This window comes from Raoultibacter timonensis (genome assembly GCF_900240215.1).
Classification (GTDB): domain Bacteria; phylum Actinomycetota; class Coriobacteriia; order Coriobacteriales; family Eggerthellaceae; genus Raoultibacter; species Raoultibacter timonensis.
The window spans coordinates 294,041-409,383 of sequence record NZ_LT964681.1 but is presented as its reverse complement, the minus strand read 5'-3'; the positions used below and the strand labels follow the sequence as shown (position 1 = coordinate 409,383).

General features: G+C 60.2%; 91 protein-coding genes, 1 tRNA gene and 1 pseudogene (2 of these 93 running past the window's edge). 67 read left to right on the top strand and 26 right to left on the bottom strand.

Translation table 11 applies throughout. The features are described from left to right. The 12 genes in view from C1722_RS13910 to C1722_RS13855 are tightly spaced (at most 37 nt apart) and all read left to right on the top strand, a layout consistent with a single transcriptional unit that may run on beyond the window. Nucleotides 1-952 carry the 3' portion of a CpaE/TadZ family protein gene (locus C1722_RS13910; RefSeq protein WP_146040693.1) on the top strand. The gene continues 452 nt to the left of window position 1, outside the view, so 952 of the gene's 1,404 nt are visible here — the last part of the coding sequence; the start codon falls outside the window, past its left edge; its stop codon occupies nucleotides 950-952. Beyond that, nucleotides 943-2,262 (top strand): TadA family conjugal transfer-associated ATPase, encoded by a 1,320-nt coding sequence (locus C1722_RS13905; protein WP_102379964.1) that lies wholly within the window; start codon nucleotides 943-945, stop codon nucleotides 2,260-2,262. The genes C1722_RS13910 and C1722_RS13905 overlap by 10 nt, the downstream gene beginning before the upstream one ends. Further along, complete coding sequence (locus tag C1722_RS13900) at nucleotides 2,232-3,206, top strand: type II secretion system F family protein (protein ID WP_180995266.1); 975 nt, start codon at nucleotides 2,232-2,234, stop codon at nucleotides 3,204-3,206. The genes C1722_RS13905 and C1722_RS13900 overlap by 31 nt, the downstream gene beginning before the upstream one ends. 1 nt (nucleotide 3,207) lies before the next feature. Then, nucleotides 3,208-4,152 (top strand): type II secretion system F family protein, encoded by a 945-nt coding sequence (locus C1722_RS13895; RefSeq protein WP_146040692.1) that lies wholly within the window; start codon nucleotides 3,208-3,210, stop codon nucleotides 4,150-4,152. Between the two features lie 6 nt (nucleotides 4,153-4,158). Continuing rightward, nucleotides 4,159-4,371 carry a class III signal peptide-containing protein gene (locus C1722_RS13890; protein ID WP_244386824.1) on the top strand — a complete coding sequence of 71 codons (213 nt, stop codon included), beginning with the start codon at nucleotides 4,159-4,161 and terminating at the stop codon, nucleotides 4,369-4,371. Nucleotides 4,372-4,408: 37 nt separating this feature from the next. Further along, nucleotides 4,409-4,609 (top strand): hypothetical protein, encoded by a 201-nt coding sequence (locus C1722_RS13885; protein WP_102379961.1) that lies wholly within the window; start codon nucleotides 4,409-4,411, stop codon nucleotides 4,607-4,609. Nucleotides 4,610-4,629: 20 nt separating this feature from the next. Continuing rightward, nucleotides 4,630-5,196 (top strand): TadE/TadG family type IV pilus assembly protein, encoded by a 567-nt coding sequence (locus C1722_RS13880; protein ID WP_102379960.1) that lies wholly within the window; start codon nucleotides 4,630-4,632, stop codon nucleotides 5,194-5,196. Then, entirely contained in the window at nucleotides 5,196-7,442 is a 2,247-nt protein-coding gene (locus C1722_RS13875) for a molybdenum cofactor biosynthesis enzyme (RefSeq protein WP_244902587.1), read from the top strand. The genes C1722_RS13880 and C1722_RS13875 overlap by 1 nt, the downstream gene beginning before the upstream one ends. Next, nucleotides 7,433-7,900 carry a TadE/TadG family type IV pilus assembly protein gene (locus C1722_RS13870; protein WP_244902586.1) on the top strand — a complete coding sequence of 156 codons (468 nt, stop codon included), beginning with the start codon at nucleotides 7,433-7,435 and terminating at the stop codon, nucleotides 7,898-7,900. The genes C1722_RS13875 and C1722_RS13870 overlap by 10 nt, the downstream gene beginning before the upstream one ends. Next, nucleotides 7,897-8,403, top strand: a complete 507-nt coding sequence (locus C1722_RS13865; RefSeq protein WP_146040691.1) for a hypothetical protein — start codon at nucleotides 7,897-7,899, stop codon at nucleotides 8,401-8,403. The genes C1722_RS13870 and C1722_RS13865 overlap by 4 nt, the downstream gene beginning before the upstream one ends. 10 nt (nucleotides 8,404-8,413) lie before the next feature. Next, nucleotides 8,414-8,809, top strand: coding sequence for a DUF192 domain-containing protein (locus C1722_RS13860; RefSeq protein ID WP_102379957.1), 396 nt, complete (start codon nucleotides 8,414-8,416; stop codon nucleotides 8,807-8,809). Beyond that, nucleotides 8,772-9,083: a hypothetical protein gene (locus C1722_RS13855; protein ID WP_146040690.1), complete on the top strand. Its 312-nt coding sequence runs from the start codon at nucleotides 8,772-8,774 to the stop codon at nucleotides 9,081-9,083. Before C1722_RS13860 ends, C1722_RS13855 begins: the two co-directional genes overlap by 38 nt. 79 nt (nucleotides 9,084-9,162) lie before the next feature. Here the strand turns inward: C1722_RS13855 and C1722_RS13850 are convergent, their stop codons facing one another. The 4 genes from C1722_RS13850 to C1722_RS13835 all read right to left on the bottom strand — a co-directional run bounded on the left by C1722_RS13850 (nucleotide 9,163) and on the right by C1722_RS13835 (nucleotide 13,982). Continuing rightward, nucleotides 9,163-10,473, bottom strand: a complete 1,311-nt coding sequence (locus C1722_RS13850; RefSeq protein WP_102379955.1) for a helix-turn-helix transcriptional regulator — start codon at nucleotides 10,471-10,473, stop codon at nucleotides 9,163-9,165. 166 nt (nucleotides 10,474-10,639) lie between these two features. Beyond that, nucleotides 10,640-11,869: an ABC transporter permease gene (locus C1722_RS13845; RefSeq protein WP_102379954.1), complete on the bottom strand. Its 1,230-nt coding sequence runs from the start codon at nucleotides 11,867-11,869 to the stop codon at nucleotides 10,640-10,642. Next, nucleotides 11,856-13,037 carry an ABC transporter permease gene (locus C1722_RS13840; RefSeq protein WP_102379953.1) on the bottom strand — a complete coding sequence of 394 codons (1,182 nt, stop codon included), beginning with the start codon at nucleotides 13,035-13,037 and terminating at the stop codon, nucleotides 11,856-11,858. The genes C1722_RS13845 and C1722_RS13840 overlap by 14 nt, the downstream gene beginning before the upstream one ends. A gap of 9 nt (nucleotides 13,038-13,046) precedes the next feature. Further along, nucleotides 13,047-13,982, bottom strand: a complete 936-nt coding sequence (locus C1722_RS13835; RefSeq protein WP_102379952.1) for an ABC transporter ATP-binding protein — start codon at nucleotides 13,980-13,982, stop codon at nucleotides 13,047-13,049. A gap of 275 nt (nucleotides 13,983-14,257) precedes the next feature. Here C1722_RS13835 and C1722_RS13830 point away from each other — a divergent pair, with 275 nt between their 5' ends. Together C1722_RS13830 and C1722_RS13825 are read left to right on the top strand one after the other, a co-directional pair. Next, nucleotides 14,258-15,376 carry a sensor histidine kinase gene (locus C1722_RS13830; protein WP_102379951.1) on the top strand — a complete coding sequence of 373 codons (1,119 nt, stop codon included), beginning with the start codon at nucleotides 14,258-14,260 and terminating at the stop codon, nucleotides 15,374-15,376. After that, nucleotides 15,373-16,086, top strand: coding sequence for a response regulator (locus tag C1722_RS13825; RefSeq protein WP_244902585.1), 714 nt, complete (start codon nucleotides 15,373-15,375; stop codon nucleotides 16,084-16,086). The genes C1722_RS13830 and C1722_RS13825 overlap by 4 nt, the downstream gene beginning before the upstream one ends. On the opposite strand, the gene C1722_RS13820 is transcribed toward C1722_RS13825, so the two are convergent. The 3 genes from C1722_RS13820 to C1722_RS13810 all read right to left on the bottom strand — a co-directional run bounded on the left by C1722_RS13820 (nucleotide 16,083) and on the right by C1722_RS13810 (nucleotide 19,319). Continuing rightward, nucleotides 16,083-16,424 (bottom strand): winged helix-turn-helix domain-containing protein, encoded by a 342-nt coding sequence (locus C1722_RS13820; protein WP_102379950.1) that lies wholly within the window; start codon nucleotides 16,422-16,424, stop codon nucleotides 16,083-16,085. The two genes, C1722_RS13825 and C1722_RS13820, sit on opposite strands and share 4 nt — an antisense overlap. A gap of 50 nt (nucleotides 16,425-16,474) precedes the next feature. Continuing rightward, nucleotides 16,475-18,022 carry a threonine synthase gene (gene thrC / locus C1722_RS13815; protein ID WP_102379949.1) on the bottom strand — a complete coding sequence of 516 codons (1,548 nt, stop codon included), beginning with the start codon at nucleotides 18,020-18,022 and terminating at the stop codon, nucleotides 16,475-16,477. A gap of 190 nt (nucleotides 18,023-18,212) precedes the next feature. Continuing rightward, nucleotides 18,213-19,319: a helix-turn-helix domain-containing protein gene (locus C1722_RS13810; RefSeq protein WP_342352772.1), complete on the bottom strand. Its 1,107-nt coding sequence runs from the start codon at nucleotides 19,317-19,319 to the stop codon at nucleotides 18,213-18,215. Nucleotides 19,320-19,928: 609 nt separating this feature from the next. Here C1722_RS13810 and recJ point away from each other — a divergent pair. The 5 genes from recJ to C1722_RS13785 all read left to right on the top strand — a co-directional run bounded on the left by recJ (nucleotide 19,929) and on the right by C1722_RS13785 (nucleotide 28,488). Further along, the gene (gene recJ, locus C1722_RS13805; protein ID WP_102379948.1) at nucleotides 19,929-23,270 is read left to right on the top strand and encodes a single-stranded-DNA-specific exonuclease RecJ; all 3,342 of its coding nucleotides are present in this window, start codon (nucleotides 19,929-19,931) and stop codon (nucleotides 23,268-23,270) included. Nucleotides 23,271-23,285: 15 nt separating this feature from the next. Next, the gene (locus C1722_RS13800; protein WP_102380402.1) at nucleotides 23,286-25,838 is read left to right on the top strand and encodes a RelA/SpoT family protein; all 2,553 of its coding nucleotides are present in this window, start codon (nucleotides 23,286-23,288) and stop codon (nucleotides 25,836-25,838) included. A gap of 2 nt (nucleotides 25,839-25,840) precedes the next feature. After that, complete coding sequence (locus tag C1722_RS13795) at nucleotides 25,841-26,497, top strand: MBL fold metallo-hydrolase (protein WP_102379947.1); 657 nt, start codon at nucleotides 25,841-25,843, stop codon at nucleotides 26,495-26,497. A 292-nt stretch (nucleotides 26,498-26,789) separates the two neighbouring features. Continuing rightward, nucleotides 26,790-27,842 carry an inorganic phosphate transporter gene (locus C1722_RS13790; RefSeq protein WP_102379946.1) on the top strand — a complete coding sequence of 351 codons (1,053 nt, stop codon included), beginning with the start codon at nucleotides 26,790-26,792 and terminating at the stop codon, nucleotides 27,840-27,842. A gap of 10 nt (nucleotides 27,843-27,852) precedes the next feature. Further along, on the top strand, nucleotides 27,853-28,488 hold the full coding sequence (locus tag C1722_RS13785; protein WP_102379945.1) for a DUF47 domain-containing protein: 636 nt from the start codon (nucleotides 27,853-27,855) through the stop codon (nucleotides 28,486-28,488). A 75-nt stretch (nucleotides 28,489-28,563) separates the two neighbouring features. On the opposite strand, the gene C1722_RS13780 is transcribed toward C1722_RS13785, so the two are convergent. After that, nucleotides 28,564-29,490, bottom strand: a complete 927-nt coding sequence (locus tag C1722_RS13780; RefSeq protein WP_102379944.1) for a trimeric intracellular cation channel family protein — start codon at nucleotides 29,488-29,490, stop codon at nucleotides 28,564-28,566. Between the two features lie 4 nt (nucleotides 29,491-29,494). Then, nucleotides 29,495-30,457 (bottom strand): peptidase, encoded by a 963-nt coding sequence (locus C1722_RS13775; RefSeq protein WP_102380401.1) that lies wholly within the window; start codon nucleotides 30,455-30,457, stop codon nucleotides 29,495-29,497. 111 nt (nucleotides 30,458-30,568) lie between these two features. Here C1722_RS13775 and C1722_RS13770 point away from each other — a divergent pair, with 111 nt between their 5' ends. The 11 genes from C1722_RS13770 to C1722_RS13720 all read left to right on the top strand — a co-directional run bounded on the left by C1722_RS13770 (nucleotide 30,569) and on the right by C1722_RS13720 (nucleotide 41,666). Beyond that, nucleotides 30,569-31,801, top strand: a complete 1,233-nt coding sequence (locus C1722_RS13770; RefSeq protein ID WP_244902584.1) for an MFS transporter — start codon at nucleotides 30,569-30,571, stop codon at nucleotides 31,799-31,801. Nucleotides 31,802-31,966: 165 nt separating this feature from the next. Next, nucleotides 31,967-32,863, top strand: coding sequence for a SatD family protein (locus tag C1722_RS13765; protein ID WP_102379943.1), 897 nt, complete (start codon nucleotides 31,967-31,969; stop codon nucleotides 32,861-32,863). 6 nt (nucleotides 32,864-32,869) lie between these two features. Then, complete coding sequence (locus C1722_RS13760; protein ID WP_102379942.1) at nucleotides 32,870-33,649, top strand: DUF3307 domain-containing protein; 780 nt, start codon at nucleotides 32,870-32,872, stop codon at nucleotides 33,647-33,649. Between the two features lie 141 nt (nucleotides 33,650-33,790). Continuing rightward, complete coding sequence (locus C1722_RS13755; protein ID WP_102379941.1) at nucleotides 33,791-35,071, top strand: aspartate kinase; 1,281 nt, start codon at nucleotides 33,791-33,793, stop codon at nucleotides 35,069-35,071. A 69-nt stretch (nucleotides 35,072-35,140) separates the two neighbouring features. Then, on the top strand, nucleotides 35,141-36,181 hold the full coding sequence (locus C1722_RS13750; protein ID WP_102379940.1) for an aspartate-semialdehyde dehydrogenase: 1,041 nt from the start codon (nucleotides 35,141-35,143) through the stop codon (nucleotides 36,179-36,181). A 491-nt stretch (nucleotides 36,182-36,672) separates the two neighbouring features. Continuing rightward, nucleotides 36,673-39,075, top strand: a complete 2,403-nt coding sequence (locus tag C1722_RS13745; protein ID WP_102379939.1) for an HAD-IC family P-type ATPase — start codon at nucleotides 36,673-36,675, stop codon at nucleotides 39,073-39,075. 56 nt (nucleotides 39,076-39,131) lie between these two features. Next, a complete protein-coding gene (locus C1722_RS13740) occupies nucleotides 39,132-39,983 on the top strand; it encodes a TlyA family RNA methyltransferase (RefSeq protein ID WP_102379938.1) in 852 nt (283 codons plus the stop codon). Next, the gene (locus tag C1722_RS13735; RefSeq protein WP_102379937.1) at nucleotides 39,980-40,348 is read left to right on the top strand and encodes a YccF domain-containing protein; all 369 of its coding nucleotides are present in this window, start codon (nucleotides 39,980-39,982) and stop codon (nucleotides 40,346-40,348) included. Before C1722_RS13740 ends, C1722_RS13735 begins: the two co-directional genes overlap by 4 nt. Before the next feature lie 92 nt (nucleotides 40,349-40,440). Continuing rightward, the gene (locus C1722_RS13730; protein ID WP_244902583.1) at nucleotides 40,441-40,746 is read left to right on the top strand and encodes a DUF2089 family protein; all 306 of its coding nucleotides are present in this window, start codon (nucleotides 40,441-40,443) and stop codon (nucleotides 40,744-40,746) included. Between the two features lie 241 nt (nucleotides 40,747-40,987). Then, nucleotides 40,988-41,362, top strand: coding sequence for a delta-aminolevulinic acid dehydratase (locus C1722_RS13725; RefSeq protein ID WP_102379936.1), 375 nt, complete (start codon nucleotides 40,988-40,990; stop codon nucleotides 41,360-41,362). Further along, nucleotides 41,283-41,666, top strand: a complete 384-nt coding sequence (locus C1722_RS13720; protein ID WP_342352771.1) for a type II toxin-antitoxin system RelE/ParE family toxin — start codon at nucleotides 41,283-41,285, stop codon at nucleotides 41,664-41,666. The genes C1722_RS13725 and C1722_RS13720 overlap by 80 nt, the downstream gene beginning before the upstream one ends. A 7-nt stretch (nucleotides 41,667-41,673) precedes the next feature. On the opposite strand, the gene C1722_RS13715 is transcribed toward C1722_RS13720, so the two are convergent. From C1722_RS13715 to C1722_RS13690, 6 genes are all read right to left on the bottom strand, one after another. Then, nucleotides 41,674-43,038 carry a PFL family protein gene (locus C1722_RS13715; RefSeq protein ID WP_102379934.1) on the bottom strand — a complete coding sequence of 455 codons (1,365 nt, stop codon included), beginning with the start codon at nucleotides 43,036-43,038 and terminating at the stop codon, nucleotides 41,674-41,676. Between the two features lie 216 nt (nucleotides 43,039-43,254). Continuing rightward, nucleotides 43,255-45,183 (bottom strand): cell wall-binding repeat-containing protein, encoded by a 1,929-nt coding sequence (locus C1722_RS13710; RefSeq protein ID WP_102379933.1) that lies wholly within the window; start codon nucleotides 45,181-45,183, stop codon nucleotides 43,255-43,257. 143 nt (nucleotides 45,184-45,326) lie between these two features. Beyond that, a complete protein-coding gene (locus C1722_RS13705; protein WP_102380398.1) occupies nucleotides 45,327-46,271 on the bottom strand; it encodes a biotin--[acetyl-CoA-carboxylase] ligase in 945 nt (314 codons plus the stop codon). A gap of 130 nt (nucleotides 46,272-46,401) precedes the next feature. Beyond that, nucleotides 46,402-47,577: an aminotransferase class I/II-fold pyridoxal phosphate-dependent enzyme gene (locus C1722_RS13700; RefSeq protein ID WP_102379932.1), complete on the bottom strand. Its 1,176-nt coding sequence runs from the start codon at nucleotides 47,575-47,577 to the stop codon at nucleotides 46,402-46,404. A 15-nt stretch (nucleotides 47,578-47,592) separates the two neighbouring features. Beyond that, on the bottom strand, nucleotides 47,593-48,726 hold the full coding sequence (locus C1722_RS13695; RefSeq protein WP_102379931.1) for an aminotransferase: 1,134 nt from the start codon (nucleotides 48,724-48,726) through the stop codon (nucleotides 47,593-47,595). Between the two features lie 41 nt (nucleotides 48,727-48,767). Beyond that, nucleotides 48,768-49,808 (bottom strand): ornithine cyclodeaminase family protein, encoded by a 1,041-nt coding sequence (locus C1722_RS13690; protein ID WP_102379930.1) that lies wholly within the window; start codon nucleotides 49,806-49,808, stop codon nucleotides 48,768-48,770. 489 nt (nucleotides 49,809-50,297) lie between these two features. On the opposite strand from C1722_RS13690, the gene C1722_RS13680 reads away from it, so the two are divergent. From C1722_RS13680 to C1722_RS13665, 4 genes are all read left to right on the top strand, one after another. Continuing rightward, nucleotides 50,298-50,978 carry a TetR/AcrR family transcriptional regulator gene (locus C1722_RS13680; protein ID WP_102380397.1) on the top strand — a complete coding sequence of 227 codons (681 nt, stop codon included), beginning with the start codon at nucleotides 50,298-50,300 and terminating at the stop codon, nucleotides 50,976-50,978. A gap of 31 nt (nucleotides 50,979-51,009) precedes the next feature. Beyond that, nucleotides 51,010-55,668, top strand: a complete 4,659-nt coding sequence (locus C1722_RS13675; RefSeq protein ID WP_102379928.1) for a 2-hydroxyacyl-CoA dehydratase — start codon at nucleotides 51,010-51,012, stop codon at nucleotides 55,666-55,668. A gap of 164 nt (nucleotides 55,669-55,832) precedes the next feature. After that, nucleotides 55,833-57,173, top strand: a complete 1,341-nt coding sequence (locus C1722_RS13670) for an ABC transporter substrate-binding protein (protein ID WP_244902582.1) — start codon at nucleotides 55,833-55,835, stop codon at nucleotides 57,171-57,173. Beyond that, a complete protein-coding gene (locus tag C1722_RS13665; RefSeq protein WP_102379926.1) occupies nucleotides 57,170-59,443 on the top strand; it encodes an EAL domain-containing protein in 2,274 nt (757 codons plus the stop codon). Before C1722_RS13670 ends, C1722_RS13665 begins: the two co-directional genes overlap by 4 nt. Nucleotides 59,444-59,445: 2 nt before the next feature. Here C1722_RS13665 and C1722_RS13660 read toward each other — a convergent pair whose 3' ends face one another. From C1722_RS13660 to C1722_RS13655, 3 genes are all read right to left on the bottom strand, one after another. Further along, nucleotides 59,446-59,724: a hypothetical protein gene (locus C1722_RS13660; protein WP_102379925.1), complete on the bottom strand. Its 279-nt coding sequence runs from the start codon at nucleotides 59,722-59,724 to the stop codon at nucleotides 59,446-59,448. A 22-nt stretch (nucleotides 59,725-59,746) separates the two neighbouring features. Continuing rightward, nucleotides 59,747-59,869 (bottom strand): hypothetical protein, encoded by a 123-nt coding sequence (locus C1722_RS17630; protein WP_279611932.1) that lies wholly within the window; start codon nucleotides 59,867-59,869, stop codon nucleotides 59,747-59,749. Between the two features lie 289 nt (nucleotides 59,870-60,158). Next, on the bottom strand, nucleotides 60,159-61,874 hold the full coding sequence (locus C1722_RS13655) for an FAD-dependent oxidoreductase (protein WP_102379924.1): 1,716 nt from the start codon (nucleotides 61,872-61,874) through the stop codon (nucleotides 60,159-60,161). A gap of 231 nt (nucleotides 61,875-62,105) precedes the next feature. On the opposite strand from C1722_RS13655, the gene C1722_RS13650 reads away from it, so the two are divergent. Then, complete coding sequence (locus tag C1722_RS13650; protein WP_102379923.1) at nucleotides 62,106-63,545, top strand: helix-turn-helix transcriptional regulator; 1,440 nt, start codon at nucleotides 62,106-62,108, stop codon at nucleotides 63,543-63,545. Nucleotides 63,546-63,677: 132 nt separating this feature from the next. On the opposite strand, the gene C1722_RS13645 is transcribed toward C1722_RS13650, so the two are convergent. After that, nucleotides 63,678-64,484, bottom strand: a complete 807-nt coding sequence (locus C1722_RS13645; RefSeq protein WP_102379922.1) for an alpha/beta hydrolase — start codon at nucleotides 64,482-64,484, stop codon at nucleotides 63,678-63,680. Between the two features lie 158 nt (nucleotides 64,485-64,642). Between C1722_RS13645 and C1722_RS17625 the strand changes: the two genes are divergently transcribed. The 6 genes and pseudogenes from C1722_RS17625 to C1722_RS17905 form a co-directional block, all read left to right on the top strand. After that, nucleotides 64,643-64,774, top strand: coding sequence for a hypothetical protein (locus tag C1722_RS17625; RefSeq protein ID WP_279611931.1), 132 nt, complete (start codon nucleotides 64,643-64,645; stop codon nucleotides 64,772-64,774). Between the two features lie 8 nt (nucleotides 64,775-64,782). Beyond that, a complete protein-coding gene (rsmI, locus tag C1722_RS13640; RefSeq protein WP_102379921.1) occupies nucleotides 64,783-65,637 on the top strand; it encodes a 16S rRNA (cytidine(1402)-2'-O)-methyltransferase in 855 nt (284 codons plus the stop codon). 9 nt (nucleotides 65,638-65,646) lie between these two features. Then, on the top strand, nucleotides 65,647-66,984 hold the full coding sequence (locus tag C1722_RS13635) for an MATE family efflux transporter (protein ID WP_102379920.1): 1,338 nt from the start codon (nucleotides 65,647-65,649) through the stop codon (nucleotides 66,982-66,984). Beyond that, the gene (locus C1722_RS13630; protein ID WP_244386752.1) at nucleotides 66,974-67,702 is read left to right on the top strand and encodes a M48 family metallopeptidase; all 729 of its coding nucleotides are present in this window, start codon (nucleotides 66,974-66,976) and stop codon (nucleotides 67,700-67,702) included. Before C1722_RS13635 ends, C1722_RS13630 begins: the two co-directional genes overlap by 11 nt. Before the next feature lie 678 nt (nucleotides 67,703-68,380). Then, a complete protein-coding gene (locus tag C1722_RS13625) occupies nucleotides 68,381-69,952 on the top strand; it encodes a DHA2 family efflux MFS transporter permease subunit (protein WP_219724319.1) in 1,572 nt (523 codons plus the stop codon). A 470-nt stretch (nucleotides 69,953-70,422) separates the two neighbouring features. Further along, nucleotides 70,423-70,569: pseudogene (locus tag C1722_RS17905) on the top strand (DapH/DapD/GlmU-related protein); the annotation flags it as partial. Between the two features lie 38 nt (nucleotides 70,570-70,607). Here C1722_RS17905 and C1722_RS13615 read toward each other — a convergent pair. After that, nucleotides 70,608-71,738 (bottom strand): coiled-coil domain-containing protein, encoded by a 1,131-nt coding sequence (locus C1722_RS13615; protein WP_180995263.1) that lies wholly within the window; start codon nucleotides 71,736-71,738, stop codon nucleotides 70,608-70,610. Between the two features lie 251 nt (nucleotides 71,739-71,989). On the opposite strand from C1722_RS13615, the gene C1722_RS13610 reads away from it, so the two are divergent. The 9 genes from C1722_RS13610 to C1722_RS13570 all read left to right on the top strand — a co-directional run bounded on the left by C1722_RS13610 (nucleotide 71,990) and on the right by C1722_RS13570 (nucleotide 79,607). Beyond that, a complete protein-coding gene (locus C1722_RS13610) occupies nucleotides 71,990-73,156 on the top strand; it encodes a nitrate/nitrite transporter (RefSeq protein WP_102379917.1) in 1,167 nt (388 codons plus the stop codon). 97 nt (nucleotides 73,157-73,253) lie between these two features. Next, complete coding sequence (gene metG, locus C1722_RS13605; RefSeq protein WP_102379916.1) at nucleotides 73,254-74,834, top strand: methionine--tRNA ligase; 1,581 nt, start codon at nucleotides 73,254-73,256, stop codon at nucleotides 74,832-74,834. An 8-nt stretch (nucleotides 74,835-74,842) separates the two neighbouring features. After that, nucleotides 74,843-75,916: a TatD family hydrolase gene (locus C1722_RS13600; protein ID WP_102379915.1), complete on the top strand. Its 1,074-nt coding sequence runs from the start codon at nucleotides 74,843-74,845 to the stop codon at nucleotides 75,914-75,916. Beyond that, nucleotides 75,913-76,452 carry a flavodoxin family protein gene (locus tag C1722_RS13595; protein WP_180995262.1) on the top strand — a complete coding sequence of 180 codons (540 nt, stop codon included), beginning with the start codon at nucleotides 75,913-75,915 and terminating at the stop codon, nucleotides 76,450-76,452. The genes C1722_RS13600 and C1722_RS13595 overlap by 4 nt, the downstream gene beginning before the upstream one ends. A 4-nt stretch (nucleotides 76,453-76,456) precedes the next feature. Next, nucleotides 76,457-77,440 (top strand): 16S rRNA (adenine(1518)-N(6)/adenine(1519)-N(6))-dimethyltransferase RsmA, encoded by a 984-nt coding sequence (gene rsmA / locus C1722_RS13590; RefSeq protein WP_102379913.1) that lies wholly within the window; start codon nucleotides 76,457-76,459, stop codon nucleotides 77,438-77,440. Nucleotides 77,441-77,650: 210 nt separating this feature from the next. Then, entirely contained in the window at nucleotides 77,651-77,998 is a 348-nt protein-coding gene (locus C1722_RS13585) for a Veg family protein (protein WP_102379912.1), read from the top strand. 155 nt (nucleotides 77,999-78,153) lie between these two features. Then, nucleotides 78,154-78,229, top strand: a tRNA-Ala gene (locus C1722_RS13580). A 555-nt stretch (nucleotides 78,230-78,784) separates the two neighbouring features. Continuing rightward, nucleotides 78,785-79,441 (top strand): SH3 domain-containing protein, encoded by a 657-nt coding sequence (locus tag C1722_RS13575; protein WP_102379911.1) that lies wholly within the window; start codon nucleotides 78,785-78,787, stop codon nucleotides 79,439-79,441. Continuing rightward, on the top strand, nucleotides 79,425-79,607 hold the full coding sequence (locus tag C1722_RS13570) for an SH3 domain-containing protein (protein WP_180995261.1): 183 nt from the start codon (nucleotides 79,425-79,427) through the stop codon (nucleotides 79,605-79,607). Before C1722_RS13575 ends, C1722_RS13570 begins: the two co-directional genes overlap by 17 nt. A 241-nt stretch (nucleotides 79,608-79,848) precedes the next feature. Here C1722_RS13570 and C1722_RS13565 read toward each other — a convergent pair whose 3' ends face one another. Next, the gene (locus C1722_RS13565) at nucleotides 79,849-81,429 is read right to left on the bottom strand and encodes a helix-turn-helix transcriptional regulator (protein ID WP_180995260.1); all 1,581 of its coding nucleotides are present in this window, start codon (nucleotides 81,427-81,429) and stop codon (nucleotides 79,849-79,851) included. Nucleotides 81,430-81,584: 155 nt separating this feature from the next. Here C1722_RS13565 and C1722_RS13560 point away from each other — a divergent pair, with 155 nt between their 5' ends. The 3 genes from C1722_RS13560 to C1722_RS13550 all read left to right on the top strand — a co-directional run bounded on the left by C1722_RS13560 (nucleotide 81,585) and on the right by C1722_RS13550 (nucleotide 89,211). Continuing rightward, on the top strand, nucleotides 81,585-83,864 hold the full coding sequence (locus C1722_RS13560; protein WP_102379908.1) for a molybdopterin-containing oxidoreductase family protein: 2,280 nt from the start codon (nucleotides 81,585-81,587) through the stop codon (nucleotides 83,862-83,864). A gap of 27 nt (nucleotides 83,865-83,891) precedes the next feature. Continuing rightward, complete coding sequence (locus tag C1722_RS13555; RefSeq protein ID WP_102379907.1) at nucleotides 83,892-84,536, top strand: 4Fe-4S dicluster domain-containing protein; 645 nt, start codon at nucleotides 83,892-83,894, stop codon at nucleotides 84,534-84,536. A gap of 280 nt (nucleotides 84,537-84,816) precedes the next feature. Then, a complete protein-coding gene (locus C1722_RS13550) occupies nucleotides 84,817-89,211 on the top strand; it encodes an SdrD B-like domain-containing protein (RefSeq protein ID WP_102379906.1) in 4,395 nt (1,464 codons plus the stop codon). Between the two features lie 98 nt (nucleotides 89,212-89,309). Here C1722_RS13550 and C1722_RS13545 read toward each other — a convergent pair whose 3' ends face one another. Next, a complete protein-coding gene (locus C1722_RS13545; protein ID WP_219724318.1) occupies nucleotides 89,310-91,151 on the bottom strand; it encodes a flavocytochrome c in 1,842 nt (613 codons plus the stop codon). A 236-nt stretch (nucleotides 91,152-91,387) separates the two neighbouring features. On the opposite strand from C1722_RS13545, the gene C1722_RS13540 reads away from it, so the two are divergent. From C1722_RS13540 to C1722_RS13490, 11 genes are all read left to right on the top strand, one after another. Further along, entirely contained in the window at nucleotides 91,388-92,875 is a 1,488-nt protein-coding gene (locus C1722_RS13540) for a response regulator transcription factor (protein ID WP_102380394.1), read from the top strand. A 597-nt stretch (nucleotides 92,876-93,472) separates the two neighbouring features. After that, nucleotides 93,473-96,517 carry an InlB B-repeat-containing protein gene (locus C1722_RS13535; protein WP_425319387.1) on the top strand — a complete coding sequence of 1,015 codons (3,045 nt, stop codon included), beginning with the start codon at nucleotides 93,473-93,475 and terminating at the stop codon, nucleotides 96,515-96,517. 267 nt (nucleotides 96,518-96,784) lie between these two features. Beyond that, nucleotides 96,785-98,056 carry an ammonia-forming cytochrome c nitrite reductase subunit c552 gene (locus C1722_RS13530; protein WP_102379904.1) on the top strand — a complete coding sequence of 424 codons (1,272 nt, stop codon included), beginning with the start codon at nucleotides 96,785-96,787 and terminating at the stop codon, nucleotides 98,054-98,056. A gap of 278 nt (nucleotides 98,057-98,334) precedes the next feature. Beyond that, nucleotides 98,335-99,042 (top strand): cytochrome c-type protein Cgr1, encoded by a 708-nt coding sequence (gene cgr1, locus C1722_RS13525; RefSeq protein ID WP_102379903.1) that lies wholly within the window; start codon nucleotides 98,335-98,337, stop codon nucleotides 99,040-99,042. Between the two features lie 297 nt (nucleotides 99,043-99,339). Next, the gene (locus tag C1722_RS13520; RefSeq protein WP_102379902.1) at nucleotides 99,340-100,005 is read left to right on the top strand and encodes a cytochrome c maturation protein CcmE domain-containing protein; all 666 of its coding nucleotides are present in this window, start codon (nucleotides 99,340-99,342) and stop codon (nucleotides 100,003-100,005) included. 3 nt (nucleotides 100,006-100,008) lie between these two features. Then, nucleotides 100,009-102,324: a heme lyase CcmF/NrfE family subunit gene (locus C1722_RS13515; protein ID WP_102379901.1), complete on the top strand. Its 2,316-nt coding sequence runs from the start codon at nucleotides 100,009-100,011 to the stop codon at nucleotides 102,322-102,324. A 5-nt stretch (nucleotides 102,325-102,329) separates the two neighbouring features. Continuing rightward, the gene (locus C1722_RS13510) at nucleotides 102,330-103,046 is read left to right on the top strand and encodes an ABC transporter ATP-binding protein (protein WP_102379900.1); all 717 of its coding nucleotides are present in this window, start codon (nucleotides 102,330-102,332) and stop codon (nucleotides 103,044-103,046) included. A 1-nt stretch (nucleotide 103,047) separates the two neighbouring features. Continuing rightward, the gene (locus C1722_RS13505) at nucleotides 103,048-103,764 is read left to right on the top strand and encodes a heme exporter protein CcmB (RefSeq protein ID WP_102379899.1); all 717 of its coding nucleotides are present in this window, start codon (nucleotides 103,048-103,050) and stop codon (nucleotides 103,762-103,764) included. Between the two features lie 85 nt (nucleotides 103,765-103,849). Next, nucleotides 103,850-104,620 (top strand): cytochrome c biogenesis protein, encoded by a 771-nt coding sequence (locus C1722_RS13500; RefSeq protein WP_102379898.1) that lies wholly within the window; start codon nucleotides 103,850-103,852, stop codon nucleotides 104,618-104,620. Between the two features lie 15 nt (nucleotides 104,621-104,635). Continuing rightward, a complete protein-coding gene (locus C1722_RS13495) occupies nucleotides 104,636-104,824 on the top strand; it encodes a hypothetical protein (RefSeq protein WP_102379897.1) in 189 nt (62 codons plus the stop codon). Between the two features lie 127 nt (nucleotides 104,825-104,951). Then, a complete protein-coding gene (locus C1722_RS13490; RefSeq protein WP_102379896.1) occupies nucleotides 104,952-105,764 on the top strand; it encodes a UTP--glucose-1-phosphate uridylyltransferase in 813 nt (270 codons plus the stop codon). Nucleotides 105,765-105,863: 99 nt separating this feature from the next. On the opposite strand, the gene C1722_RS13485 is transcribed toward C1722_RS13490, so the two are convergent. The 3 genes from C1722_RS13485 to C1722_RS13475 all read right to left on the bottom strand — a co-directional run bounded on the left by C1722_RS13485 (nucleotide 105,864) and on the right by C1722_RS13475 (nucleotide 110,401). After that, on the bottom strand, nucleotides 105,864-106,826 hold the full coding sequence (locus C1722_RS13485) for a D-2-hydroxyacid dehydrogenase (RefSeq protein WP_102379895.1): 963 nt from the start codon (nucleotides 106,824-106,826) through the stop codon (nucleotides 105,864-105,866). A 1,377-nt stretch (nucleotides 106,827-108,203) separates the two neighbouring features. After that, complete coding sequence (locus tag C1722_RS13480) at nucleotides 108,204-108,524, bottom strand: hypothetical protein (RefSeq protein WP_102379894.1); 321 nt, start codon at nucleotides 108,522-108,524, stop codon at nucleotides 108,204-108,206. Next, a complete protein-coding gene (locus C1722_RS13475; protein WP_102379893.1) occupies nucleotides 108,512-110,401 on the bottom strand; it encodes a hypothetical protein in 1,890 nt (629 codons plus the stop codon). The genes C1722_RS13480 and C1722_RS13475 overlap by 13 nt, the downstream gene beginning before the upstream one ends. 485 nt (nucleotides 110,402-110,886) lie before the next feature. Here C1722_RS13475 and C1722_RS13470 point away from each other — a divergent pair, with 485 nt between their 5' ends. From C1722_RS13470 to C1722_RS13460, 3 genes are all read left to right on the top strand, one after another. Beyond that, nucleotides 110,887-112,578 (top strand): APC family permease, encoded by a 1,692-nt coding sequence (locus C1722_RS13470; protein ID WP_102379892.1) that lies wholly within the window; start codon nucleotides 110,887-110,889, stop codon nucleotides 112,576-112,578. Nucleotides 112,579-112,712: 134 nt separating this feature from the next. Beyond that, nucleotides 112,713-113,603: a homocysteine S-methyltransferase family protein gene (locus C1722_RS13465; protein ID WP_102379891.1), complete on the top strand. Its 891-nt coding sequence runs from the start codon at nucleotides 112,713-112,715 to the stop codon at nucleotides 113,601-113,603. 8 nt (nucleotides 113,604-113,611) lie between these two features. Continuing rightward, the gene (locus C1722_RS13460; protein ID WP_102379890.1) at nucleotides 113,612-113,860 is read left to right on the top strand and encodes a hypothetical protein; all 249 of its coding nucleotides are present in this window, start codon (nucleotides 113,612-113,614) and stop codon (nucleotides 113,858-113,860) included. A 7-nt stretch (nucleotides 113,861-113,867) separates the two neighbouring features. On the opposite strand, the gene C1722_RS13455 is transcribed toward C1722_RS13460, so the two are convergent. Then, nucleotides 113,868-115,343, bottom strand: partial view of a putative bifunctional diguanylate cyclase/phosphodiesterase gene (locus C1722_RS13455; RefSeq protein WP_102379889.1) — the 3' portion only. Its footprint extends 840 nt past the window's final position; 1,476 of the gene's 2,316 nt are visible here — the last part of the coding sequence; the start codon falls outside the window, past its right edge — the gene reads right to left on this strand; its stop codon occupies nucleotides 113,868-113,870.

Below are 115,343 nucleotides of genomic sequence, written 5' to 3'. Positions count from 1 at the left end.
GCCGACGATCGCACCGGCTGGGGGATGCTCTTCCGCCGTTTCCCCGTGTTTGAATGAGGGGGCGAGGGCGACCGTTCAGTCGTCGGTCGCCGATCCTGCAAGCATGTCGTGCGGCGAGTTTCGTGCTACGGCGAGAAAGGGGTCGTCCGAAAAATCCGCATGTACGCTTTCCGTAGTGAGCGCGAGCGGAGGCGCAGGTCGAAGCACGGTCGCCGTGCTCGCGGCGTTTTTCTCCCAAGGATTCGGGTATAAGACGCTTCTGCTTGACGCCGATATGCAATTCGGCGACATGCGCTACATGGCGGGAGTCGAGAACCCCCTGACGCTCGACGAGGTTGTAGCCGATCAGACGAAGCTCGAGAAACTTGTTTCCGATGGGCGGCATCCGGCGCTCCTGGCTGCGCCGAAACGGCTCGAGCAGTCGGAATTCGCAGGCGAAAGCATCGCTCGCATTCTTGAGCAGGCGAGCGCTTCATTCGACGTCGTCATCGTAAACACGTCGTCTCATTGGGACGAGTCGCTTGCTCAGGTTCTCGAGCGGTCGTCGCACGTGCTCTTCCTTGTCGATCAGCGCGCCGTTTCGCTTCGTGCAGGCAAACATGCTCTTGAGATGTGCTCGCGATGCGGGATCGCGACAACCCCGTTCGTTTTCGCAGTGAATCGCTGTGCGAAGAATGCGCTGTTCTCGTCGTTCGATGTCGCGTGTTCGTTGGGAGGATCGCATGCGGTCGAGCTGAAGGATGGGGGCAAAGAGGTTGACGAGTTGCTGGGGGCGGGCTTGCCGCTCGATTTGATAGGCTCTCGCAACGATTTGTGCTTAAGCCTCGAGCGCGTCCTTATCGACATCCTGCCCGGCAATCCCGAAAACCCCGAGCATAGTACGGCTCCCGTTCCCGGTCGGGCAAAGCGGTTCTCGCTCGGGCGGAAGGGAAGGCGGGCCGCATGTCTTTGACGGGAAGAGCGCTCCGTGTCGGGAGCGAAGGGGAGCTTTGTTCGCCCGATCGCGGTTCTCTGGTCGAGAAGCTGCGCGCATCGGTATACGAGCTCATACCTGCGGCCGAAATCGCCGTACAGGCTGCGCAGAAGCCCAATCTGGCTAAAAGCGAGATAAGAGGTGCGTGCCGACAGGTTTTTCAAAGAGATGCGTGGTCGGGGGTCGAGCCAGCCGAGCGTGCGCGCCTTGTGAGGGATCTTCTTGACGGTATGTTCGGGTTCGGGCCGCTCGAGGCGCTCCTCGACGATGAATCGGTATCCGAAATCATGGTCAACGCAACGCAGTCGGTCTATTTCGAACGTGCGGGCATTTTGCATCAGAGCCCTCAATCGTTTTCATCGGACGAGCAGGTGCGTGCTCTGATCGACCGCATTATCGGTCCCCTCGGCAGACGCATCGACGAGGCTTCGCCCACCGTCGATGCGCGGCTACCTCAGGGCCATCGGGTCCATGCGATCATACCTCCGCTCTCGATCGACGGACCGGTCATGACGATTAGGAAGTTCACCGCACGCGTCATGACGCTTGAGGATATGGTTGCAGGCGGTTCGCTCGACGAGCAAGCGAGACGGTTTCTCGATCGAGCCGTTGCCCTGCGCAAGAACATAGCGGTTTCCGGGGGAACGGGAACGGGAAAGACCACGTTGCTCAATGCGCTGTCATGCAAGATCCCGAACCGAGAGCGCATCATTACGATCGAGGATTCGGCCGAGTTGAGGTTTTTCGAGCATCCGCACGTCGTTCGTCTTGAGGCGAGGGCGAAAAACGCAGAGGGGGTAGGGGAAGTCACGATCAGGGATCTGGTTATCAATGCGTTGCGCATGAGACCCGATCGGATCGTTGTGGGGGAGTGCCGCGGCGCCGAAGCGCTCGATATGCTTCAGGCTATGAACACCGGACATGACGGTTCCATGACAACGCTTCATGCCAATGCGCCCGAGGAGGCCGTGATGCGCCTGACGACCATGGTTCGCTATGGTGCCGATTTGCCGGTCGATGTTATCGAATCGCATATCGCGAGCGCCATCGATCTTATGGTTCAGATAGCACGCGGCGCGGATGGCGTGAGGTTCGTATCGCAGATCGCGGAACTTGATCATGCATGCGGGCATTCGGGATGCTGCGTCAAGCCGTTGTTCGAGCGGGCTCATGCGGGTGTGCCGGGTTCTTGGGATGCGATGCCTTCGTGGATGGACGTACAGCCCGAAAAAACGTGCGATGCTCCGGAGGTGGCGGCATGGCTGCAGCCGATGCGATCATGTGGATAGCGTTGTGCACCGCGTTTGCTTCGGGAGCTTTGGTCCTGCCGTCGGCGGTAGCGGGAATTCGCCGTATGAGGGCGTCCGAAAAAGCGCGCAGCAAAGCGATCGGAGACGACATGCATACGGCGGCGTTGCTTCGGCGCGGCGTTGGCTGGTTCGCGCCGTTGGCGGGTGCGCTGTTGAAGGTGGGGTTTGTCGCAAAGGCGTTCGACGAAGCCGAAGCGATGGCGTCCATGCGGGGATATGCGACAACGGCGAAGAACCTTTGCTCTATCTGGTGTGCCGCTTCGGTTGGCGCGATCGTCGTCGGGTCGATGGTGGCGTCTTCCCCCGTGTTCGGCATTGCCGCCGCCGTTTGCGCGAGCGCTGCAGGGTGGTTTCTCGTCGAACGGGCCAGAGAATCCCGAACAAGAAGAATGCGGGAGGGTGTGCCCGATGTGTTTCGCGCGATGGAATCGTGCTTCTTCGCGGGCCTGTCTCTTCTGCAAACGTTTCAGCACCTTGCGGATGAATCGCCCGAACCGCTTGATGCGGTGTTCGACCAAGCGGCTCGCAAACTCGAGATGGGTGAAACTCCGAGCAGGGTGCTCGGTTCGTTTCGGAAGCAAGCGGCTTTGCCGGAACTATCGTTCGTCGCCATTGCGTTGGAGATTCAACATGATGCGGGCGGCAGCATGAGGCAGGTTTTGGCGGCGGCACGGGATTCGATTGAAAACGATCTGGAGCTTCGGCGTTCTTTGCAGGTGCAGACCGCTCAGGCGAAGCTCTCCGCTCGCGTGGTAACGGTTCTGCCGTTCGTTCTGATCGCGGTTTTCTCGCTTATCACCGAGGATTTCCTTGCGCCGTTTTTCTCGGGCGCTGCGGGCGTCGCTCTTTTAACGATTGCTGTTGTCATGCAGGCGGCGGGTGTGCTCAGCGTGAGAAGCATGCTGAAAGTGGGGTTCGATTAACGTGGATGCAACTGGTGCTATGGGGGTGCTGGCAAGCGTGAGCGCTGGCTGCATCGGCTACGTTGTTTCAAGGGCATGCGTTAGGTGGTCGACGGCGCGAAAGCGGAAACGGCAGGCTAAAGGAGGTTTGCTCGGGTCGTGGGCCGACGGGCTTGCGGGGCTGGAGTGCGGCGGCGTATCTGCATGGGAAATCGGTCTTGCATGCCGGGAGAGCATCAGGCCGACGTTCGGATCGGTTCGGCGAAGAGCCAACGCTTTATCCGGCAAACGGGTCGAGCGCTTCGACGCGCTGGCGCTCAGGGCGGGGCTCGGGTCAACCCTTACCCGCGCCGGGTTCGACTCGGCACGGCTCTGTCTGGCGCTGTTGTACTTCGGCGTGGGTTTGGTTGGCGGGTCGGTGTTCTCGCTCGAGTTAGCAGTGCTGCTCGGCTTCGGATGCTCGGTTGCGGGATGGCTTGCGCTGGGCAGCGCATTGCGAAAAGAGGCGGGTCTTCGGAGCGGGCGGCTCGGTTCGCAGCTCGGTGAGATGGCAGAGGTGGTTGCGCTTGGTTTGCGCAGCGGCCTATCGTTCGATCGGGCTTTGGCGTTGTACTGCACGCATTTCGATTCAGGCTTTGCGCGGGACTGCGAGCGAGCCCGCCAGCAATGGACCCTCGGTTTGGTTTCGAGGGAGAAGGCGCTGCGGGCTCTGGCGGATTCGTACGATTCGGCCATGCTTTCGCGGATCGTCGAGAACGTGGTTCGGTCGTTGAGGTTTGGAACCTCTTTGGCGGAAACGCTTGAATCCGCCGCAGTGGAGGCGCGCAGCGTGCATAAGGCTGAAGTGGAGGAACGGGTTGCCAAGGCGCCGGTCAAGATGCTTATCCCTGTGGGTACGCTCATTCTGCCGGCGATGCTGATCTTCGTGCTCGGTCCGATTATGCTCGATCTCATGGAAGGGATGTAGGGTCGTATGGGCCAGATGAAAGAAACGATGGGAAAGGTTCTCATGGGGGCACGCAGGCGTGCTCGGTCGCTCGTCCGCGATACGCGTGGGCAGGGCACGACGGAATACGCGATACTCGTCGGTGTGCTCGTCGTTATTGCAATTATCGCGATCACGCTGTTCAGGCCGAAGATTCAGGAGCTTTGGGATGCGATTGCTTCGGGCATCAACGGTCTTTAGCAAATCGACGCATCAAGGCCGGAAAGCGGGATTTCGGGTGCGATTGAAAGGCGGGTGCGGTCAGGCGACGGTCGAGTACGCGCTCGTCGTCTTCGCGCTGCTTGCAATCGTCGTTGCGTGCGCCGTTTTATGGCACGCTCTCGATGAAGGCCTCTTCGTTTCCCATGCGGCTGCGGGAGCCTCGCATCACGTTGGCCGAGGTTCGCCGGGTGCCGCGGCCGACGTGCTGCTGTATTGACGAATAGATGAGGAGGTGCCATGAAAGAGGGAGGGCGGTTGCGAAACGCTGTTCGGCAGAGGACGTTGTCTCGGGTCGGGCGCGCTATCGGTGTCGATGTAGGGGGCCAGGCCACTGTCGAGGCGGCCTATCTTATACCCGTGGTGTTTCTCTGCCTGCTGTTGCTCGTGCAACCGGGTATCATCCTGTACGATTTCACGGTTATGCGTTCGGCAGCTGCGGAGGGGTGTCGGCTGCTTGCGACGAAGACGGACGCCGCGGGCAGCTCGGACGAGGCGTGCATCGCGTACGTAAAGCGCCGTCTCTCCGCCGTGCCCCCGCAGGATCAGTTTCATATCCACGATGGCGCATGCTCGTGGGTTATTGACGTCGAGGGGGATGAGTCATCCGAATACGTGCAGGTGACGATTACGAATAAGGTAAAACTGCTGCCTTTGGTCGATACGGGCGCTACGTTGCTCGGCATGACGGATGCCTCGGGGGAATACTCGATCGAAGCTTCGAGCCGAATGCCGACGCAGCCGTCGTGGATCGGCTCGTCGAAATCCGGCCGCGATCCTCGTGCATGGGTTGGGGGAGATCGCTGATGGCCGTTGTGCTCGATGCGCTGAAAAACATGGTTGCCCGCAGTATGCGGATGGCGGTTCGCCGTGCACCGAGGCCGATACCCGGCGAATCGCTTTCCCGGCATCGTCGAAGAAGCGTTTTCTATGCCGAAGAGGGATTTTCGACGGTAGGCATGGTGTTCGCCTTGCTCATAACCCTTTCATTGATCTTTACCACCGCTCAGGTGTACGAGATCGAGACGACGAGCTCCCACGTGCAGAACGTAGCCGACGCTGCGGCGCTTGCAGTCGAAAACGAGGTTGCGGAGTTCTCCATCGTTGTGAGGTTGTGCGATGCTCTCGTGCTGACGATGTCGCTTACGGGCATCGCAACGATGGGCCTCGGCATAGCGGCGCTCTGCACGCCTGCAACCGCTCCTTTAGCGGATAAGCTCATCAAGGCGGCGACGGATGTCATCGATGCGAGAAATACGTTTGCGCGACGCGCCGCATCGGGTCTGAATCGGTTTCAGGCGTTCCTTCCGTTTCTTGCCGCAGCGAACGCCGCATCGATCGTCCAGGCGAACTCCGACGTCTCGGCGGGAACCGAGTACTTCGGGTTCGCAGTAGTACTTCCTATCGAGGGGGACGCCATCGAGGTCGGTTCGCTCGATTCCGCGAAGGAGCTTGCAAACAACGTGGAGGAGAACGAGGCCCGGATAAAGGAAGCCGCCGAAGCCGCCGAAGAAGCTTCGGGTGAAGCGAAGGCCGAGAAGGAAAAGGCTTTTATGGCCGATTGCGGAAACGACCCGGGCTATTGCATGTATGAAAGAGCCGGGCATCTTGCGGGGCTGTCCGCAAAGGACAACCCGCTGTACCGCAGTGTCGATACGTGGAGCTTTTCGGTCGCGCTTAAGCGTGCGCAGGCGTATTATCCCGCGCGGCTCGCGCAGGAGGCACCCGAAGGAGCGTCGGTTGAGGAGCAGGCTCGATCGGCGCTTCGAACGAGATACTATCGCTTCGCTGTCGAGGAAATCGGGAAGGGGTACGTTCGGGAAGACGAGGACTCGTTCGAAGCCCGGTTTCCCCTCTTGCCGAAGAATACCGAACAAATGCGGCGCACCGATCTGTTTACCGAAGCGGTCTATCCGGTGACGATCGATAGCGAGGGCGGAGCCGTCATGCATGCGTGGGCGGGCTGCCCGGGTGTTTCGGGCGGGCAGGCTGCGGGCGCCGGATCTTTGGCGCAGATGGAGGCAGGGCGGTTCGTTACCTGCTCGGCATGCGGATTCACTGCGGCGAGTCTGGGGAAGGTCGCTTCGGCATCGACCTCGATCGATAACGGATTCGAATACCATTACAACATCGTGGCGGAAGCGGCGGACGCATACCAGAAAGCACGCGAAAAGGCGCGCCCTTATGCCGAGGAGGTGAAAACGCTTACGAAGAATCTGCTCGACGATGTTGACGGCGCTCTTTTCGATGCGATGTCGTACCGCATCGAATCGCGGCCGCCGGGGCGCTACGGTGCCGTGGCCTTTGCGGCCGACCTTGCCGACGTTTCGGCTGCTACGCGATTTCCGAGTGCGTTCGTCAAAGGAAACGCATCGGTCGGAGCGCGCGCCGCCGTTTCCGCCGCCGCGCTTGCAAGCGACGATCCGAGCGAAGGCGAAACGGTCATCACCGCTTTGCTCGACAACGTTGATGCGGATGTTGCGGGCGGCGCGGCGATGCCCCTCGGCATCGTGCTCGATCTGTGGTCGGCTCTTCTGTCTTGCTATGCAGGTGGAATGGAGTCGCTTGAGCGAGGTATCGAGAGCGCGCTGTCGCAGATGCCGCTTGCAAGCGAAAGCGGGCTCGGAACATGGGCGGCGAATGCCTTTTCGAATGCGGTCGGTTCGTTGGGGCTGAGTCCCGCCGAGCTCGATTCGCCTAAGCCGGTGCTCGTCAACACGGCTCATGTGCTCGCTTCCGATGCATCGGGGTTTTCCTCCGCATTGCTGAAGGCGAAGGAAGACTGCGTTGCCCTTGGCGATGCTGCCGGAGCCGACCTGTTTACAACGGCCCTCTCGGTATTCGAGTCGTCGTCTCTTGAGGCTCTCGACGGTTTTGAGCGGGGGATCGAGATTGCGGTTATCGAGCCGTTCGGCGAAGCGGGCCCGTCGATTCCGCTGACGCTCGCCTTGCCGCCTGCAGTCGCGTCGATAGCCGGACGGGCTGTGCAGGGTTCCATCGACAAGATGAGAGCGGTGTACGCACAGGCGGGAGGTGTTCGCAGATGGGAGTAGCGGCGATATGCGGACGTGCAGCTGTTTCGAGGAAGCATCGGGATGATTCGGGGCAGATGACGGTTGAGTTCGCGGTGGCGTTTCCCGTCTTCGTCATCGTGGCGGTCATCGCGGTAAACGCTTTGCTCTTCTTTTCGGATTGTGCGGCGTTCGACCGCCTCGCCCGCGATGCGGTGCGCATCTGCGCTGCTTCGCCTGCCTACGGGCAAACGCTCGACAACAGCGTTGCCCTGGTAGCGGACACGCTCGAAGGGTCGTTCGAGCGGGACAACCTTTCCATCGATGTGACGGCAGAGGGCGCAGCGGCGGGGCATACGCGGTTTACGGCAGCGGTGCGCTTTGCCCCCACGCTTTTCGGCCTCGGCCTCAAATCATCGGTGTTCGGGGTTGCTCTTCCTGTGCTCGAGCATTCGGTTTCCTTGACGGTCGACACCTACAAGCCGGGGGTGCTGCTATGAGAGGGAGGCTCATGTGGGCGGTCGCCTTTATCCTGGCCGCGGTTGCCGGAGCCGTTGCCTTCGACGGTGTGGGAGACCGGGCGGGCTCTTCTGGGACGGGCGATCGGGCTACCCGGGGATGCGAGGTCGAGCTTTCGGATGCATTGAGCGTGAAACCGGTAGACGGTTCGGCATGTGCTTTTTCGATTGAGGGTATCGCCGAGGCGAAGGGTTTTGTTCGGGAGGTGCCCGAGGCGTTTGCCCGCGAAGCGTTCGGCATGGGGGTTTTCGACGAGGCGCTTGCTACCGAAGACGGAACGATCGTCGGCATGGTTGGAAAAGGCAGCGCCGCCGAATCGTTTAGCCGCCTCTCATCCGAGCTCGCTGACCGGGGATGGGCCTTCGTCGAAAGCGGTCAGGCACATGTTGGGACGTTCGTGAAGGGAAGCGGTTCGTATCGGTGGCTCCTGCTTTCGTGTTCCGAGGTCGGCGAGCTTGTCGCCGTGGTCGTTCAAGTTCGTTAGGAGGTTCGTAGTGGATGAGGAGGTGGCTGATGCGCGCAGTGGCGGCTTCAGGGTTTCGCCTGTGCTGGTTGCAGCCACGATGGCGGCGCGGGCGAAAGGCTTGCTCGGCACGCGCTCTTTTGAGGGGGCGCTGCTGCTCGTACCCTGTCGCAGAGTGCATACCTTCGGGATGGCCTATTCGCTCGACATCGCCTTCGTCGATCGTTCGGGCAAGGTGCTGCGATCCGTGCGCGCCATCGGCCCGAATCGTTTGACGGGGTGTCGGGGGGCGCTTGCGACGATCGAGCGGCAACATGATCCTTGCGACGAATGGTTCGCTCAGGGCGATACGATCGCGTTGGCGGCGGCAGAGCGAGAAAGGAAGCGAAGTGAAAGAATGTCCAGTGTGCAAGGCTACGACGTTTGACGATATGGAGGTGTGCTATGGTTGTCTGCACCGTTTCGATGGGAGGGGCTCTGGAAACCCCTTGTCGAAAGCTACGATCGGGGGCGATGTGCTTCAACCGTTTGACGAGGGGGAGAGCGGTAGGGATGGGGATGCCGGCGAAAGCGGATCCGGCGAAAGCGGGATGAAGCCGCCTGTGAAACCCGGCGCAGCCGATGTCGCATCCGAGCGGCTCCCGAAAGCGTATCGGCTGGAAATCATGCTGGTTCCCGTTGACGACGCCCAGGCCGTTTAGCCGACGGGGTCCGATGCGCCTGCGGGCAGCCGCTGCATGGTGGGCGAGCGTTGCGATTCCAGCTCGGCCGGCTCTTTTGCTAGCGGGTGCTTTCCGCCTCGTTCTCGCGCTCGGCGTCCCATGCATCAAGCACGTCGACAAGCCCTTCGACGTCGGTCGATCCGACTTTGCGGCATACCTTGCGTATGTAGGACTTTGCGGTTTTAGGCGATATGCCGAACTCGTCGGCTATATCGTGGGCATCGTAGTTTTCAAGTACGAGCAACAGCGTCTCCCCCTCGCGCGGGGTGAGCCCGAACGCTTCGGCGGCTTCTGCGCAGAATTCTTCAGCGGAAACGATCGGCTCGGGAAGGGGGAACAGGGTTGGCAGCGAGACCTCTTTTTCCGATGGATGGGCAAGCAGGCACGGTATGCCGCAGACGAGCATTGCGAGTGCGCATCCCGAAACGATCGTTTCGGGATGGCGGCCGACGAGGCCTCCAAGCAGGGTAAAGTAGCCGATGTTCAACCCGATCAAAAGCCCGATCCACTGCGCAAGGGCGATTCTCGTCCAGCGGTCCGCCCGCACGATGAGCACGCTGAGGAAAGCCGATACGGCAAGTGCCGCCAAACCGATGACGCACAGAGCGACATGGGTTGGCCATGCCGGCGCGAACAGCGACATGGCGGCAATGCCGGTTGCGCACGAAACGAGGCCGATGCCGACGAGCGATCGGGCGGTGCTTCGATCGAAGCCGTTTTGGATCTTTCGTACAAAAAAGGCGGGCCGAGATGCGGCATGCGGGGCAGCGTTCGATTCGTAGGATGCGGTCAAGTTGGCGTGACGTTCCGTTTTGGCAGCGCGCTCGACGGAAACCCGGTACAGGCGCACCGAGGTGATCAGGCATGCCGCAAAGCCGCCGGCGCACAATGCCGCTTGAAAGCAGACCAGGCCTTTGGCCAAAAGCGTCTGCGAAACATGCGGTGCGGCGGCTATTACGGCAACAGGTGCCGCGATCGCCAAGAGCACGCCGCCCGCAAACACGCTTACTCGCGGCTTGCGGGTGCGCGAACGGGGGGTTAGGGGGCGGGCGGTTATCTCGCCGATGGCGAAAAGGCAGGCCATAAGGTAGGCGAACACCAGCACGAACGTTAAGGCTCCGACTGGCTGAGCCGAAGCCGGGAGAATGGGTTTGACCGTTACGAGCGTGGCTATCGAGAGTGCGGGCAGAAGCAGGGTTACGGTAAACGAGCAGGCGATGCAGATTTTTCGCGCTACCCCGAGACCATGATAACGCGCAGGGCCGACCGCATCTCTGAATTCGCCGCCGGGGGTTGTGGATGGCTCTGCGGGAGCAGAAAACAGGTCGGTCGAAGCGCCATCGACTATGGGTTCCAGCTCTTGCCTCATTGCGTCCGTTCGGATAGTCCGTCATGCGAAGCCGATGCAATGTGCGCGACGGCTTCGCCCATTATAGCCGATACCCGACGCGAACCGGGGCGGCGCCTGCGCCTCGGTTCGCGCTGCAATCTCTTGCGGGCGTTCGGTTGGGCCGTAGCGTCGACCGAACCGGTCGCTAGGCCGCGGCCTTCGCGCCCGCGTTGCCTCCGGCTTCAGCGCTGCGCAGGTTCAATCGCCCGACTGCGAGGCCGACGGCGAACAGCGCAATGGCGAACAGTGCGATGATGCCGATGTTTCCGAGAATCGGGAGCACGGTCTCGGGGGTGATTTCCGTGAGGTGGATTGCCTGCCCGATGGCTTCGGTGTACCAAGAGGTTGGGATGAACCGTGAAAGCGTCTGCACTTCGGGTGCGAGCAGATCGAGGCTGATCCAAGCTCCGCCGAGAAACGAGATCACCATGCCGGCGATGTTGCCGACGGCGTTGGCAACCATCTCGCTTGCGCCGATCTGCCCGAGAAAGAATCCGATCGAGAGCGGAACGAGCGAGAACACGAGTGCGGTCGCGAGTACGAGCGCGACGGCCGGCAGCGGCACGCCCCCGAGCGACGAGCCAAATGCAGCGAGGCCGATTCCGCAGGTGATCGCCCATACTGCAAGGGTGACGAGCAGGCAGGCCGCCGCTTTCTGCATGCCGAGGCGCAGGGTGCTTACCGGTGCGATAAGGTTGCGGCGGTGCACGTCGGTGCGGTTGAAAGCGCTCATGAGCAAACCGACGCATACGACGATGGCGGCCGTCATGGTGTAGGACCCCCATTGCAGGTAGAAAGCGAAGCGGTCAGCCGGTTTTGCCCCGTTCGGCGTCTGAACCGTTTCGACATCGGCCGATTCGGCGGCTGCTTGGTCGGCGCGTGCGAGCACCGAGGGTACCGAGGCATCCGGCTCGAGGGCTGCCGTTGCCCGCACGAGGCCCAGGTACTGGTTCACCTGCTCGTCGACCAGCGTTCCCGCCATCGTGCCGAAGCTGTACGTTGATTCGAGCGTCGGTTCGACGGCACCCGTGCGAGCAGCCTCGAGGTAGTCTTCGCCGTAACCTTGCGGGATGACGAGCAGATAGCGCACTTCGCCGGTAGCGACGGCGTCCTGCATGGCAAACGAGTCGTCGGCGACGTCAACGAGTTCCGCGGTTTCGCCAAGGTACGCTGTCAGGCTTTCGGAAAGCTCGCTCTGGTCGCGGTCGACCACGGCGATGGGCACCTTCGTGGCGGTGTAGCTTCCATCGTCGGCAACGCCCGAGTTGATGCTCGCCGAAATGAATACGCCCATGCAGCTCAGGAAGCCGACGTAGACGAGCAGGTACACGGGGTGGTTCAAAACGATGCGCAGGGCGGCTTTAAAGGCTTGCATAGCGCTGCCTCCTTACGAACAGAGCGGATACGGCGAACAGCACAACGGTCATGACGAGGAGGATGCCCGCCTTCTCGGCGAAGGGGACGAGCGAATCGTAGTAGTACAGGCTGTAGAACGCGTCGGTGACAACTTTTGCCGGATTGACGGCGGCGAGCACCGGGGCCTCGCGGGCGATCTGGTCGGCAAGATCCATGCACGGTTCGCCGTAGAGCCCCGCAAAGAGCGAGAGCAGGCACGTAAGGCCTGTGAGCAACCCTGTTTTCACGCCGAATCCCACTTTCGGAAGCGAACCGAGCAGGGTGCCGAGCGAAGTTGCGAACAGGGCGGCGACCGCAATGGCGACCACGCACATCCCCTCGCGGCCTGCAAAATCAACGCCTACGACGAACCTGATGAAGAGGAAGGCCACGAGAAGGCACGCAAACGAGATGGCCCAGCTTGCCGCCAAGGTGGCCACAAGCGTTTTGCCGCGGCTCGTCGCGCCGATCGCCCGGCGAGCACCGAGGGGCGTGAGGTTCGGCTGCGTTTCGCAGATGGCGAGCATGCCCACCTGTCCGCAGAAAAGCGCTGCCATGCCGAGAAGCGCATAGTAGTAGCGCACCGATTGGACGGGTGTTGAGTGCGTGAGCGATACCTGCACGGTGGCATTGCCGTGCGTGAGAGCCTCTTCGACAAGATCGGGGTCGGCCAGCGCAAGCGGGTTGTCTGCGGCGAGGGAGGCGAGCAGATCGGCGTTGCGCACGTAGGTGTTCATGACGGTGTCTAAGATGGTGCGCCCGATTTGCTCGACGCCGAGGCCTCCCGAATCGGGAGAGACGGCGAGTTTCGGGGTTCCGTCCGCTTCGACGGAAACGATGCCGATCACCTCGCCGGCCGTGAGCGCGTTTCGCGCTTCGTCGACGGTGGCGAACGTTTGGATATCGAGCAGCTGATCGTCGCCCTCTTCTCCCAATTCGTCGATGACGCTCGAGAAAGCCGTCGCCTCGTCGTAATGGGCGTCGGTAACCACGGCGGTTGCAACCGGATCGAACGCCGTCGCGTCATCGAGGTTCGCGAACATGAGCATGAACATGGTTGAAAGCAGGATGGGGAAGGCGAGCGACCATATGAAGAGCTCCCGCTTGCGCGTGAGCACCATGAGCGCTCCTTTGAATACGTTGAACATGGCTTTCTCCTAGTCCCTGAGCGCTTTGCCGGTGATCTCGAGGAACACGTCGTTCAAGGTCGGCGGCTCTGCGTAAATGCGCCCCGTGGCAACGCCCGCGGTGGCGAGCACGCCGAGCACATCGGAGACGTTGTGCGTTCCGTTGGTGCACGCTGCTTCGAGCGCCGTGCCGTCAAACGTTGCGCCGAGAACGTTCGGAAGCGCTCGCACCGTGCCGAGGAGCGCGTCGTCGAGGGCGTTCACTTCCACGCGAATGCGTTCGCCTGTTCCGATCATTGCTTTGAGTTCGTCGTTCGTTCCCGTTGCGAGCGCATGCCCCTGATCCATGATCATGATGCGCGTGCATATTTCTTCGACTTCCTCCATGTAGTGGCTCGTGTACACCACGGTCGATCCCTCGCGGTTCAAGCGCAAGATGCCCTCGAGGATGGAGTTTCGGCTTTGCGGGTCGACGGCTACGGTAGGCTCGTCGAAGAAGATGAGCTCGGGCTTGTGCGCGATGCCGCAAGCGATGTTCAGGCGGCGGAGCAGGCCGCCCGAGAGCTTGCGCGGGCGGAACTTCGTGTAGTCCTCGAGGCCGACGAACTCGATCGCCTCGTCGACGAGCGAGCGGCGCTTCTGCTTGTCCTCAACATAGAGCGCGCAGAAGTAATCGATGTTCTCGCGTACGGTCAGCTCTTCGAATACGGCGACGTTTTGGGGCACGATGCCGATCTTGCGTTTGAGGTCGTAGCGGGTGGGGGTCATCTTTTCCCCGAACAGTTTGATCTCGCCTTTGTCGTAGGTGAGCAGCTGCAGGATGCAGTTGATAGCGGTCGTCTTGCCGCTGCCGTTCGGCCCGAGCAGGCCGAACACTTCGCCTGGCTCGATATGGAGATCGAAATGATCCAAAGCGACCACTTCTTTGTAGCGCTTCACGAGGTTGTTGACATCGACGATATGCATGGGTCCTCCTGTTGTAGGTGTGATTCCATTGTCGGCTTTCCGTTGCGGCCCTGGAAGTGAGCGGTGTCATCGAACGACGTGACAAATGTCACGACTTTCTTGGCTGCGCCGTGCGGGCGCGCCGGCGTCCGACGTCGACGGTCGAGGCTTTTGCCTGATGAACGTTTCGCATGCGAGTACGGAAGAGCCATGGCCGCCTTGCAGCGGATGCTCGGCCTTGCGCCGCGCCGTCTATTCGCACGCCGTCCCGCTCCCGTTTCGGATACAATGGGCGCATGGAGAGGCTTCTGGATAAGACGATCGTGCTGGTGGGCTGCGTAGCGGTGATGTTCTTCATGCCGTTCGAGGCGGCGCAGGTGGTCGGCTTGTTAACGTCTCTTGCGATAAGCAGCCTGCACGAAGTGCCCGCTGTGCCCCGCGGGGTGCGCGCGGCGATGCTCGTCGCCTATTTGGCCGTCGCTCTTTTCGTCCATGACTTTTCCCTGTTCATACCTCTCATTGCTTACGATTGCATGCGCGCCGAGTCGTGGATCGTCCGTCTCTGCTGGGCGGTGAGCCCCCTTGTGGCCGCCGATGCGCTTCCCATTCCCGTGATCGTCTTCGTCTACGTCGCTTCGGGCGTGGCATGCATTCTGTCGTACCGTACGACCCAAAGGCTGCAGGAGCGCATGCGGTTCCTCGCGCTGCGCGACGAACTGCATGAAGCGTCGATGGCGCTCGAGCTCAGGAACCGCGATCTGCAAGAAAAGCAGGACTATGAGGTTACCCTTGCCACGCTCAACGAGCGGAGTCGCATTGCGCGCGAGATACACGACAACGTCGGGCACCTGCTGACGCGTTCGGTGCTGCAGGTCGAGGCGCTTCAGGTGGTGCATGCTGAAGACGGGCAGATCAAGAAAGAGCTTGAACAGGTCGGATCGACGTTACACGAGGCGCTCGATACGGTGAGGCGAAGCGTTCACGATCTGCATGACGAATCGCTCGATCTCCGTACTCAACTCACTTCCATTGCGAAAAGCGATCGCACCCTTTCCGTCGACCTCGATTTCAAGGCCGACGACGTGCCATCGGCGGTCGGGTACTGCTTCATCGCCATCGTGCGCGAATCGCTTGCCAATGCGGCCAAGCATTCCGACGCCGATTGCGTTCACGTCTCGGTGATCGAGTACCCTGCCTTTTGGCGTTTGACCGTGCACGACAACGGCGGCGCTTCGGATAAGCGACTCGCTTTCGATTCTTTTTCGGGAAAGGTGCCTGACGGCGAGGCGCGCAAAGGGCCCGGTATCGGGCTGCAGACGATGGAGGATCGCGCCCGCTCTCTTGGGGGCGTGTTCAGAACCGATTACGACAAGGGTTTTCGCATTTTCGCGACGATACCGAAGGAGACGGCATGAACGGCAGGGATACGGTGATTCGGGTCGCCATCGTGGACGACGACGAGTTCGTGCGATCGTCCCTTGCGACGATCCTTTCAGCTCAGAGCGATATCGAGGTGTGCGCAACCGGATCCGACGGGGCCGAGGCTGCGGCGCTGTTCTCCGAGTTCGCTCCCGATGTTCTGTTGATGGACATTCAGATGTCGGGCACGAACGGGCTTGCGGCGGCGAGGGGGATCCTTGCCGGCCATCCCGATGCGAAAGTCGTTTTCCTCACAACGTTCTCCGACGACGAGTACATCGTCGAGGCTTTGCGCATGGGTGCCCGCGGATACCTGATCAAGCAGGAAGTTGCGAACATCGCGCCGGCGGTTCGCTCGGTCGTAGCGGGCCAAAGCGTACTCGGCGGCGAGGTCATCGGGAGGGTGGATACGCTGATGCGCGCCGAAGCGGGGGAAAAGAGTGGGTCGGATGCCGAAGACGCGGATGGGGATGTCGCAAAAACGCGCCGCGAAGCCGCGAAGGCGCACGGTCTTTCCGATCGCGAGTACGAGATCATCGAGCTTATCGCCCAGGGATTCGACAACAAGATGATAGCGGCCGAGCTGTTTATCGGCGAGGGAACGGTGCGCAACCACGTGAGCGCCATCCTTCAGAAACTCGATCTGAAGAACAGAACGCAGCTTGCCGTTTACTACTATCGGGATTTATCGAAAGCAGATGCTTAGAGGAGCTCTTTGAGGGCTTTCTCGGCCATTTCGCTCATGCGGGAATCAAGCTCGACGTACGCATCGAGAATCTTATCTCCCGCTTCGGTGAGCGTGCTGCCGTGGGCGCCGTCTCGATCGAGAAGCTGCACCCCAAGCGCCGCTTCGGTCTCCTTGATGATGCGCCAGGCTTTGCTGTACGCCATGCCCATGCCCTTTGCCGCTGCATTGAGCGAACCGGTCTCGCGAACGCCTAAGCATAGGTTCGCAATGCCTCGGCCGAACACCGAACCGCTTTCCGATGAGGGGTTTTCGATGCTCAGGCGAATGCCGGGCTTCAAAGCGCTCAGATCTGCCATAGGTTACCTGCCTATCCGGTCTTGGGCGGTTGTGCCGAGCGACGGGCTGGCTACCGCTGATCAAGAAACTTTACGATTGCCTGCTCGATGCTTTCAGGCGCACTGTCGATTATATCCGTAAACCTGATTTCCGTCTCGTCGAGATTCGCAAGGTTCGCCGGAATGTAATCGAGGCCGGTTTCTTTTGCGATAAGCTCGTTGAGTTCGCATCCGCTCAAGCAAGCCGCTTCTTCGGGAAGGGCGGCTCCCGGCGCGATGCCGTGGATGGCGCGGTAGACGCTTTCGCCGAACTTCGCCCAATGAGCCGTGCTCGCAATGAGCACCGGATTCTCGCCGCGAAGGTTCTGCGCTGCCTGGTAAGCCACCGCCGTATGCGGGTCGAGCAGGTAGTTGTGATGCTCGAAGACCTCTTTGATGGCGGCGAAGCAGGCGGCGCTGTCGATGGAATCGGCTGCAAAATCGCTGCGGAGCTTCGCGAAGGTTTCCTCGTCGATGCGGAAAGAGCGCTTATCGCGCAGGTCGGCCATCCACGAGCGAATGGCCTCGCCGCTGCGGCCCGTCAGCTCGAAAAGCTGCCGCTCGAGGTTCGAGGACACGAGGATGTCCATCGAAGGCGAAGGCGTGAGCACGAATTCTCGTTCGGAGATGTCGTAGGTGCCGGTGTTGATGAAATCGGCGAGCACGCGGTTCTCGTTGCTCGCGCACAAGAGCATGTCGATCGGCGTACCGATCTGCTTGGCGTACCATGCGGCGAGGATGTTCCCGAAGTTGCCGGTGGGCACGCAGACGTCGATCGGCTGACCGGCGGCGACCTTGCCCGAGCCGACCAAGACGGCGTAGCTGGAAACGTAGTAGACGATCTGAGGCAGAAGCCTGCCCCAGTTGATGGAGTTGGCGCTCGAGAGGGCGATTTTCCGCTCTCCCATGAGGCTTTCGGCGAACGGGCCGTCGCCGAAGACGGCTTTCGCGCCGGTTTGGCAATCGTCGAAGTTGCCGCATACCGCCCATACCATAACGTTGTCGCCCGCCTGGGTGGCCATCTGCTTGTATTGGATGTCGCTTACGCCGCCGTGAGGGTACATGACGGCAATGTTCGTACCCGCTTGATCTTTGAAACCCTCGAGTGCGGCTTTGCCGGTGTCGCCCGAGGTGGCAACGAGGATGAGGAAATCGTTGTCGATAGTGCCGGCATCTTTGAGCGCGGCTGCGCTCGCCGAGAAGAAGCGGGGCAGGCACTGCAGCGCCATGTCTTTGAACGCGCTTGTGGGGCCGTGCCACAGTTCGAGCATATGCGTCGAGGCGTCGAGGGAGGTGATGGGGCAGATATCCTCGTCGTCGAAGTTCTCGCCGTATGCCTGGGCCATAAGCTCTTCGATCGTTTCGGCATCCAGGTCGATGTCGAAGGCCCGGTAGATGCGCGCAGCCCTCTGGGCATAGGGGAGCTCCGCCATCGAAACGATCTCGTCGAGCGTGAAGTGCGGCACGCTTTCGGGTACGTAGAGCCCGCCTCCCTCGGCCAGCCCGTTGACGACGGCTTCGGTGAAGGGGACGGGGGCGTCGCACAGCCCGCGCGTATCGATGTAGCGGTTCTGAGTCATCTGAGCATTCTTTCTGCCGGTGTCGAAAAGCCACATCAGTATACTATGCACCCAAATGAGCCGACTTGCGTAAGGAGGTTGATTTCATGCAATACGCATGAGGGCCGATGCGCTGCTCCATGCGAGTGTCCGAAGCGCATTCTGCGCAACGTCGCAGGCTGTTCGGCGGCGTGCGACGTTGCGCCGTTGCCTACTTCGTGTCGGCCCGCCCGCCCGCCGCGGGCTCTTCGCCTTCGACTTTGACCCAGGGGTTTTCCTTGCGCGCCTCGGCGATAAGCTCGTCGTTCGTCTTGAACAGCGCGCTTCCGATGACGCATACGACGGCGCACAGAAGGCCGCCGACGGGAAACGCGATCCAGCTCACGGCGAAGCCGCCGTGGCCGTTTCTGATGTATTCCTTGAGTTCGAACTTGTCGAAGCCACTCGATGCGAAATCGCCCAAGCTCGGCAAGAAGCCCCATACCAAGAATACGATGACGGCGAGTATCATGATCGCGCCGCAGATGCAGCCGAGGATGTGGTCGCGCTTGAGCTCGGCTGCCGTTTTCGCACGGGGGTCGCCCGGCTTGACGGTGCCGTCTTTGGCGATGTAGGTGATCTCCGAGCGATCGTATTTTTCCTTCTGCATGCCCGCGTATACGAGTATGTAGACGGCGATTGCCAAAACAAACAGAAACGGTCCCATGAACAGATCGAAGTGGAACGTCGTGAAGCCGAGGTCGACGATGTCTCCGTGCTCGGGCGAAAAGCCGATAAGCGCTATGACGTCGAGCAGGATCAGTCCGACGCCGATGGCGATCATCGTCGTGAAGCGGCGACCGAACCGATCGAGCACGTCGGTCTCGTAGCGCGGGTCGATGCCGGCGTGCTTGCGCTTGAATTCGGTGTGGCCGAGTCCCGAGACGATGCCGATGACGGTCGCGATGATGATGAAGAAGAACATGACGACCGTCGAAAGGTTCGAGGGAAAGCCGCTCGCGTCGAGCATGATGAGCAGTCCGACGCCCAGTAAGACGAAAAACGGAATGGCGGCGATCGCTTTGCTATGGCGGTTCATGTGCACATCGTAGAGCTCGGTGTCGTGCACGTTGGCGATGCGCACGCTGCCGCGCATGAGATCGTCGAGGTTCGTGTTGTAGAGGTCGCACAGCATAAGAAGCTTGTCGGTCTCGGGGAAGTTGATGTTGGCTTCCCACTTCGAGATGGTCTGACGGGAAACGCCGAGCTGCTCGGCGAGGGCTTCCTGGGTGACACCGTAATGCTGGCGTATGTAGACGAGGTTGTCTGCAAAGCTCATGGGTTCGGGTCCTTTCGCGTTTGGTGGTATTGTATCCGATGCACGAGGTTCGCGGGCCCTGCGCACCTCGCTTCGGCGTTCCAAACGATACGGTTGCGCCGCCGCAACGCCCAGCAATCTGATGTTGCGTTTCGGTCTTTTTTTCGCGCGTTCAAGTTGCGGAGCTTCTGATCAGGCATTTTATAACGGATCAACCGATTGCTTCGTTTCGGTACGCGAAAGCCCCGAACGGGTTGCGAAGATCGTTTCCCGGTAAACGCCAGCGCTGTTCTAGGCTTAAGGCGGGTTTCGGCCCCGCGGTTGCCTGCTGTATTCCTCTTTCGGGTACGCCCTCGTAGTCCGCCAACCGCCTTCGTGCGACGGGTTTTTTTGCTCCCCGATGATTTCTGCTGGCAAAACGCCTGACGGGAAATCGTTCGGACGGCGAAAAGCGTGGAAAAGCTTCGCACGGAGGCGGTTGGCGGACATGGCCGTGCCCCGGAAGGGAGCCCACAGAGAATCGCGTGGTTTTCGCGCGGGTGTATCCGCCGTTTCCTCCATGACATGGCAACAGGTTTGTGCGACAATGATTTTGAAAGCAGACGACTCGCACGTAAGGTATCGATACACATGTCAGCCCAGTTCAACATTCTGGCGGCAAATCCTGCCGCCGTTGCTCTTTTGCAGCAAGATCTCGGCTTGCCGCATTTCGTAGCCGCTACGCTCGTTGCCCGCGGGATCGACACCCCCGCGGCCGCGCGGGAATTCCTCTCGCCCTCGCTTGAGCGCGACTGGCTCGATCCGTACACCATCCCCGGTTTGTCCGATGTAGCCGATGCGCTCGAAGCGTGCATCAAGCAAGACAAGCACATCATCGTGTTCGGCGATTTCGATCTCGACGGCATCTCGGCAACCGCCACGCTCACGCGGGGCCTACGCGATCTCGGCGGCCGCGTGACGCCGTTCATTCCGCTCAGGTTCGACGAGGGGTACGGTCTGTCGGCGGAGGCATTCGAGCGCATTAAAAAGCTCTCGCCCGATTTCATCGTCACCGTCGACTGCGGCATCGCCTCGAAGAACGAAGCGGAGCTCATTAAGGCAGCCGGCGTGGGCTTGGCGATCACCGATCACCACGAACCGGCCGATCTTGTTCCGCAAGGCGTGCCGGTGGCCGATCCGAAATGCGGACCCGATTGCCCGAGTTCGATTCTGGCGGGCGTGGGCGTCGCCCTCAAGCTCGTGCAGGTGCTCGGCGGGCGTTTGGGCAAGCCGCATCTGTGGCGCGAATACACCGATCTCGCCACGCTCGGCACCGTAGCAGATCTCATGCCGATGCTCTCGGAGAATCGCGCGCTTGTAGCCGACGGCCTCGCCCGCATGAACAAGGCTCCCAGGCCCTGCATTGCGGCGCTGCTTGCATCCGCAGGCGTTTCCGACAAGGAACTCACCGCGACCAACATGAGCTTCTCGATCATCCCGAGGCTGAACGCGGCGGGGCGCATGGGCGACGCGCAGGCGGCCCTCGACCTTCTGCTCTCCGACGACTTCGAGGAGGCGAGCAGAAAAGCCGCCGAGCTCGAAACCATCAACGATACGCGCCGCACCATCGAGGCGGAGCTGTCCGAAATCGCGAAGGTGCAAGCCGCCGAGCTCTATCACGGGCAGCGCGCGCTCGTGGTGTCGGGCGACGGCTGGCACGAAGGCGTGAAGGGCATCGTGGCGAGCAGGCTCGTGAACACGTACGGCGTGCCGGCGCTCCTCTTCACAATCGATGGCGACGAGGCGCGCGGTTCGGGCCGCAGCGTAGGGCAGGTGAACCTGTTCAAGGCGGTCGAAGGTCTATCCGATCTGCTCATTCGCTTCGGTGGCCACGAAGCCGCCGTCGGCGTGACGCTTCCGGCCGACAAGCTTCCCGAATTCACCGAGCGTTTGTGCGCGCATCTCGACGAGCTTCCGCCCGACAGCTTCCACCCCCGCATCGAGATCGATGCGTGCGTCGATCTATCGGAGCTTACGCTCGAAAACGTGGCGGAGCTCTCTCGGCTTGCCCCCTTCGGGCAGGAGAATCCGGTTCCTCGCTACCTCGCCCGCGACGTTACGCTCGCGGGCTGCCGTGCGGTGGGGGCCGAGAAGAACCACTTCTCCTGCCAGCTTTCAGACGGCAAGCATACGGTTGCGGGCATCATGTTCCATTGCTCCGACCTCGAAACCCTCATGCACTGCGACAGCGTAGTCAACGCAGCGTTTGAGGTGCAGATAGACGAGTGGCGGGGCAGGCGTACGGTGAAAGCCATGCTCTCCTCGATTGCTCCCGCCCGCGCTTGCGCGGGACTCGAGGCGTGCCTCAATCCCGAAAACGTGAGCTTCGTCGGCGATCTGTACGCTACGAGCGATGCGGAGATATGCTCCGACTGCCAGGAAAGCGCCGAGGCGATCGAGGCGTACGAGGCCGAGCGCGAGAAGAACCGGCAGTTCTGGGAGCGGAAAGCCGCCGAGGACCCCGATGTGCTTCAGGCTGCCATCGTCCAGGCGCTTATCGGCGACGGCAGTTTGCACCAGTCGCAGCGCGAGGTGCTCGAGGCGCTCTCTCAGGGTGCATCCACGCTCGCCGTCATGGCGACGGGCCGCGGCAAATCGCTTACCTTCCAGGTCCATGCCGCCTGCGAGGCGTTGCTGCGAGGCGGGACGAGCCTGTTCGTGTACCCGTTGCGTGCGCTGATCGCCGATCAGGCGTTCCATATCAACGAGACGCTCGAAGCGTTCGGCATTGCGAGCGCGGTGCTCACCGGGGAGAACACGCCCGAGGAGCGCCGTCAGACGTTCGAGACCCTGAGCGAAGGTTCGTGCGACATCGTGCTCACGACGCCCGAGTTCCTCGCCTTCCATGCCGACGAGTTCGCCCGTGCGCGTCGCATCGGGTTCGTGGTGGTTGACGAAGCCCATCACATCGGCATGGCGAAAGCCGGCCAACGTGTTGCGTATGCGTCGATCGGGTCGTCGATCGCGAAGCTCGGCGAGCCTGTGGTACTCGCGCTCACGGCAACGGCGGATGCCGAGATGGCCGATGCCATCGTCTCGACGCTCGGCATCGAACGCACCGTTCTCGACGATACACGCCGCTGCAACCTCGAAGTCGACGATCAGCGCAACCTCAAGAATCGCGAGAGCTACCTTGCGAATCTCATCGCGAGCGGCGAGAAGACGGTCATCTACGTCAACTCGCGCGAGCAATCGGTCGCGCTTGCCCGTGCGCTGCGCAAGCTCGTTCCCCACATGGCGCCGCTCGTCGGGTTCTACAACGCGGGTTTGACCCGCGCCGACCGCAAGCGGATCGAAGAGCTGTTCAGAACCGATGCGCTCGCCGTGCTCGTGGCGACCTCCGCATTCGGCGAAGGCGTGAACATACCCAACATCCGGCATGTGGTGCTCTTCCACATGCCGTTCAACGAGATCGAGTTCAACCAGATGAGCGGCCGCGCGGGACGCGACGGCAGGCCGGCGGTCATCCATCTTCTGTACGGTCGCGGCGATGCGGCGATCAACGAGCAGATCCTGCGCGATACGACGCCCGATCACGACTGCCTCGCCCAGGTGTACCGCGAGTTGAGGCGCATGCAGAAGGAGAGCGCCGAAAAGTATTTCACCGCGAGCAACGCCGACCTTGCGGCCGTTGCGAGCGCTAACCAGCATGGTGCGGTGAGCCCGGCGTCGGCCGCGTGCGGCGTGACGGTGTTCCGGGAGCTCGGTCTTGTCGAAACTCACACCGCGTTCGTCTCGGGCGAATCGATGCGATCGATCCACGTGCGCGCCACCGACAGCAAAGTGGAGCTCACCGACAGCGTGAGGTACCGCGAGGGCCTCGGCGAACGCGAGATATTCCAATCTTTCAAGGAATGGGCTATAAAGAGCCAAAGAGAAAAACTGCACACGCGCGTATCGGGACCGATCCTCCCCGATCGCGCTAATCGATAGACAGGGGTGGTGCGCATGGAGCAATCCGAGCGGGGCGAAAGCCGCGCGGGTCGTGCCGCGGCGAGAGACGTCGTGGTGCCGACCACGATACATGCGGTTCCCGAAGGCGGCGAAAGCATAAGCGAAGCCGTCGGTTCGCCCGAAGAGCAACCCGAAAAGGGTAAGAGAAAGGCCCGCAAGACAAAAGAAGAGCTGATAGGCGAATCCGCCAAGACGGGAAAGGCGCACGCGGAGGAATCCGACGAAGAGCTTCTCGGTCGCGCTCGGGCAACCGAGAAGAGCTTCGCGCCCGAGGCGAAGGCTTCGCGCCCGCGTATCGAAACGCCCGAGATGCGGTTCTCCGAGCTGCAACGTCAGACGTCTGCCTACATGAACGAGCCCGATGAGGAGATGCTCGAGAAGGCGTTTCTGTTCGCGCGCGACGCCCATGCGGGGCAATGCCGCAAAAGTGGCGAGCCGTTCATCGCCCATCCGGTTGAGGTGGCCATCATCCTCGCCGATCTGCGCATGGACGTCGAGTCCATCTGCGCGGCGCTTTTGCACGATACCGTCGAGGATACCAAGGTGACAAGCGAGCAGGTGGCCGAGGAGTTCAACCCCCAGATCGCCCAGCTGGTCGACGGCGTGACCAAGATCACCCGCATCGAGGTGGAAAGCCTGTCCGACGAGCAGGCCCAGACCATTCGCAAGATGTTCGTCGCCATGAACAAGGATATCCGCGTCATCGTCATCAAGCTCGCCGACCGCCTGCACAACATGCGCACGCTCTCGGCGCTCAAGGAGGATCGCCGCATTTTCAAATCGCGCGAAACGCTTGAGATCTATGCGCCGATCGCGCATCGCCTCGGCATCAATTCCATCAAATGGGAGCTTGAGGATCTCGCGTTCTACTATCTGGAGCCCAACAAGTTCAAGCAGGTTTCTCGCATGGTCACCGAAAGCCGCGAGGAGCGCGAGAACTACCTCGAGCAGATCATCGACATCCTACACGAGGAGCTCGACAAGGTGGGCGTCCAGTCGCAGATCATGGGGCGCCCGAAGCACCTGTACTCGATCTACCAGAAGATGACGAAGAAGGGCAAGGGTTTCTCCGAGATATACGACCTCATCGCCGTGCGGGTGATTGTGAAGTCGGTGAAGGACTGCTACTCGGCGCTCGGCGCCGTGCATACGCTGTGGCATCCGATGCCGGGGCGTTTCAAAGATTACATTGCCATGCCGAAATTCAACATGTACCAGAGCCTCCACACGACGGTCATCGGCCCTGCCGGCCGTCCGCTCGAAGTGCAGATTCGCACCGAGGACATGCACCGGACGAGCGAATACGGCGTGGCTGCGCACTGGCGCTACAAGGAAAAGGGCGGCAAGGGCGATATGGGGCTCGACCAGCAGCTCGCCTGGCTGCGCCAAATGGTCGACTGGCAAGACGAGACGAAGGACTCGCGCGAGTTCCTCAAATCGCTCAAAGTCGACCTGGCTCCCAACGAGGTGTTCGTGTTCACGCCGAAGGGCGAGGTCATGAGTCTGCGTGCCGGATCGACGCCGGTCGATTTCGCCTATGCGATCCACACCGAAGTGGGCAACCACTGCGTGGGCGCAAAGGTCAACGGCTCCATCGTGCCTTTGACCTACGAACTGCAACTCGGTGATCGCGTGGAGATTCTCACCCAGAAGAGCGCAAGCCCCTCGCGCGACTGGCTCAACGTCGTCAAGACGCCGTCGGCGCGCAGCAAGATCCGCTCGTACTTTTCGCGGGTGAGCCGCTCCGACGACCTGCAGACCGGCCGCGATCGGCTGACGCGCGAGATGCGCAAGCACGGCCTTGGCATTTCAAGCGCTCAGAGCATGCGCGCTATCAAGACGGTGTCCGAGCATCTGGGCTACAACGATTCCGACGATATGCTCGTCCAGATCGGCACGGGCAAGGAAAGCGCCACCCATGTGGCCAATCGTCTGCTGAAGATCCTCGTCGACCGTGCCGAGAAGGATGCGGAGACGCCGGGCCTCGGATCGTCTGAGATATCGACAGGCAAGCTTCCGCCGATGCTCACCAGCGTGAAGCGCCCCAAGAAGCACGAGGCCCATACTTCCAACGGCATCGTGGTGAAGGGCATCGACGATGTGCTCGTGCGCTTGTCGCGCTGCTGCAACCCGGTGCCCGGAGACGACATCCTCGGGTTCGTCACGCGCGGGCGCGGCGTGTCGGTACATCGCGCCGATTGCCCGAACGCCGTGGATCTCATGCAGCATCCCGAGCGCATCATCGAAGTATCGTGGGAGAATGCGCCTACGCAGAACGCATCGTACAAGGTCGAGGTGTTCATCGAGGCGCTCGACCGCATGAACCTGCTGCGCGACGTAACGGTGATCCTCGCCGACATGGGAGCCAACGTGCTTTCGTGTACGACGGCATCCCATCGCGACGGCATGGTCGAGATGCGCTTTTTGTTCCAGGTATCCGATATCTCCTTCATCGATAAGATCACGACCAAGCTGCGCGGCGTCGAGGGCGTGTTCGACGCGCGGCGCATGCTGCCGGGCGAAACGTCCCGCAAGAAAGGGAAGTAACCATGTACAAGGTGAACAAGGGCTGCGTCGACATCGAGTTTCTCGTGCTGGGCATGCTTTCCAACAACACCTATCTCATCAGCGACGGCACGGCAACGCTGGTTGTCGATCCGAGCTGCCATGCCGACGAGATTCTCGAGGCGTTGGGGAATCGCAAGCTCGATGTCATCGTTCTGACGCACGGCCATTACGATCACGTGGGGGCCGCAAACGAACTCAGGGAGGCGACGGGCGCAACCGTTATCGCCTCGGCCATCGATGCGCCGATGATCGAGAGCGGCAGTCCGGCGCTTGGCAGCGGCAGGAAGATGCCGCCGTGCCCGGTCGATTCCAAAGTCGAGGACGGGGACATCGTCGAGATCGGCTCCATGGCGTGGAAGGTTGTTCTGACGCCCGGTCACACCAAAGGGAGTATGTGCCTGTTCATCGATCCGCGGTTCGGAAACAATCCCGAAGGAAGCCCCGTGCTCATCTCGGGCGACACGCTGTTCTGCGCTTCGATCGGCAGAACCGATTTCGAGGGCGGCAGCATGGACGATATGCGCGCATCGCTCAAACGGCTCGCCGTCCTTCCCGACGAGACGCTCGTATTGCCGGGTCACAACGATCTTACGACGATCGGCGCCGAGCGCAGGCGTGTGTTCGCCCAGTTCGCATAGACGATTCAGCCATGATTGCGAAGCCGGTCTCCGTCTGGGGTTCCGGCTTCTTTTTATTTCGGCAGACGGTTCCATGCGACGTGCGGGGCTTGCGGACTGCCTGAATGGCACCGCATGCTCCCGCGTAACGCAAACCGAAGCGGTCATCGACTTTACGAGAATTTTACACAACAGGCTGTATTCCCTCGAAAAAGCGGGGTGCGCGGCCTTTTCCTTTGTTAAATATACGTTAAACTAATGCCTTGTCTGCGCTGTGCGCAGATGCGATTACGGCATCGTCGGAAGGTCATACGTGGTCATTGAATGGGGAGTATTCCTCACCGAGCTCATGTCCAACCCCGCCTTGGTGGCGGTAACCCTTTTGAACATCGGCGTCATCGTTGTCAACGGCGCTACCGATGCTCCCAACGCCATTGCGACGGTCGTCGGCACGCGGTGCATGTCGGCGAAAGCAGCCATCATCATGGCTGCGGTCTGCAACTTCTTCGGCCTGCTTGTCATTACGCTCGTGTCGTCGGCGGTTGCCAACACCATCTTCCATATGGTCGATTTCGGCGGCGATCACCATTCGGCGCTCATTGCGCTCATGGCGGCCATGGTCGCCATTATCGTATGGGGTGCCGTGGCGTGGTTCTTCGGCATTCCGACAAGCCAGAGCCACTCGCTTATTGCGGGATTGACCGGCGCCGCTATCGCGCTTCAGGGCGGTCTGTCGGGCATCAACGGGGCGGAATGGATGAAGGTCATCTACGGCATCCTGCTCTCGACGTTCATGGGATTCGGGCTCGGCTGGTTGTGCGCGAAGGTTATCGCGAAGTGCTGTTCGGGGGCCGATCGGCAGAAATCCGATCACGTGTTCAAGTGGGCCCAGATCGCGGCAGGGGCGGGCGTCGCTTTCATGCACGGAGCGCAGGACGGCCAGAAGTTCATGGGCGTGTTCGTGCTCGCCATCACGCTGGCCACTGGCATCGGTCAGGCCGATCAGATGATCCTGCCCGTGTGGCTCATGATATTCTGCGCGCTCAACATGGGTCTCGGTACTGCGATCGGCGGCAAGAAGATCATCAAGAGCGTTGGCCTCGACATGGTCAAGATGGAGAAGTACCAGGGCTTCGCCGCGAGCTTTGCCGCGACGATCTGCCTCATCATATCGACGTTCGGCGGTCTGCCGGTTTCCACGACGCACACCAAGACCACGGCCATCATGGGCGTGGGCGCTGCCAAGCGCAAGAGCGCGGTCAAGTGGGGTGTGGCAGTCGACATGGTCAAAACATGGGTTCTGACGTTTCCGGGATGCGGCCTTCTAGGGTTCATCGTCGCCAAGCTATTCCTCATGATTGTGTAAGGAGCAGGTAATGGGCAAGAAGAAGAACAAGAAATTCGACTACTTCGAAGCGTTCGAGCGCCAGACGGCGCTTGCGGTGAAGGAGTCGGAACTCCTTATCGAAGCCATCGAGAACTTCACGACGGCGGAGGCCATCAAGGACATCATGCCGCGCGCTCAGGACATCGAGCATGAGGGCGACGAGATCAGCCACGACATGTACACGGCAATCGCCACCGACTTCATCACGCCGATCGAGCGTGAAGACATCATCTCGCTCACCCAATACCTCGACGATATCGTCGACTACATCGAAGATGTGCTCCAGCGCTTCTACATGTACGACATCCACTTCATGCACGACCGTGCGCTCGAGTTCGCCCAGCTCATCAATAAGAGCTGCAAAGCGCTCGATCATGCGATGGAGGATTTCCGCGACTTCAAGAAATCCAAGACGTTCAAGCAGTCCATCATCGATGTGAACAGCTACGAGGAGGAAGCCGACGAGTTCTATATGGCAACCATCCGCGAACTGCACACGAAGGACCGCGACAACGCCCTGCGCGTGCTCATCTGGTCGCAGGTGTTCGCCCGCATGGAGAAGGTTACCGATGCCTGCGAGCATGCGGCCGATACCATGCGCACGATCATGCTCAAGAATTCGTAAGGATCTCTTTCGCTCGGCAGCGGTCTTGTCCGCCGAGCCGCCCGGAAGCCGTTCACCGTTCGACCCGGAATTCGGCTATGTGCCGCGTTTCGGGTCGTTTGCTTTGCGGGGGTCGGACGTTTGCGGCTCGAAGGGGTCTTTCGGCTTGGCGGGGGCCTCGTCGCGGATCTCGGAGAGGTCCTTGACGAAGATGCGATCGCTCGGATCGCTCGGCTGCACCGGTTGGTCGGGATTCGCTCGGTGCTTTCGCAACCGTATGAGCCGGCCGCTCTTCTGCAGCTCCTTTTCCTTCTCGCGTTCGATCTTGCCCTTAGGCGGCCTGACGCGGCGCGCTACGCTCTTGACGGGGCGCGAGACGGCCCTCGTGACGACATCGGAGTAATCGCGCGGCGGCGAAGTGCGCCATCCGAAGAACAGCGACGCGTAGCGAAGGATGAGCACGAGGGCCACGCAGGCGAAAGGCGCCCACTGTTCGAGCCAGTGATTCTGTTTCATGAGCGCATAGGCGGTCGATCCGACAAGCGCGGCCGAACCGTAGAGGGTGCCCGCCTGGAAGGCTTCGGGTTCTCGATTCATGAACACGTCGCGCATGATGCCGCCGCCCACAGCGGTTACGGTGCCGAGGATGACCGAGGGTACGATATCGAGGCCCGCCGAAAGTCCTTTGCCCACGCTGAGCACCGCCCAGAGGGCGACCGAGATATTGTCGAGCAGATCGACGATGGGGTCGAGGTAGGTGGCGAGCTTGCCGAAGTAGAACACGACGACGCCCGCGATGGCGCAGGCGAGAATCAGCGTCGGTTTCTGGAAAGCGTAGATGCCGTAATTCTGGAGCAGCACATCGCGGATCACGCCGCCGAGCAGACCGCAAGTGCAGGCGATGCAGACGGTGCCGAAGATATCGTAACGGGCGCGCACGGCGCTCATGGCACCGGAAATGCCGCCAGTCAATGCGGCGGCGAGTTCGAGCCAGAACGGGACCGGAAGAACGGTTTCGAGCATGGCGCTACTCGTCGTCTACGACGACGAGCGTTGCGTTTGTCGGTTCGCCCGAGAAATCGAGGTCGCCTGTGATTCTGCGGGCAGCTTCGAGATCGAAATCCTTCGAGGCGAACGACGCGATGTTGGACTTCGCCTTTTCTTGGGCGTCGGCGAATATCTCCCAGAATCCGAGATCGCTCTCCTCCCCGGTGAAGGGGTTTGCCCAAACGGCGCGCTCGTGGTTGCCGAACTGGCTTTCCGTAATCTCGACGGGGCGGTGGCTCATCGAACGGTAGAACGAATAGGGGCGGACGAGCTCCTCGACGCGACCGATGACGGCGCGTAAGCTTCCGGTCGGCGAGTAGAAGAGGCCCTGGATGAAGCGGAAGTTGCGCACGGCGGTGGCGAACATATCCGAAGGTATGAACAGACCGTACACGGTCATGGCAACAAAGGCGTACATCTTCGAGATCGCATCGAGTACGAAATCGCTTGCCTTGAGGATTTCAACCGAGGGATTGAACGAAGCGATGGTCTGATGGCGAACCGTGAAAAGGGCCATCTCGTCGAACTCGCTTTCGATCGTGCCGTGGACCTCGTGGCCGTTGTCGCGGGAAAGGCCGTCGACGCCCGCATCGCAGACCGCGTACTCTTGGGCGAATACGAGGGGATGCATCGACGAATCGAGCGTGTAGTGGCAGAGGAAGCCGAGCGCATAGGCGCGTCCGATGGGCGCTTCGTCTTCGGCGAGCACCGAAAGCGAATCTTTGAAGGCGGCTATGAGTTCGGTGGGCTTGACGTTGTGCATGGTGGAGCCGAGCTGATGAAACTCGCGCAGGCTCGGGCTTATCACCGTATAGAACAGGGGGTCGGGTCCCTGGTTGCCCAAAAGAAACGCCTCGTACTCGTCGCGCGTCTCGCCGATCGACGCATGAAGCTCATGGTAGACATCCTGACCGAACAGGTCGTGGGTTATGATGGCCGGCATGAATCGCCTCGCATTCTTGTCATTTATTTTACTGAAGCGCCGCTTCCCATCATATACAATTGGAGTACAGTTGAAAACGTACACGTTACGCTCTTGTTGAAAGGATCATACGTGGCCAGACTAAAACTGACCAAGCAGGAGAAAAGCTGGGTTTTGTACGATGTGGGAAACTCAGCTTTTGTCTTGCTTGCAACGGCGCTCATCCCCGTGTACTTCCAGACGCTCGCCGAGCCGGGCTCGTCGGTGGTGGTGGCGTGGGGCTATGCGGAAACGATCGCCTCGCTGCTGCTCGCGCTGCTCATGCCGATTCTCGGCAGCATCGCCGATCTGAGGGGCAACAAGAAGAAGTTTTTCGTCGGGTGCGTGGGCACCGGTGCCGTTGCGCTCGCTGCGCTCGGACTTCCGACTACGGCTCTTCCGTTCTTGATCGTATACGTGGTGGCTTCCGTCATGCTCAACGGCTCGATGGTGTTCTACGATGCGTTCCTCGTCGATGCGGCGGCAACCGATGATCGCTACGACGAGGTTTCGTCGCTGGGTTACGCGTGGGGCTACATCGGTTCGTGCGTGCCGTTCATCCTCTCGTTGGCCATCGTGCTTGGGGGAGGAGCCGTCGGCATCGATATGGCGCTCGGCATGAAGATTGCGTTTCTGATCACGGCCGCGTGGTGGGTGGCATTCAGCATTCCGCTTATCAGGAACGTCCATCAGACCCATTTCAAGGAGCGTACCGCCCATATCATCAAGGATACGTTCTCGGGGCTGGTCTCGACGCTCAAAAAGATTGTGAAAGACAGGAAACTGCGTCTGTTCATGCTCGCGTTCTTCTTCTATATCGACGGCGTGCATACCATCATCAAGATGTCGACGAGCTACGGCACCGATTTGGGCATCGATTCCACCCAGCTCGTGCTTGCGCTGCTCGTCACGCAGTTCGTCGCCTTCCCCTCGGCGATCGCCTACGGAAGGCTTGCGGGCAAGGTGGGAACGAAACGCATGCTGCTCGTCGGCGTGTTCGCGTATCTGTGCATCACGCTGTTCGCGGCGTTCTTTCTTACGAGCGCCGTCGAGTTCTGGATCCTCGCAATCTGCGTGGGCCTGTTCCAAGGCGGTATCCAAGCGCTTTCGCGCTCGGAGTTCGGCAAGCTCATCCCCAAGGAGCACGCCAACGAGTACTACGGGTTCTTCGATATTTTCGGCAAGTACGCCGCCATCATGGGTACGCTGCTTGTCTCGGTGTTCACGCAGCTGACGGGTAATCCCTCGATCGGTGTTCTCTCGATCGCGGTGCTGTTCGTGGTGGGCTTCATCCTTTTGTGGAGGATGCCGGAGGCGGGGAAGTAGCCAATCGGGTTCGCTTCCCTTGACGGGGCAAGGGTCTTGAGTTCATCTAGCGCGCAACAAAAAACGTTGCTTTTTTAAAAAGCAACAAAAAACGTTGCTTTTCTTGTAAACAACGTTTTTTGTTGCTATAGTAGGAAACGTACACGGCTATGTTGCGAAGGACCCATGAAACCTTACTTTGTTCTTATTGCAGATGTTAAGAAGTCGAAGAAGTATACTTCGGACGCGCGCGGTCGGTTGCAAGGGCTCCTTTCTGCTTCTCTCGACTATCTCAACATCCTTTACTCCTATGGAATCGAGAAGCGAGTCGTTTTCAGCGGTGGCGATGAAATACAAGGCTTGTTTCGCGACCCCCTGACGCCGTTTCTGTATTATCGAATGCTTACGTTCATACTCGGGGCGAAAACCATCCGGGGTGGCATTGGCTTTGGCGATTGGAGCGTGCGCGTTGAAGGCGAGAGCTCGCCTAGCCAGGATGGCTCCGCTTACCACCATGCACGGCGCGCACTCGACGAAGCAAAATCGAATAAACCGTACGACGTCGTGTTTGTTGGCGATGGGCGCATCGACGAGTATCTGACGGTCCTTATGGACCATTCGACTGGTATGAGCGAGATGCGAACATCTGCGCAAAACGATACAGCGCTGATAATCGAGATGATGTTTCCTCTCGTCGGTGCTTCTCCCAACGACGAGGCGTTTTTCGGGACGGATCGAGTGCGCGACATCGAGCGCAGCCTCGCGAACCTACTTGATCTTCGCGAATCGATGAGCCGCAAGTCGCAGGCGAAGCCCGGTCTCATGCAGGGTATAACGGAAACGGCTCGTATGATTGACTCGCTTACTTTTCATCCTGTTGCAATTGAGCCGATCGGGGATGCGCATAGATGTCCGTCGTTTCCCAACGGTAAGGATATACAAGGAGTCTCTTCTATCCTTTCGAATCTGACGGGAATGACGAGGCAGGGAATCGATCGCCAGCTTGCTTCGAGCAGGGTCGTCCAGGAGCGCAATGCAGTTGTAGCTTATGCCTATTCCCTCAAGCTATCGATAGAGTGGTGAGATGCTGTGGGCTTTGGAATTGCGCTTGCTGTCATACTCGCCGGACATGTTGCCGCGGATTTCTACGTGCAAACCAATACGGTTGCGCAGGGGAAGCAGGATAGGCGGAGCCTGCTGGTTGTCCACTGCATTGCATACGGGCTGTGCCTTACTCTCTTCTCCGCCCTTGTTTTCCCAGCAGAAGCTTTCCTGATCGCAGGTCTCCTCTTTTTTGTTACCCATGCAGCCCTGGATTTTCTAAAGGTCGAGCTGGAAAAGCGGAAGATCCTGTCATCTTTCAAGCTGTTCTCCATCGATCAGGTCTGTCACGTAATCGTGTGCTTCGGCGCCGTACTTTGCTTTTACTCGGACCAGTCGGCCGACGGGCTCCTCTCGTGGGCGCGGGACCTTGTTGGGTCTGAAGCGCTCTCCGCTATGCTGTCTATTGCGTTGGCTCTTCTCGTATCGTGGCGACCCGCATCGATTGCCATCCAGCATCTGTTGAGCTCGGTCCGGAAAGACGGAGAATGCGGCGTTTCTGCCGAGGATGATGCATGCGCCGCGGAACAGCGTGCCGGGAGATGGATCGGCGTGCTCGAGCGCACTATCGTAGTCGTCTTGACCATGTACGGTCAGTTCGGAGCCATCGCGTTCGTTCTTACGGCGAAAAGCATCGCCCGGTTCAACAAGCTGAGCGAGGACAAGGACTTTGCGGAGTGCTATCTGGTAGGCACGTTGGCCAGCTCGGCTATAGCCATCCTTGCAACCTTGTTCTTCCAAAACATGGTTACATGGCAGATGCCCTGAGTTTGGATTGCTCGATGGTTAGTGGATGGGTTGCCCGCTCGCCTTGATGATTGTTCGGTAATCAAGCGCCCTCGCACGATTGGCTGGCGCTCTTTTGCTATAGTGTAAGATCGTTGGCTCGTTATTCAGAAAGACAGAGATATGTCGCTCATTGTTGCAAAATTCGGCGGAACCTCGGTTGCATCGCCGGAGCGCATCCAGATGGTTGCGAAGCGCCTCATCGCAAGCAAACAGGCCGGCAACCAGGTTGTTGCCGTCGTTTCGGCGATGGGCAAGACCACCGACGAGCTGGTGGGCTTGGCGCGGGCGCTCAACACCGACCCCCCGGCTCGTGAGATGGACCGGCTCCTCTCGACGGGCGAGCAGGTATCCATGACGCTGCTGGCCATGGCCATCGAAGCCCGCGGCTACCGTGCCATGAGCTTCACCGGCAGGCAGGCGGGCATCGAGACCGATTGCATCCACGCGCGCGCCAAGATCAGCTGCATCCACGCCGACCGCATCAAAGAAGCGCTCGACGAAGGATTCATTCCCGTGGTCGCGGGCTTTCAGGGTATCGATGGAAACGGCGACATCACCACGCTCGGGCGCGGTGGCTCCGATACGACGGCGGTGGCCGTGGCATGGGGCATCGGCGCCGACGTGTGCGAGATATACTCCGACGTCGACGGCGTGTACACGGCTGATCCCCGCGTGGCGCCGCGCGCTAAGAAGCTCGACGAGATCAACTACGACGACATGCTCGAGCTCTCGAGCGCGGGTGCGGGCGTGCTGCAGATGCGCGCGGTCGAGTTCGCACGCAAGTTCAACGTGATCATCCATTCCCGTTCTGCGTTTTCGGATTCGACGGGAACGTTCATCAAGGAGGCGACATCTTCCATGGAAGAAGCGGTTATCACCGGCATCGCACACGATACGTCCGAGGTCAAGGTGACCATCCGCGGCGTTCCCGATATGTCCGGCGTTGCGGCGAAGGTGTTCTCGGCACTGGCGGGCAATTCGGTCAACACCGACATGATCATCCAGAACATCTCGCAGGACGGCATCACCGACATCAGCTTCACGTGTCCTGGGGCCGATCTGCCCCGAGCGAAGGAAACGCTCGAGCGTATCGTCGGCGAGATCAGCGCGCGGGAATTTTTGGTGGACGACGACATCGCGAAGGTGAGCCTGGTGGGCACCGGCATGAAGTCGAGCCCCGGTGTCGCTGCGCGCGCGTTCACGACGCTTGGGGAGAACCAGATCAACATACTTGCGATCTCCACGTCGCCGATCCGTCTGTCCATGGTGGTCGATGCCGCTCAAGCCGCCGCCGCCGTGCAGTGCTTGCACAGCGCCTTCGGCCTCGATTCGGACAGCGTGTTCGAGGAGACGCAGCTATCGGCCGAGGAGATAGCGGCTAAGATGCAAAAAGGCCGCTAGCGGATTTTCGCAGGCAGAGGCACGTAAACCGGAATACGCGGCTTGCCGTGCAGATGAGGAGTAGATGAGATGGCTTGGAACAAAGTGATGCCGGCGAACCCCGTGGTCGCCATTGCGGGTGCAACCGGGGCGGTCGGGCAGGAATTCATGCAGGTGCTGCACGACCTCGATTTTCCCGCGTCCGAAGTGCGCGCGCTTGCTTCGGCGCGTTCGGCGGGCAAGAAGATCGAGTTTGCCGGATGCGGGCAGGTTCCCGCCGGTGAACTCACCGTGCAGGAGATGACCTCCGAATCGTTTAAGGATGTGGACATCGCTCTGTTTTCGTGCGGAGCAGGCATTTCGAAGGAGATGCGCGAGGCCGTCGTTGCCTCGGGTGCCGTGATGATCGATAATTCGAGCGCGTTTCGCATGGATGCGGACGTGCCGCTCGTGGTACCCGAGGTGAACCCGGGCGATGTATCGTGGCATTCGGGCGTCATCGCGAACCCGAACTGCTCGACCATTCAGATGGTGGTCGCCTTGAAGCCGCTCTACGACATCGCGCCCATCAAGCGCGTGGTCGTATCGACCTATCAGGCGGCAAGCGGCGGCGGTGCTCCTGCGATGGAGGAGCTGTACGGTCAAACCAAGGATTTCCTCAACGAGGACGAACTCAAGGTCGAGGTGTTCCAGCACCGTATCGCCTTCAACTGCATACCCCATATCGACGTGTTCCTCGAAGACGATTCCACCAAAGAAGAGTGGAAGATGGTCGTCGAGACGAAGAAGATCATGGGCGACGAGAACATCGCCGTGGCGGCGACGTGCGTGCGCGTGCCGGTGCTGCGCTGCCATGCCGAATCCGTGAACGTCGAATTCACCGGCGAGGTGAGCGTCGAGGCAGCCCGCAAGGCGTTTGAGGCGTTCGAGGGCATTACGCTCATGGACGATTGCTCGTCGAACATCTATCCGATGCCCGGGCTTCTCGCCGGTACGAACGATACGTACATCGGCCGTTTGCGCAAGGACTCCACCGTCGAGCACGGACTTGCCATGTGGATCGTGGCCGACCAGATTCGCAAGGGCGCCGCCCTTAACGCGGTGCAGATCGCGCAATTGCTGCTGCCGTAGACCCCTTGCCTTTACGCTTTTGACGATCCGAGCTCGCCCGATGGCGGGCTCGCGTGCGCTATTGCGGCTTTCCGAAGTGAAAATCGTCGTTTTCGGGCGAGAATACCAGCATGGCGAAGAGGAATGCGCCGCAGAGCACGACGAACAATCCCAGTACCGCTCCAATTGCTGCCACCATAGTTGCCTCCTTCGCTTTGCATCAATCATAGAGTTTCGGATGTAAGCGGGGCCTTAAGGTTCTGCGCCACGGCATTAGGGACGCATTAAGATTTTGAATCGACGGGCTGCTGCGGCTCTTTTCGAAACGCGGTTTGCGGAAGCCGAGGCCAACGCGACGGGCTCGCGCAAAGGAGGTTCCGGGGTCGGTTCGCTTTCGGCGGTGTTCCGGCGCGGGCGTACGTTCGGTTACGTAATCATGTGCAAACCGTGTACGGGAAAATCACCTGCTTTTTCGTCCTCTATACTGGTGTGATTACGGCAAAGGAGGTGCGATGGACAAGAAGCTCGAAGGCCTTTCTTCTTCGGATGTTGCTGCACGCGTTGCGCGCGGTCAGGTCAATGTCGATGCATCGGTTAAGACGCGCTCGATCAAGCAGATCGTCGTGTCCAACGTATGTACGTTGTTCAACGCAATAAACCTCATTCTGGCCTGCTTCGTTTTCATCACCGGCTCCTATAAGAACATGCTGTTCATGATCGTCATCGTGTGCAACACGGCGATCGGCATCATCCAGGAGGTCCGTTCCAAGCGCACGACCGATCGCTTGAGCATCATTGCCAGTTCGAAAGTCGATGTGATGCGCGATGGCGCGCGCCAGGAGATTTCCGTCGACGAGGTGGTGCTCGGAGACATCATCGTGCTTGGGCGCGGCGATCAGGTTCCTTCCGACTCAGTGGTTGTGCACGGCACGTGCGATGTGAATGAGAGCCTGTTGACAGGCGAGAGCAAGCTCGTGCGAAAAGAGGCCGGCTCCGAACTCATGAGCGGAAGCTTCGTCAATGCGGGTACGGTGTACGCCCAGGTAACGCATGTCGGCGCCGACAACTACGCGGCTAAGATCAGCGCGGAGGCCAAGGAACACAAGGCCGTCAATTCCGAAATCATGAACAGCCTGAACGGCATCATCCGATTCGTGAGCATCATCATCTTCCCGCTCGGCGCGATACTCTTCGCGCGCGAGTACTTCACGGGCGCCTATATCGAGCTCAACGACGCCATCCTCTCGTCGGTTGCGGCGCTCGTGGGCATGATTCCCGAAGGCCTCATCCTGCTCACTTCGACGGTGCTCGCGGTGGCGGTTGTGCGCCTCTCGCGCAGCAAGGTGTTGGTCCAGCAGCTGTACTGCATCGAGACGCTTGCGCGCGTCGATACGCTGTGCCTCGATAAGACCGGCACGATCACGACCGGCAAGATGGAGGTCGATCGGGTGGTGACGCTCGGCGATTGCGACGAGGGCGAAGCCAACGGCGCATTCTATTCGATTGCGGATGCAGACGAAGATCCGAACGAAACGGCGCAGGCCATCATCGATTACTACCAGGACGTCATTCCGCAGCCAGGAGCTGTGCGCCATTCCCGGAGACGCACGAAGCCATCCGACCGATCCGTGAAAAAGTACGGCATCGAACGCGTTATCCCGTTCTCCTCCGACAAGAAATGGTCGGGCGCGGTGTTCGAGGGCGGAGCGAGCTACGTGATGGGGGCCGCTCAGTTCGTGCTCGGCAAAGACTACGCGACGGTCAAGAATCGGGTCGAAGAGCTCGCGCAAAACGCCCGCGTTATGGTGCTTGCCCGTGTCGATGGATTCGACGACGAGGGGAGGATCGCGGGCAGGCCCCAGCCGCTTGCGCTCATCGCCATCAAGGATCAGATCCGTTCGACGGCTGCTCAGACGATACAGTACTTCATCGAACAGGGCGTCGATCTCAAAGTCATTTCGGGAGACGATCCCCGTACCGTATCGGGAATCGCGCAGATCGTCGGCATCCCCCATGCGGATGCGTACGTGGATGCGACGACGCTTCTTTCCGACGCGGCGCTCGAAAACGCTGCAACCTGCTATCAGGTGTTCGGCCGCGTGACACCCGAGCAGAAGAAGAAGCTCGTGCTCGCGCTCCAGAAAGAGGGCCATACCGTAGCGATGACCGGCGACGGCGTGAACGATGTGCTCGCGCTCAAGGCTTCCGATTGCTCGGTGGCGATGGCCGCCGGGTCGGACGCCGCACGCAACGTTGCCCAGCTGGTGCTCGTGAACAACGACTTCGCCTCGATGCCGAAGGTGGTGGCCGAGGGCAGGCGGGCCATCAACAATTTGCAGCGCTCGGCTTCGCTCTTCCTCGTGAAGACGGTGCTCTCGATGGTGCTCGCGGTATGCTTCATCATCCTGCCGTGGCAGTATCCGTTCCAGCCCATTCAGATGACGCTCATCTCGGCGTTCACGATCGGATTGCCTTCGTTCGTGCTTGCGCTCGAGCCGAATAAGGATCGCATCAAAGGCAAATTTCTCGTCAACGTGATCGTGCGATCGCTGCCGGGCTCGATAACGGCGATCCTGGCCGTGCTCGGTCTCAACATCGTTTCCTATACGACGCTCGGGCTCGACTACGCACAGGTGTCGACCATGTGCGTGCTCGTTACGGCGTGGGTGGGGCTGCTGCTCATCGTACGCCTGTCGTTTCCCTTCACGCCCATCAGGGCTGCTCTTATCGTCGTCGTGATAGGCGGTGTAATACTCGGCTCGACGGTGTTTCCAAGCCTGTTCGGCATCGAGCCGTTCACCCAATCGATGGTCGTGGCGTTCGCGGTGGCCGCCGCAATCGCCGTGCCGGTGTTCAACCTGCTGTACCAGGCGTTCGGGTCATGGCATGCGAAGCGCCAGGAAGAGCTGGTGTAGGACGTGCTGCATGAAGGCTGCCAGAGTAAAACGGCTGTAGCGCAGGCAGTGCGCCCGTGAAGAAGATCCGCCTCGATACGCTGTTGGTCGAACAGGGCTATTTTCCCGATGTCGACGCCGCACTCCGCGCCGTGCTCGCCCACGAGGTCAAGGTCGACGACGTGTATGCGACGAGCGCCGCTGTGCGCGTTTCTCCCGATGCCGATGTGGTTATAAAGAACCGCAGGCGATTCGTTTCGCGTGGGGGGCATAAGCTCCAGGGGGCGCTCGACGCGTTCTCACAGGATGTGCGGGGTTTGCGCTGCATCGATATCGGATCGTCGACGGGGGGATTCGCCGACTGCTTGCTGCAGGCGGGCGCAAAAAGCGTCGCGTGCGTGGATGTGAACTACGGGCAGCTGGCTTGGTCGCTGCGGCAGGACCCTCGGGTTGCGGTGTTCGAGCGAACGAATATCAAGCTCGCCGACCCCTCGACGCTCGAGGCGCCGTTCGATGTACTGGTTGCGGATTTGAGCTTCATCGGCTTAGCGCAACTGGCGCCGGTGTTCGCCAGCCTTTCCGATCGGGGGTCGGTTTTTCTGGGGCTCGTGAAGCCCCAGTTCGAATCGAAGCCAGGGGAAACCGAAGGTGGCGTCGTCCGCGATGAAGCGGTGCGCGAGCGCGTGGTTGCCGAGGTTCGGGAGGCGCTCGCTGCTGCGGGGTTCGATCCGGCAGGGGTGGTCGAATCTCCCATTACGGGTCCTGAGGGCAATATCGAATACCTGGTGAGAGCGGTGTATCGGGGTGATGGAGCCGAGCGCGCCGGCGTTTCCCGCGGTTGCGATGCGACGGAGCGGGCCGCGTCGAGCGGCTCGTTCACCGAGTCGCTCGACGGTGTTTCAAACGAGAAGCAAGGGAGCGGCTCATGAGCGTGATCGGCAACATCCTCTGGTTTGTTTTCGCAGGGCTTTGGCAGGGACTGAGTTGGATCCTCGTTGGATGCCTCTGGTGCATCACCATCGTGGGAATTCCCGGCGGCCTTCAGTGCTTCAAGATGGCGGGGCTAGCGTTTTTGCCGTTCGGCAAGGAAGTCGAGTACGGGGGAGGCGTTCCCTCCGCGCTTGCGAACATCGTGTGGCTCATCTTCGGAGGCATTTTTCTTGCGCTCGAGGCGCTCGTCAACGGCGTGATCCTCTGCATCACCATCGTCGGCATACCGTTCGGCTTGCAGTGTTTCAAACAGGCCAAGCTCGCTCTTATGCCGTTCGGTGCCGAGGTTCTGCCGAAACGGTAGGGCTCCAGCGCGCCATGTTCCGCACGCTTTTGATACACAATCAAAAACTAAAGCGATAATTCCTCCTTTACTTTTAAAAGTAAAGGAGGTCGATGGTGGCCATCGAAGTGGTTCCTGCATGGATGGCCGAGCTCGACGACGAGGACGCGGCGTTCGTCAAGCGGTTCCTGCTCGCATCCGGCTCGCTCAAGGAGGTCGCGCGGCAATACGGGGTGACGTACCCGACGGTTCGGTTGCGCCTCGACCGGCTGATCCAGAAGATTAGGATAGGCGAGGGTATCGAAAACGATTCGTCCATCGCCCTGATCAAGAGGCTCGCCGTAAACGAGAAGATCGATTTCGATGCGGCGAAAGCCCTTATATCCGAATACCGTAAAACCAAGAGCGGAGGCGAGTGAGACGGCTCTATCTGCACCCGTTATCGTGATTTTCCTCATTGTTTTCGTGGCAGCATACGCGTGGTGCAGGAGAAAACTCGCTGCGGAAAAAGAGCTGACCCGCATGAGCGTACAGGATTTGTGGCGGTTCACGGGGAGCCATTGTTGCCGATGGGTGATTCCGCTACGAAAAAAAGATGCAATTCTCATCGACCAGTAGTATTCTAAAACCAAGCACCAAGCGCTTGGTAAGGAGGCAGCGATGGGTATGGCAGCGTTAGCGGAATCGCAGACGATAAAGATCTCAAGCAAGCGGCAGATTACGATCCCTGCAAAGATTTACGAAGAAGGTGGTTTTGGGGAATACGCGCTCTGCACGTGGACCGAGCAAGGGTTGCTGCTCCAGCCTCTGAACGTCGACGATGAAGATATAACCGTCGACGTCCTCCGCCATCTTATCGAGCAAGGGTTCGAGGGCGAAGAGCTGATCGAAGAGTATCGAAAAGTCAAGCCAAGAGTAGTTTCCGTAGCGGCCAAGCTCAAAGAGGCCGAACAAGATGTGCGCGAGGGGCGAGTGGGGCCAGCTGGGGAAATGCAAGAGAGAATGCGCAAGAAGTATGGTCTATGCGGTCAATAAGACGGAGTCTTTCGAAAACGACTACGATGGCGCACTTAAATACCTTGTCGAGGTGCTAAAATCCCCGCAAGCTGCCCTCAGCCTGCTTGGCGAAGTGGATAATGCGATCGGACTCTTGTCCGAGAACCCCTTCGTACACGCCGTTTCGAGCAAACCGACTTTACATGCACGAAACGCTCGGGAACATTTTGTGCGTAATTGCGTGATCGTATACCGAATAGAAGGCGATCAAGTACTGTTCGTCCGTATGTTTCACCAGACGCAACTATACGAGCTGCACGATATGCGATTTGATTCGCCGTAGGTAAACGTTAGTTCTTCAGCGAATTGAGCGGGGCGGGGAAGCGGCCGCCGCGATGGGCGAACACGGTGCCCGCATACTGATTCACGGGCATGATCGGAGCATAGCCCAGAAGGCCGCCGAAATCGAGCTTGTCGCCGATGGTCTTCCCGATGGCGGGAATGATGCGCACCGCAGTCGTCTTGTTGTTGATCATGCCGATTGCGCATTCGTCGGCGATGATGCCGAAGATCGTTTCGACCGTCGTATCGCCGGGAATGGCTATCATGTCGAGGCCGACCGAGCATACGCAGGTCATGGCTTCGAGTTTCTCGATCGAGAGCGCGCCTTCCTCCGCAGCGCGGATCATGCCGGCGTCTTCCGAAACCGGAATGAATGCGCCCGAGAGGCCGCCGACCGAAGACGAGGCCATGACGCCGCCCTTCTTGACGGCATCGTTGAGCATGGCGAGCGCTGCCGTGGTGCCGGGGCCTCCGCAGGTGCCCACGCCGATGGCTTCGAGGATCTCGGCAACCGAATCGCCTTCTGCCGGGGTGGGGGCAAGCGACAGGTCGAGGATGCCCTGGCTTACGCCGAGGCGTTTGGATGCCTCGCGCGCCATGAGCTCGCCTGCACGGGTGATCTTGAAGGCGGTTGCCTTGATCGCTTCGGCGACGCTCGTGATGTCGGCGTCTTTCGGCATGTCGGCGAGCACGGCGCGCACGACGCCCGGGCCCGAGACGCCGACGTTTACAACCGCATCGGCTTCCCCCGATCCGTGGAACGCGCCGGCCATGAACGGGTTGTCCTCGACGGCGTTGCAGAACACGACGAGCTTGCCGGCTCCGATGCACTGGCGGTCGGCGGGCGCTTCGGCGGGCGCTTTCACGATGCCCGCCATTTTTAGCACGGCATCCATGTTGATGCCCGCACGGGTCGAGCCGACATTGACCGATGAACATACGTTGTCGGTAACGGAAAGGGCGTGGGGGATCGACTCCATGAGCTTGATGTCGGCCTTCGATGCTCCCTTATGCACGAGTGCCGAGAATCCTCCGACGAAGTCGACGCCGACCTCCTTGCCTGCTTTGTCCATTGCGATGGCCAAGGGGGTGAGATCGACCGCATCGGTTGCCGCGCAGATCTCGGCGATCGGCGTAACAGAGATGCGTTTGTTGATGATCGGGATGCCGTATTCGCGTTCGAGCTGTTCGGCGGTGGGTACGAGCTGCTCTGCGGCGCTCGCCATGCGATCGTAGACCTTGGTCGCCATGACATCGATGTCTTCATGCGTGCAACCTCGCAGATTCAATCCCAGCGTAATGGTGCGGATGTCGAGGTGCTGCTTGTTCACCATCGCAAGGGTTTCGCGGATTTCGGCTGGCGTGATCTGCATGGGTGCTCCGTCTTTCTCTTGGCATACGATTCGCTGCCGCCGGCGCAGGCCGTTCGGCAACGCGCAACAGCATAGCAAATAACGCACGTGCGGTTGCGTTGGGCGAAGCTTTATCCGTCAATACACCAAGACCCCCGCTTATGCAGGGGTCTTGGTGCAAGCGGGGGTCGAACGTCGAAGGGGCACTCGAGCCCCGCGAGGGTTGGGCATCGGGCTCTAGAAGCCTATTTGGCCTTTGACCGCGCTTCGAAGGGCGAGCGAAAGCGTATTCGGAGAGCCGAGCCAGTACACTCCTTTCGCCGCAGATACGTTGACTACAGCGGAATAGTTTTGCGCATCGACGAGAACGAGCGGAGTGCGGGAGAGGCCGCACAGCGGACCGCCCGCGAGTGCATCGGGGAAGCCCTGCGCGGTGGCGAACGTTACGGTACCGCTGTTGAACCAGGCACCGTGGGGGTGCGTGAGCCATTGGGCTATGGTCGCAGAGGTGCCGTAGCGGCTTTGCGGGTAGGGATTGCCGACGCCGCCTGCAAGGCGGATCACCTCGGCAGAGGTTCCCCTCAAGGCCGATTCGATCTTGCTCGATACGGCGTTGTCATCACCGACGATGATGATTCGGCTGCAGCCCGAAAGCTCTGCCAAGGAGGCGTTGTCGAGCGTGGTCCCAGGCGCCGCAAGGTACATGAGCGCGCCGTCTGCAGCACAGTAGGGGGAGATGGAAAGCGCGTCGGGAAAGTCGTTTGATCGCGCGATCACGGCCAGGTCTCCCGATACGCCGGCCTTTTTAGCATCTTCGCGCAGCAGCCGGGCCGTTTCGAATCTCGAATCGCCTCCGATTCTGCGAACCGTGGGAACGAACCTCTCCAGCTCCTGCTTTACGCCCTTTTCCGATAACGCGTTCGAATCTCCGATGAGGATTGCTTCCTGGAGCGTTCCGCCCAGCCCGACGAGGTAGGTGCGCAGCTCGGGGCTGAGGCTGTCGGATGGATTCAGCAGGATCGGGTAGCCTTTGGCGCCTGCCAGCGTCGAGGCTGCGAGTGCGTCGGGAAAGTCGGTCGACTTCGCGATGATGACGCCGCTCGGACCTTGCGGATACGATTCTTTGGCAATCGAGATGGCGGTTCCGATGCGGGTCGAGCCGGAAAGCTCCTTTTCCGTCTTGCTTGGCTGCACGAGGCTGTAATACTGGTTGAAAAACGTCTCGAATTGCTCAACGGTCATGGTGTCGCCCGACACCTGCCCGGAAAACGTCTGCCCGTGGGTAACTCCGTAGCTCCCGTATTGATTTACCGCAAAGCCGGTGGTCTCGTAGTTCGAACTGACGATGTTGAGATAATGGCCGGCGCCCTCCGTCGAGCCTGTTTTCTTGTAGAGCGCCTTCTCCTCGTCGTACCAGCCGGCGAAGGGATCGCTGTATCCCCATGCAAGGTTTTCTCCGACATTCCAGAATCCGGAATGCTTCACGTTGTGCGCCGACCAGTTGGCTTGCACCTGCGCTATGGCCATGAGCTGCAGATTTACCTTGAGAGGTTGCAGGGGCTTTCCCGTTCGGGGATCGGTGCCTTCTGCAGCTCGCAGCTGGTTGCACTTCTTGAGCCATGCGATGGAGGCCTTCATGTTCTCGAGGCTCGTCGCGTCGTAGGCTCTGCCGATGGTCGTAGTGCCGAGGATATTCGCGTTGGTGTTGCTCAGGATCTGGGCCGCATAGTTGCCCGAATCCCTCAGCGTCAAAAAGAACCCGAGGCTGCCCATGGCGTAGAGGTCGCGTTTGTCCTGCTCGGTCAAGGTGGCGTCTGCAAGGGTGATCTCGGGGAGGGATGGTTCTGATTCGAAGCTTTCGCTGAGTGCGAGACCCTCGTCCAGGGCTTCCTCGGAAGAGGCCTCGAGCGCTTCGTCATCGACGATGCCCAGGCTTTCGGTTGCATCCTGTCCGTCGGTCGAGCCGAGCTTCAGGCCGCCGCCTTCGATTGCTTCTTGGCTTCCGGCAGAGGCGGCTGCCCGATCGTCGGCGAGCGCCCGTGGGGGAGTCGCAAAAGGTATGGACAGGGCCAATGCTGTTGCCAATAGAGCGGAAAGGATTGTTCCCCCCATTCCCTTTTGGGCAGACGCGATGCTCGGGCTGCTAGGCTGGTGCTGTATTCCCATAATGCCATCCCCTTAAACCGTGCGGTTGTTGCTTGTGCGCATAGGCTAAAGTATACGGGGCTGCACGCGTTTTAGAAATACCTTGCAGGGAAGAGCGGCACGGACGGTCCGACATATGCGGCCGGCCGACGCGATCCCCGCCTTTATCCGCGGCTCGTGCTCACTTCTCCGTAGGGGAGTTCGAGGGTGGTCTTGTCGGGCAGCTCGATGACGAGCTTGAAATCCTCGGTCAAATCGACTGCCCTTGCGCGTATGCGCGTGCCGTTACGCGTTACGACGATGGGTTTTCCCAGCAGAAAGCAGCGGTTGCGGTATTCCTCGTAGAACGGTCGCGATTCGATGGTTTGGTACAGCTCCCAGAAGTTCACGAGGATTCGGGCGGCAAGTTCGCTGCGCACCGCCCCCCTTCCGTCATCGCAGATCGTCCCCGCAACTTCGGCAAGTTCTGCGGGGAATCCGTCCTCGGGGCTTTTCACGTTCACGCCGATGCCGAGCACGGCGTGTTCGAAACAGCCCGATTCCATATCGATCGCGCCTTCGGTCAGGATGCCCGAAACCTTCTTCCCCTCGCAGTAGATGTCGTTCACCCATTTGATGAGCGCTTCCTTCTTCGCGACTCGTTCGATGGCTCGGGCTCCCGCCACGGCTGCGGCGGTGGTGAGGTATTGGGCTTGGTCTGCTCGAAGCGAGGGACGCAAGACGATGCTCAGGTACAGCCCTGTTGAGGCGGGCGAGTAGAACGATTTGCCGGGCCGCCCTTTGCCCCGAGTCTGCTCTTCGGCGACGACGACGGTTCCTTCGGGCGCTCCCTCAAGCGCGCGTCTGCGGGCTTCGGCGTTGGTGGAATCGACGCGCTTTCGAACCGAGATGTCGAAGGGATGGCTATCGGGAAGGTGCCGCTCGATGCTTGCGGGCGAGAGGAGGTCGTTGTCTTGCGAGAGCGTGTACCCCTTGTTCGTGACGGCGGCAACATCGTAGCCTTCCTTGCGAAGCGATTCGACCGCCTTCCATACGGCATTGCGGCTTACGCCGAGCTCTTGGGCAAGCGCGACGCCGGAGACGTAGCGTCCCCGGCGTTCTTCTAACATGCGGAGCAGTTTGTCTTTCGTTGCCACTACGAGCCTTCCGATCGGTAAGCGCATGGTAGGCGAGCGCAGGGCTTCCGTCAACTGCAACGAATTGATCGGGGTGACAATCGACGTTGCATCGCCGCAGCCGTTAATCCCCCGCCTCTTGCTCGCCGCCGACTGCGATCCGCTCGATCGCGTCGAATACAAAGGCGAGGGCGGCGACATCGACTCTGAGGGCAATGCGGACGAAGCCGCGTCCGGCGTCCCCGAACGCGCTGCCGGGGATGACCGATATCCGTTCGCGTTCGAGCAGTGCTGCCGCGAACGCTTCGTCGGTAAACCCGCTGTTCCTCACGTCGAGAAACAAATACAGGCTTCCGCTCGCGGGTGAGGCGTCCACGCCGGAAATTCCTGCAACCCTCGAAAGCGCGTAGGCCATGCGCTTCTCGTACGTATCGTGTACGCATGCCCTGATGCTCGTTCGTGCATCGAGGGCGTGCAGCGCTGCACGCTGCGAAACGATCGGCGCGGTGAACACGTTGCTTTCGTTGACCTTTCGCATGGCCGCGATAACGTCGGGCGGCGCTACGGTGTAGCCGACCCTCCAGCCGCTCATGCAGTAGTCCTTCGAAAAAGACTTTACGGTTGCCACGCATCCATCGGATCCCGTAAGCCCGGCGAAAGGGACGAACGGCGAGCCGAAGTCGTAGGCCGTGTAGATGTCGTCGGCGATGAGCAGCAGTTCGTGGTTCACGCATGTCGCGAGCAGGGGCTCCATCTGCTCGCGAGTCAGGCATGCACCCGTGGGGTTGCAGGGCGTGTTGACGATGACCGCTTTGGTGTGCGGCCCGATGGCGCGGCCGAGCGCATCCGCGTCGGGTATAAAACCGCCGTCAGGATCGGTGCCGACTATAACGGCAGCGCCGCCCGCTGCTTCGATCTGGTCGGGGTAGGGCGGGAAGTACGGGGCGAAAACGATCACCTCGTCGCCGGGATCGAGGATGGCCGAAAGCAGCAGCCACATCGCGTGGCATCCGCTCGCCGTCACCATGATGCGGTTCTCATCGACGCCGATGCCGTAATCCTCGTGCCAGGCGACCCTGATCGCATCGATGAGATCAGGGTCGCCGAGGGCGGGCGCGTAGTGGGTGAAGCCGCGCTTTGCGTCCTCGAAGGCTTTCTCGATTACGGCGGCGTCGGTATCGAGGTCGGGATCGCCGAGCGACAGGTCGATAACGGCTTTTGAGAGTGCGGCGTCGGATGCCGCCATCATGGTGCCGAGCCCGTCGCTGCCGAGCATGCGTTTCGAAGAGAAGTGCCTCATGAGGTGGCCTCCGCGCTAATCGAAGTTCCTGAGGAATTCGGATACGAGCGCGAGTCCTTGCCCGAGCTGCGAGGTGTCTTCCGCGTAGCAGTATCCGATGCGGAGCCATCCTTCCATGTCCATGGCGGATCCGGGCAGCAACAGCACGCCCTTCTCTTCAAGCAGGCGCTTGCAGAACGTCACGCTGTCGATGTCGGCGTCGTAGCGCAGAAACGCCGTGGTTCCGCCTTTGGGGGCGACGTAGGAGATGCGGGGTTCGCTTTGCACCCACTCATCGAGGACCGCTGCGTTATCGGCGACGATCTTGAGGTTGCGCCGCAGCAGCGCTTCGCGGTTCTCGATGGCCATGGTTGCCAGGTAGTCGTCGATCATGCCGCAGCTGATCGTGTTGTAGTCGCGCCGACGGCTTATGCGCGTGATGAGCTCTTCGGGTGCGGCGACCCATCCGAGCCGGAGTCCCGCGAGCGAGAACGTCTTGGAGAACGAACCGACGCTTACGCCCTTCTCGTACAGGTCTGCCATGGCGGGGGCGAAGTTCTGCCCGTAGGGCGCATGGTTGAGGCCGCGATAGGCCTCGTCGCAGAGCACCCAGGCATCGTGTTCGCGGGCTATTGCGACGATTTCGCGCATGAACGCCTCGCCCATGACCGCCCCCGAGGGGTTGTTGGGGTTGTTGACGCAGATGAGCTTCACGCCGTCCTGCGCGAAGGCGCGCATTTCGTCGAGGTCGGGAAGGAAACCGTTCTCCGGTTTCAGGTGGCAGATGCTCACCCGTGCGCCGAGCGATTCGGGAATCGAATAGAGCTGTTGGTAGGTGGGCAGTACGCTGATCACGTGGTCGCCGGGATCGACCAGCGCGTTGATGGCGAGGTCGTTGGCTCCGATGGCACCGTGGGTGATGGTGATGTTAGGAAGCCCGATCGTCTCGTACAGGCCGCTTATGCCCGTACGCAGACGATCAGAGCCTTCGATCGCCCCGTAGGTGAGCTGCATCGCACGGATATCGTCCCATACGTCGTCGCCTCGGCCGGCGAGCGAGACGAGCTCGTCGACCGTGAGGGATTTCACGCAGGTCTCGGCAAGGTTGTACGTGCAGTCGTTCTCGTATTCGTTCATCCACATCTCTACGCCGAAATCACGGATATGCATGGTTTACTCCATTTCTCTGCCATGCGGCAGTACGGTTCGGTTCAAGCGAAATCTATCGATGCTCCCGCATTGTCGGCTTCGGCGGCATCGAGGGCTGCTTTGGCGGCTGCCAGGTCTTGGATGGCGAGGCCCGTCGTATCGAACAGGGTTATGTCGTTTTCGAATTGTCTTCCTTGAACGGTACCGACGATGACGTCTCCGATTTCGCCTGCGATGCGTTCGATCGAGATGACCTTTTCGGAAAGCGGCACTTCGATTTCGCCGACATCGACGCATTGCGCCGTATCGTCGGTGAACACGCGAGCGCGGGCAACGAGGGCGCTTTCGACTTCCTGCTTGCCTTTCATGTCGGCGCCGACGCAGTTTATGTGCGTGCCGGGAGACACCCAGCCATCCTTGACGATCGGCTCTCGGGCGGGGGTGATCGTCGTGATGACGTCGCTTCTGCGGACCGCTGCTTCGAGGTTGTCGATCGCTTCGAAGCCGACGCCCTGCGCATCGATGCCGAAATCGGCTTCGAGCCGTTCGGGCAGATCGGCTGCCATTTTAACGGCTTGCGAAGGCGTTCTCGGATCGCAGACCGAAACATGGCGGATTCCCGGTAGGGCTGTGAGCATTGCGGCAACCTGGTAGGTGCACTGATGCCCGCATCCGATGACGAGGAACTTTTCGCTCGAACGCCGCGCCAAGTGCTTTGCGCCGAGAGCTGCGGCGGCACCGGTGCGCAGCCCGCCGAGATGCGCACCCTCGATAACGGCGCGCAGCAGCCCATTCGTATCATCGTAGAGCATGATCGAGGCGTTGAGCGGGGCTATTCCTTTTTGGATGTTTGGTTCGAAGAACGAGACCAGCTTCATGCCGAAGATGCCGGCTGGTTTCAAGTGACCCGATTTGATGTCCATGTCGGCCGTGCCGGGCGCAAACTCGTGGAACACCAAGGGGAAAGTGGAAGTGAGACCTTCTGACTTCCAGACGTACGCCCGCTCCGCTTGATCGATGATCTGGGCGAAGGTGAGCAGGGGTTTCAGATCCGCACTGCTGAGAACGCGGATCGTGGCGGCGCAAGCGCCGCCGGTTAGCATACTTGTTCTGACCTCATATCTGATCCTTTCTGTCTGACTGTGCTGACGTGGCTCATTATAAACGGATTTCTGCGGAGCTGTGAAGCATCCGTTCAAAAGACCCAAATGATGGCAGAAAAGGCGAGCAATTCGTCGCCGTCGAAACCCATGCTCGCAGCCGACGATGCGGATAGGGGACTGAGCGGGGAGAACGATAAAGAAGTGAACGCCGATTGCGCAGGCTGCCGAGCAAGCGCCGCATCAACGACGAATTACTCGCCTTTTCTGCCATCTTGGGCGGCGACCACCTTCCGATGAAAGCGATCCGGCTGTCTTTGCGAAATGGTGTGATCTTTCCTATTGAATACGGTATCCCTGTTGAGAAAACCGCCCTTTTCCCGTACAATACGCTATTGAACAAAGTGTTGAATAATGATCGAATTGTTCATTATCAAAGGTGAACAGGAGCGATGCGCGGCGGAAGTCGCGATGCCGCGGAAAGAAGGTGCCATGGCCGAAGCTGCAGCAGCACTCGACTGTGCGGCGCTCGGGGAATCGAGCGGAGCCGAAGGCTCTGCGGTTCCGACCGCATGTACGGTCGACCGGCGTATCACCCGCTCTAAAAAGGCGTTGCGCGATGCGCTGATCGTGCTTATGGAGGAATGCGGGTTCGACAACATCACGGTGAACGACCTCTGCGCTCGCGCCGATCTGAACCGCGGTACGTTCTACAACCACTATCAGGACAAAGACGATCTGCTTGCGTCGTTCGAGGCGGAAGTCATGACCGATCTCGAACGGTTCCAAGACAAGATGCGCAGCTTGAATCTCAAAGAGATCCTCGCGTATCAGCTGAGGAAGAAGCCTCTTCCCTTTCTGGTCGAGCTGTTCGACTATCTGCGCGCGGAGGGGGATTTCCTCCATGCCGTGCTCGGCCCCGGGGGAGATGTTGGTTTCGGCCCCCGCCTCCGTGACAGGGTGTGCGGCAACCTCATCCAATCCATTCTTCACGAGCGGTATCGCAGCAACCCAACGCCGTTCGTGAACTACTACATTGCATTTTTCGCTTCCGCCTATCTCGGGGTGATCATGCAGTGGATCGAAACGGGCATGCGGGAAAGCTCGGAAGAGATGGCCCTCATCGCTATGAGGCTTCTCTTCATCAAGCCGGGCGAATCGATCAAATTGTAACGATGAAGATAAGCAGCCGAAGGAGAAAATCGTGACCACCGAGTCCGTCCAACAGGAAAACGAAATCCTGCACATCGGCATCGATGTGGGGTCGACCACCGTCAAACTGGCGATTCTCGATAGCGAGAACGCCATCCGCTATTCCCTGTACCGTCGTCATCACGCCGATGTGCGGGCGACGATCATCGAGGTGCTCGAGGAGGCCGCGCAAGAATACGGCGACAAGGCGATGACCATCGCCATCACCGGTTCGGGCGGTCTGCTTTTGGCTCAATGGCTCAACATCGAGTTCGTGCAGGAGGTCATCGCCAGCAAGACGGCGGTAGAGACCTTCATCCCTAAAACAGACGTGGCCATCGAGCTCGGCGGCGAAGATGCGAAGATCATCTACTTCGATCAGGGCATCGAGCAGCGCATGAACGGAACATGCGCGGGCGGAACCGGCGCGTTCATCGATCAGATGGCGGCGCTTCTCAATACCGATGCGGGCGGTTTGAACGAGCTTGCGCAGAACCATACGACGATCTACCCCATTGCAAGCCGCTGTGGCGTGTTCGCCAAAACCGACGTGCAGCCGCTTCTGAACGAGGGCGCCCGCAAAGAGGATATCGCGGCCTCGATCTTCCAATCGGTTGTGACGCAGACCATCTCGGGCCTTGCGTGCGGCCGTCCGATCCGCGGCAACGTCGCGTTTCTCGGCGGTCCTTTGCAGTACCTTCCCGAGCTGCGCAAGCGCTTCTACGAGACGCTCGGCCTCGACGAGGAGCATATCATCGTTCCCCACGACGCCCACCTGTTCGTTGCTTCGGGCTGCGCCATAGCGGGCCACGAGGCCAAAGCCGAGCGACTCGGCGAGGTGGTCGATCGTCTGAAGGGTCTCGGCGATATCCAAGGTTCCGAAGTGGTGCGCCTCGCTCCCTTGTTCGCAAGCGCCGACGATTACGACGAGTTCAAAGAGCGCCACAGCAACGAGCGCGTGCGCCGCGGCGATCTCATGGCGTACGAGGGCGTGGCCTATCTCGGCATCGATGCGGGTTCGACCACGTTCAAGGCGGCGCTCATCGGAGAAGACGGCAGCCTTCTGTGGACGCACTATGCGAGCAACAAGGGAGATGTGCTCGGATGCGCCAAGGCGGCGCTTGCCAACATGTACAACGCGCTGCCCGTCGATGCCGAGACGGGGGAGCCTGCCGTGCGCATCGGCCACGCGACCGTGACGGGATACGGCGAAGGTTTGCTGCTTGAGGCGCTGCGCGTGGACTCGGGCGAGATCGAGACGGTCGCGCACCTGCGCGGCGCCCAGGAAATGCTGCCCGGCGTCGAGTTCATCCTCGATATCGGCGGTCAGGATATGAAATGCCTGCGCGTGAAGGACGGCGTGATCGACCACATCATGCTCAACGAGGCGTGCTCTTCGGGCTGCGGCAGCTTCATCGAAAGCTTCGCGACGGGTTTGAACCTCGATGTGGCGGAGTTCGCAAGCACGGCCATCGAGGCCGAAAACCCCGTCGATCTCGGCAGCCGCTGCACCGTGTTCATGAACAGCCGCGTGAAGCAGGCGCAGAAGGAAGGTGCGACGGTAGGCGATATCGCTGCGGGCCTCGCCATCTCGGTCATCAAGAACGCGCTGTTCAAGGTCATCAAGATCCGCGATCCCCATGATGTGGGAAGCAAGGTCATCGTGCAGGGCGGAACGTTCTTGAACGACGCCGTCTTGCGTGCGTTCGAACAGCTTTCCGAGGTCAATGCGGTGCGTCCCGACATCGCGGGCAACATGGGTGCGTACGGCGCAGCGCTGCTCGCACGCGACCGATACGGCGAGGACGCGCTTCGCATGGGCGGCCGCGGCACCGTGCAGACCTCGATGCTCACGCTCGACCAGCTTGCGTCGCTCAGCCCCACGCACAAGACCGTTCGCTGTAAGGGCTGCTCGAACTCGTGTCTGCTCACGGTGAACGATTTCGGCAAAGACGAGGTCACCGGCAAGCATCGCCGTTTCATCACGGGCAACCGCTGCGAAAAGGGCGCTGGCACGCTCGACGAGAGCAAAAACGTCCCCAACCTCTACGAGTACAAGAGCAAGCGCCTGTTCGACTACACGCCGCTTGCCGCCGAAGCCGCTCCACGCGGCTCGGTGGGCATTCCGCGCGCGCTCAACATGTACGAGAACTACCCGTTCTGGTTCACGTTCTTCACCGAGCTCGGCTACCGCGTGGTGCTTTCCGATCCCTCAACCAAGAAAACCTACGAGGCGGGTATCGAGTCGATGCCGTCGGAATCGGTGTGCTATCCGGCGAAGCTTTCCCACGGCCATATCATGAACCTGCTCGACAAGCACCCCGATTTCATCTGGTTCCCCTGCTCGAAGTGGGAGCGACAGGAGGACGAAGGTGCGGGCAACCACTTCAACTGCCCGATCGTGGCGAGCTATCCTGAGGCGTTGCGCCTCAACATCGACGAACTGCGCGAATCCGAAACGGCGTTTTTGAACCCGTGGCTGCCCTACGATCAGAAGGAGCATCTGAAGAAGCGCCTGTTCGTCGAGCTCGTCGAAGCTCACCCCGAGCTTATGGGCGAAGGCGTTCCCGCACCGACTCAGGCCGATATCGATGCTGCCGTCGAGGCGGCGTGGGCCGAGGACGAGGCGTTCAAGCGCGACATCCGCGCCAAGGGCACCGAAACGCTCGCATGGATGGAGGAGACCGGTACGCACGGCATCGTCCTCGCTGGTCGTCCGTACCACAACGATCCCGAAATCAACCATGCTATCCCCGAGCTCTTGACGAGCTTCGGGCTGGCGGTGCTCACCGAGGATTCGGTTGCGCACCTGGGTACGCTCGAGCGGCCCATCCGCGTAGTCGACCAGTGGATGTACCATACGCGTCTGTACGCGGCGGCGAAGGTTGCCACCGAGCGCAAGGATCTCGACCTCATCCAGCTGAACTCGTTCGGCTGCGGGCTCGATGCGCTCACGACCGATCAGGTGCAGGAGATCCTCGAGGCGGCGGGCAAGGTGTACACCGTGCTCAAAATCGACGAGGTTTCGAACCTCGGTGCTGCTCGTATCCGCGTGCGGAGCCTGCTTGCGGCGCTCAAAGACCAGGCGGACGATGCTGCCGAGAGGGAAAGCATGAACCGCGGGTGCCCGGCGGCGAGCGCCGTCCTCGAGACGCTCGCGACAACGCCCGAAGCCGTGCTCGACAAGAAGACCGGTGCGACCGAGGGCCGTATCGCCGCAGAGCTTGCCGGTGCGTCGATCGTACCCGAGACGTTCACCGAAAAGGCCGATCCCGAGGCTGCGGAAGCGCTCAAGCAGCGTGAAGGTACGCCGACCGAATTCGCTCGCGCTCAGTATACCGAGGAGATGAAGGCCCAGGGCTATACGATTCTCGCTCCGCAGATGGCACCCATCCACTTCGAGCTTCTGATCGACATCTTCCATCGGTTCGGCTACAACCTCGAGCTTTTGCCGTCGGTCGATCACGGTGCGGTCGATGCGGGCCTCAAATACGTGAACAACGACATCTGCTATCCGTCGATCCTTACGACGGGGCAGGTCATGGAAGCGGTCATGAGCGGCCGCTACGATACCGACAAGCTCGCCATCATCATCACACAGACGGGCGGCGGCTGCCGTGCGACCAACTACATCGCGCTCATCCGCAAGGCGCTCAAGTCGGTCGGCCTCGAGCACATTCCCGTCATCTCGCTGTCGTTCAAAAAGCTCGACGAGGAGAATCCCGGCTTCAAGATCACGCCGAAGATGCTGCTGCAGGCGGTATACGCCCTGTGCTACGGCGACCTGCTCATGATGTGCTTGTACCGCACGCGTCCCTACGAGGTTGAGGGGGGGAGCGCAACGCGTCTGTTCGACTACTGGATGGACACGTGCAAGAAGCAGCTTGGGAGCGGCACCTCGCGCGGCGAGTTCAAACGGACGGTGCGCCAGATCGTCGAAGATTTCGATACGCTGCCGCTCAAAGGCGAAGGTGCCAAGCCTCGTGTCGGCGTGGTGGGCGAAATCCTCGTCAAGTTCCATCCTACGGCAAACAACCAGATCATCGATGTGATCGAGCGCGAAGGCTGCGAGGCTGTCGTTCCTGGCCTCATCGAATTCTTCCTGTTCGGCATTGCGGGCGGAATCTTCCAGAAAGACCCCCTCGGTCGTTCGGCGAAGGGTGCCATCGGCAGCCGCATTGCGCTCAAGGTGGTCGAGAGGTTCCGTGCTCCCGTGACCAAAGCGCTTGCAAAATCGAACCGTTTCGAGCCTCCGGCGAGCATCTACGAGCTTGCCGAGTACGCGAGCGAGATCTTGAGCCTGTGCAACTCGATGGGCGAGGGATGGCTGCTCACGGCCGAGATGGTCGAACTCATCCGCACAGGCGCACCGAACGTCGTGTGCACGCAGCCCTTCGCGTGTCTGCCGAACCACGTGGTGGGCAAGGCCGTTATCAAGGAGCTGCGCCGCCGCTACCCCGAGAGCAACATCGTCGCGGTCGACTACGATCCCGGCGCATCCGAGGTCAACCAGCTCAACCGCATCAAGCTGATGATCTCGGTGGCGAAGGCGAATTTGGCCGACAAGGTGGATGAGGCGAAGGCGTCGCGCGATGCGTTCGTGAAATCGGCAACGCCGGAACCTGCAAGCGAGAACGTCGGCGAGGTCGAATACCTCACCGAAAAGGCGTAGGATCATGCGGTGCCGCGGAAGAAGGCCGCGGCACCTTTTATGCTTGCATCGCGAAGATCGCCGCTTATTATGTGATCGTTTTCATTATAATTGAAGCATCGAAACGAGAGCGGAAGGCGCAGGGCTTGCGTCGGTATGGCGAGGTGCGGATGATGGAGCGCAGGATGGGGGAATCGACGGACACGTCGGTTTTTTCTCGGCATTCATCGCATTCGTTAACGAGAAGGGGCTTCTGCGCGGCCGCCGCCGCTTCTGCGCTGCTGTTCTTGGCTCCGGGTTGCACTTCGAGCAGGAATGTCGTCGTCGACGATACGGATGTCGATGCCGCAGCGGTTCAGCTTACCTTTTTCGGCTTCAAGTACGAACCTTTGAACGTGATCGCCATCGAAGAGGCGCTGCACGGCTACATGGATGAAAACGACGGCGTATCCATCGTGTACGAATCGATCAAAAGCCTTCCCTACTTCGACGCGCTCGATAAGCGCCTTGCGGCGGGTTTGGGCGACGACGTGTTCATGGTCGACCACGACACCGTACTGGAGTTCGAGGCGGCGGGCTACCTTGCGGATCTTTCCGACCTTGCGACCATCTCCTCGTTCAGCGAACTGGCTCTCAGTCAGATGCGTTCCGAGGGTGCAATCGACTACGTACCGACATCTATTTCGGCATTCGGGCTGTACTGCAACACGGATATGCTTGCGGCATACGGCGTTTCGGTGCCTCGCACCTTCGCTGAATTCGAACGGGCATGCGAGAAGTTTGTTGCCGAAGGAGTGCTTCCCGTTGTGGCGAACAACGACATTTCGCTCAAGACGGTTGCCATAGCTCGCGGGCTTGCCGACGTCTACGATTCGGCGGACCCGACTGCCGCCATCGTTTCGTTCAATGATGATCATGTAGGCTTGGTTTCGCATCTGCGTGAGGGGTTCGAGGTTGTGGAGCGGATGATCTCGGGCGGTTGGGTGGATGCGGGCCTCGCCCTCGAAACCGAAAAGACGGCAGACGATCTCAGTCAATTCGCCACCGGCGCATACCCGTTCATGCTGACCGGCGCGTGGGCGTCGGTGCGGATGCACGATCTGGCTCCCGACCTCGAATTCGATGTGCATCCCTATCCAGTGCTCGACGATCGTTCGGTGCTCGTGGTCAACGTGGACACGAGGGTGAGTGTGAACGCGAACGGCCCGCATGTCGAGCAGGCAAAGGATTTCGTGACGTACCTTACTCGGCCTGGGCCTATCGAGCTTTTCGCGAACAGCCAATGCTCGTTCAGCCCGCTTATCGGCAACGCGGCCCCGGATGACGGATCGTTGGCGCCGATAGCCGCCGCTTTTGAAAGCGGCGTTACCGTGATCGGATCGGATGACAATTTGCATCTTCCCATCTGGAGCTCTGTGCGGGAATGCGTAGTCGCGCTCTTGGAAGGCAGGACTGCCGAAGAGGCGGAAGCGCTGCTTGCCGAGCTGATAGCGACTGCATCCGGACAAGGGGGCGAATCCGTTTGAAAAGACGTACGCTTATCACCGTCCTCACGGTTGCGATCGCGGCGGTCATCGTGGTCGGCGCGGGAATGTTCGCCACGTTCGTGTACGGCTCGCTTTGGGACAAGTCGGTCACCGACACGCTCGAGGTTACCACTCAGGGCCAGCGCGCTTTCGACGTCTTCTTTGAAAAGGATCTCGACACGCTCGATCTTCTAGCCGGCGAGCTCGAGATGCAGGATTCATCGGACACCGGTCGCATCGAGGAGAAGATAACGCTGTTCGACGGGAACGACGGAAGCGCGAGCTATCTGTGCGTCAACGTTTCGACGGGCGATGTGTTTCGTTTGGAGGCCGATGGCCCAAAGGTTCTTTCCGAAGAGGATCGGCTTGCTGTTGCGGACAAAGACGGGCGTGGGGTGATCGAGCCGTTTTTGGATGAGATGACGGGCGTCAGCATGATCGGCGTGTACGAGAAGTTCACCTTCGCCGACGGGGTCGAGGGCCTTGTGCGCAAATCGCGCCCCTTGCAGGAGGTTTCCGACCGGTTCTCCCTTTCGTTTTACGGCGATAGCGGGTTCTCGTATGTGGTAAACGACGACGGTGACATAATTGTGCGCTCGACACATCGAAACAGCAACCGCACCATTTCCAACGTCTACGATATCGTGGAAAGCGAGGGAAACGACGCCGGGGTGATCTCGTCGTTTCGATCCGCGCTCGAACAGGGGAAGCGCGGCGTGGCCCAGTTCACCTATCTGGGTCAGGACTACGTGTTCTGCTATTCTCCCCTCGAGACGACCGATGGATGGGATATCGTATCCATAATTCCAAGCGGCGTAATCATGGAACAGGCCCGGGTTATCCTTCAGGCAACGTTCGTTCTGTGCGCCGTCATCGTTGCAGGGCTTCTGCTGATCTTGGTCGTGTACTGGCGGTCAAGCGCCGCACATCGCAAGGAAGTTGAGCGAATCGCCTACTTTGATACGCTGACCGGCCTGTATAGCTCCGACAAGTTCGGGATCGAGGGAGCCAAGATGCTCTCGGCGTTCCGCGATCGCGCGAGGCGGTCTTCGGGAGGTGCTGCGACTGCCGGTTCCGTCGGCGGGCCAGGGCTTGCAGCGGTGTACTTCAACATAGTCGACCTCAAGCTGATCAACGATGTCGAAGGGTATCAGTACGGCGACGAAGTGCTGTGCGGGGTTGCCGACATCATGCGAGAGGCAAGCGGCGAGGACGGTATCGCCTGCCGCGCTACAGCCGACCATTTCATTATCTTGCGCCCGTATGAAACCGTCGACGACATCGTGGCTTGCTGCCAAAAAGCTATTGATCAGGCAAAAGAGATTACCGCTGCGGGTAAGCCGTTGCTTTTGTCTGCCGGAGTATGCTGCAGCGAAGATGCTCCCGAGGCATCGGTGACCGAATTGACGGACCGCGCCCGCATCGCTAAAACCGAAGGACGAAAAATAAGCAAAGAGCTGTGCGTGTTCAACAGCTCGATGCGCGAATCGATGCTCCGCAGAGCGGAGATCGAATGCATAATGGATGCGGCGCTCGAGAACAACGAGTTCTTTCCGCTCGTCCAGCCTAAGTTCAACACCGATGGTACCAGCGTTCTTGGCGGGGAAGCGCTTGTTCGTTGGAGCAGGCCAGGTGGGGTAGTCGTTGGACCAGACGAGTTCGTGCCGATATTCGAGCAGAACGGATTCATCATCAAGCTCGACGAGTTCATGTTTACCGCCGTATGCCGTTCGCTGAGGCAGCGCATCGACGCCGGGCTTCCGGTAGTACCCGTTTCGGTGAATGTTTCGCGGTTGCATTTGCACAGTCGCGAGTTCGTGCCCACGTACGTTGCAATCAAAAACGCCTATGCGATACCCGACGGATTAACCGAACTCGAGTTTACCGAAAACATGGTGCTGGAGGATCTCGATCATGCGATCGAGGTGATCGACGAGTTCGGCAAGGCGGGGCTGCGATGCTCGATCGACGATTTTGGTTCGGGCCAGTCGTCGCTCAACGCCTTGAAGGACCTTCCCGTCAACGTGCTCAAGCTCGATCGGGAGTTTCTGTTTGACAGGGCCGCGTCCGACAAAGGCAAGGTGGTTGTTCGGACGGTGATCGACATGGCGCAGCGGCTTGAGATGGAAACCGTTATGGAGGGAGTCGAAACCGCCGAGCAGCTGGCGTTCATCCAAACTACTTCGTGCGATATGATCCAGGGCTTCGTGTTCTCCAAGCCGCTTGCGCTCGAAGAGTTCTACCGCCTCGTTGACGAAAAACGAGGTTGAGGTTAGCTGGCGCTTTTTACGTCGGAAGCTACGTTGGAAACGACGTCTTTGACGGCTTTTTCGGCTCCGTGGGCTGTTTCCTTCATGCTTTCAGCTGCTTTCGAGGCCTTTTTCTTCGTGCGAGAGGCGGCTTTGCCCGCTTTCTGCTTCGCCTCTTCGACGGCGCTCGAAGCGTTTGCGGCGATGGTGCCGGCAACCTCTTTCGGACTGCTGCCCATCATTTTCGAGCCGATCACAAAGGCTGCTCCCAGAGCTGCTACGGCTATCAGTGCGTTTTTCATGGCTTTCCTTTCGTCGGTTGCTTTAGAAGCGCACGTCGTTGCGTGCGGCGAGTTTCCACGCTCTGCGGGCGAAGAGCCTCTCGAAAAAGCTCTGTTTGTAGGTCAAAAGCTTCACGTCGAATGCTTTCGATGCGGGGTCGTACATGGCTCCTCCCTTCGTCTGTTGTCGAGCCGTGTCGGCTTTCTGTTTCTTTGACCATAGCAAAAGGGGAAGGCTGCAGGCGGGCCGGCGTACGTTTGGGAGGGAAGCGACAACCGCCTGTAAGTAGCCCGTTGGCAAAAACGCCTCGGCGACACGGAGCCGTAAGGGCGGCGTTGACGGGTAAGGTGTCTCGGCTTCTCGCCGAAGGGCGTCGAAAGACGGAAGCCGCAGAGGACTGCGGCTTCCGTGCGGTCTGATGGCTGTACGTCTCTTGCGCTAATCGGCCTTGGGGTTACGCATCCTGCGCGGCGAGCCACTCGTCTTTGCGATACCCCTCGGCGTTCTTCGTCTCTTCCCAGCTTGCGGGATGGCTCGGCACAAGGTCGCCGGTGAGTGCGTGGATGGTGGCGTAGCGTCCCGATGTCATGCACGAGCCGCATGACATATTGCCCATGTAAAGAGACCAATCGCCGTCCCCGCACATGTCGCCCGCCCCGAATCCGACAGCGTACAGGCCGGGGATCGGGTTGTTCTCGGCATCGGTCACTTGGTAGTTTCCATCAACCTTGATGCCGCAGCACATGGCCGTGAGCCTGATCCATTGGTGGATGCCCCAGAACGGCGGCTCGATGATGGGGGCGAGATACTGCTTCTCCTTGCCAAAATCAACGTCTTCGCCGGTTTCGCACAGCTCGTTGTAGCGTTCTACGCTTGCCTTGAGATTGGCCGCGGGGATGCCGAGCTCTTCAGCGAGTTCGTCGAGCGTATCGCAGCGGTGGGTGTCGATGAGATCGGTGATGACGCCTGTGGGGTCCTCGACTGCTCCGGGAACATATTTGAGCAGCGATTCCCGATCGGTGGGCTTGAATCCCCATGCGGTTGCAGCCTCGACGTAATTGTTATCGAAAATGCGGCAGAACTTGCCGGGGTCTTCGGCATCTTGGTATCGCAGCGTCTCGTCCCAGAAGTGCATGGGAACCTGTTCGTTCATGAACCGATCGCCGTTTTCGTTTACCGCGAGAAACGGGATATCGATCATCATGTAGGGCCCGGCATCCATGTCGTGCATCTGCTTGCTGTGGCCTACGGGGCTCATGGTGCCGCCTGCCAGGGCGGACATGAGGATGCCGTCTCCCGTCTTATTGGTCTGCTTGCAGGCGAAACGCGAAAGGTCGGGAGCAAAGTGCGCGATCATCGATTTGTTGTTCTGATAGTCGCCCGTCGCGAGGATCACGGCCTTTGTAGCGTTGAACCTGATGCGCTTATGATCCTTCGTCTCTCCCACCACGCCGGTGATGCGGCCGTCTTCCTTGATCAGCTGCACGCCGGGGGTGCTGTAGTAGATATCCGCTCCGATAGTCTCGGCGTAGTCGGCGAGCGCTCGAACGAGCGTGCCGTTGTTTTCGGGTTTGACGCCGAACGCGTTTTTGGTCTGCGTCACGTAATTGCCGTCGGCGAACTCGAAGTGCAGTGACCACGAATCCGCCGGAGGATATCCCGCCGCTTTGGACTGTTTGGCCATCCACATCGACGTTTCGCCGGAATGGTAGGCGAAGAAACGGGCGAGGTCCATGTTTACGCGGTAGTTGCACGATTCGCGCCATGCCTGAAGCCATTGAAGCACGCCGACTTCGGTGGAGGCCTCGAGGCAGATGCCTCCGTCGCCGCCCCCTTGGGCAATGGCGGTCGATTCCTTCTGCAGGCATGCAACGGTCGCGCCTTCTTCAAGAGCCGTCAATACCGCAGGCATGCCGGAGGTGCCGGCCCCGACAACGACGATGTCGTAGGTTTTCTCGTCGTCGAATTCGGTAATGGGTTCGACGACGACGTTCGAGTCGTCGAAATCCGCTTGGGTGAATCCTTCGGGGAGCGAGGCCGAATCGGCGGCGGCGTTTGCGTTTTGGTTGGCGGCGCATCCGGAAAGTCCGAAGGCGGCTACCCCCGCGACGCCCGCCACGGCTGCGCCCGTCGTTTTGAGAAAACTGCGGCGACTCTGATTGAATTCCATGATGGATCCCTTCCTTCGTGTTGATGTCGAAACTTCACCCCGTCTCGCTTGGCTGTGATTCGCGATCGGGGGTGCTTTCATCCTGCTTTTGCAATCGTTTCCGAACCAGCTCCATAAGGGGGCAACGCCCTCCCCCTAAAAGGGGTGTTTTGATTCTTGGGGGTATCGGGCGCACGGGGCAAGGCGAAAAACGCTACACTTCGTAGCGTTGAAAAACGCAAGGAGGTTGGCATGTTGTCGGGTGTTCGAACCGCGCAATCGGATACCGCTTCGGGAGGATCGTCGGGGCTCCGGGGCAATCCATGGCTTCATTGGTCGTATTTCGGCCTGTGGGCGTTGTACGTGTGGCGGCTTTGGGTGAGCAACAACAATTCAAACCTACCCGAAGGATTCGTGTGGCAAGGTCTGTTCGGTGTGATGTCTGCTGTTTTCATGGTGGCGGTCGGCTTCGGGTTGGGCACCGGGCGCATTGGCAAAGCGGCGATCTCGGTCGGGCCCCTGAGCGCGTGGGTTTCGGGCTGCTGCATGACGGCGGCAACGGTTTTCGTGGTGATTGCCAACGCGGATGCCGCCAATACGCTGTTCGGCGGTATTGCTATGGTCGTCGGAGGCGTCGGGATTGCAATCGCCTACCTTCAATGGGGCGTTTTCTTTTCGCACATTGATAGCAAATGGGCGGTGCTCTATTTGTTTGGAAGCGGCATCGTCGCATCGGTTGCGAAGATGGCTTTATTCTTCCTTCCCCCGATGGTTGGAGCGGCGGCGATGGCTGTGTTGCCGCTCGTTTCATCGTGGTGCATCAGAAGATCGCTTCTTCATCGACCTCCGCACGAGCCTGTTCGCATTCGCTACGGAGTAAAAAACTATGCGAGTCTTTGGAAGGTTGCAATTGTTGTCGTGACGTTTAGCCTTACCAACGCCGTGCTGCTCGCTTTGCTCAAGGGGCCTGCGGAAACTTCGTCGCCGATGATCTTTTTCGTAGGCCGTTTTATTGAAGTGGTGTTTTCGGCAGTCGTTCTCTTCTGGGTTTTCAGGCGCAACGGTTCGTTCGACTTTGTACAGCTGTGGCGCTTTATACTGTTGGCGCTTGGTACGGTGCTTCTGATGAACGTGCTGGTGGGTGATTTCTATTACGAAGACGCGTTGATTTCGGCTTCGTTCAACTTCATTACGCTGTTCGTATGGCTGACGTGTGCTGATATAGCACGGCATAGCGATTTGAACCCCGTGATCGTATTCGGATGCGGTTGGCTGGCCTATGCGGCGCCCCTGTTCGGGGGAGCGGTGTTGGCGCCCGCTTTGGCGTTGGATCAGTTCGGTGATTTCAAAATTGCGTTCGTGCTCATGTACGCCATGTCGATCGTCGTGGCGGTGTGTCTGGGCAATCGCGATTCCGATATGCGCTACATATTTTCCGACCTCAATGCGTCGAGCACCCCGCCTGAGGATTTCGCCTCTATCGACGAGCGCTGCGAGGCACTGGCCAGCCAATACGGTATAAGTCCTCGCGAGCTGGAGATCATGCAGATGATCTGCAAAGGACGCTCGAAGGCGTATATTGCCGAAACGTTGTTCATTGCCGAAAGCACGGTGAAGGGCCACTCGAAGCATCTCTATGCAAAGCTCGGCGTACATAGCAAGCGAGAACTGCAAGAGCTTGTGGGGGCATAGCTCGAGTTCTCGGTCTGCATGCGATTAAAAGACCGGCTGCGGAATGCGGCCGGTCTTCAGAATGCGCTGTCGGATTACGGCTCCGCGGGCAGCGGGCTCTTCCCTTGACCTCTGTCGTTTTATAGCGAAACCTTACTTCGCCCGCTTGTCGAGCCATTCGATCGCATCGCGAATCACCATGTCGCGATCGAATTCGTTGAATATCTCGTGGCAGAGTCCCGCGTAGACGCGCAGCGATTTGTCGGTCGACGATACCTCCTCGAACATGTCGAGGCTGTCCTTGGGATCGACCAGGCCGTCGTTGCCGCCATGGAGCAGGATGACCGGGTCGGCGAACGCTGCGGCGTTTTCCTTGAGCCATCCGTGGCCGTCGTGCACGGCGCGCATAAGGCCGACCGACATCTTCTTGGCGACGAACTTGTCTTCCTGGTAGGCCTTGACTACGGCGGGGTCGGAGCAGACGCCGTCTCCGAGTTCGTTGGGCAGATACGTATCGTTGTCGAGCGAGGGATCGACGTTCGCAAGGCCCTTGTGGTCGCGCGTCCATGCGCCTGAGAGCACGTAGCCTGCGAGTTTGCCGGGATGCGCAGTGCCGTAGCTTGCAGCGCCGAATCCTCCCATCGAATGCCCGATCATGTACACCGGCAGACCGGGGAAAGCCTGCCTTGCCGCCTCGACAAACAGATCGGTGTCCTTCACGATCTGTTCGCGGTCTTTGAAGTAGACGAGCTTGCCCATGGAGCGTCCGTGGCCGCGGTGGTCGAACCGCACGACGGCGTACCCGGCAGCGTTGAGCTTTGCAACGAGGTAATCATAGCGTCCGTAATGCTCGCAGAGTCCGTGAACGATAACGATGACGGCCGATGGATCGTCGGGTGCGTCGATTTTTCCGCAGAGAAGGACGTTGTCGTGGGCCGTTTCGGTGAATTCCCTATGCATGAATGCTCCTATCAGGCTAGATTGCTCGCTCGTACAGGTCGTCGCCTGTGCTCAATCGTTCATTCTATCGTATGGAAGGCGTGGTGATGCGCAGGGTTCCAGTGGCAAAGGGCGGGATTTTGTGCAACGATATGCTCATCCGATGAAAGGAGGCGGCTATGGAATTGCAAACATGTACGACTGCGTGCCTTGGCGATACCGTGGTGCCGTTCGCAGCCATCGGGGGGATTGTCGTTGTAGCACTCGTCGTTCTCGTGATCGCCTTCGCGCTTTCGAGGCGCAAAAAGTAAGGATAACCATGCCGCCTACCGGCAAGCTCGTCATATGCCCGACGCCGCTGGGAAACCTCGGTGATATGCCTGCGCGCGCTCTCGATGCGCTGCGCGAAGCCGATACCGTATGCGCGGAGGACACGCGCGTAACGGGCAAGCTGCTCGCGGCTTTCGGCATCTCCAAACGCCTCGAGCGCCTTGACGAACAGGCGATTTCAAGCCAAGCCGATCGCATCGTCGAGAAGGTGGCGAGCGGGTATGTGGTCGTGTACTGCAGCGATGCGGGCATGCCCGGGGTATCCGACCCCGGCTTACGGCTCGTTCGCGCTGCACAGGATGCCGGTGTGCCCGTCGAGGTGCTTCCGGGCCCAACCGCCGTTGCGACCGCTTATGTTGCAAGCGGTATCGACTGCCCCCGATTCTACTTCGGCGGGTTCTTCCCCCGCAAGGCGTCCGAGCGTGCGGAAGCGCTTGAACAGCTCAAGCCCCTCGATGCGGCGCTCGTGTTCTACGAAAGCCCGAAGAGGCTCGCCTCAGCGCTTGCCGCCATCGCGCAGGTGTATCCGAATCGCGAGGTGGCGGTGTGTCGCGAGCTGACCAAACTGCACGAGGAAGTGGTGCGCGACCGAGCGGGAAAAGTGGCTTCCGTGTTCGCCGAGCGCGATCGTGAGGGTGCAATCAAAGGCGAAATCGTCATGGTCATCGGCAATCCGTCCGAACAAGAGGGTGCGCTCGATGCGCAGCAGGCCCTCGAGGCGGCCCGAAGCCGTGCAGCCGAGCTCAAGGCTGAGGGCGGGCATTCGAAGAAGGATATCGCCGCAGCCATACAGGCGGAGTTCGGTATTGCGCGCAACGAAGCCTATGCGATTGCGATCGGCTAGGCGCGTTCGATGGACGCTTCTCTGGAAGGCCCGATAGGCAGGCAGTTCGCACGCTACGTTGCACCGAACGTGCTCGGCATGATAGCCATGTCGGCCTACATTCTCGCCGACACCTTCTTCATTGCAAACGGCGTGGGCGCCAACGGTCTCGCCGCGCTTAACTTTGCCATCGTCATTTGGACGATCATGCAGGCCACGGGCTTGATGCTCGGCATCGGCGGCGCGACGAAGTTCCAGGTGTACAAATCGCAGGGCAACACCGACGCCGCGAACCGCACGTTTACGAACGCGGTGATGCTCGCGCTGTTCGCTTCGGCGGTGTACCTGGTTGCCGTCAACCTGTTCGCAACGCCCCTGTCCTACGTACTCGGCGCCGATGCCGACACGGTGGGGCTCACCGATACGTACCTGCGGGTCATCTTCAGCTTTGCGCCGTTCTTCCTCGTGAACAACGTGCTTTTGCCGTTCGTGCGCAACGACGGAAGCCCCCGGCTTGCGATGGGCGGTATGATCCTGGGAAGTTTGGCGAACATCCTGCTCGACTATCTGTTCATCATGGTGTTCGGATGGGGCATGTTCGGTGCGGCGTTCGCCACGGGCATCGCCCCGATTCTCAGCATGGCGGTGCTTTCGATTCACTTCATCAAAGGGCGCAATACGTTCAGGCCGGTGAAAACGCGTCCCGACCTGCGCCTGATGGGCAGCTTTGCGGCGCTCGGCATCTCGTCGTTCATCGTGGAGATAAGCGGCGGCGTCGTGCTGCTCATCTTCAACCTCATCATCCTCTCGTTCGAGGGCAATATCGGCGTTGCCGCGTACGGTGTGGTGGCGAACATCGCGTTCGTTGCGACGGCGCTGTTCGTGGGCACCGCCCAGGGCATTCAGCCCCTCGCGTCGCACAATTACGCCCAGGGCAACACGGCGAACCTCAAAAAGGTGCTGCGCTATACGGTCGTGACGGCGCTTGCGATCTCGATCATCCTGATCGCGGTGGTATGGCTGTTCGCCGAGCCGCTCGCAAACGCATTCAACCGCGACAACGACCCGCACCTCACGATGCTCGCCGCCGATGGGTTGCGCATCTACTTCGTGGGATACCTGTTCGCGGGCGTGAACATCGTGGCCGCGGCGTTTTTCAGCGCGGTCGAGCAGCCGGGCCGCGGCCTCGCCATCTCGATCGGCCGCGGCCTTGTTGCCATCGTCGCGTTCGTCTTCGCGTTCGCGGCACTGTTCGGCATGACAGGCGTGTGGACCACGTTCCCCGCCGCGGAGGCGGCAACGGCCTGCCTGACGGTGTTCTTTCTCGTGCGGCTTTCGAAGGCGATGGAGGCCAAGCGTGTGGGGTAAGCGGAAGGATTCGAGGCAGCCGGACTCTTCGCCGAAGCCCTCGAGCGAAGATTCGGGAATCTCTGCGGGGTCGGACTCTCAGAAGGGATCACGCGAAGCTCTGGGATCTCTTGCGAAGTCGAACTCGCGAAAGAGGTCGCACGCGGGGTGCAAGGGTGCGGGAGCCAAGATCGAGATTCGCGAGCTTGAAGTCGATGGCATTGCGGTCTCGCTTACGATAAAGCGCATCAAGAACGTGAATCTCCGCGTGAAGCCTGACGGTACCGTGGCGGTATCGGCCCCGCCATGGGTGGGAGAGCATCAGATCGCGGCGTTCGTGCGGGAGAAGCGCGGATGGATCGAAGCCAGGAAGCGTGCGGTGGCCGAATCGCCGCAGAGCCTGGTCGAGAACGCATCGCCCGAGGAGATCACCGCATGGCGCGCGGCGGTCGAAGCGGCAGCACCGAGCCTCATAGCCTTGTGGGAGCCGGTGATGGGAGTGCGTGCGGGGAAGATCGTCTATCGGAACATGACGAGCAGATGGGGCAGCTGCAACCCCAAGACGGGGCGTATCTGCCTCAACATCCAGCTTGCCAAGTATCCGCCCGAGTGCCTCGAGTACGTGGTGGTACACGAGCTTTGCCATCTGCTCGAACGGGGCCACGGCCCGCGGTTCAAGGCGTTGATGGATACGTTTCTACCCGATTGGCGAAAGCGGAGAGCGAAGCTGCGCTCGTAGAGCGGCGGCAGTGCGAGGCTCGGCATAGGGCTGCGGTTGCTGCCGTCTTGCAAACCGTCGCGGATTGCGCAGCGGCTCGCCCGAAGCGCGTGCCGACAGCTCAGCCGGCGGGCGCAGGAACCGGTTCGGTGGTCGCTGCACCGTGTGCAGCCGGCGATGCCCTGGAAGCACCTGCTCCTGCCGAATCACCGTAGTTACGACTTGATCCGAGCCTCACGCTCAGGGTTGCCGTCGAGCATTGCACGCGGGTGCGGTAAGGCAATAGCAGAGTTTGCGGAAATCGTCAGAAGTTGGCAGAGATTTACGTTTCTGATCCGCCGAAGGTAAGAAGCAACGTTTTTGACCTGCTTCTCTCGTGTGGCTGCACAAAATTATCGGCGATAAATATGCTCATATACCCGCTTTTCGGGATCACGATCGTAAATCTCTGCCATCGTCGAGGTCTTTTTTAGAAAACATCGTAAACCCCAACCAGCATGGAGGCCTTTCGCAAAGACCTCTTCGTTTGCGTATGCCGGTCGGCTTTCCCTGCCTGCCCGGTCAACCACCGCTGCTTGTTGCGCTCAGCCTGGTACGCGGATGACGGCAATTGCCGTTTCGTTGCGCTCAAAGCGCCAGTTTCATGACAGGCGGTTTACCGAACGGTTGGCTATGGAAGCTCGTACTCATAATGGGGGAATGAAACGAAAAAGCGAAATACCCCAGCCTTTCGGCGAGCGCGAGCACAATACCGGATCAGTTGATGCCGTCGTTGACGGTGCGGCCTGCGATGGCGCCCGCAACCTCGGCTCCGATTCCGACCCCGGCTGCAACTCCGGCTCCAACCCCGGTTCGGGTTCCGACTCCGACGTCCCCATCGAAGCGGGCATACCGAAGCGCAAGCGCATGGTCGTGCTTGCCGTCATGATAACGGGCACGTTTATCGCATCGCTATCGCAGAGCATGCTTATCGCGGCGCTGCCTACCATCATGGATCAGTTCGGAGTTGACGCGACGCTCGGCCAATTGCTTACCACGTCCTATATTTTCACGCTCGGCTTGATATCGGCCATGACCGCCGCGCTCATCAGCAAGTTCAATACCAAGTACTTGTTCATGGCTGCCATGACGTGTTTTATCGTGGGTTGTGCGGCGGCCCTGTTCGCACCGAACTATTGGTTGCTTCTCGGTGCGCGGCTTCTCCAGGCCGGGGGAGCGGGCGTGGCTCTTCCGCTCGTGCAGGTTGTTGCCTTGTCGGTTTATCCGAAGGAGCAGTACGGGCGCGCCATGGGGCTTGTAGGCCTCATCATCGGCTTTGCGCCCGCTATCGGCCCCACCGTATCGGGTTTCATGATTGATTTTTGGGGATGGAAATCCATCTTCATCATCTTGGGCTCCATCGTTGCCGTTATCACGGTGGCATCGGCGTTCGTGCTTACCGATGCGGCCGAGCACGAGCGAGAGCGGTTCGATACGCTTTCAGCCGTTCTCTATACGGTCGGGTTTGTTTGCTTCATGATCGGTGTGACGGCAGTCGAGTCGCTCGGCCTGGGAGATATTCGAGCGTATGTTCCTTCGGTCGTCGGAACGGTCGCCCTCATTGTGTTTGCACGTCGGCAGTTCAAGATCGAGAACCCGCTGCTCAAGTTGCGATGTCTCATGAACAGGCAGTTCGGCATTGCAACGGTGCTTGTGGTGGTCACGCAGATAGCGCTCATGGTCGGTGCCATCATGGTGCCTTTGTTTGTGCAGGACATTCAAGGGAAAACTGCAATGGAATCGGGCCTTACCATCTTGCCGGGCGCAATGCTGCTCGGTTTCCTTAACCCGGTTACCGGAAGGTTGCTCGACAAGTACGGAGCCCGCCCGCTGATCGCCGCTGGATGCACGCTCCTTATCGTCGGTACGCTCGTGTTCGTGAAGTTCGGAGCCGCTGCCCCCGCTTGGGTCGTAACGGTGACGTACGGCATCCGCATCGTAGGCGTTGCGTGCCTTATGATGCCGATGACTGCCTACGGGTGCGCCGCTCTGCCTTCGGACGATCTTGCGCAGGGCACGGCTATCATGACGTCGTTCAGGCAGATATTCGGCGCGATCGGAAGCTCCATACTCGTCGCTGTCATGACGGGCAATGCCGAGACGGCTACGGGGATCGATCTGTTCGGGTTCGGCGTGAGCTTCGAGGTTCAGGCGGCGATCGTGTTCGCTGGATTGGTGATAGGGCTTGCGTTCATTCCTCGGAAGCGCAAGACTGTTGCAGCGCGAGTTTAAGAATGCGGCACGAGTTTAAGAAGGAAGCGAGCGTCATGACAACCGACGAACTGCCAAGTGCGGACAACGCAGCGTCCGCATGCTGGGTGGATATAGCCGCCACCTCGTTTGACCGGGATATCGAGCGAGCCCGCGAGTTGGCGTTGCGCTTTAACGGCGAACCTGGTCTTACGACTGAGCAGCGGGTAGATCTGCTCAGACCCCTGTTCGGGTTTATCGGCAAGGGGGTCACGGTTTCGCTCGGGTTGCAGTTCGGTTTCGGCTACAACATTTTCATCGGCGATCGAACCTTCGTCAACTTCAACGCGGTGTTTCTCGATGACGCTCCCATTGTGCTAGGGCGCGATGTATGGGTGGGGCCGAATGTTACCTTCGCGACGCCGCTTCACCCCTTGCTTGCCGAGGAGCGCAGGACGATCATCGACGACGATGGAATAGCGCATCAATACGAGCGTCACGAACCAATTACGGTGGGCGATGACGTGTGGATCGCCTCAAGCGTGACGATTAACCCCGGTGTGACGATCGGCGACGGGGCGGTGATCGGATCGGGAAGCGTCGTGACTAAGGATATTGCGCCGAACACGCTCGCATACGGCAATCCCTGTCGGCCTATTCGCGAAATCACCGAAGCGGACCGCGTGGGATTGTGGCGCTAGATCATCTCCATCTGGGCGAGTGTGGTGTTGTACCAGTGCTCCCAGTTGGGCGGGCAGTACTTCTTGGCCGATTCGACCGAGATCGTGTAGCCGTAGCCGCGTGCAAGACCGCGCACGTGGGCGTCGATGGCTTCTTCCCAGCTCGACCAGCTTACGCTGCCCCAGCCCCAGGCGTTGTGCGAGGCGAAGCAATTGGCGCCCTTGGAGCTCTCGGTGAACGAGATCGCGGGCGACCAGCGGGGATCGACACCGTAGTTCCATGCCGCTTCGGCGAAGGTTTTACCCTGTCCCGCGAGGGGGGATCCTGCAAGATAGGCGTCGATGCGGGGTGTCCATTCGTTCACGAAAGCCTGCTTGTCGGTCGACCAATCGACGTTGCTGCTCGGGGGCTCGGACCCTTGGTCTTCGGAACCGGATGATTCGGGCTGCTGCTCGGGTTCGCTTTCCGCGGCTTCGTCGGCTTTTTCCTGCTCGGCTTCGGCGGCCTTCGCGGCCTCTTCGGCCGCTTTCTGCTCGGCGGCAGCCGCTTCGGCTGCTTTCTTCTGAGCTTCCTCGCGTGCTTCCTGCGCGCTCTTCAACGCGTCTTCGGCGCGGATTTTCTCGGTTTCAGCGAGCTGCCGCTTTTCTTCGAGGGATTTCTCGGTCGCTTCAAGCTCTTCCTGCATCTTCGTGAGCTGGTTGATCTCGTTCACGTTCTTCGTGTAAATGCGGTCGATGTACTCGTAAGTGGTGAGGAAATCCTCGAGCGTTCCTACGTTGAGCAGCATGTCGACAAGCGAGTAGCCCTCTTGCTGCAGATTGTAGAGCGCCTTCAGGGCATCACCGCTTTTTTCCTGCTGATCCGGAAGCGATGCGGTCAGCTCGTCGATCCGGGCGTGGGTTTCTTCGATCTGCTGCTCGACCGATTCGAGGTTGGCGACGGCTTCGTTGTAATCGGTAGCCGTTTGTTCGATCTTCAACTGCAGCGCATCGGGTTCGGCGTCGATGTAGGGCGTATCGGCAGCGGCTGAAAGCGGGAGCGAGGCGGTGCTTGCGAGCGCAAGCGTGAGGACGCACGCAGCGAAGCAGGCGAAAGCCTTGCGGGTGTGTAACGTTGGCGTGGCGCGTTTGTTAAGTAGAGTAGCCATACGAATCTCGAAGTATACCCGAGGCCGATTCTCGCGGCATCGCATGTCATGAAAGCCACACAAGAGCGAGCGGCTGCGTGCTCTTTGGCCCCCGCCCATTCGTAAGGGATAAACCCTATACATGCCATAGGGAAAGTCGCACTTGAAACGGGCGTGGTATCATCTCTGACGAGGAGATGCTCCACAAGTTCGGTTGCGCGGGGAGCGCACCGTGCAGACGGCACCGTTTCGGTGCGGGGGAGAGAGGCGAGATGAAAAGGGCACAGCTGCCGCTTCAGACGTTCGATCTGATTGCCGGTTTTATGGTTTGGGTCATCCTGTCATCGCTCTTGCCTTACATCAAGCACGACATATTCATTCCCGACGACATGGTCGCTCTCGTAACCGCCGTACCGGTCATTCTCGGCTCGGTACTCCGTATCCCGTTCGGCTACTACGCGAACCTGCTCGGCGCTCGCACGGTGTTCCTTGCGAGCTTCGTCGCGCTGCTTTTTCCCGTGTACTTCATCAGCGAGGCTTCGACGTACGTCGATCTGCTCATCGGCGGCGTATTCCTCGGCTTCGGGGGTGCGATCTTCTCGGTCGGCGTTACCTCGCTGCCCAAGTACTATCCCAAAGAGAAGCACGGGTTCGTCAACGGCGTGTACGGTTTCGGCAACATGGGGACGGCGATCACCACCTATGCCGCACCGGTGCTGGCCGTGCACTTCGGTTGGCAGTTGGCGGTCAAGTTCTACCTCGGGCTTTTGCTGGCGATGGTCGCCCTTAACTTCTTCTTGGGCGATCGCGGCGAACCGCGGGTGAAGACGCCCATTGCCCGTCAGATCAAGGCGGTCTGGAAAAACGAGAAGCTCTGGTTCTTCTCGCTGTTCTACTTCGTTACCTTTGGGGCCTTTGTGGCGTTCACGGTATTCCTTCCCAATTTCCTTGTATCCGATTTCGGGATCGATGGCGTAACCGCCGGTATTTTGACTTCGGTGTTCATCGTCACTGCGGCATGCGTACGCGTGCTGGGCGGATGGCTTTCCGATCGCCTCGACTGCTGGGGGCTTCTGATCGGCGTGTTCGCGGGCATGATCGCAGGTGCTCTCGTATTGGCGATGCTGCCCGGATTCGAGCTGTTCATGGTGGGTGTCTACGTGATCAGCATCGCATGCGGCATCGGCAACGGCGTCGTGTTCAAGCTCGTTCCGACCTATTTCGTCGAACAGGCCGGCCCCGTCAACGGCATCGTGTCGATGATGGGCGGGCTGGGCGGCTTCTTCCCCCCGCTCGTCTTGTCGGCGTTCCTTTCCGCAACGGGATCCTACACCCTGGGATTCGTTGCGTTCGCCTGCTTCATTCTGGCGTGTCTGGCCTCCGTCGTATGGCTCAAGCGCTCCGAGTCGAGGAAACGCCGCGGTGTTGCCGCCGAGTGACGGCGCTTGGCGTATGCCGTGCTAGAATAGCGGGCACGCATACAAACAAAAGGCGCGCGATGTCATCGGTCGCGAGAGCCGCACGAGAGGAAGCACCATGTCAAAAGGAACCTATTCGTTTACCACCCCCATCTACTACGTCAACGCGGCGCCGCACCTCGGCACGGCCTACACGACCGTCGCCGCCGACACCGTAGCGCGCTACCAGCGTATGAACGGCTACGATGTGGCGTTCGTGACCGGCCTTGACGAGCACGGGCAGAAGGTTGCCGAGGTGGCCGAGAAAAACGGGATGACCCCGCTTGCCTGGTGCGATTCCATGGAACCGAAGTTCCGCGACGCGTGGAACATGCTCGACATCACCTACACCGATTTCGTGCGGACGACCGAGCCGCGCCATGCACGCACCGTGCAGAAGTTCTGGACCGACCTCTACGAGAAGGGCTACCTGTACAAAGGCGCCTACGAGGGCTGGTACTGCGTGCATGAGGAGACCTACTACGCCGAAAGCGATCTCGAGAAGAACGAGGACGGCGTGTTCGTGTGCCCCGATTGCAAGCGTCCCGTGCAGCAGGCTTCGGGCGAGGAGAACTGGTTCTTCAAGCTTTCCGATTTCGAGGACAAGCTGCTTGCGTTCTATGACGAGAACCCCGACTTCATCCGCCCCGAGACACGCAAGAACGAGATCGTCTCCTTCGTGAAGAGCGGCCTCAAAGACCTTTCCATCTCGCGCTCCACGTTCGATTGGGGTGTGCCGCTGCCGTTCGACGAGGGGCATGTGGCCTACGTATGGGCCGATGCGCTTCTGGCCTACATCACGGGCATCGGGTACGCCGATCCGGAGCGCGAGGGCGAGTTCGACGAGCGCTGGCCTATGCAGTATCACTTCGTCGGCAAGGACATCATCCGCTTCCATTGCGTGATCTGGCCTGCCATGCTCATGGCGGCGGGGCTGCCCATCACCCATACGGTGTTCGGGCACGGCTTCCTCTTGACCAAGGGCGAGAAGATGTCGAAGTCCAAGGGCAACGTGCTTCTGCCCGAAGATCTCGTCAAGGTGTTCGGCGTGGATGCGTACCGCTACTACTTCATGAGCGATGTGCAGTTCGGCCATGACGGGTCGATCTCGGTTGAGCGCATGGTACAGGTGTACAATGCCGACCTTGCGAACACGTGGGGCAATCTCTGCTCGCGTGTGTTCAACATGACTAAGAAGTACTTCGATTCAAAGGTGCCCGAGGCGCCCGCCTCGGCTGCCGAGAACCCGCTGCGCGAGATAGCCGATGAGCTGTACGCCGAATACGACCGCTGCATGGGGCTCGTGGACTTCTCGGGTGCCGCCGCCGCCGTGCAGAAGCTTGCGGGTCGCGTGAACCTGTACGTGGAGGAGTCCGCTCCGTGGAACCTCGCGAAATCCGAGGAAACCGCAGACGAGCTTGCGGCCGTCATCTACAACGCGCTCGAGGCCATCCGCATCATCGCTCTGTACATGGCGCCGTTCATGCCGAACACCTCGGCCGAGGTGTTCAAGCGTCTCGCGTTGGGCGATATCACGACGGTTGACGATATCGAAGCCGCGACTGCGTGGGGTCAGCTGCCCGCTGGAAACGCTGTGGAAACGGGCGATCCGCTGTTCCCGCGCCTCGATGTCGAAGCCATTGATTTCGGGGTGGAATAGGAACCGTCATGAGCGAGTCGAGCCCCGAACCCGATGCCGAATCGGTAGGTCAAACAGACCCCTTGTTTCCCGATGCGCTGTTTCGCAACAAGAAGAAAAAGGGCAGGTTCCGCATCGTTGAAGCGCCGACGCCTCCGCTCGAGGCGCCGGTAGCCGATACACATGCGCACCTCGACCTAGTGCGCGATCCTTCGCTCGCCTTGGCGCGCTGCGCCATCCATGGCGTGCGGTTCGTATGTGCGATGGCCGATGTGTTTGAGAACGAGGCGGTCGATTACGACAAACTCGATGCGTGGCGAAGCGACGCCGAAGCGAGGCTGCCCGAGGTTCTCGAGGCTTCGCAGCGCGCTTTGGAAGAATCGTCGAGCAACCCAAAAGCTGCCGAAGACGCGGTTCGGGCATCCGTTTGCCCCTTGGAGGTTCCGCATGTGCGTATCGCGATCGGGTGCCATCCCCACTATGCCAAGCACTACGACGATGCGCTCGAAGAGCGGCTGATCGCCCGTTTGGGCGACTCGCGCACTTGTGCGATCGGCGAAGTGGGGCTCGATTACCATTACGATTTCTCGCCGCGCACGGCACAACGTGAGGCGTTCCGCCGCCAGATCCGCCTTGCGCATAAGACGGGGCTGCCGATCATCCTCCATCTGCGCGAGGCGCACGAAGAGGCGTACCGCATCATGGAAGAAGAGGGGTTTCCCGAGGCCGGCGTGCTGCTGCACTGCTTCAACCTCGACTGGGCTGTGCTTGAGCCGTGGGCTGAAAAGGGCTGCTACGCCGCATTCGGAGGCCCGCTTACGTTCAAGAAGAGCGACGAGGTGCGCGAAGCGGCGCGGCATATGGCGAGGGGCCGCATTCTCACCGAGACCGATTCGCCCTACATGACGCCCGAACCCATGCGCGGCATGGAGTGCGGTCCCGAGCATACGGTGTTTACTGCGGCGCGTCTAGCCGAGGTGCTCGGCTCTGCGCCGGGGGAAGAGCGGCGCGAACTGCTCGAGGCCGTGTACGAAAGCGCCCTTTCGCTGCTCGACCGCGCGCCGACGCCGTGGCAGGCGAGCCGGGAAGAAGGCCGATCGTGAACCGCTTGGTGGTATGCGGATCGATCCGCCCCGAGGGCAAGAGCGCGTTTCTGGCGAGTGCGTTGGTCGAACGCCTGCATGAGCTGTATCCCGACGACGAATTGCAGCTGTTCAGCCTTGCCGACGATATCGACGTGGATCCGTGCATCGCGTGCGACTACTGCAAGCTCGGCGAAGGTTGCATCATCGAGGATCCGATGCAGGATCTCTACGGCATGCTCGACGAGGCGGACAGCCTCGCCATCGTTTCGCCGATCTATTTTGCCGGACCCCCAGCCCAGTTCAAAGCAGTGCTCGACCGTCTGCAGCGCTACTTTTGGACCGATTTACGTACGCGGCCCAAGCGTCCTGCCGAGCTGTTCGCGATCGGGGACGGGGGAGATCCCCATGGTTTCGAACCGCTTGTGTGCATCATTCGCTCGTCGCTGGCCGTTGCGGGCTTTCACGTGGAAGCGGTGCACGACTGCGTCGACCGCTCGCCCGAGCAGCTCCAAGTTCTTGCGGCTTCCTGGGAGCCGAAGCTGGGTGGGAGGTAGTTTGATGACGAAGCTGTCACCGCTTGCATCGCCTTCCGCCACCCGTGCGGTGCTCGAAGCGCACGGGCTTGCCACCAAAAAGGCGCTCGGGCAGAACTTCCTCATCAACGATGCGATCCTTGAGAAGATAATCGCGCTTTCCCAAGTAAACGGGGATGATTTCGTGCTCGAGGTGGGGCCCGGCATCGGAACGCTGACGATTGCGCTCTTGAAGCATGCGGGTTTCGTGGTGTCGGTGGAGCGCGATAAGGATTTGCCTGCGGTGCTTGCCGAAACGCTCGAGCCGTGGGCCGATCGGTTTGCGCTTATCGGCAAAGACGCGCTCGATTTGACGAAGGCGGATTTGGCCAATGCGGCCGAACGGCTGGAGGCCGAATCGGATGCAGCGGGAGCGTTCGGCGATCAGGCGATCGCCCCCGCTTCTCGGAGCGCTCATCCGCTGCCGAACAAGTTCGTAGCCAATCTGCCTTACGCGGTGGCCGCTACGCTCGTGCTCGATTACTTCGAGCGGTTCGAGAGCATCGAGAGCGCGACGGTGATGGTGCAGGCCGAAGTTGCCGATCGCATGGCTGCAAAGGCGGGCACGAAAAACTACGGAGCCTACACCGTCAAGCTGTCGCTGTTCGCCGAGCCCGCCGGGCGGTTCTCAGTAAGTCCCGGCAACTTTTTCCCGCCGCCGCGCGTGGATAGCTCGGTGCTCAGGCTTAAGCGTTGCACGCCGGTCGACGGCGACGGCAATCAGCTGATCCGGGAGGCCGTACGAGCGACGTGCATCATGGCCGATGCGGCGTTTTTCAATCGTCGTAAAACGCTTGCGAATTCGTGCAAGATGTACTTTGCGGGAAAAGGCGAGCAGGGCACTGCGGTGGCGAAGGCGCTCGATAGTCTGTTTGAACGGGCGGGGATCGATTCCCGTCGCCGTGGCGAAACGTTGACGCGTGAAGAGTTCATCAGGCTCGGCGAAGGCCTTCTTGATGCAACGAGCTGATTAGGTAAAACGATGAATCTATGAAGAGGTGCTTTTGGACTTCGATAGCTGTCCGCTGGCCGATATTCTTTGTTTGAGTTGCATATCATCCCAGTTCGCGCCCTTCGATACGTGATGGAAACGTGCAGATTCTGTTAAGGATTGACTCCCGTGATATAATCCCATGCTGTTATTTCTGTAATTTGAGACACATGTGAGGAATGAGTGAGCATGGATCTAGCTAAGCAGGCGAAAATCGTGGATGGAATCCACGATACGTTGCATGATTTCGTCGGCCAGCGACTGAAGGTACGCGCAAATATGGGCCGCTCCAAAATCGTCGAGAGCGAGGGCGTTCTTACGCAAGTGCACCCCCAGCTGTTCATCCTGGAAGTGGATCGCAAGCGCGGCCGCACTGCGCGCCAGTCGTACCAGTACGTTGACGTTCTGACCGGCATGGTCGAGCTTTCGCAGGACGGCGAGCCGTTGTTCGAACCCTTCATCGAGGAAACCCCCATCGACGAGGCGCCGATGGTTATCGAAGAAGACGCCGAGGAAAAGGAGACGGTTCTCTCGTAGAACCGTGCTTTGCAACGCATGCAAGCAGGGCGTCCGGAAACGGGCGCCCTGTGTTTTGGGCTATGTTGGGCTGCTTTTGAGCAGAAAGCGTGATTTCATTTGACAAACAGGCGCGTTGCGGGGAAAATACTTTCTCGCGCAATGCGCACCTTCGTGGGGATGTAGCTCAGCTGGGAGAGCATCACGTTCGCAACGTGGGGGTCGTGGGTTCGAATCCCATCATCTCCACCACGGAAACTTGATCGGGCCGGAAGTTGCTTCCGGCCCGATTTGCGTTTTAGGCTTTCCCCCTTGGCGCGGGCGGGCACGCTGCGATGCGAGCCTGCTATTCGGTAGTGCACCGTATCGGGTTTCGTGCGCTTTCCTCTATCTCATGTTGTCCGAGGCACTTTTGGACTTGTCAAAGGCATCGCTCACCCGAAACGAAACCCTACCAATGGGCTCGGCGGCAGAAGCCGTCGGATCTTCGCGCTCAAATGCGCTCGCTCTTTGCGCGCGTCCCTCTGTTTCTCGCAACTGTTCGTTTAGGGAAGCGTGTTTTATCCGAAACGATGGGTGGCGAGAGTAGAATTGCTAGGTTCGGAGGCGCAGTCCATCGCTTTGGCCAAGGAAGCTGCGAGCTGTAATCGCGTAAAGCATCGAATGCTCTACTTGCCAAAGTGCTGTCGATGCGCATTTCGCTCGTTACTCCAAGAACACTGATGATTGCGGATGCGAACGCCGAGAAGTCTTAAACGGCCATTCGCGTAGCAACGCGCAGGACAATCTAGAGACGAGGAGCATTGCATGAGGAAAGCGAAACTGACGATCGGGGCGGTTCTTGCCGTCGGTATGCTGGTCATAGGCGCTGGCACGGCGTTTGCCATGCCGGGCGACATCGAGGAAGCGGTCAACGCGGGGGACTATGATTCTACGCAGTACCAAAACGGTACGGCAACTTACGAAGACTCGGATCTTCTGGCCATCGGCGCCGACTACGCAGTGACTGCCTATGCGAACATCCGCACGGCACCTTTCGGAGAGATCATCGGAGGTACCGTTCCAGGACAGACGTACTACGTTGTGGGGGAGTGCCCCGATTGCATGTGGTACAAGGTTTCGGGGGAGGTGAGCGGATACGTGTATGCCGACTATCTGGTTCCCCAGGCCGACTACAACGCGGGGACGAACAGCAACACCGACTCCGGCTATAACGTGCGTCCGCTCGACATGAAGATGACCGTCGATGCCGTAGTTCTTAACGTACGCAGCGCGCCTTCCCTGGATGCCCAAGTGCTGAAGTCTCTTTCCGAGGGTACTGAAGTGCATGTGACCGGAAAGGTTGCGAACGCCGAATGGTACGAGTGCGATGTGGATGGGCAGAAGGTGTACCTTTCCGATAACTACCTCAAACCAGAGCTTCCCCAAACCAGAGCTTCCCCAAACCTTGACCTGCACCGTTGATGCGTTGAACATCCGCGTCGGCGCGGGCACGGATACGGAGGTTATCGGTACGTTGCGCAAGGGGGCGAAAGTCGAAGTGACCGCCGACGAGAACGACTGGTTGAAATTCACGCTTTCTGACGGCCGGGAAGGCTACGTGTATTCCGAGTACATGGCAGTGGTTTAAACGCCGCTGAAAATCGCTTTGTCGGTTGATGCGTGAACGGCAGGGCCCGCCGATCGGCGGGGCCCGCCGCTGGTTTTCGGCCCCGGGCGGGCGCAAAGAAACCCGGGGGGCCTTTTTCCTTGCAGGCACACGGGCACGCCCGTCGGGCTGGGCGGGCNGACGGCCGAAAGCAAGCCGAGGCGCTATTGTCTCAGCAGGCAACGCGGCACGCGCTTCGGCATCGAGCGCGCTTTCGCTCCGCTCATGGTTCTGTTCGCTGTGCTTTGCGCAGCTTGTCGGCCCGCGCGTCTACGATGTTCATGAGCTCTTGCTGCGAGTGCACGTCGAGCTTGCGGTAGATGTTGCGTAGGTGCGATTTGGCCGTATCCCTCGAGATCACCAGTTGATCTTGGACGATCCCGAGATTTCTGCCGTGCGCAAGCAGCATGAACACTTCGGTTTCGCGAGGCGTGAGCTGCGCCTCGGCGGCCACTTCGTCGCAGGCGATCCTGAAGGCGCCCTTTCGGGGCAGGGTCGCTTCGGCGGGTTTCGCATCGCCGAGATCTTCCCAAATCGGATTTCCTTTGATCAAGATCAAGCTTCCCAGCAGAAGGGCGAACACCGCGAGCATGCACAGGTCCGTTCCGCTGACTTGAAGCGCGCTTCCCCCTGAGCCCGCGAGGTAACCCACCGCCTGTCCGGCTAAAAGCAGAAAACCCACAGCGGAGAAAAACACGGCCTCCTGCGGTTTTTTTCCTGCGATCAGGTGCGAGCAAAGCGTCTGTATGATGGCGAAAACGTAGAAATACCCTGCTGTGTACAAGATTTCCCCGATTACGAAAAGATCGCCGGTCATCTGCGTGTCGTTGTTGATGACGATGCCTCCGTTGAAGGAGATGACGATGAACGCCAGCGCCATGAACGGGATGCCTATCTGATAGATGAGACGTCGGAAGTTCAGATGAAGCACGTAGGCCGTAAGCAGCAGAAGCGCGAACGCCAGCAAGAAGCCGAGAATGCTGGTGAATCCGACGAAATCGAGAAACCCCAACGTGCCGAAGACGCTCGACATCTCGCGCCATATGCAGAACTCCGCAGAGCATTTGACGATGGTGACCGATTGGAATATGAAGTGCCACAATCCGATGGCGGCACCCTGCAAAAACACGGTACACATAAGGCGCCAGGGCATGTTTTTCAGCAAAGCGCTTCCCTTGGCCCGCTCTTCAAAGCGCTCGATCGGTTCGCTTGCGTTGCTTTTGCGCGCCGCTTTACTTGCGGGGGAGCTGCCGTCGGTGCCTTTGCGCAGCTGCGGCACCAGGAGAATGACGCTGCAGAGGGGGACGAGGGAAAGCAGCATGTCCTGTTTGCTCGCATCGAGCAGGAAGATGACGATCGCGCAGAGCGATGCTGCGGCAAGCGCGAGGGAGGCGATCCTGATAACGCGCCCCGAATCGTACTGCGCGATGAGCATGTTCCACGAGACGAAGAGCAGGGCGGCGAAAGCGCCCGAACAAACGCTTTCTACAGGCTGCACCAGCGCGGGGGAGACGCTCGGTATAAACGATGCGATCGTTGCGATGGCGAACGCGGCAGCCGTCAGGGGCACGATCGTGTTGATGCGTTCACGCAGGGGACAAACGAGGAGAAAGGCGGCGAGTGCTGCGGCAACCATGATGCAGCGATCGTCGAGAAGGATTGTGGAGCTCGACACACCTATCGCGGTGCCGAGTGGTTTGACGAAAAGAAGCCAGAGCCAATTCCAGAAAAGGCCGTATCCGAGCCAAATCGGCCAATCGTTGAAAAGCCTGTCGAGCAGGCTTGCATTACGTTGTGTGTTCATCCCCGCACCTCCGTGTTCAGTATACGGCACGCGGGTCCGGTGTGGTGCACCAGGGGTGTGGAAAGAGCGTCTCACACCGCTGGTGTGATGCGGTGGTTGCAGCATCTTCTTACCTTCGTGTTCCGGTCAATCAAACGGCAGGGAAAGGGAGAGATATGGATCTGACAAGACGACAATTTGCCGCACTTGCATCATCGGCGGCGGGCGCTGCTGCGCTCGGTATGGCTGGCTGCAGCCCGAGCAAAGGCGATGCGGATTCGGAATCGTCCGACGAGCACGCTGAGTACAGAACGCCTGTAAGCGAGGGAAACATCACCAAGGTTCGTACGGCATGCGGAAACTGCCATAACAACTGCGGCATGATAGCCAACGTGAAAGACGGGGTGATCGTTTCACTCGAAGGCGACCCCGAGCATCCTCACGGGAAAGGGTCGCTTTGCCCTAAGGGGCAGGCGTTTCTCGATGTCGTGTACGCGCCCGATCGTGTGACGAAGCCGCTTAAGCGCGCAGGCGAGCGCGGCGAGGGCAAATGGGAAGAGATGGAATGGGACGAAGCGCTCGACTATATTGCCGAGAGGCTTACCGACATCAAGGAAAACTACGGTCCCGAATACCTATGCTACAGCAACGGCGCTCCCGTGCAGAACATCGTCCGCAACGCCTTCTGGGAGTTCTACGCTCGCTTCGGTACGCCGAACCAGGCAGCCGTTCCCAACTTGTGCTTCGTTCCGCGCCTGGTGGCGCTCAACACCACCTACGGATTCCGAAACGAAGACGACTACAACAATGCCGATTTCATCATCCTGTGGGGCTCCAACCCGTTCGCATCCATGCGCCCGAGCTCGTTTATGTGCTACGAGCGCAAGGGTTGCCTATCCTCGCTGATCGATGCGATGGATCGCGGTGTCGATGTGGTGGTGATCGATCCGATATGCTCGGAAACAGCGAACAAGGCTACGACGTGGATTCCCATCCGTCCGGGAACCGACGGGGCCATGGCGCTCGCCATGATCTACACCGTGATCAAAGAGGATCTCTACGACCACGATTTCGTAGAGCAATGGTGTCAGGGGTTCGACGAGCTGTCGGCATTCATCGAGCAGCACACGCCCGAATGGGCCGAAGCGGAAACCGACGTTGCGGCGCAGACGATTGCCGACCTTGCGCGAAGCTATGCCACGACTCCGCGCGCAACCATTCACGACGGCAACAACTTTGCGCTTCAGACGAACTGCGTGCAGGCCACGAGGGCTATCGCCATCTTGGAGGCGATCACCGGGCATCTGGACGTCGAGGGCGGCAACTGCTGCTTCCCCGATGTCATCGGAAATCCGAAGGCCGTTGAGATGGGCAATTCTGCCGGCATCAAGACGACGGTTACCGTCGATACGCCGCCCCTGGCGAGCAAATACTACCCGATGCTCGCTTCCGGCATGCCTGCAACGCTCAAGGCCATCGAAACCGGCGAGTCCTATGTGCCGAAGGCCATGATGATGTACCACACCAACGGAGCGATCACGCAAGCGCAGCCGCAACGGACGATAGAGCTTTTGCGCAAACTCGATTTCATCGTGGTCAACGACCTGTTCATCACCGAGACGGCGCTGCAGCTTGCAGACGTGTTCATTCCCGACTGCACGTTCCTCGAGCGCTACGACTATCGCACCTATCCGTCTGCGCAGGGTACGGTGGTAACGCTTCGCCAGCAAGCTATCGAGCCGCGCGACGGCATTATGAATACCTACGACTTCGAGTATGCGCTGGCCGAGCGTATGGGATTGGCTGAGGGCTACCCGTGGACGAACCAGGAGGAATTCATCACCTACGCGTTCACTCCCTGCGGGCTCACTTTCGAGGATCTCAAGGCCAATCCGACGCAAATCGTCGGAACCCATGAGTACCGAAAGTACGAAACCGGCGGATTGCGACCGGATGGCGAACCGGGTTTCAACACGCCCGACGGCAAAGTCGATCTCGTCAACCTTGCCTTCAAGAAGAACGGCTACGATCCGCTGCCCGCCTACGTGCCCCCAGCGGCCTCGAAATCGGCGCATCCCGATGTGGCGGAGCAGTACCCGCTCGTGGGCATCAACAGGCGCGTCGTGTACTACGCGCACTTCAAGTACCGCAACAACCCCTACTTGCGCGAGGTGAGGCCCGACCCCGTTGTGCTCATGAACCCTGCCGATGCCGAAGCCCGTTCGCTTGCCGATGGGAGCTGGATCAAGCTCACGTCGCCGTTCGGCGAGGCGAAGTTCCTCCTTCAGGTTTCCGAGCGCGTGACGGCCGGTGTGCTTTGGGTCGATGGCGGCTGGGGCGACCCTTGGGATTACGAGGACAGCAACTTGAACGTGCTCGTCGACGGTACGGACCTCGACCCCGTTTCTCAATCGCCGTCGTTGCATTCGTTCTTGGTGGAAGCCAGCAAGGCATAAGGAAGCGCGGGAGGAAAGGAATCAACAATGACCCATTATGGAATGACGATAGACCTCGATCGCTGCGTTGGGTGCAGGGCGTGCTCCGTCGGATGCACGATGCATAACGGACTTTCTAAAAACGTGAGGTACAGCTTCGTAAACGAGCAGGAATCAGGTGCGTTTCCCGATGTGAAAGTCGATTATCTGCCGCATGCTTGCATGCAGTGCGTCGATGCGCTCTGCATGGCGGCCTGTCCGACGGGGGCAACGTATCAGACCGACGAGGGCGTTGTCCTGGTCGATCCCGAAACCTGCATCGGATGCCAAAGCTGCGTGACCGCCTGCCCGTACGGAGCCAGAACGCTGGTTTCCGAGCTCGAGCCGAACCATGAGGAAGGCGAGACCGCGTACGAGGAAGCGGTGTTTCCGTATCATAAAGCGAACACAGTGGAGAAATGCACGTTCTGCTACGACCGCGTTGCGCTGGGAGAGCAGCCCGTATGCGTGGCGACGTGCCCTGCGCACGCACGTCGGTTCGGCGATCTTGACGATCCGGGATCGGACGTTGCGAAGATCGTTGCCGAGGGCAACGCGCACACTGTATTCGAAAGCAACAACATGGCGCTTTCCGTGTACTACACGTACGAGAAGGACATTGATATCGACGCCCTCATGACTTCGGGGGAGTAGGTGCCAATCCGTCGTAGACGGCGGGTCCGGCGAGCAAACCGAATCCTGATAGTTGGACTGGAAACAAACGTTTCCAGTCCTTTTCGGGTCTGTGAGCCGGTCCGGGGCGCACGCGATTTCGCTCGGCTGCGTGGCGTTCGACCCCGTCTCGTTCGTGGTAATCAGTAACTACTTATGATTTTTGTCACCAAATCGATGACAAATCATCAAGTATGTATATAATCTCTTCCATAAATATAGAACCTCTTATATAAATGGTTCGGATGAACAAGGAGAGATTATGATCGGGAACGCTCAGTCCTCGCGCGGGACGGGAAAGCTGCTTGCGCTGCTCGTGACGCTGTGCTTGCTCTTGTCCCTCGTGCCGGTATCGGGTTTCGGTTTTGCGGAGGACATGGATGCGGGCCCTGCATCCGGTTCCGAGGCGGCGCTTGCGGAAGGATCGGATGATCGTGAAGCCGCTTCCGGGGAAGAGAATCAGGCGATTTCGAACGATGAGCCTTCCGCGGCTGGCGAAATCGCCTCCGACGCAGGATCGGTTGCATCGGGCGATGCGGTCGGCAGCACATCGCCGTCCGATCCGACCCCGTCGGGCTCGGGCGCCATCGTACCCTTGGCGGGCGAGATAGCCTACCTTACCGGGTCGGTAACCACGACGCCCGTCGATCCGCTTTCGGGTGCCGCCTTCAAGATGACCATCGAGCTGAACAGCAACAGCACCGGCGCTTCGACGACCGAGGGACTCAAAGACGCGAAGGTGTCGTTCACCATTCCGAGCAACGTGGAGATCCAGTCGCTCCCGACGTCGAACGGGCAGTACACGGTATCGCCTGCTAACCCGCAGCCGGGCGATACGGTAACCATTGCGTACAGCGGCGAGCTTTCGGTGGGATCGCTCCACAAACTCGAATGCTGGTTCCGCTTTCCCGCGGGCGTGAGCCTCGAGAGCGAATCGTTCAAGCCCGCGATCGAGTTCACCGCGTCGAATGCGTTTTCCCACAGCATGGTGTCCGACGAGGTAAATCCCCAAAACCTGCCGCTTGAAGACGTGATGAAGGTAACGCCGCAGCTCATCAACCCGATCTTTCTCCATACGGCCGAGATCGACCTTACGCGCGAGGCGTATCTGGGCGGACTCAACCAAAACGACGCGTCGGTGAAGATCGAATTCCCCGGCGATGCCGAGGTGCTCTCGGTCACGTACGGCGGGGTCGATTATCCCGTCGTCGACGACGGGCTGGGCGGCAAGGTCGCTACGATCCCCATCGGCACGCTTGAAGTCGGTAACCAGGGCACGAAGGAGAAGATAACCGTCCTATACAGCTATCCGCCGATGACGACACCCGGCACGACCGACTACGAGATCAAAGCAACCTACACGGCCACGCGCTTCGATGGCGCTCCCATCGAGGAGACGGGCTTCATCAACGAAACCGTCTCCCACGAAAACGGCGGCGCCGATGCGAATGCCTTCTTCATGAAGCACGCCACCTACCAGGTATACCGCACAGGCGGGCAGGCGGTCACGTTCGAGCTCGATTACACCCCTAATGCAGACATGAGGGGCGCGACGCTCACCGACGATCCGATTCGCGCGGGGGAGACCGACTTCTTCGACGCCGTCGAGTATCGGACGGTAACGTGGACTCCCTACGCTGTTCTCGATCCCGTCAACGGGCAAACGGTGCGCACCCAGATGCTCTACCAGACGAACTCCGATCCCGGCACCTGGAAGAGCGCGGGCTCCCCGAGCGCCAACGGCAGGGTCAACATCGACGACCTCGGCCTGGCGGCAGGCGATTTCGTCACGCAGGTGCAGTTCAAGTTCTTCGGCGCGACGGGCGACGAGGTAACCGCCGGATCGAGCCCGGTGAAAATCAGGATCCTCGGCACGTCGACCGATTCGATCACGAGTACGGGCACCTCCTTCGACGACAACAAGCTCACCAACGGCGCGTACCTGACGGGCGAGATCCGCTTTCCCGGCAGCCCGTCGTATGCGCCCATCGAAGACGAGGGCGTGAAGAACGCGCGCACCACAACCACCAACGTCGTGGCGAACAACCCCCAGGTGGGCATAGCCGGACATGAGAACCCCTTGTCGCCCAACCCCATCGTTCCCGGTGAAGAACTGACGTACAACATCCGCCACTACATCCAGAACTCGGTGCTGCGCGATGCCGTATCGTATCTGATCGTCGATCCGAACATCGAGATTCTCGATGTGGAGCTCGATAGTCGCTTCCCCGATGCCACATGGTCGGTCACCACGGCGAACAACGGCTACCAGCTCGTCAAGGTCGAATGGAACGGCGATATCACAAGCGCATGGACCCAGTACGGCATCGGTCTCAAGGGCATTGCGAAGCCGGGTATCGGGTCGAGCGCATACTTCCGCTACCTCGTGGCGAGCGACGATCCGACCCAGCTGTACTCAGGCGGCGGCGTCATCGATAACTGGTGGCTTAACCAAGGGGCCGACTGGGCCATCATCGATGCGGCATCGGGTGACGGATTCGGGGCAACGTACCGCAACTATTACCCCGTGGACAACGGCCTCGGCATGAATCCGCAGAAGCTCGCTTCGCTCGATGGAGCCGACTACGCCCTGACCCAGACCGTCGACACCTCGTCGGGTGCGACAACCGGCTATTACTCGCTCGATGTGACTAATCCCGAATCGACCAATCTCGAAGAAGTGCGTATCATCGACATGCTTTCCCTGGTGGGCGACCAGATGACGCTCACCTCCAATGCGAAGAAGAGCACCGTGCAGCTGCAGGTCGACGGCATGACACTCGCCGACGGCAGCGCGCTCCCCTCATCGTGCGAGCTGTACTATTCGGAAGACGCCACCCCGGCCACCAACCTCGTCGAACTCACCGATTTCACGGTTCCGTCGGGTGCGACATGGATTCCGTGGGACGGTGCTTCGACGCTTCCCGCGAGTGCTAAGGCGGTCAAGCTCGTGAAGACCGACGGCCTTAACGCCACCGAATCGTTCGGCGTCCGCTTGCAGGTGACCATTCCGAAAAACGATTCGGGTTCGACGCTTGTCGGATGGAACGCGATCTCGGCGGGCGGCAAGCATGCAGGCGGCTACATCGTTCCGGGCGAGCCGCACAAATCGGGCTTCTACATCAGCGAAAACGCTGCTACCGAGATGCTCGCGGGCATCCTCTGGGAAGACGACAACGGAAACGACGTGCGTGATGAGGGCGAACCCGTCTTTGCGAAGAAGACCGTGCGCCTCTACGACTGGGACGACAGCCTGGTCGCGCAGACCGAAACCGACGACGATGGGCGCTACGAATTCGATGGGCTTCTGCCCGAGCGGTACCGCGTCGAGGTCGACATGCCGTCGAACTTCGAGGTAACGGGCTATCGGGTGGGATCCGACAAATCCGTCGACAGCGATTTCGTGCGCACCGGCACCTACCTCGTCGGCGCGACGGTCAACCTCGCTACCGAAACCCATCCGCTTGCCATCGACGGGGGCTTTTACAAGAAGGCGAGCCTCGGCGACTACGTGTGGGAGGACTCCAACGGCAACGGCTTGCAGGATTCCCATGAGACGGGGATTCCGAACGCGAACGTCACGCTGTACCGCATGACCGATGGCGCGCCTTCGGTTGCCGGCACGGCGACAGCGAGCGAAAGCGGGCGCTACTCGTTCACGGGCCTCAAGCCGGGCACCTACAAGATCGGGGTCGACGCGCTCGACGGGTACATTCCGACGAGCCATGCGGCCGGCGGCGCAGGAGCCGAGAACGACTCGAAGCTCAAAGATTCGTGGGATACCGAGGAGCTCGCCCTTGCGAGCGGGCAAGCGCGTACCGATGTCGATGCGGGTTTGGCGAACGCGCTCGACGGAACCGTCACGCTTGCCAAGGTCGACGAAAGCGGAGCTCCGCTTGCCGGGGCCGAGTTCGGCATCTGGCACGCTTCTGCCGATCCGGATAGCGACGCGCCGCTCAAGACGGTCGAGAGCGGCTCAGACGGCGTGGTGGCCTTCGCCGATATGCCGAGCGGAGATTACCAGGTCAAAGAGGTGGCCGCACCGTACGGCTACGATGCGGTGGATACGGTGTACTCGGCGAAGATCGTGAGCAACTCCCAGCTTTCCGTCGATCTCGGGGAAGTTGCCAACACGCTCAGCCTCGGGTCGGTCGCGCTCGTGAAAACCGACGGAACGTCCCCGCTCGCCGGAGCCGTGTTCGGCATCTGGCCCGCTTCGGCTGATCCCGAATCGGACGATCCGCTCGAAACCGCCGAAAGCGGGTCGGACGGCTCGGTCGTGTTTGCGGACATGGATCAAGGGTCCTACCTCGTCAAGGAGATAACCGCTCCCGAGGGGTACACGATGAGCGATGCGGTGTACCGGGTGACGCTCGACCGTACGACGCTTTCGTTCAGCATCGGCGAAGTGGTGAACCAGAAGATCGCCGATCCGACGCCGCCTGATCCGACCGATCCTGCCGATCCTGCCGATCCCGCCGACCCCGACGATCCTGCAAATCCTATACCGGGGAAGGCACCGAGCGCCAAAGGCGGTGCCGTGGCGGCTACGGGCGATGCAGCCATGCCCGTCTTCGTTGCGATCGGGGCCGCCATGGTGCTTGTCCTCTGCGCCTTAGCGGTTGTAGCGGTGAAGCGCAGGGCTTCTCGTCGGTAGCGGATGCAAGCACATCCGAGGGAATAAAGAAGGATGGGCGGTTTCGGCCGCCCATCCTTCTGCGTGCGAGGATATGCTCGTGTTCGCCCGCCGATCGATCAGGCGCCCGCGTTCGCCGCGGCCTGCTTGCCGGCGACTCTGCCGAACGTCATGCAGTCGGCGATGGCGTTGCCGCCGAGGCGGTTGCTGCCGTGGATGCCGCCCGTGCATTCGCCGCAGGCGTACAGGTTCTTCACCGGCGCCCCCGTCGCATCGAGTGCGTGGCAGTCCACGTCGATCTTGATGCCGCCCATGGTGTGATGGACGGTCGGAACCTTCTTGCAGGCGTACCAGGGGCCTTCGGTCAGCTGCGTGTCGGCGGTGTTGCCGGCCTTGAACCCGAACTCGTCTTCGGCTTCGCCTGCCACCACGGTGTTGTACGCATCGATGGAGGCCTGCAGCTTCGCTGCGTCCATGCCGGTCTGCTCGGCAAGATCCTCGATCGTCTCGCCCTTGACGATGTGGCCGAGGGAGAGCATGTTCTCGATGGTCGCGCCGTTTGCATCGGGCTCGGTCTCGGAAGGGTAGCGCACCTTGTTGACTACGATCCAGTACGTCGATTCGGGCTGCGCGAAGATGGCCTCGCACAGCTTGTCGCGCTCGGCGCCTTCGTTCACGAAACGCGATCCTTCCTTGTTGACGAACACGCGGTTCCTGCCCGACGTGCGGATGTCTTCCATGAGGCCCGTGCCCGGCGTGCCGCACGGATGCAGCTGGATGTCGGAAAGGCCGATCAGTTCGGCACCGGCTCCCTCGGCCAGTTCGAGCCCCTCGCCCTGTGCGCAGGGTTTGATGTTCGTGCAGCCGATCGTGTCGTCGAGCTTGACGCTCGACCATACGCCGGTGTTCACCTTCTGGCGGTACTCGACGTTCGCCCCGAAGCCGCCGGTGGCGATGATGACCGACTTCGCTTCGACGGTGACGGGCTTCGTGCCGCGATGCGTTGCCTCCACGCCGGTTACGGCACCGCTCGAATCGGTTACGAGCTTGGTAACCTGCATCTCGTTGAGCAGGGTGATGGTGTCGGAATTCTGTTCGATGTAGGAAACGAACGAGCGGATGTAGGTGTTGCCCGAGGGGGTTGCGGGGTAGTGGCTGCGCTCTCCGAGCGATCCGGTCGCCGAGCCCACTTCGTCTTTGAACTGCACGCCGAGCGATTCCATCCAATGGACCGAATCGAGCGCGTTGTCCGTCAGGTAGTGGACGAGCGTCGGGTCGCCGAGGTTGTGGCCGCCCTCGATGGTCGACTGGTAGAACGTATCGACGGAGTCTTCGATGCCCTGCTTTTCCTGGCGCTCGGGGTCGACCGCGTTGAGCGCGCCTTCCGAGACGTTGGTGGAGCCTCCGGTGATGCCGCATTTCTCGACGACAACGACCTTCGCTCCTTCCTGGGCTGCCGATATCGCTGCAGCGAGTCCCGCGCCGCCGCCGCCGACAACGCATACGTCGGCGGAGTACGTATCGGCGATCTCCTCTTCGGGCGCCGGGCTCGCTTCGAGGTCTTTGAGCGCGCCTGCCTGTTCGGCGCAATCCTTGATGCCCTGCTGCAAGCACATGCTCGAGAGGGTGGCGCCGGTGACCGCATCGAGGTTGAGCGTCTGGTACTCCATCATTTTCGCAGTCAGGTCTTCGAGTGCGTAGGCACCCACGCCGAGCGATTCCTGGTTCGTACTGGCATCGATCGCCGTGATGGCGGTGTCGGAGAACGTCACGTCGATGGTGAACGGTGCGTTGTGGCCGACTACGTCGGCGCTATACGTTCCGGCCTTCCAGGCCGCTGCAGCTTGCTCCTCGGGTTTCGCCGCGCATCCGGTCAGTCCGAATCCCATCAGTCCCCCGTATATGCCGAGCATGGCGGCGCCCTGCACGAACGTCCTTCGGCTTATACTCCCTGGCATCATCTGCCTCCTTTCGCCCGTTAATCGGGCTCCGATTGTGCATTTGCTCGAGTGCACGAGCTCGGGCCAGCTTAGGATCGAGCGCTGCGCCAGGATAGGCTCGAAAGGTATCTCGCGGTGTCCAAAATGTACCTTTTTCAAAAACCGCAGTTCAGAGGGCCGACCGTGCGAGCAACGATATCGCTGAACTAGGAAAAGCGCGGCGGGCCAATGCTATAATCCCTTCTTCGGGGGTGCGCATGAGGAAGCGGTCACAACAGGCGGATACCGATCCCGATTTGCATACGGGGTCGTTCGCAGACTTCAAGGCAGTATTCCTGCCTGGTCTCTCCATTGCCTTTTTCGGTATGGGGCTCATGCGGCTGTGGTACCAGTACAACTTCTACAACCTGCATTTCTCGGCCGATTACGGGTATGTGACGGTGGGTGCCAACATCGTGCGCGTCGGCGTTATCGCCCTGCTTTTGTTCCTGTCGTATCGAACGCGGTTTTCGCATGGCGCCCATTCGATCTTCGTGTGGTCGGGGCTTGTGCTCATGACGCTGTCGGGTGTGTTCTATCTGGTCGATCTGTTCTTCGGCACGGTGACGTTCGAGGTGGCACGCTTCGTCGTGGGGGGCATGGGGCTCGTGGGCGGCGAGATCATCTGGGTGTTCTTCCTGCAGCGCCTCAAGCCGGGCGAAGCGTTTCTCTATGCGGCAGGCGGCCTAGCCCTGTCGTGCTTTCTTTCGCTGGTGGCGGGTTATTTGAGCGCGGAGGTCGTCGGCATTCTCAACCTCTTCATCCCCGCCCTCTCGGTGATCGCGTACTGGCAGTCCATGGCGATTCTCGATAAGCGGGGTGATCCTGCGGTCGCGAAGTGCGATACGGTCTACACCGATCGGTATCGCCCTTACATCCTTCAGCTCGTCATCGCCTTCTTCCTGTACGCGCTGCTGCTCGGCTTGGCGCTGGGCTATCCCGACGGTCGCATCCGCGAGCTGTCGCAAACGGTGCGTTCCGTCCATCAGCTTCTCGTGATTGCCTGCATCGTCTTTGCCGTGTGGTGGGTGCTCGTGAGGGGCCGTGGCTTCAGGCTCTCGACGTATTGGGGTTTCGAGAACGCGATCATGATAGCCTGCATCGGGTTTCTCATGAGCGGATGGCCCGGGTCCCAAGAGATTGGGACGTTTTTCGCAACGAACGCCATCACCTGTTTCTACATACCGCTCGTCTTCTTCATCTATCTGATCGGGCGGCATTCCCGTAGGGATACGGCGCTCGTATACGGCATCGTCTACGGTGGTTCCCTGCTCGCGATGAGCATCGGGCGCATCATCGTGTACGTGGTCGGCCCGACGCTCGATCACAGCCTGTGGCTGCTCATCTGCATGGCGTTTGTCGTGCTGATCGAGATGGTGCTCGTTTTGCGCCCCCAGCCCCAGATAACGCAACCGCTCGCCTACGAGCTCAAGGCCCTGCCGCGCCATTCGTCAGGGCCCCTTGTCGAAGAGGGGGTCGCCCGCGATCACGGCACGCTGGATTCGTTCGGCGAAGCGTTCGGACTCAGTGCGCTCGAAGTGGACATCGTGCGCCTGATTGCGCAGGGGAGAAGCAGGGGCGTCATCGCGAAGCAGCTCAGCTACTCGGAAAACACCGTGCGCAACTATACGCGCAACATCTACCGCAAGGTGGGCGTGCACTCGAAGCAGGATCTGCTCGACGCGCTCGATCGGTTCGACGGCTGAACCCGCGCCGCTGATCCTCTAGTCCGCTTTCCTGTTCCGCGGCTGCCCGGATGCCTTTTCGCCGGCACCCGCTTTGTCTTGCTTCTTCGCACTCGGCAGGGACGGCACGTCGTTGCGCAGCTTGCCAAGGAGACGGTAGCGGACGGTTGCCAAAGCTTTCTACCTGCATTACGTATCAAGTTATGAATTTTTTACCGCAAACCCTGTGCAATCGTATCATCGAAATATACTATGTTATATTGTAACAAATTACATAGCATATGGATTGAGGTGCGACGGGAATGCACGTGGATATAGGAAAGAAAACGACAGCTGCGCCGCGGCGGGCGATCGCGCTGGCTCTCGCGCTCGTTTTGGCCCTTTCGCTCGCGGGCGTGCCGGGTGNGAGAGAACGGCGTTGTCGGCGAGGGCGCTGCGGCGCTGCTTTCGGACGAACAGGGATCCGTCGGCGAGAATAACGCTGCCGAAGACGGAGCGTCGCTTCTGAGCGCGAACGAAGCGTCGACCCTCGCCGAGCTGAAAAGCGCGATCACGTCGGCTCCCGACGGGAGCACCATCCAGCTCAAAGCCGACATAGCCATCGACAGCCAGGTGAGCATGGGCATGGCTACCGCTAAAAGCCTGACGATCGACGGCAGCGGTGCGCCGGCGGGCTCCTTTGCGCTCGAGCGGGGTGCGGGATACTCGGGCTACCTGTTCCGCATCGATAACGGCAACAGCCTTTCGTTCGAGAACGTTAGGGTGGACGGTTTGGGCATTGCCGGGGCCCGCTCGCTCGTCTACCTGACGAACGGTTCGGTAAGGCTCGGTTCGGGAGCTCTGTTCCAAAACAGCTACTCGATCGGCAACGGCGGCGCGATCAACGCGATCGGCGGCTCGGTCGAGATCGGGGCGGGGGCAACCGTTGCGAACAATCGGGCGGCCGGGGGCGGGGGCGGCGTCAACATGACCGCGGGCAGCCTCGTGCTCGAAAGCGGATCTCTGATTTCGAACAACAACGCGAGCGGTGACGGCGGCGGCGTCAACGTCTATACGGGCGCATCCGGCACGTCGCGGATCTCGTTTACCATGGCGTCGGGAGCGACGGTGCGCGACAATTCGGCGGCCAACGGCGGCGGGGTGGTGGTCAGGCCGACGCGCGCCGACGATTCGATTTCGGTTGCCGGAACGATATCGGGCAACCGGGCCTCGACGCACGGGGGAGGTCTGTTCGTCAACCCGCGAACGGCGTCGACGATGCCGGTTGCGATTGCGGGCGCGGTCCTTTCGGGCAACTACGCTGAAAACGCGGGCGGCGGATTCTACCTTGCGAGCAGCAACCCGCGCGATTCCCTCACGCTCACCGGTGTGTCGATGACGAACAACACGGCGAAAACCGGAGGCGGAGCATACATATACCATCGCGACAGCCCGATGCTTTTCGGGCTCATCGTCACGGACGCGACGGTTTCCGGCAATTCGGCATCCGATCTGGGCGGCGGAATGTACGTAGCGGCCGACGGCGCTCTGGATGCGGCGTTTGCCCGTACGGCAGTTGCCGGCAACGGGTCGGGCACGCAAGGCGGAGGCCTGTGGCTCATCGGGAGGGCGCCCGGTGCGTCGAGCGCGCTTTCCCTGATCGATGGAACGTCGATCACATCGAACACGTCGGGAACGGGCGGCGGCCTCTACTATCGTGCGACTACCGAAACGAGCTCATTCGGCCTTTCGGGCGGTGCCGCGATCGAAGCGAACGAGGCCGTGTCGAACGGCGGCGGTGCATATTTGCAAGGCTCCGATACGGTGCGCATGCAGGCGCTCGTCGAGCATGCTTCGGTATCCGACAACGAGCAGACCGGGCAGGACGGGCTCGGCGGGGGAGGCCTGTACCTTTCGTCGGTCGATGCGACGTTCGGTGCAGCCGCAAACGTAGCCGACAACCGCGCGGCTATGCGCGGCGGCGGCGCCATGGCGGCGCATTCGGCGATTGCCATGGAGCCGGGCTCGGCGGTGTCGGGCAATACGGCAGGACATAACGGCGGCGGCTTCTTCATCCAGGCAGACGGCTCGCTCGCCACGGCGAAGGATAGCTCCGTCGCTTCGAACAGCGCCGTCAACGGCGGCGGCGCGTTCGCCATCGGCGGCTCCGTCTCCATCGGCGGTTCGGTGAACGATAACACGGCAACCAGCAGGGGCGGCGGAATCCACGTGACGAACGAGGGCGAGCTTTCGCTGCTCGAAGGATCGCTCGTCAGCGGAAACGTCGCCGCCGACGGCGGCGGTGTCGCGCTGACGGCGTTTTCGCAGGGCACGATTGCGGGCACGGTATCGAGCAACCAGGCGGGAAGCCTCGGCGGCGGCGTTTTCTACGGATGGCCGTGGAACTACACTCCGGCAGCGGTGCCCGCTACGCTCGACCTGCGGTTCGCCGCCACGGCGCGCATCGAGGACAACGGCGCTGCGAACGGTGCGGGGCTCTACGCTACGGGGGCCGGCAACGCAGGCGCCACTGCCGTGCGCGCGACGATCGAAGGTGCAACGTTCGAGGGCAACGAAGCAAAAGCCAAGGGCGGCGGCGCCTACGTTGCGACGGCTACGCTCGATATCGAGTCGGGCTTGCTTGCGGGCAACGCATCGGGCGAGAACCGGGGCCACGACCTGTGGGTCGATCCGGCTTCGCCTTCGGGCGGCGCTTCCGAAGGGGCTACGGTTAACCTCGATGTCGGAGAAGAGTCGTTTTCGGACGATGCTGACCGCGATAAAGTGCTTATCGGCGCAGGGCCTTCGGGGACGGTGAGCTTCTTGCAGGATTTCACCATGAAGAACCATCTGCTGCTGCAGAGCACCGCAGCCGACCGTTCGACGGCGACGGTTGCAGCCGGAGCGGTTCTGACGCTATCGGGCAAGCTTACCGTGGGCGTTGACGGCGGCGGTGCGAACCACGAACTCGTCGTCGATCCCAACGGCGGATCGGTGCTGTATAAAAACGACGCGGAAGCGTCGGGGGGCGATCCCCTAACCGGCGATACCGTTGCGGATATGTACGCCTTTCCCGGTTCGAGCGCGACGGTGTACCTCCAGTGGCCCGATCGGCTGCCCGACCGCGCAGACGAGCCGTTCAAGGGCTGGAGCGACGATGGCAGCGCGCTTGCGAACCGCGGTGTAGAATATCTTACGCTTGCGGGCGATGCCGCGGTAGCGGCGCAATGGGGAGCTTATGCCATCCGCTACTTCGACGAAGACGGCGTGACGCCGCTCGGCTCCCTCGAGCCGTCGGAGTACGCGTACGGTGCCGAAACGACGACGCTTCCCGAGCCCGTGAGAGAGGGGTATCGATTCGTTGCCTGGTACGAAGGTGCGGATCATTCCGGAGCGCCGGTAGCATCGTTCGCGAACGCCGATCGCGAAGATAAGGCCTACTTTGCGAAATGGGAGGCAAGCCCCGTTCCCCCGGGGCCGACGCCGCCCGACCCGGACCCGGATCCCACGCCGGATCCCGCTGATCCCAAACCGTCTTCGAACCCCGGTTCCGGTTCTGCGACGGGCAAGGGCGCGAGCATGGCCGTTACGGGAGATTCGCTTATCGGGCTCGGAGTGTTGGGCCTCCTGATCGTGCTGGCAGGTGCGATCGTCTTCGCGGCACGACGGAGAAGTGAAAACTAGGCTGGTTTGGACGGAGCCTTCGCGCCTTCGGGCGCGAAGGCTCCGCTGTCGTACGGCGTTTCGGACGAAAGGGCCCGTCAAGGGGTGCGCGCCCTGCCGCGGCTGCATGCGCATCCGAGACAGCCGAATCGATCTCTCGCGTCTAAGGATAAAGGGTTTTCCCCTAATCTTGGACGGTGCAAATTCCCATGACGTAACGTCGCCGCCGTATTCCCCACCGAATGTGTGTATATTTCGTGATGGAGAGACGTGGGAGAGGAGAGATTTATGAGAAAACGCAACAAACTTGCCCTCTGGTTGAGTTCGATGTGCGCCATTGCGCTGTTCATGGGCTTGGTGGCCTGTGCTCCGCAGGCGGACAACTCGGCAGACCAGAACAAGGGCGCAGACGAGCCGAAGGAAGAACCCAAGCAGGTCGAGACTCCCGAGCCGGACAAGTTCGGCGTCGTGACCGCGGAGATGTGGAAAGACATCTATCCGAACGAGTACGCTACCTACGAGGAGAACGCGGCGAACTCGCCCGATTCGGGCAAGCACAACTACCTCGAGCTGTATCCGGCGCTCAACACGATGTACAAGGGCTATGCGTTCGCCTTGGGCTACGACGAGGCATCGAGCCACCTGTATTCGCTCGAGAGCGTGAAGAACTCGCCGAGGACCATCGAGAAGGAGCAGCTCGCCAACTGCATCAGCTGCAAGACTCCGCAGTTCACCAACATGGTGAACACCGAGGGCGAGCAGGTGTACACCGAGAAGTTCAACGATCTTATCAACGAGTTCACCGAGCCCATCAGCTGTGCGAACTGCCACGCGAACGACCCGCAGTCGCTCACGGTGGGCAACCAGTTCTTCGTGAAGTCCATGGGCGGCGACACGAAGAACGTCCCCATGGAGGCCCAGGTATGCGGCCAGTGCCACAACGAGTACTACTTCGATCCTGACACCAAAGCCACGAGCAATCCTTACACGGGCACCGACGCCATGACTCCCGACGCCATCCTCGCCTACTACGACGAGATGGGCTTCAAAGACTGGGAGCATCCGGACACCGGCGCAGCGATGATCAAGGTGCAGCACCCCGAGTTCGAGACGATCTACGGCGGTAAGCAGACCCAGATGGCCAAGAACGGATACAGCTGCTCCGACTGCCACATGGGAACGACCACCTCCGACGACGGTACCGAATTCGTATCGCACGAGTGGAAGAGCCCGCTCGAGAACCAGGAGCTGCTCGACGGCGACTGCAAGAACTGCCATGCGGACCTGAAGAAGCAGGTTGCCGATTGGCAGGCTGAGGAAGAAGAGCGCGTTACGGCTATCAGCGAGAAGATCGGAGACATGATCAACAAGATCGCCGAACAAAAGGATTCGCTCCCCGAAGATCAGCTGGCCGAGCTCCAGAAGCTCCATCGCACGGCACAATTTTATTGGGATTTCGTGATGGTTGAAAATAGCGAGGGCGCCCATAACCCCGAGCTGACCTTCGAAACGCTCGATAAGGCAGAAGCCGCCGTCGACGAAGCTTTGGGCATGCTGTAAACCATGCATCTTTGAGTCTCTCCTAATGGGAGGGAGGTCCAGTGGGCCTCCCTCCGCGCAATTACCCCGGCAAGATTGGATAATTCTGCCGTTTCACTCAAAAATGTGGGGCATTTCGGGCTAATTCCCCCTAAATGGGTGATAGGTTTTTGGGGTCTTGTCGGATACCATTCGTGTGGTAAAGTGCTTTTGTTTCGTATTGCGGCGAAGTTGCCGCAATGCCGCGAGGGGCACAACCTATATAAGCGAGAGAAATGAAGAAAGGGGGTAAAGAAGAGATGAGCGAAGAGGAATCCAAAGTGGAAGCCGCCACTGAAGAAGAAACCGTAGCGACTCCGGAGGCCGCTCCGAAGAAGAAAAAGAAGAAGTGGCCTATCGTTGTAGGCGTCGTCGTGGTAGTTCTCATAGCAGCCGGTGCCGGCTTCTGGGTTTGGCACGAACAGCCCAGCTTCTGCAACGCCATTTGCCATACTCCGATGGACCCGTACGTACAGGGCTTCGAGCAGGAGCCTGGTGCTGCTGGCGTCGACAAGTACGGCAACGAGGTCACGAACACCAATGCCATGATGGCAGTGGCGCACAAGGTCTCGAAGGACGAAGGCGGAGCTGGTACCGATTGCCTCGGCTGCCACGTTCCGACTCTGGGCGAGCAGATCTCCGAGGGTATGAACTGGATCTCGGGTAACTATCAGTATCCGCTCTACGAGCGTACTGACGAGGACCTGGTCGAGGCCCGCGGCCTCGAGGCCGACGAGTTCTGCCTCAACGAGGGCTGCCACAACCTGACCCGTCAGGACCTGATTGCGGCAACCTCCGACATGGAGCGCAACCCGCATGTGGCTCAGCACGGCGAGATCGCCTGCACCGAGTGCCACAAGGCTCACCGCGCGTCGGTGAACTACTGCTCGCAGTGCCACAGCGATGCAGAGATCCCGGATGGCTGGCTGACCACCGCCCAGGCTAACAAGCTTGAGGGTGTAGCGTAGTCGAAGGGTCCTAACCGCCGCGAGGGTTCGCTTTCGGCGACGGGCTGCGAGACCGTACGGTTGAGCAGCGAACACAATTGCATATGCAAGAGGGAGCCCGCCAAGTGCATTTAGCGATGCCTTGACGGGCTCTTTTCAAGAGCCGGGAAGCTCGATGGAGCACAAGAGCGGTCTGTCGGATGTCCGAAAGGCGTAATGATGCGGATCATTCGGTAAAAACTCTGTTTTCCTCGCGCATCGCGCTTTCCCGGACGTAAAGGTGTTAGACAATTGACGAGTTTATTCGAGGAGGCGAACGTGAACGCGAAAACGAAAAGGCGTATGGTTGTAGTGACCGGCATCATCGTCGTCGTGTTGATCGTCGTGCTGGCCGTTGTGGGCGGCTCGACGGCGGCGAAGTCGATATCCGTAGCGCAGGCTGCCGATGGCAGCCATGCCAACGAACGTGTGCAGGTTTCCGGCAATGTGGTCGAGGATTCTTTTTCCACCACCGGGAACATGTTGACGTTTGCTATTTACGATCCGGACGGCGATTCGTCCGTCCACCTGTCCGTGAGCTATGAGGGCGGCGTGGCGGCAACGTTCGGAAACGACGTGACGGCAATATGCACCGGCAAGATCGACGAGGACGGCGTGCTGCATGCCACCGAACTGGTGACCAAGTGCCCGTCGAAGTACGAGAATGCAACCGATGCCCTGAGCGTTTCAAGCCTGCTCGACTATGGCGAGAGCGTCTACGAGAAACCGGTGAAGGTCGCCGGTACGGTGAAGGAAGGAAGCCTTAAGGCCGCAGGCCAAGGCGACCGCTTCATCCTCGTCGATGCGTCCGACGGCACCGAGATGGCGGTCCTGTTCGATGGGGCCCTCTCCGACGAGATCAAAGACGGCTCATCCCTTGTGCTGACCGGCTCGCTCAATTCCGATTCGAAATTTAGTGCAACCGACGTTGCGCTGGAAGGATAATTCATGTCGACATACGGTTTGATCGGCCTGCTTATCGCCTTTGCTGGCGTTGCGGTGTCCATCGTGTGCCTGCTCGTGGGGCACCTAATGGGTCGCAAGCGTACGAGTAGCGCCGCCGAGACGCTCACCTGGGGCGGCTACATCGCCTCCATTCTGTCCGCGGTGGCGCTCACGTTCTGCTGCGCCCTGCTCGTGTACTGCTTCATGACGGGCGATACGTCCATCCAATACGTCGTCCAGAACCACAGCGACGCTTCGGGCGAGCTCGGATGGCTCTACAAGCTTTCGGGACTCTGGGGCGGTCGCGAGGGCTCTCTCCTCTTCTGGGCATGGCTGATTTCGGTGTTCAACGCCGTCGTCGCCATCCGCTCGATGAAGAAGATGGAAAGACTCGACAACATGGCGCTGTTCGTCTCGCAGATCGTGCTGGCCGCTTTTACCGGCGTGCTTCTGTTCTCCGATACCAACATGCCCTTCACGGCGCTGCCCGCCATGTACTTCGATTCGACGGGCGCGCTCACCAACGGCGCTCAGATCTGGGGAATGAACGCGCTTCTCGAGCACTGGGCCATGGCCATCCATCCGCCCACGCTGTTCATCGGTTACGCGGGTCTCACGATCCCGTTCGCTTACGCCATCGCGGCGCTCATCGTGAACGATCCCTCGAAGGCGTGGGTCGAGCGCAGCTCCCGTTACGCTATCTTCTCCTGGTTGTTCCTCGGCATCGGCATCGGCCTCGGCGCCGTGTGGGCCTACGTCGTGCTCGGTTGGGGCGGTTACTGGGGTTGGGACCCGGTCGAGAACGCAAGCTTGCTCTCGTGGCTCGTCGGCGTCGCCCTCATCCACAGCTTCACGGTCTACCGCCAGCGCGGCGCGTTCAAGCGCTGGAGTGTCATGTGCACGTGCCTGACGTTCGCCTTCGTCATCGTGGGCACGTTCATCACCCGCTCGGGCCTCGTCCAATCAGTTCATGCGTTCGAGGGCGATAACGTCTCGCTCGTGCTGTTCTTGGCCCTCATCATCCTTTCGGTGGTCGCCGGCATCGTCGGCCTCGCCATCCGCTGGAAGAGCTTCGGTCCCGCCAAGGGCGGCGAAGACAGCATCGAGAACATGATCTCGAAGGATGCGGCCTATTACTTCAACAACGTCATCATGGTGATCTTCGCGTTTTTGCTCGCCTACATGACGGTTTCCTCGGCGCTGCCTTCGTGGCTGCCGTTCGGCGGCCAGTCGCTTTCGGCCGGGACGTACAACGCGATCGCCCGTCCGCTCGGCATCCTGTACTGCCTGATCCTGGCCGTTTGCCCGCTGCTTTCGTGGGGCAAGACCGAAGGCAAGCAGTTCTGGAGGCGCGCTCGCGTTCCCGGCATCTGCGCGCTCGTGCTCTTCGTCGGCCTTATGGTGTACTTCGTCACGTACTTGCTCCCGAGCTACAACGACATGGTCGCTGCCGGCGGATCGACCGCTTCGAGCGTGACCGACTACGGCCCGTCGTGGTACTACAACGGCCTTGCCGTCGTCGGCTTCATCGTGGCGAGCCTGCTGTTCTTCAACTCGCTCTTCATGCTCGGGCGCGGTCTTCGCGCCTATAAGAAGAAGCATGGCAAGAACGTGTTCGCCTCGCTGTTCGGCATGTTCAAGGATCATGCGGCTACCTACGGCGGGTTCGTTGCCCATATTTCGATGGCCCTCATCCTCGTAGGCCTCATCGGCTCGTCGATGTACGTGACCGAGAAGGTCGAGTACCTCACCTACGATCCCGAGATCGACGGAACCACCGAAGACTTCGTCATCCAGGACTTCACGCTCAAGTACACCGGCAACTCCATCGAGGAGCTCGAGAACGGCACCGACGTTCTCTATACCCTCGAGTTCGACGTGTACAAGGGCGACGACTACGTCGGCCATGTGAACCCGTCGGTTCAGCTTGTGACCAGCACCCAGCAGCAGAAGCTGCTCGCGAGCGTTATCAGCTATCCCGAGGAAGACCTGTTCGTGGTCTACCGCGGCGTCAACACCGACGGCGACTACGCCCTCGATGTGCGCGTGAACCCGTGCATCTCGCTCGTGTGGGTCGGGTTCGGCCTCATGATGGTCGGCATCCTGATCGCCCTTATCGGCAAGCGCAGGCCCATTAAGAAGGGCAAGCCCGGCGAGATCGATGCGGATACCGAGAACGGCACCGCCAAAGTGGTTGCCGTAATGGAATCGGTCGAGATCGCGCAAGATGCCGACGGCGGCGTTGCCGTCGTATCCGAGAAGGTCGTTGTGACCGAGACGGCTGACGACGAGGTGCCGTCTTCCGGGAAAGAGGCGTAAGAACCGTGGGCGACGCTGCCATTACAACGTCGAAGCTCTCGAAGGTGTTCGGCAACCGCAAGGCGGTCGACAACGTGACCTTCGATCTTCCGAAAGGTGCGTTCCTTTCGATCTTCGGACCGAACGGAGCGGGGAAGACGACGCTTCTGCGCGTGCTCTCGACGCTGTCGAGGGCCACGTCGGGGAGCGCTGCGCTCATGGATATCGATATCAAGGAGGAGCCCGATAAGGTGAGGGACCATATCGGGCTCATCTCCCACAATTCCATGCTCTACATGGATTTGACCGCCGAGGAGAACCTGCTGTTCGCAGCGCGCCTTTACGGCGTTGAGAACCCCGAAGAGCGGGTGCTCGAGCTGCTCGAGGCGGTCGAGCTCAAACACCGTCGCCTCGACACGGTGCGCACGTTCTCGCGCGGCATGACGCAGCGCCTCTCCATCGCACGTGCCCTCATCCACGATCCGGACGTCGTGTTCCTCGACGAGCCGTATTCGGGGCTCGATCCGCATGCCGTCGAGATCTTCGACGGGCTGATCGATCAGGTGCGCGAGAACCGCACGTTCGTGATGGTGAGCCACGATCTGCAGAAGGGCTTCTCCATGTGCTCTCATGCGCTCGTGCTCGCAAAGGGGCGCATCGTTGCGTTCGACGAGAAGGAAAACCTCGATTTCGACGAGTTCTCGCAGATATACCGAGCGACCGTCGGCATGGGGGTGGCGTAACATGAGCGTTACCGTCAAACGCCCCTCGACGTTTACCCAGTACAAAACACTGCTCGTGAAGGATCTCAGACAGGAGTTCCGCACTAAGGAGATGCTCACGTCGATGGGCATCTATGCGCTGCTCGTGCTCATCGTGTACGGTGCCGCCCTTGCGCAAACGGCCCAGGTTTTCGACATCCTGCAGATGAGCGGCGGTCTTCTGTGGGCACTCATCGTGTTCACGTCTCTTCTGGGTTTGAACCGCTCGTTCACGGCCGAAAAGGAGCAGGGATGCCTCGAGGGCATTCTGCTCGTGCCGCTCGACCGTTCGGTGGTGTTCCTTGCGAAGGCCACGTCGAACCTGTTGTTCTTGCTGGTGGTCGAGATCATCACCATTCCCTTGTTCTACTTCTTCTTCCTTACGTCGACAACGCCGTCGGACAGCTTCTGGCTCATCGTCGTGCCGCTCGTCGTGGGGACGATCGGCGTTGCGGGCATCGGCACGCTGCTCTCGACGATCACCATCAACACGCGCGGCAAAGACGTCATGCTCGCCGTGCTGTTCATCCCGCTCATCTTCCCGCTCTTGTACGCTTGCGTTTCGGCTACGACGGCGGCTATCGTGGGCGGCGATCTGTTCATGGAAACGTTTACGATGTCGCTTGCGCTCGCTGCCGGATACGATGTGATCATGGTTCTGCTGAGTTGGGTTCTCTACGATTTCGTAATCAGCGTTTAGGGTTACAATGGGCGGGATTTCGCTCGCCTTGGGATAACGGAGTCAGATGTGGCTAACATGCCGCACGGAGAAGAAAAGGAGTGTTATGGCCGAAAAAGCGAAAAAGGCCCTCAAGCTGCCCGAATCGGGTCAGTGGCCCGATTCTGTCGTACCGATTGCGCTCGTTGGCGCTGCGGTGTTCCTTGTGGCCGGGTTCCTTATGGCGTTTCTGTACGCATCGCCTGTCAACGGAGCTGCGCTCAGCGAGCCGGTTCTGGTCGGCGATCAGATGGTGACCAACGTGCAGCTGCTGTCCCAGAAGATCTTCTACTTCCATATGCCGGTTGCGCTCGTTTCGTTCGGCGCACTGGCTTTCGCAGGGTTCTATAGCGTTCGCTTCCTCATGACGAAGGAGCAGCGCTTCGATACCTGCACGAAGATCGCAATGGAGATCGCGCTTCTGTTCGTTGTACTCACCATGATCACCGGTGAGATGTGGACGCGCTTCGAGTGGGGCTTGTGGTGGACGTGGGATCCGCGCCTGACCACCTACCTCATCCTCATGATCATCGTGATCGCCTACTTCATCCTGCGCAACGCCATCGACGATCCCGAGCGCCGTGCCACGTACGGCTCGGTTATCGCGATCATCGCACTGGTGGATGTGCCAATCTGCTACATGGTGACGCGCGTGATTCCCTCGAGCATCCACCCGGTCGTTCTGCGCGAAGGCGGCATGACGGGGGATATGGGCATGACGGTTGCCGTCGTCATGATCGGCATGATCATGCTCGGATTCGTCCTGTACCGCATGCGCTTCCGCCAGGTGAGGCTCACGCAGCGTGTCGAGGCCATCAAAGAACAGCTCGAAGACTAGAAAGAAGGATCGCATATGAATGCCGTTCTTGTAGAGATATACAGCACCGTCATCCCTTCCGCTCCGTACATCATCGCAGCGTATGCGCTGCTCCTCCTCGTCCTGTTCGTGTATGCGTTCATGATCATGCGCGGTACGAAGAAGGCCGAGGCGCAGATCGCCGTGCTCGAAGAGGCTTTAGCGGAGAAGAAAGCGGCCAAATAGCCGTTCTCACGCATCATGATACAATCGACCGATGCGCCCGACGCCGTATGGCTCGGCATCGGTCGATTTGCTTTGTTCGGATCGTGCTGCCGCTTGAGCGGCGGCGCAGTCGAGATCGAGGAGGAACATGAAGGCTCTCATTCCCGCCGCAGGCATGGGTACGCGGTTTTTACCTGCGACCAAGGCGCAGCCGAAGGAAATGCTGCTGGTCGTTGATCGGCCGGCTATCCAATACGTCGTCGAGGAGGGGCTCGCCTCTTCGGCCGACGAAGTCGTCATCATCAACAGCCGTGAGAAAAAGGCGATCGAGGATCATTTCTCGCCGGCACCCGAGCTCGAGGCGGCGCTGCGCGCCAAGGGCAAGGATGCCTACGCCGACGCGGTCGCGCATGCGGGAAGCCTCAATGTAGGCTACGTGTATCAGGACGAGCCCCTCGGTTTGGGCCATGCCATTCGCTGCGCTGCCGAGAAAACCGCCGACGAAGCGTTCTACGTGCTTTTGGGCGATGTGCTCGTACCCGACAACAAGATGCTGCCGCGTATGAAGGAGATCTCCGATGCGCATAGCGGGGCGAGCGTCATTGCCGTCGTGCCCGTACCGGACGATCAGGTGAGCCGATTCGGCGTGATCGCGGGCGAGGGTGTCGCAGACGATGTATGGAAGATCGATTCCCTTGTAGAGAAACCGGCGCTCGAAGACGCGCCGTCGAACCTCGCCGTATTCGGTCGCTATCTGCTGAGCCCTCGCGTGATGGAGCTTCTTGCCGATGTGCGGCCAGGTGTGGGCGGCGAGATCCAGCTCACCGATGCGCTCGATGCCGTGCTCCGGGAGGAAGAGATGTATGCGCTCGTCATCGATCCCGCCGACGGCTTCGATACCGGAACGGTCGAGAGCTGGCTCGAGACGAACAACGTCCTGTACCAGCGGATGCACGGGTAGGGCGATATCCTCGTCGGCGCATTTCCGCGCAATACGTGGGGGTCTCAGATGCTTGCTGAGACCCCTTGTATGTTCGGATGGCTGCTGCTCACACGGAGCTCAGCTCACCACGTTTTGCGGGTGCTTCTCGATGAACGCCCGGATGTTGGCGAATACCGTATCGAGGAGCCGTGCGCGGGCCTCGTGGGTAGCCCAGGCGATGTGGGGCGTGATAACGAGGTTCTTGTCCTTGGCCTCGAGCAGCGGATTGTCGGCTCGCATGGGTTCGACCGCCACCACGTCGGCACCGAAGCCGCCGAGTTTGCCCGAGAGCAGCGCATCGGCAACGGCCCGCTCGTCAACGAGCGTACCGCGCGCGGTGTTCAGCAGCATCGCGCCATCCTTCATTTTCTCGATCGCTCTCGTGTCGATAAGACCGTTCGTCTCTGGGGTTGCGGGCGCATGAAGGGTAACGATGTCGGAATCGGCAAGGAGGGTGTCGAAGTCGACCTGCTTGCAATGCTCGTTTTCGCAAGCAGGTTTTGCGGAGCGATTGTTGAACAGCACTTCGAGACCGAATGCGTTTGCAATGCACGCCACCGCCTGGCCTATGCTGCCCATCCCCACGATGCCGATCGTCTTTCCTGCGATTTCGATGAGCGGATGGCTCCAATAGGAAAAGTCGACGCTTCGAACCCAGGTGCCGGCCAGCACGTCATGGGAATGATCGCCCACGTGCAAGCACAATTCGAGCAGCAGCGCGAACGTCATTTGGGCAACGTCGGGCGTGGAATAGGCGGGCACGTTGCATACGGTCACGCCGCGCTTCCGTGCCGCTTCGAGGTCGACAACGTTGAAGCCCGTTGAGGTGAGGGCGATGAGCTTGAGGTTGGGGCACGCGTCGAGGGCGGCAGCGTCCCAAGCGACCTTGTTCGTGACCGCGATATCGGCATCTGCTGCACGCGTTGCAACCTCGTCTGCCGATGTGCGGTCGTACAGGGTTACTGTCCCGAATTGCTTCAGGGGCTCCCAGCTCAAATCGCCGGGATTGTTGACGTAGGCGTCTAATACGACGATGTTCATGGCGCTCCTCTGCATAGTTTTCCTGATGGCATGCCGAAATTGTAGCACTTGGCCGCACTGCCCCCTTTGAAAGCACTGCACTGTTCGGCGGATGCTGATAGGCCTTGCTACCGTTAACGAAAGTGCGGTAGATCGCGCACGGCCGACGAAGAATGTCGAAAAATCGTTCAAGTATGGCAGAGATTTACGATTCTGATCCCTTAATGGGAAGTAGTTATATTTTTGACCTGCATATCTCATGCGGTCGCACAAAAGTATCATCCTCGCATAAGCCCGAAAACCCCGTTTCGCGGATCACAATCGTAAATCTCTGCCAAGGTTGGGCGTGTTTTAAGATTTTCGCCGGCACGTTGCGTCCGAACTCTTGCGGGTGCATGCGGTGCCTCTCGGTTTCCACGCGTTCAATGGCGGCTAAACTCGTTCGGAAAGAGGATCGGTTCCTTGAGATGAGCCTCGCTGCGACCCCGCAGGGGCGTAACCGGTCTCAGGAAAAGGATCGGCCCGGGGGAGAGGGGAGCTCCACCCGGGCCCACAAGGAGGGGATGATACGGTGCCTAGCACCGCTACTGCTTTATTGAGGGGTAAAAGCAGTGCAAACTGAAGGGGGGATGAACCTTCTTTTGTTTGCGTGAGGCCAGTATAAAATTTCGCCTTGCAGATGGTATGTGCGGTGAGTGTGCGAATTGTGAATTGGATATCAGAACGGTAACAAAGGGGAGCAATAGGCTATTTGAACTGGGAAAACAACTTTTCAAAATACGTTCTAAACACGAAACCAACTGTGGTGAAGATATGAATCGCTGCGATTGCGACCGCGGTCGGTCGCTGCGCGGCGGTAAGCGGAATCGTTGTCCGTTTCCGGTCTCGGTCGATTTTGCACCTGCTTCGACGCAGGGCATGCCGTTCGTTTGCAAAAAGTCGCGTTCTCCCGAAAAAGGAATCGCCTACGTGATGAGCTCTGCCGTGGGCTCGCAAGGACACAGCCTGCTTCGGGAAAAGAATCGGCTCGGCTCGGGGCGGGACTTCCGCCGCGGGATCGCAAGGACGCAACCTGCCCCAGGAAAAGGATCGGCCCGGGGGAGAGGGGAGCTCCACCCGGGCCCACAAGGAGGGGATGGCGGTGCTGTGCACCGCTACTGCTTTAATGAGGGGTAAAAGCAGTGCAAACTGAAGGGGGGATGAACCTTCTTTTTGTTTGCGTGACGTCAGTATAAAACCCCGCCTTGCAGATGGTATGTACCGCGAGTGCGCGAATTGTGTAGTGGGTGTCAGAACGGTAACGACGATGGTAAACAATGTATTTGAACTGGGTAAACGTATCTTCAATCATCGCTAAGAACATCGAAACTGATTGTGATGGAGCTGTGTAGCTATCTTTCAGTCGGCGTGATCGGCGGTCAACGGCCGGGGAGCGGCGGCGAAAAGCCGTTCAGCATCGTTTTCGACGGTTGCCTTCGAATTCGAAGGGAGCTCGGGCGGCTTTGCGTCGATGCGCTCGTAGGTCGGCGGTTTGCGGACGGCTGGTGCAGAGCGGCCTTGGGGGTTGCCCGAGCCGTCCGTAATGAACCACAGAAGAAGCGTGACGGCTACGATGGCCGCGAAGGCGACCCACCGCATCCTCTTGTAGCGCGAGCCCTTCGGCGCCCCCGACGCATCCGATGCTTCCCTGTTCGTCAGACGATGCGTTATCGTTCGCACCCATCTCCTTCGCTCACGATGCTCCATCTTGGGAGGATATCTGCCAGTTCGCTTCGAAATTGCAGCAGATCGGCGGTTTTCACCACGACGGTGACCACCGAGTCGTTTCCCGCATCAAGCATGAGCGCCCTTTTCTTGCCGTCGCATTGGCGTGCGAGCAGTTTGTGCAGAAGGCTTTCGGCCGACTCGTCGGGATCGAAGCAGCGCTCGTCTTCGATGAGCTCGATGTCGAGAAGGGAATCGAACATGGCATGCGTTTCGAGCATTTCCCTATACAGCCACAGCGTATCGTTTGCTTCGAGCTTCCAGTCGTATTCGACGGCGGCATAATGGTCGTATAGGGCGATCATCGCATCCGAAGGCTGGGCTTCTTCGAGGGGTACGCCCCATTCCTCGCCGATACGCGGGAGCACTTCTTCGATGTCGCGAGCTGCGGGAACATCAAGCAGTTCGTAGAGGTGGGTAAACCGAGCGCGCTGTTCGGCGCGCAAAGGCTCGATCCTCCTTTCAGCTTGCATGCGGGCCTCTTCTCGGGATTTCCTTGCAAGCTCGCGCTCTGCGGCCCTGCGCTTCTCGCGTTCGTACTCGGCCAACTCGTCGGCATCGGCTACCGTATCGCCGAAGGAAAAAGTGACGATCGCGACGATGGCCGTGAGCGTGCCGAGCAGGAATTGGCCTTGGAGGAAGCTCGATGAAAGCGATATCCCGTGAACGAATGCGACGGCGAACGTTGCAATGGCGACCACCCATTTCCAGGTGGGTTTGCTCGCGTTCAGTGCGACGATCGCCGCCGCGGCGATGAAGATGGCGCTTGGTGCAACGGCAAAGCATATGTTGAGCACGACCATTCCGGGGTTGGCGAGCGTTTGCTGAACGGACGGGCTGAGCACGAATGCTATCGTTGCGGCGAGTGCGGCGGCAAGCGCGATCGTCTGGATGACGAGACGATGCTTGGGTGCGATGGCGTATCGCGGAGCAGGGGACTTTCTCGCCTCATCGGCCGCCGGGAGGGTTTCGTCCGATTGGTCCGATGGTCTTGCCGCAGTTGCATTGCGGATAGGACCCAAGCCGCTCAGATCGGCGAAACGAAGGTACAGTCCGGACAGCAGGTAGACGGCGGCGAGAAAGAAGGCGGGAATGTTGCCGACCACGATCATGCAGAACGTGATTACGCCGGCGGTGTATGCGATCCGCCGGCAGTCGCGCTCGAAAAACCACTGGTTGAACGATGTCCTTTCTCGGATAAGCGAGCGCACGGTGTTTGTGAACAGCGCAGTGAGCACGATCGATGCAAGCGCCATGGCGTTCGCAAAGCCGATTTCCTTGGGATCGACGAGGTTTCCCCACGAGTATGCCGCATAGCAGCCCGCAACAACGGAAACGATCCAGAGTAAGATGGTGGCCATCATGAGCTTGTGTTTGGCGAGCGGATGCTGCAGAGCCGATTTCCGCGGAGGCGATTGCATCGAGAACGCGGCGTCTTCGCTGCTGAGGGCGATCAAGCGTATGCAGTACGCAGCGCATACGATCGAGTATATCTGCGTTGCGTAGGCAAGGCTGCCGGTGGCGAATACCGCAAGGCACGTAGCGAGGTTAACGCAGAACGCCGCCCCCGACGCAACGCGCAGCAATCGTCTTCCTCGCGCCAGTGTTTCGTCTCGGGACGATATGCCGAACGCCAGGGCTGCCAAGACGGCGCATGAAGCGGGAGCGGCGAGCGCCAGCAAAACAGACAGGGCGTCTTTGCTTTCGGCTGCCAAGACGGCGCTTGTGGCGGCGCACAGGCAGAACAGCACCCCGCCGAGCTTGGCTGCATTGCGTGTTTTCTGCCGAAGGTCATCGCTTGCGTTGCCCATCGACTCGCTGTATCGGTGCATACGGGTTCCTTGTTCGGCTTCTCAGGCCATCGCGAGACAGCATCCGTTGTGTCGCCTGCGGGCCCATGTGAACACGCATGGCGAACCGAGCAGCCGTTCGCTTGGGTGCATGGCAATCATATTGTAATCGATACGGTCAACTTTACCTGCGCCGCCGTTGCCTGCGGCCCGTCCGGGAGAAGGGTCGGCCAAGACAGCCTCCGATGCGCACTCGCAAAGAGTCGCAGCCAGCCTCAGGGAAAGGATCGGTCCGGGAGGCGGGGCCTCCGCCGCGCGCCCGCAAGGACGCAGTCTGCCTCAGGAAAAGGATCGGCCCGGGGGAGAGGGGAGCTCCCACCGGGCCCACAAGGAGGGGATGGCGGCGCCTTTGCGCCGCTACTGCTTTAATGAGGGGTAAAAGCAGTGCAAACCGGAAAGAGGGGAGCTTTCCGTTTGCTGAGGACAGTATAAAAGTTAGCATTGAAGAACATATGCATCACCCATGAATGTCTTGTGGATTGGCGGCTAAAACACGGCCAACGGCTCCCTCATCTGGGGTATATCGGTTTTCGTTACCGCTCACCGTCCAAATCGTTGCGTTTGCGTTGATGGATTATGCGCCAAGTACGCGTATAGTATCTCCCATGAATGATACCAAGCAAAACATGACGGAATCGGGGCAGGACGGCGAAGCGTCTCGGCTGCCGCAACCCGAAGGCGAAAGCCGGCGGCCGCCCGTGCAAAAGAAATACGGCTTCTTCACGGCGCTCGCCATGATCATCGGCATCTGCATCGGGTCGGGCATCTTCTTCAAAAGCGATAACGTGCTCGCCGCAACGGGCGGCAGCATCGTGCTCGGCGTGGCCATGTTCTGCCTCGCCGCGTTCGCCATCGTGTTCGGCGGCATCACGTTCAGCGAGCTCGCCGCGCGCACCGAAGGACCCGGCGGCCTTAGCGGNATGTTCTGCCTCGCCGCGTTCGCCATCGTGTTCGGCGGCATCACGTTCAGCGAGCTCGCCGCGCGCACCGAAGGCCCCGGCGGCCTTATCGCCTACGCCGAGACGTTCGTGAGCAAGCGGTTCGGGGTCGCCGTCGGCTGGTTCACCATCTTCGGCTACCTTCCCTCGATCGTCGTCGTAGTGTCGTGGGCGGTCGGCATATACACCTGCATCCTGTTCGACATCGATGCGGGCATCGGCCTGCAGATGCTCATAGGCTGCGCGTTCATGATCCTGTGCTTCGTTTGGAACATGCTCGCGCCGCGCTTTGCGGGCGCTTTCCAGAACGTCACGACGATCATCAAGCTGTTGCCCCTGCTGCTCATCGCGTTCTTCGGCCTCGTGTTCGGCGATCCCATCGCGGGTCTTTCGCAGCACGGAAGCCAGGCGGCGGGCGCTTCGCTCGCCTGGATCGCAGCGGTGGGGCCGGTGGCGTTTTCCTACGACGGCTGGATCGTATCGGCTGCCATCGCGCCCGAGCTCAAGAACGCGAAGAAAACCTTGCCCATCGCGCTTGTCGTGGCGCCGATCATCATCCTTGCCATCTATGTGGGCTACTTCGTCGGCGTGTCGTCGTTTCTCGGGCCCGAGGTCGTCGTGGCGATGGGCGACGGCCACGTGTTCTACTTGGCCGAGCAGCTGTTCGGTTCCCAGTTCGCCCGCGTCGTTGCCGTGTGCGTGGTGGTGGCGGTGATGGGCACGGTCAACGGGCTTACCCTCTCGTTCGTCCGCATGCCCTATGCGCTCGCGCTCACCGACGACATCCCGTTTTCCCGCTACGTCAGGCGCCTGAGCCGCCGCTTCGACATGCCCGTTGCATCGGGCATCCTCGCCCTCGCCGTTTCGATCTTTTGGGTGCTCTTGCACGTGGTCACGCAGCTAGCGGGCCTTCTGCCCAACTCGGATGTGTCCGAGATAACCATCGCTACGAGCTATATCCTCTACATCGTGCTCTACGCGAAGGTTTTTCAGCTGTGGCGCTCAGGGGACGTGCGCAGCAGGTTCAAGGGCGTCGTGGCCCCGGTATGCGCCACGATCGGCTCGCTGTTCATATGTATAGGTTCTATGCAGAATCCCGCATTCTGGAGCTGCCTTGCGGCAAGCCTTGCCATTTGCGTAGCGGGCGTTGTGTATGATAGGTTCAAACACAAGCCGGCCGATGCCTGGACGCAGTCCGAGGATTTGTCCGAAAACCGGTAGGAAGCGCTGTGCCGGTCTGCCGAGAGCCCACGCCGATCGAGGCCGGCGGTTTTCGCATCGGTCGGCGGCTCGGCTGAAGCCCGTACGTGCATGAGCCGCCTGCGCAGGCTGGCGTTCGCGAAGAGGAGGTTCGTATGCCCGATATCGATATGCGATTCAATAAGGATATGCTCGTTTTGTCCGCGCCGATCGACGAGGTTCTTGCACGTCAAGGCGTCGACATCGAGAAGGATCGCGAGTTTTTGAGCCTTCTCGAACCCGAGGCGGTGCGCAACGCCTATCGCCTCGAGTCGGTGGCGGGCGCTCAGTGCCTGGTTTCGAATACGGCCGGCATCACCTCGGCACGGCTTGCCCACGTGAACATGGAGGAACGCGCAGCCGAATTGGCCAAAGCTTCGCTTTCGGTACTGCGATCGCTGCGTCCCCAGCATATGCTTGCGGAGATCGGCCCCACGTATCTGCCGATCGATGCGTCGAGCGCCACATCGCTCAAGCAGAATCGCGATCAGTACGCCGATGCGGTGCGCGCTTTCGGCGACGGCGAGTTCGATGCGGTTTTCCTGAACGGCATGGTGAGTCTGCCTGATGTGCAGTGCGCGCTCATGGGCGTGCGCATGGTCTACGATGGCCCCGTGTTCGCTTCGGTCGACATCGACGGGGACGGAAACGTCGCACGCCGTGACCAGTCGATCGAGGAGGCCGTATCCCTTATGGCCGAGTACGGCGCAAGCGTTGCGGGCTTTGCGATTGCGGCGCCTCTCGACGCAGCGGTCGCCGCGGTGAAACGGGCGCGTGTGGTGTGGGACGGGCCGCTGCTCGTGCAACTCGCGGTGCGGAAGAACGATCCGAAGCAGGGCATCGCCACCGATGAGAACCCCTACTATTGCCCCGACGTCATGGTCGAGGCGGCGACGAAACTCCGTGGCGCGGGCGTTCAGTTCCTGCGCGCAACGGGGCATGCTACGCCCTCGTACACCGGTGCGCTGGTTGCTGCGAGCGCCGGCTTCGACGTTATCGGCTCGTAGGAGCGCGCATGGCAATCGAGAAAAGCCCCGATTACGGCATCATGCAAAAGCTCGTCGACGACCTGTTCGCGTCGGACGAATTCGTCCGACGCCTCGACGCGGTGCTCATGGCCGAATCATACGATCTGCCGCCCGATCTGATCGAGGTGGTGGAGCTGCTGCCTCCTGGAACCTACAACCGGCAGCGCCTGTGCGATCAGATCAATTCGTCCATTGCGGGTCACGGTTGGGGCTACGTGTACGGAACGGTGGAGTAGCACAGGTTTACCGATCGTCGTCCTTGTCTTGCAGGTCTGTTTGCGCGGGCTCGAGGTGCATTTTGGTGAACTCGTCGGCGGGTATGGGCCGTCCGTACACGTAGCCTTGTATGACGTGACAGCCCCATTCTTTGAGCTGCTCGGCTTCGTTCTCCGATTCGATGCCCTCGGCAACGGTTTCGAAGCCGAGGGCATCGAGCAGTTGGATGATCCCGGTCAGTGTGGTGCGGCCGCGTTCCGAATCGATCGATTCGCCGAAGAACGCCCGATCGAGCTTGATGGTGTCGAAGGGGACGTCCTTGAGGATCGAGAGCGCCGAGTACCCGGTCCCGAAATCGTCCATCGCCACCCTGAAGCCGCGTTCCCTGAGCTTGTTCGCCGTTTCGACGAGCTGCACGGTGCTTTCCGCTACGATGCTTTCGGTCAGCTCGAGCTTGATGAAGCTGTGCGGTATGCTGTAGGTGTCGACGATCTTTTCGATCCGGCCGATGAGATCGGCGCTGAACAGGTTCTGCCGTGAAAGGTTGACCGAGATCGGCACGCAGCGCAGACCCGCATCCATCCATTGGCGCAGCCTGATGCATGCGCGCTCGAGCATGTAGCGGTCGACGCGGTCGACGAATCCGTTCTTTTCGAAGATTGGGATGAACTCGTCGGGGCGAACCAATCCGAGAACGGGGGAGTTCCAGCGCACGAGCGCCTCGGCCCCGCAGAGGACGGGTTTGCCGCCCCGTATATCGTATTGGGGCTGGAAGTAGGCGACGAACTCCTCCTTGAGGAGCGCCGTCGACATGATTCCTTCGATATGTCGCGCCCTCATGGCTGCGGCGATGTTCTGCTCGTCGTAGAAGATGATGCGCTTGCCGGCGTGGCTTTTCGTCTGTCGGAAGGGGATGGCCATATCTTGGGCGATCAGGTTGACGTCCTTGTCGGCATCCGCCTTCGTGAGGCGGCAAACGCAGCACTGGGAGACGATCTGGTAATGCGTTTCGTCGGAGCCGATCGCCGCATCGATGTGGTCGAGCAGCGAAAGAAGCCGCTCTTCGGCCTCTCGGGGATTCTCGGTATGGACGAGCATGAGAAACCGATCGCCCGAGAGACGGGCGAGGAGCTCCGATTTGCCGAGATCCTGCGAAAGGATGTCGGCAACCGAGCGGATGAGGGACGAGCCCCTTTCGTATCCGAAGATCGTGTTGTACAGAGAGAAGCCCACGAGGTTGAACAGAACGAGGGAATGGGCTCCGTCTTGGCAGTCGGAACGAGCCTCGTATTTGGTGCCGAAGGCGAGCGCGTTGTCGATTCCGGTCAAGTCGTCGACCAGCGCTGCGCGGGCGAGCGCCTTTTCTCCACGGTTCTTGGTTCTGAACGCAGTGGCCATCAGCAGGATCGCAATGCATACGATGAAGCCGGCCATGATGATCGAGGCGAGCAGGATGGTGCGGTTCTTGGCTTCGAGGTAATCGCTCGGCAGCACCACGCCGAT

Coding starts and splice junctions, on each gene's coding strand:
- C1722_RS13645 (WP_102379922.1), bottom strand. CDS start 64,484: ATGCATAGGGAATTCACCGAAACGGCCCACGACAACGTCCTTCTCTGC.
- C1722_RS13475 (WP_102379893.1), bottom strand. CDS start 110,401: ATGCACCGATACAGCGAGTCGATGGGCAACGCAAGCGATGACCTTCGG.
- C1722_RS13635 (WP_102379920.1), top strand. CDS start 65,647: ATGGACGCTTCTCTGGAAGGCCCGATAGGCAGGCAGTTCGCACGCTAC.
- C1722_RS13530 (WP_102379904.1), top strand. CDS start 96,785: ATGAGAAAACGCAACAAACTTGCCCTCTGGTTGAGTTCGATGTGCGCC.
- C1722_RS13680 (WP_102380397.1), top strand. CDS start 50,298: ATGGCCGAAGCTGCAGCAGCACTCGACTGTGCGGCGCTCGGGGAATCG.
- C1722_RS13560 (WP_102379908.1), top strand. CDS start 81,585: ATGGATCTGACAAGACGACAATTTGCCGCACTTGCATCATCGGCGGCG.
- C1722_RS13840 (WP_102379953.1), bottom strand. CDS start 13,037: ATGTTCAACGTATTCAAAGGAGCGCTCATGGTGCTCACGCGCAAGCGG.
- C1722_RS13600 (WP_102379915.1), top strand. CDS start 74,843: ATGAGCGAGTCGAGCCCCGAACCCGATGCCGAATCGGTAGGTCAAACA.
- C1722_RS13830 (WP_102379951.1), top strand. CDS start 14,258: ATGGAGAGGCTTCTGGATAAGACGATCGTGCTGGTGGGCTGCGTAGCG.
- C1722_RS13715 (WP_102379934.1), bottom strand. CDS start 43,038: ATGCAGATCACGCCAGCCGAAATCCGCGAAACCCTTGCGATGGTGAAC.
- C1722_RS13535 (WP_425319387.1), top strand. CDS start 93,473: ATGGGCATGGCTACCGCTAAAAGCCTGACGATCGACGGCAGCGGTGCG.
- C1722_RS13850 (WP_102379955.1), bottom strand. CDS start 10,473: ATGAGGCAAGAGCTGGAACCCATAGTCGATGGCGCTTCGACCGACCTG.
- C1722_RS13820 (WP_102379950.1), bottom strand. CDS start 16,424: ATGGCAGATCTGAGCGCTTTGAAGCCCGGCATTCGCCTGAGCATCGAA.
- C1722_RS13500 (WP_102379898.1), top strand. CDS start 103,850: ATGGCCGAAAAAGCGAAAAAGGCCCTCAAGCTGCCCGAATCGGGTCAG.
- C1722_RS13730 (WP_244902583.1), top strand. CDS start 40,441: ATGGTGGCCATCGAAGTGGTTCCTGCATGGATGGCCGAGCTCGACGAC.
- C1722_RS13785 (WP_102379945.1), top strand. CDS start 27,853: ATGGGCAAGAAGAAGAACAAGAAATTCGACTACTTCGAAGCGTTCGAG.
- C1722_RS13825 (WP_244902585.1), top strand. CDS start 15,373: ATGAACGGCAGGGATACGGTGATTCGGGTCGCCATCGTGGACGACGAC.
- C1722_RS13755 (WP_102379941.1), top strand. CDS start 33,791: ATGTCGCTCATTGTTGCAAAATTCGGCGGAACCTCGGTTGCATCGCCG.
- C1722_RS13485 (WP_102379895.1), bottom strand. CDS start 106,826: ATGAACATCGTCGTATTAGACGCCTACGTCAACAATCCCGGCGATTTG.
- thrC (WP_102379949.1), bottom strand. CDS start 18,022: ATGACTCAGAACCGCTACATCGATACGCGCGGGCTGTGCGACGCCCCC.
- C1722_RS13900 (WP_180995266.1), top strand. CDS start 2,232: ATGGCTGCAGCCGATGCGATCATGTGGATAGCGTTGTGCACCGCGTTT.
- C1722_RS13655 (WP_102379924.1), bottom strand. CDS start 61,874: ATGGAATTCAATCAGAGTCGCCGCAGTTTTCTCAAAACGACGGGCGCA.
- C1722_RS13905 (WP_102379964.1), top strand. CDS start 943: ATGTCTTTGACGGGAAGAGCGCTCCGTGTCGGGAGCGAAGGGGAGCTT.
- C1722_RS13505 (WP_102379899.1), top strand. CDS start 103,048: ATGAGCGTTACCGTCAAACGCCCCTCGACGTTTACCCAGTACAAAACA.
- C1722_RS13880 (WP_102379960.1), top strand. CDS start 4,630: ATGAAAGAGGGAGGGCGGTTGCGAAACGCTGTTCGGCAGAGGACGTTG.
- C1722_RS13650 (WP_102379923.1), top strand. CDS start 62,106: ATGTTGTCGGGTGTTCGAACCGCGCAATCGGATACCGCTTCGGGAGGA.
- rsmI (WP_102379921.1), top strand. CDS start 64,783: ATGCCGCCTACCGGCAAGCTCGTCATATGCCCGACGCCGCTGGGAAAC.
- C1722_RS13495 (WP_102379897.1), top strand. CDS start 104,636: ATGAATGCCGTTCTTGTAGAGATATACAGCACCGTCATCCCTTCCGCT.
- C1722_RS13800 (WP_102380402.1), top strand. CDS start 23,286: ATGGAGCAATCCGAGCGGGGCGAAAGCCGCGCGGGTCGTGCCGCGGCG.
- C1722_RS13700 (WP_102379932.1), bottom strand. CDS start 47,577: ATGAGGCACTTCTCTTCGAAACGCATGCTCGGCAGCGACGGGCTCGGC.
- C1722_RS13610 (WP_102379917.1), top strand. CDS start 71,990: ATGAAAAGGGCACAGCTGCCGCTTCAGACGTTCGATCTGATTGCCGGT.
- C1722_RS13660 (WP_102379925.1), bottom strand. CDS start 59,724: ATGAAAAACGCACTGATAGCCGTAGCAGCTCTGGGAGCAGCCTTTGTG.
- C1722_RS13865 (WP_146040691.1), top strand. CDS start 7,897: ATGAGAGGGAGGCTCATGTGGGCGGTCGCCTTTATCCTGGCCGCGGTT.
- metG (WP_102379916.1), top strand. CDS start 73,254: ATGTCAAAAGGAACCTATTCGTTTACCACCCCCATCTACTACGTCAAC.
- C1722_RS13550 (WP_102379906.1), top strand. CDS start 84,817: ATGATCGGGAACGCTCAGTCCTCGCGCGGGACGGGAAAGCTGCTTGCG.
- C1722_RS13810 (WP_342352772.1), bottom strand. CDS start 19,319: ATGAGCTTTGCAGACAACCTCGTCTACATACGCCAGCATTACGGTGTC.
- C1722_RS13690 (WP_102379930.1), bottom strand. CDS start 49,808: ATGCTAACCGGCGGCGCTTGCGCCGCCACGATCCGCGTTCTCAGCAGT.
- C1722_RS13540 (WP_102380394.1), top strand. CDS start 91,388: ATGAGGAAGCGGTCACAACAGGCGGATACCGATCCCGATTTGCATACG.
- C1722_RS13615 (WP_180995263.1), bottom strand. CDS start 71,738: ATGGCTACTCTACTTAACAAACGCGCCACGCCAACGTTACACACCCGC.
- cgr1 (WP_102379903.1), top strand. CDS start 98,335: ATGAGCGAAGAGGAATCCAAAGTGGAAGCCGCCACTGAAGAAGAAACC.
- C1722_RS13490 (WP_102379896.1), top strand. CDS start 104,952: ATGAAGGCTCTCATTCCCGCCGCAGGCATGGGTACGCGGTTTTTACCT.
- C1722_RS13875 (WP_244902587.1), top strand. CDS start 5,196: ATGGCCGTTGTGCTCGATGCGCTGAAAAACATGGTTGCCCGCAGTATG.
- C1722_RS13555 (WP_102379907.1), top strand. CDS start 83,892: ATGACCCATTATGGAATGACGATAGACCTCGATCGCTGCGTTGGGTGC.
- C1722_RS17630 (WP_279611932.1), bottom strand. CDS start 59,869: ATGTACGACCCCGCATCGAAAGCATTCGACGTGAAGCTTTTGACCTAC.
- C1722_RS13460 (WP_102379890.1), top strand. CDS start 113,612: ATGGCAATCGAGAAAAGCCCCGATTACGGCATCATGCAAAAGCTCGTC.
- C1722_RS13780 (WP_102379944.1), bottom strand. CDS start 29,490: ATGCTCGAAACCGTTCTTCCGGTCCCGTTCTGGCTCGAACTCGCCGCC.
- C1722_RS13625 (WP_219724319.1), top strand. CDS start 68,381: ATGAAACGAAAAAGCGAAATACCCCAGCCTTTCGGCGAGCGCGAGCAC.
- C1722_RS13775 (WP_102380401.1), bottom strand. CDS start 30,457: ATGCCGGCCATCATAACCCACGACCTGTTCGGTCAGGATGTCTACCAT.
- C1722_RS13565 (WP_180995260.1), bottom strand. CDS start 81,429: ATGAACACACAACGTAATGCAAGCCTGCTCGACAGGCTTTTCAACGAT.
- C1722_RS13835 (WP_102379952.1), bottom strand. CDS start 13,982: ATGCATATCGTCGATGTCAACAACCTCGTGAAGCGCTACAAAGAAGTG.
- C1722_RS13575 (WP_102379911.1), top strand. CDS start 78,785: ATGAGGAAAGCGAAACTGACGATCGGGGCGGTTCTTGCCGTCGGTATG.
- C1722_RS13870 (WP_244902586.1), top strand. CDS start 7,433: ATGGGAGTAGCGGCGATATGCGGACGTGCAGCTGTTTCGAGGAAGCAT.
- C1722_RS13705 (WP_102380398.1), bottom strand. CDS start 46,271: ATGTTAGAAGAACGCCGGGGACGCTACGTCTCCGGCGTCGCGCTTGCC.
- C1722_RS13465 (WP_102379891.1), top strand. CDS start 112,713: ATGCCCGATATCGATATGCGATTCAATAAGGATATGCTCGTTTTGTCC.
- C1722_RS13720 (WP_342352771.1), top strand. CDS start 41,283: ATGTGCGCGAGGGGCGAGTGGGGCCAGCTGGGGAAATGCAAGAGAGAA.
- C1722_RS17625 (WP_279611931.1), top strand. CDS start 64,643: ATGGAATTGCAAACATGTACGACTGCGTGCCTTGGCGATACCGTGGTG.
- C1722_RS13845 (WP_102379954.1), bottom strand. CDS start 11,869: ATGCAAGCCTTTAAAGCCGCCCTGCGCATCGTTTTGAACCACCCCGTG.
- C1722_RS13515 (WP_102379901.1), top strand. CDS start 100,009: ATGTCGACATACGGTTTGATCGGCCTGCTTATCGCCTTTGCTGGCGTT.
- C1722_RS13585 (WP_102379912.1), top strand. CDS start 77,651: ATGGATCTAGCTAAGCAGGCGAAAATCGTGGATGGAATCCACGATACG.
- C1722_RS13745 (WP_102379939.1), top strand. CDS start 36,673: ATGGACAAGAAGCTCGAAGGCCTTTCTTCTTCGGATGTTGCTGCACGC.
- C1722_RS13890 (WP_244386824.1), top strand. CDS start 4,159: ATGGGCCAGATGAAAGAAACGATGGGAAAGGTTCTCATGGGGGCACGC.
- C1722_RS13725 (WP_102379936.1), top strand. CDS start 40,988: ATGGGTATGGCAGCGTTAGCGGAATCGCAGACGATAAAGATCTCAAGC.
- recJ (WP_102379948.1), top strand. CDS start 19,929: ATGTCAGCCCAGTTCAACATTCTGGCGGCAAATCCTGCCGCCGTTGCT.
- C1722_RS13765 (WP_102379943.1), top strand. CDS start 31,967: ATGAAACCTTACTTTGTTCTTATTGCAGATGTTAAGAAGTCGAAGAAG.
- C1722_RS13795 (WP_102379947.1), top strand. CDS start 25,841: ATGTACAAGGTGAACAAGGGCTGCGTCGACATCGAGTTTCTCGTGCTG.
- C1722_RS13545 (WP_219724318.1), bottom strand. CDS start 91,151: ATGATGCCAGGGAGTATAAGCCGAAGGACGTTCGTGCAGGGCGCCGCC.
- C1722_RS13695 (WP_102379931.1), bottom strand. CDS start 48,726: ATGCATATCCGTGATTTCGGCGTAGAGATGTGGATGAACGAATACGAG.
- C1722_RS13750 (WP_102379940.1), top strand. CDS start 35,141: ATGGCTTGGAACAAAGTGATGCCGGCGAACCCCGTGGTCGCCATTGCG.
- C1722_RS13710 (WP_102379933.1), bottom strand. CDS start 45,183: ATGGGAATACAGCACCAGCCTAGCAGCCCGAGCATCGCGTCTGCCCAA.
- C1722_RS13735 (WP_102379937.1), top strand. CDS start 39,980: ATGAGCGTGATCGGCAACATCCTCTGGTTTGTTTTCGCAGGGCTTTGG.
- C1722_RS13670 (WP_244902582.1), top strand. CDS start 55,833: ATGGGGGAATCGACGGACACGTCGGTTTTTTCTCGGCATTCATCGCAT.
- rsmA (WP_102379913.1), top strand. CDS start 76,457: ATGACGAAGCTGTCACCGCTTGCATCGCCTTCCGCCACCCGTGCGGTG.